We start from the raw sequence: 111,691 nt of genomic DNA, 5'->3' as shown, positions 1-111,691 counted from the left end.
GTTGTCGACGACGGACGTCCAGGCGCCGTCGGCGTCCTTGCTCCCGGCCGCGACCTTGTCCGACCCCCGCGGCTTGTACGGGGTCAGCAGCCCCTTGCCGGCCGCCTGCTGGATGAAGGGCGGCAGGGTCACGACGACGTCCGCCTTGGTGTTGGACTTCTCGCGGGTCAGCCGCTGCACCATCTCCCCGGAGCCGCCCTCGACGTAGTTGACCTTGATGCCGGTCCGCCGCTCGAAGTCCTTGAAGACCTTGTCGTAGAACCCGTCGCCCTTCTCGGACTTCAGCCCGTCCGCGCTGTAGACGGTGACTTCCTTGGCCTTGCCGTCCGCGGTGGAGGCCCCGCCGCAGGCGGTGGCGGTGACGCCGAGGGCCAGGGCCCCGGCGGCGGCGGCGATCGGCTTGAGGTAGCTGCGCATGACGTGTCGTACTCCTGGTGGAGGGTGATGGGAGGGTGACGGGAAAAAGACGGGCCTCGCCGGTGACCGGCCGGCGGCCTACCGGTACGAGGCGCGGGTGCGGATGCGGCCGACGGCGAGCAGGACGAGCAGCGTCGTCGCCATCAGCACCACGGCGAGGGCGGCGCCGGCGAAGAGCGAGCCCCGGTCCGTAGCCCCGAAGATCTTGACGGGGAGGGGCAGCCAGTCCGGCGGGTAGAGCATCATCGTGGCGCTCAACTCGCCCATGGACAGGGCGAAGCACAGCCCGGCCGCCGCCGTGAGGGAGGGCAGCAGGAGGGGGAGTTTGACGCGCAGCAGTACGTACCAGGGCCGCGCTCCGAGGCTGGCGGCGCTCTGCTCGTACGCCGGGTCGAGGCGGGCGACGGCGGCGCTGACGGACTGGTAGGCGAAGGCGGTGACCAGGACCGCGTGGGCGGCGATCACGATCTGCCGGGTGCCGTTGAGGAGGATCGGCGGCTGGGAGAAGGCGACCAGCAGCGACAGGCCGACGACCACGGACGGCACGGCGACCGGCAGCATGAACAGCGCGTCGATGACGCGCCGCCCGCGCCTGCGCAGCGCGTCGGCGGCGAGCGCGGCCCAGGTCCCCGCGGCCATGGCGAGGATTCCGGCCGCGAAGGCGGTGGCGAGGCTGGCGAGCAGGGCGCCCGACGAGTCGCCTCGGGCGATGTCCTGATAGTGCGTCAGGGTCGCGCCGGACGGGAAGGCGCCGCTCCACGAGGTCGAGAAGGACGCGGCCAGGATCACCAGGAACGGCAGCGCGAAGACCGGCAGGAAGAGGGCGAGGAACCCGGCCCATACCGCCCAGCGGGCGGCGCGGCTATGCACGAGCATGACGAGCGCCTCCGGCGGCGGTCACGGTACGGGCGACGAGGACGCGGTACAGGCCGTACAGCGCCGCCGACAGCGCGATGCTGACGACCGCGACGACGCACGCCCCGGTGTAGTCGCCGTCGAGGATGGCCTTGCTGTAGACGAGCACGGGCAGGGTCGTGACGTCCTTGGCGCCGGTGAAGAGCACGATGCCGAATTCGTTGAGGCACATGACGAGGACCAGGCTGCCGCCCGCCGCGAGGGAGGGCAGCGCCTCGGGCAGGATCACCTGCCGCACGATGCGCGCGGGCCGCGCGCCGAGCGAGGCCGCGGCCTCCAGCTGTCCCGTCTCCACCTGGGAGAAGGCGGCGAGCAGCGGCCGCATCACGAACGGCGTGAAGTAGGTGATCTCCGTGAGCAGCACGCCGTAGGGGGTGTGCAGGAAGTCGAAGGGGCCGCTCGCCGCGCCGGTCGCGTCCGTCCACAGACCGTTGGCCATGCCGGCGCTGCCGTAGATGAAGAGGAGGGCGAGGGTGATGAGGAAGGAGGGGAAGGCGAGGAAGATGTCGATGAACCGGCCGACGGCCTTGGCTCCGGGGAACGGCACGAAGGCGATGACGAGCGCCAGCGCGAACCCGAGCACCAGGCAGCCGGCGGTGGCGCCGACGGCGATCACGACCGTGTTCCACAGCGCGTCCCGGAACGAGGCCTGTCCGAGGACGTCCCCGTACGCCGCGACGGAGTGCCCGCCGCCGTCCGGCGACACGGACTGCCATCCGACCAGCGCCAGCGGATAGAGGAACACGAGGCCGAGGGCGGCCACCGGGGGAAGGGCGTAGGCCCAGGCGGGCACGGTGCGCCGACGTGCCGTGCGGCGCTGTTCACCGGGTACGGGCCGGGGGCCGTGGGCCACGGCCGCCGGCTCGGAGCGGTACGGGCTAGCCATGGGACGTCCCCGCCGGCAGCAGCACCGCGTCGTCGGCCGCGAAGTGCAGGGCGACCTCGTCGCCGAGCGCCGGGGTCTCGCGCAGTTCCCGCAGGTCCGCCATGACGCGGTGGCCCGCGACGTCGACGTACAGGCGGTGCGTCGAGCCGCGCCACTGGACCTCGGCGATCCGGCCGCGCAGGGTGTTCGGGCCCGGGCCGAGGCCGACGAGGTGCGGCCGTACGCACAGGGTGGCCGTCGCGCCCTCGGCCACGTCGCCCGTGTCGACCGTGAGCGCCGTGCCCGCGAAGGCGACGCCGCCGGAACGGACCGTGACGGGCAGCAGGTTGGAGTTGCCGACGAAGGAGGCGGTGAACTCGGTGCGCGGGCGGCGGTAGAGGTCCTGCGGGGTGCCGCAGTCCTGGAGCCGGGCCCGGTCCATGACCGCGATGCGGTCGGCCAGCGTCAACGCCTCGACCTGGTCGTGGGTGACGTACAGGATGGTGACGTCGGGCAACTCGCGGTGCAGCCGGGCGAGTTCGGCGAGCATCCCGGAGCGCAGCCGCGCGTCGAGCGCGGAGAGCGGTTCGTCGAGGAGCAGCACCCCGGGCCGCGTCGCCAGCGCCCGCGCGATGGCGACGCGCTGCTGCTGGCCGCCGGAGAGCTCGCGCGGGTAGCGCCTGGCGTAGCCGGCCATGCCGGTCATCTCCAGCGCCTCGGCGACCCGGCCCGCTATCTCGCCGCGCGGGGCCTTCCGCGCCTTCAGGCCGAAGGCCACATTGGCGTCGACCCGCAGGTGCGGGAAGAGCGCGTACTGCTGGACGACCATCCCGACGCCGCGCCGGTACGGCGGCAGCGCGGTGACGTCGCGGCCGCCGATCAGCACCCGCCCCGAGACCGGCCGCACGAAGCCGGCGACGGCCCGCAGCGCGGTGGTCTTGCCGGAGCCGGACGGACCGAGCAGGGCCAGCACCTCGCCCGGCTCGACGGTGAGGTCGAGGCCGTCGAGCACGACGTTCTCGCCGTACGCGACGGACACGCCCTCGAAGGCGATCCCGCCGCCCGGCGGGGCGGCAACCGCCCCGCCGGTCCTGGTCGACGTCGTCACGTCCGCGTCTCCGGGGACTCGGACGCCCGCACGGCCGTCCCCGCCAGCAGCGCCGGCAGTTCGGCCACGGAGTCCAGGACGTGCGTCGCCCCGGACCCCCACAGCGCGTCGGCGCCGTGCGCGCCGGTACGGACGCCCGCGACGACACTCGCGCCCGAGCGGCGCCCGGCGATCATGTCGTACGAGGTGTCGCCCGCCACCGCGATCCGCCGCACCCCGTCGGCCCCGCCGGTGCGCAGCAGCGCGGCGAGCACCATGTCCGGGTACGGGCGGCCGCGGCCGCCCGCGTCGGCCGGGCAGAGGGTGAGCTCGACCAGGTCCCGCCAGCCCAGCGCGTCGAGGATGGCGTCCTGGGTGACGCGGGCGAACCCGGTGGTCAGGACGACCCTGCGGCCGTCGGCCTTGAGCCGCTCGATGGCCTCCCGCGCGCCGGGGATCGGCGCGCACCTGCCCTCGGCCACCAACTTCCCGTACGTGGCCTCGAATTCGGCGTTGGCGCGCTGGGCCCGCTCCTCGTCGCCGAAGAGGTGGCGGAAGACGGAGATCTTGGACTCGCCCATGGTGGCGCGTACGTAGTCGAGCTTCGCGGCGTGGTCGGCCGAGCCGGGCTCGACGCCGAGGCTGCGGGCGGCGGCGTCGAAGGACTGCTCGACGAGGCCGCCGTCGGCGACCGTCGTGCCCGCCATGTCGAGCACGACGAGCTGGATGTCCTGCCCGGCGTCGGGCGCGGTGTTTCGTCCGGCGTCGGGCGCGGCGGCTCGTGCGGCGGCTCCTGCGCTGTCACGCGTCGTGTCGCGTGCGGCTTCGTGCGCGGTGTCGCCTGCGCTGTCACGTGTGGTGTCGCGTACGGCTTCGTGCGCGGTGTTTTGCGAGATGTTCTGCGCGGTCAACTCTCTCACCATCCCAGTTCGTTCGCGGTGCGCTCGGCGATCGCCGGAGAGCAGGTCATGCCACGGCCGCCGGGCCCGGTGACCAGCCAGACGCCGTCGCGCACCTGCTGCCGGTGCACGATGCGCCCGGTCTCGGTGCACTGCGCGTACACCCCGGCCCAGCGGCGGCGGACCGTGGGCAGCGGGCGGCCGAGCAGCCCTTCGACGACCCCGGCCAGGTGCTCGTACGGGTCCTCGACGACGTCGAAGTTGAAGGGCGCGGCGTACTCATGCGTGTCGCCGATGGTGAGCCCGCCGTCGGCGCGCTGGACCATCAGCAGCTGCGCCCGGTGCTCGGCCGCGGCCGGCGGCTGCCGCTGCGCCGCCGCCATGGCGTCGAGCGCGCCCCCGGCGTAGGCCGGGTAGTAGCGGAAGCTGTCTGCGTCGGCGACGGAGGTGGTCAGCGGCTCGCCGAGCGGGTCGGTCTGCATCATCTGGAGCCGTACGCGCCGTACGGGCAGGTCGGGCGCCAGCTCCTTGACCAGGCCGCCGAGCCAGGCGCCGGTGCACAGCACGACGGCGTCGGCGGTGTGCACGTCGCCGTGGTCGTCGCGGACGGCGCGCTCGCCGCTGATCTCGCGGACCTCGCGGCCGCCGAGGAAGGTGTAGCGGCCGGATTCCAGCAGTTTGTCCTTGAGGGCGCGCTGCGCGACGCGCGGCTCGACGGCGGCGTCGCGCTCGCACCACAGGGCGCCCAGGACGGCGCTGCCGCGCAGGGCGGGATTGGCGGCGCGGGTCTCCTCGGCGGTGAGGAGCGCGTAGCCGCGGGCGGCGGCGTCGGGTCGGGCGACGGCGGCCTCGGCGACGGCGAGCTCCGCCGGGTTGGTGAGCACGGTCAGCGAGCCGTTGGCACGGAAGCCGAGGCCGGGTACGCGCTCGCCGACGGCCTCCCACAGCTCACGGGCGCGCAGCGCGGTGTCCAGCTCCTCGCCGCCGGCGCGGCCGCTGACCCAGACGAGCCCGAAGTTCCGCACCGAGGCCCCTCTGGCCTCGGCTTCCCGCTCGATGTGTACGACCTCGTGGCCGCGTTCTATCGCTTGCCAGGCGTGCATGGTCCCCACCACGCCGGCTCCGACGACTATGACTCGCATGACCGGAACGCTCCTTTGATCTGGTGGCCCGCGGCGGGCCGGCAGGCGGCGCCGCGGTGAACAGGCCACAAAGTTTGGCCTAGACCCGTTATCCTTCCGTGATTACACCGGGAAGGGAAAGGTGTTCCCTCCGGTGACTTCGGACACAATCGGACGCGAACGGAGGGCGGCCCGCGCCTCGCGAGCCGCCCTCAGCGGAGCACGGGGCCGCCGTCAGCAGCGCGGGGCCGCCCTCCGGGACATGGAACCGCCCTCAGCCCTCCCCCTGCTCCGATCCCTCCAGGCGCGCCGTGAAGGAGAAGCGGTCCCCCCGGTACAGCGAGCGCACCCGCTCCAGCGGCAGCCCCTCCGTGTCCCGCGACATCCGGTGGATCAGCAGCATCGGCAGCGCGGGCGGCGTCCCGATCAGCAGCGCCTCGCGCGGCGTCGCGAGCACCGTCTCCAGCCGCTCGTCCGCGCTGCCGAAGCCGATGCCGAGCCGGTCGCGCAGATACCCGTAGAAGGAGGAGTCGGGTTCGAAGTCCGTATCGAGCCGGGGAACGCGTTCCACCGCCACATACGTGCTCTCCAGCCCCACCCGTTCGTCGTCGGCGAGCAGAACGCGTTCCATGTGCCAGACCGGCTCGCCCTGTTCGAGCCCGAGGTCGGCGGCGAGCGCGGCCGAGCACGGGGAGCGCTCCAGGCCGATCAGGCCGCGGCCGGGCCGGCGGCCCTGGCGCCGGACGCCTTCCGTGTAGCTCGCGAGCGACAGCGGCTGCTCCAGCTTGGGCCCGGCCACCACCGTGCCCCGCCCCATCCGCCGCAGCCGCCCCTCCAGCAGCAGTTCGCGCAGCGCCTGGCGCACCGTCTCCCGCGAGACCTCGAACCGCACCGCCAGGTCCCGCTCGGTCGGCAGCAGTCCGTCCTCCCCCAACTCGTCGAGCAACTCCGCGACTTGAACCTTCACCGCGTAGTACTTGGGGATGCGCCCGTGCTCGGGTATGCCGGACCGGATCGGTGCGCCGGGCGCCTGGTCCATCAGGTAGTCCACTGGGTAGTCCACGGCGCGATCCTCGCACCTCAGGGCCGCTGCCGCCGCGACCCGGCCAGCAGCGCCCCGCCGCCGAGCACGAGCACGGCCGAGGCGACGCCGAGCCCGAGGAGGGGCGTGCCCGAACCCGTGTCGGCGAGGGCGGGCGGGGCGGAGCCACGGCCGTCGGCGTCGCCGTCGCCGATGCCGTCGGAGGGGTGCCCCGCGCTCTCCCCCGGCAGCCGCCCGCCGTGCGCGTCCGGTCGCCTGACGGTGAAGGCGTAGTCGCCGGACTGGCCGACCCAGTCGCCGTCGCCTGCGCGCCGCCGCACGGCGGTGACGTTCTCGGTGACCGGCCCCTCGGGCGCGGCCCCCGTGAAGCGCTGCCGCACCGGCACCACGACGGACCGCCCGGCCGGGAGGGTGAATCCGGAAAAGCCGGGGGCGCCGGACGACCCGCCGCCGAAGACCCCGACGTTCTCCGCCTCGTCGGTCCGTACGAACCGTACGGGCCACCAGCGGCGCGCCCCCGCGTCGTAGAACTCCATCCGGATGTCGCGCGGCTTCAGGGCGCGGCCCCGGTCGGCGAGGACCGCGACGGGGTGCACGGCGCGGCACCCCGCCCCCGTGGCATCCCGCAGCTCCAGCCGCCAGCCGCGCCACCCGGCCCCGCGCTCGTACGTCGCGGGGCCGCCGCCGATCCGCGCGGAGACCGGGAACTCCGCGCCGCGCGCCGCGCCGCAGCCCGGCGGCTTCCCGCCGGGATCACCGGGCGCTGCGCGAACGGCGACCGGGGCGGGCGCGGCCTCTGGGACGAGCACATGGGCCGCGACGTGGGTGACCTCCGGAGCGAGCGCGCGGGCCGCCGTGTCCGGGGCGAGTACGAGCGCGAGCGCGGCGGCGCTCACGGCGGCGAGGACACGGGGCGGGCGCATCGGCGGACCTCCGCTGACGGGAAAGCGAGCGATGGGAAGCACAGGAAATAGCGGGACGCGTCGAGAAGTCACGGCCCGTCAGGAACATCGCACCGCCGGTCCCACCGCCGCCGCACATCCCCGCCCGCTACCCCCGAATGGTCCCCACATCCCGCCCGAACAGCGGATTTTCCGTCAATCGGACCGCACTGGAAACGCGCCTCCGGCCCGCCCGAACAGCGGCGCCAGCACCAGTTCCGCCGCCCCCTCCACCACCGTCCGCACCCCGCCGGGGGCCACGGCCACCGGGACCGTACGCCCGTCCCCGCGCGCCGCGTCATCGGCCAGCGCCGCGCCCACCCCCCGTACGTACGTGTCCGCCGCCGCCAGCAGCGTGCGGCCGCCGAGCAGCACCCGGTCGACGTCCAGCAGCCGTACGAGGTTGGCCGCGCCGACCCCGAGCAGCCGGGCCGCGCCCGCCGTGTCGCCGGCCGCGACCGCCGCCAGGCACAGCGCCTCGATACAGCCCCGGCCACCGCACCCGCACGGCGGGCCGTCGAGCTGGACGACCTGGTGGCCGAACTCGCCCGCGCCCGTGCGCTCGCCCCGGTACACGCCACCGCCGAGCACGAGCCCGGCCCCCAGGCCCGTACCGAGGTGCAGATAGGCGAAGGAGTCCGCGCCGGCGGCGCCCGCCGCGAGGCCGAGCGCGGCGGCGTTGGTGTCCTTGTCGACGACGACGGGCAGCGCCAGCCGCGCCGCGAGGGCGGCGCGCAGCGGAAAGCCGTCCCATCGGGGGAAGCCGGTGACGCGGCGCAGCACTCCGTCCCGGTGGTCGAGCGGCCCCGGCGCGGCGACGCCCGCCCCCAGCACGGCGCGTCCCGCCCCGGCCTCCCCCATCAGCGCCTCGGCCGCCCGCGCCGCCTCCTCCACGACCGCCGCCGCCCCGGCTCCGAAGTCGAGCGGCGCGGTGCGGGAGGCGACGGTGCGGCCCGCCAGGTCGGTGCGTACGGCGGTCAGCTCGTCCCGGTCGAGGTGGAGCCCGATGGCGTGGCCGGCGTCGGGGACCAGGCGCAGCACCGTGGCGGGCTTGCCGCCGGTGGAGGCGCGGCGGCCCGCGTCCGCCGCGAAGCCGTCCGCGCGCAGCCGCGCGGTGATCTTGCTGACGGCCTGCGGGGTGAGGCCCGTACGCTCGGCGAGCTCCAGGCGGCTGACGCCGCCCGCGCCCGCGTCGCGCAGCAGGCCGAGCACGAGGGCGGCGTTGTGCCCGCGCAGAGCGGCGAGATTGGCTCCGGGGTTACTTCTGTGCACCGACCCATTGTCTCCGTCGCTTGCACTTTGGCAACAGCGTTGTCAAAGTGGGCGGCATGGATGGCACCACTGGCTCCCCCCTCCGCGTCGGCCTCATCGGCTACGGCCTGGCAGGCTCCGTCTTCCACGCCCCCCTGATCGCCACCACCGACGGCCTCGCCCTCGACACCGTCGTGACCGCCAGCCCCGAACGGCGGCAGCAGGCGCTCACCGAGCACCCCGGGGTCCGTACGGTCGACACGGCCGAGGAGCTCTTCGGCCGCGCCGCCGAACTCGACCTCGTGGTCATCGCCTCCCCCAACCGCACGCACGTGCCGCTCGCCCGCGCCGCGCTCGAAGCCGGGCTCCCGGCCGTCGTGGACAAGCCGCTCGCGGCGACGGCGGCCGAGGCCGACGAGCTGGCCGCGCTGGCGGCGGACCGCGGGCTGCTGCTGAGCCCGTTCCAGAACCGCCGCTGGGACAACGACTTCCGTACGGTCCGGCAGCTCATCGACGACGGGCGGCTCGGCGACGTACTGCGCTTCGAGTCCCGCTTCGAGCGCTGGCGGCCCCGGCCCAAGGGCGGCTGGCGGGAGTCCGGCGACCCGGCGGAGCTCGGCGGGCTGCTGTACGACCTCGGCAGCCACCTGGTCGACCAGGCCCTCGCCCTCTTCGGCCCGGCCGCCGCCGTCTACGCGGAGGCCGACGTGCGCCGCCCGGGCGCCGAGGCCGACGACGACACCTTCATCGCGCTCACCCACACGAGCGGCGTCCGCTCCCACCTGTGGATGAGCGCCACCACCGCCCAGCTCGGCCCGCGCTTCCGGGTGCTGGGCACCGGCTCGGGCTATGTGAAGTACGGGCTCGACCCGCAGGAGGCCGCCCTGCGCGAGGGCCGCCGACCCGGCGATGACGGCCCGGCCTGGGGCGTGGAGCCCGAGTCGGCCTGGGGCCGGATCGGCGCGGGCGAGTCGCCCCAGACGGGCGGCGGCGACCTCGTACCGACCCTGCCGGGCGACTACCCCGCGTACTACGCGGCCATCGCCGAGACCCTGCACGAAGGCGCCGCGCCGCCGGTCACCGCGGCCGAGGCGGCGGCGACGCTGCGGGTGCTCGAAGCGGCGCGCACCAGCGCCGCCGAGGCCCGTACGGTCCGCATCGCCGGAGCGCCCGCATGACCGCCGAAGCGGAACGGTCCGGAGCGGAACGGACCGAGGCGGAGCGGGCCGAGGCGGAACGGGTCCACGCGGAGCGGGCCGTCGCGGAACTGACGGAACAGGAGCGGCGACTGGTCCTCGACTCCTTCGGCAACGACGACGCCTGGCGGCTCGGCGCCCTCCTCATGGAGCTGGCGCGCGAGCGCGGCGCGGCCGTCACCGTCGACATCCGGCGCGGCGCGCAGCAGCTCTTCCACTGCGCGCTGCCCGGCACCTCGGCGGACAACGACGCCTGGACCGACCGCAAGCGCCGCGTCGTGGAGCGGTACGCGGAGTCCTCCTACCTCGTCGGCGCCCGCTTCCGCGCCAAGGGCCGCACCTTCGAGGACTCCTCCCGGCTGGACCTGGACCGCTACGCGGCGCACGGCGGCGCGTTCCCGATCCGGCTGCGCGGTACGGGCGTCATCGGGACCGTCGCGGTCTCCGGCCTGTCACAGGCCGAAGACCACGCGCTGGTCGTCGAAGCGCTGGAGCGCCACCTCGGCTGACGCTCCGGCTCGTCATGAGCGGCGCCATGAACGCCATCACGAACGGCGTCACGAATGACGTCACGAATGACGTCACGAACGGCGTCATGAACGGCGTCCGCGCGACCGGAAGAGGAGCACCAGGGAGATCCCCGCGACGACGGCCGCGACCGACGCGCCGATCAGCATCGGCTCGGCCATCGACGTCCCGCTGTGCGCGAGCGCGCCACCGCCGCCGGACGTCCCATCGGGGCCGGGGGCAGGGGCGGGGTGGCTCGCCGAGGGGGACGCGGACGGCGCCTCGGAAGGACTCTCCGAGGCGCTCCCGGACGGCGACTTCGACGGCGATTCAGAGGGGCTTTCCTCGGAGGGACTTTCCGACGAAGGCTCGGAAGGGCTCTCCGACGGGGACCCGGAAGGGGATTCGGAAGGACTCCCCGTCGGACTCTCGGAAGGAGCCTCCGTCTGTGATGCCGTTGGAGATGTCGTCGGAGATGCCGTCGGCGACATCGCTGAAGACGTGGTCGGAGACGGGGACTCCCCCGCGCACTCCGGCAGGTCCCCGTTGAACGGGTACCGGTGGAGTTCCGCCCCCGACGTCGAGGCGTGCGTCAGCGAACCGGCGGTGAGGAACCGGCCGTTCACTCCCGGCACCGACACCGTCGCCATGCTCTCCGGGCGGCCGATCAGCACGCTGCCCTGGAACTGGGCGCTGCCCTTGATGGTGATCTGCGCGGCGTCCGGGAAGTTCCAGAGCAGCCGCTCGCGCAGGTCGCCCGGCAGGGCGCCCATGTACGAGCTGATGGTGCGGGCGGGGCCGGTGATGTTGACCAGTACGGTGGCGCCCTCGGGGATGCCGTGGAAGGCGACGCCTTGGTCGCCGCCGCCCCGGCCCACCATGTCGAAGTCGACGTCGAACACCTGGAGCATCGAGGCCCCGTCGCCGGTGAACACCGTCTCGTGGCCCTGGTTGACCGCGGTGCCGGTGGTCTCGCGCGGTACGCCGTGGTCGTGCGCGTAGCAGTCCGCGGCGGCGGTCAGCTCGGGCCGCAGCCGCAGAGAGGGCCGGGCGGCGTCGGGGTCGTGCACCGCGCGCGGGACGACCGTGCCGGAGAGGCCGCCCGCGTACGTGACGACGCCTCGGGTGGGGCCCTCCTCGGCGAGCAGGGACTGGCCCGGGGCGATGGAGATGTCGCCGCCGACGGTGAGGAAGTCCGACCCGTTGTCGGGCGGCACACGGGAGCCGACGCCGACGACGCCGACGTTGTAGACGCGGGAGCCGGAGGTCTTGTTCATCCGGAAGTCGCCGAGGGCGACGAGCTTGCCCTCGGCCTCCGCCGCCGATCCGCCGACGAGGTAGTCGCCGCCGACGAAGACGTTGACGCCGTTGTCGCGGCCGACGACGGGCCCGTTGTCCGGGTCCGGGTACGCACCCGGGCACCGGCCCGGCACGCAGGACCCCAGCCCGCCCGGCAACGGCTCCGCCACACTCCAGGAAGCGAACAGACCGACCATCAGCACCCCGCTGACGCCCGCCAGTGTGCCCGTCAGTCCCGCTCTCCTCAGCTTTCCAGCCTCTTTCCTACCCATATATGGAAATATGCGGCCTGCTGGTATGAAGGACGGCAGACACGCTCGCCCGTTCCCCCGAACCGGTGCCCCTGATGCCCCATCAGGCTCCCGCCCCGGCGCCGGGCCGCCGCTCCGCCTCGGGGCGCGGCGCGCGGACGCGCTGGAGCAGTGCCCGCTCCGCCGCCGTCCAGGCCGTGCTCGTCGCCAGATACAGCCCGGCCGCCAGCGGCACCACCGCGACGCTGACCAGCGTGCCGAAGGCCATCAGCGGCAGCACCTTGCCGACCCCCGACAGCCCGATCCCCGACAGCCCGGGTACCGCCGGCGCGCCGGCCGCGCCACCGGCCGGTGTGCGCGCGGCCGAGGCGGCGGCCGCCTTGCGGGCACGCGTGTACGTCCAGGTGGCCACCGCCCCGACCAGCGCGAACAGCCCGAGGTAGACCAGCCCCCACGGCCCGAACACCCCGCCGTCGCCGAGCGCCCCGGCCCACCGGCCGCCGAGCGGCGCGCCCAGCAGCGTGTGATCGAGCAGCCCCGCTCCGCCGGAACCGGAGGAGAAGAGGTGGTACATCACGGAGAAGACCGGCAGCTGCACCAGCATCGGCAGGCACCCCGCCAGCGGCGACGCCCCGGCCTCCTTGTACAGCTCGCCCACCGCGCGCTGCGCCGTCTCCGGAGCGTTCCTGTGCTTGCGCCTCACCTCGGCCATGCGCGGCGCGAGTTCGGCCCGTACCCGTTCGCCGCGCGCCGCCGAGCGGGCCAGCGGGTGCAGCGCGAGCCGGACGCAGCACGTGAACACAATGATCGTCGCGGCCGTGGCCGAGTGGCCGAAGAGCGGTTCGAGCAGGTCGGCGCAGTGCGAGAGGAGCGCGCCGAACGCGGCGAACAGCGAGGTGAATACGGACATGGGTGAGCCCTCCACGGGGTCTCGTCGTGCCGGAACGGGACTTCGGCGTGACGAGCCGCACGGGCTCCGTGTCGCATACGGAAATCGGACCGGATCGGACCGGATCGATCGGACCAGCCGGAACAGCCTGGAGCAGGCCGGAACAGCCGGAACGGAAACGAGAACGGGAACGATCAGAACGGTCGGACAGATATGAGAAAGAGAAGCGCCTACGCGGCCGTCGGGAGGGGACGGCCCGGCGCCCGCGGCCGGGAGCGGCCGGGTGCATCGGGATCGCTTTGGGCCAGGAACGCCGTGCGGCGCTCCCGGTCCCTTATCGCGGTACGTACGCGGTTCGTCGCGAGCGGATAGCTCGTACGGGCCGAAATGACCGCACAAGTCAGCACTGCCGCCGCGACCGCGGTGGTGACGGCGAGCGCCATCGCACTCAGCCAGCCCGTTTCGGAAAGCAGCAGCCCAGCGACAAGGAACAGGACCAGCCCCGTGTGCGTGCGCAAGACCGTATTCATGGGCTCCCCCTTCCTCGTGCTGACTTCCTCATGCCGTACACGCGATGGTGTTCTGTACCGAAGATTCTAGCGGGCACCACTGACAATCGCCCATACACCAGCGGCCGAATACGCCACGGGGCGGTTTCCCGCATCGGGCGTCTTTGTCCGTTCTCGGCGCCTTTCGGCGTCCGTGCATTCACACCTTTCGCCCTCAGCCGACCGCCGTTCGACGTGAATTGACCACTCTCGCGGCGGTTGAGCGACGCCCGCCCCGCCCCCGTATCCCCACAGCGACGGCGGAGGCACGCACGCTCCGCCGGACCACCGGCGAAGGAGAGATCATGGGCAATCGACGTCACGCGGCGCTCGCGGGCACGGCCGTCGCGGCGCTGGCGCTGGTCACCGCGGGCTGCGGGGACGGGGACTCGTACAGCGGCGGCACGTCCCGGCCGGCCGGCGGCAGCTCCTCCCTCGCGCCGGGCTCCGACGGCTACGGCTCCGGGGACGACTACGGCAGCGCCGCCCCCAAGGCCGGTGACAAGACCGGGGACAAGGCCGGGGACAAGGCGGGAGCCAAGGGCGAGGCCGCCAAAACCCTGGCCGTGCGGAACGTGTCCGGCATCGGCTCCGTCGTCACCGACAGCAAGGGCGCCGTCCTCTACCGCTTCGACAAGGACACCGCCAAGCCGCCCAAGTCCGCCTGCGACGGCGACTGCGCGAAGGCGTGGCCGGCCGTCCCCGCCGACGACGCCACCGCGTCCGCCGGCATCGCCGCCGATCAGCTCGGCCGGGTCGTACGGGCCGACGGCACCGCTCAGCTCACCCTCGCGGGCTGGCCGGTGTACCGCTACGCCAAGGACGTGGAACCCGGCGTCGCCGAGGGCCAGGGGATGGGCGGCACCTGGCACGCCCTGGCGCCGGACGGCAAGAAGGCCGGCGCCGGGTCCGGTGCGAAGCCCGCCGGGAAGGCCGCGAAGGAGGGGGCCGGGGTCGCCCTCTCCGACAACGCCGCCCTCGGCAAGATCCTCACCGACGGCCAGGGCCGCACCCTCTACCGCTTCAACAAGGACAGCGCCTGGCCGATGAGGTTCGGCTGCACCGGGGCCTGCCTGGACACCTGGAAGCCCGCGAAACCCGCCGACAAGACGAAACTCACCGGCATCCCGGCCAAGCTCATCTCCACCGTGACCCGCCCCGACGGCGTCAAGCAGCTCGCCGTCGACTGCTGGCCGGTCTACTGGTTCACCGGCGACAAGAAGCCCGGAGACGTCGACGGCCAGGGGAAGATGGGCCTGTGGTTCGCCGTCTCCGGCGCCGGTAAGAAGGTCACCAAGGCGGCGACGGCTACGGGCTACTGACCGCGGCCTCCTCGGGACCCGCGCCCGCGCCCCCGCCCGGTCCGGCGAGGTCCTCGTCGTCCCTGGCCAGTACCTCCTCGTCCGGCCGCGGGTCGGCCGTACGCGGCCCCCACCGGCTGACGGCCAGCGTCACGACGGCGTTCGCGGCGAGCGCCACGATCCCCGCGTTCATCCCCCACACCGGGTCGTGGTCGGTGAAGACCAGCGCGCAGACGATGACGGCCCCGACGGCGAGCCCGCTCAGCGCGCCCCACAGCGTGATCCGCCGCCACACCAGCCCCAGCAGCACCATGGGCACGAGCTGCGCCATGCCCTCGTACGAGATGAGCGAGAGCCGCACCAGCGTCTCCGGCACGGTGTACGTCAGCAGCAGCGCCAGCGCGCCCGCGACGACCACCACCACCTGCGAGAACAGCTTCTGCCGGGTCGCGAGCCGCGGCACCGCGCCCAGTACGCTGCGCCCCCACATCGTCCCGATCACCAGCATGAAGACCGCCATCGGCACGATCGACGAGAGCGCCGCCGCCACCCCGACCACACCGACCGCCCAGGCGGGCAGCGCGTCCACGACCAGTTTGAACAGCGCCAGATTGGAGTCCGCGCCGACCAGCCCCGGCACCACGAAGATCGCCGCCATGCCCAGCAGCATCGGCACGAACAGCAGCACGTTGTAGAAGGGCAGGAAGACCGCGTTGCGCCGCAGCCCGTCCGCGCTGCGCGCGCCCAGATAGCCCGCGACGGTCGTCGGGAAGATCACCACGGTGAGGGAGTTCAGGAACGTCGTCGTCACGAACCAGCCCCCGCCCATCCCGCTGCCCCCGTGCCCGCTGAACGTCAGCCACTCGGGTTTCTCGGCCACGATCCGGTCCAGGAACGGCCCGTACCCGTCGAAGTAGTGCAGCGGCACGTAGATCGCCAGGAACGCCAGCGTCCCGACCACCAGCACGTCCTTGAGCACCGACACCCAGGCGCTGCCGCGCAGCCCGCTGACCACCACGAAGCCGGTGGTGACGGCGAAGGCCACGAAGTACGCCCAGTTGAGGCTGATCGCGCCGTAGGAGATCGTCGTGACGACCACGCCCATCCCCATGATCTGCAACTGGATGTACGGCAGCAGGCAGACCGTGGCCAGCACCGCGACGAACGCGCCGAGCCACGGCCGCCCGTAGCGGTGCGCGACCATGTCGGTGATCGAGACGAGGCCGTGCCGGCGGGCGTACGACCACAGCATCGGCCCGACGATGTAGCCGAGCGCGTAGCCGCAGGACATGTACGCGATGACGTACAGGACCGGGGCCCCGTAGTTGTACCCCCAGCCCGCCGCGCCCAGGTAGCTGAAGCTCGTATAGCCCTCGCCCGCCATCAGCACCCAGATGAAGACCGGGCCCAGGCTCCGGCCGCCCACCGACCAGTCGGCCAGCCCGCCGCCGGAGCCGCGCCCGCGCACCGCGAGCAGCCCGAGGCCGACGGTGAGCACCATGAAGACGCCGAAGACGGACGTCGCGACGGTGGCGTTCACTCGGCGCTCCCGTTCGCGTCACGGCTGAAGCGCCGGTCGGCGCGCGGACCGGAACGCCGCCGGTCGGAGCGCCAGGCCAGCCACACCGCGACGGGCGTCAGCAGCGTCGCGAGCAGCAGCCAGAAGAAGAGAAAGGGCAGGCCGAGCACGGTCGGATGGACGCGGTCGACGAGCGGCAGCACGCCCAGGAAGAGCACGTACGGCACGAGCAGCCACAGCAGAGAGGCACGTTTCAGCACGACGCAGACCCTAACGGGGCTCCGTCGCCGTCAACCTCCCCCACACCACCAGCCGGTACTTGGACGTGAACTCCGGCGTACAGGTCGTCAGCGTCAGATACGAGCCGGGCTCCGCATAGCGGTAGGCGGGGTGCGCCGAGCTGTACGGGACCGGGGCGATGACCGTGCCGTCGGCGGGCGAGGTCTGCGGCAGCGTGCGCTCGATCGTGTACGTGTACCGGGCCTCGTCGGTGTCGATCCGCACGGTGTCCCCCGGCCGCAGCCGGTCGAGGCGGCGGAACGGTTCGCCGTGCGTATTGCGGTGCCCGGCGAGCGCGAAGTTCCCCCGCCGCCCCGGCTGCGCGGTGTGGACGTAATGCCCCACGTACCCCTTGTTGAGAACGCCCGCCTTGCTGATGCCCTGTGCCACGGGCGCGGTGACGCCGATCTTCGGGATGCGGATGACGGCGTACGCGGCGTCCCGGCGGGGCGGGCTCTCGCCTATGCGCACGGTCACCGACCTGGTCTTCTCCGGGGACGGGCCGGAGTCGGAATCGGAATCGGAGCCGGAATCGGAGCCTGATCCGGCGGACGGCTCGTTCCGTCCGTCTTCGGGCGCCGTCGAGGGGCCCGTGGGCGACTCGTCCGTCCACCCCCGCTCCAGCTCCGCGACCTCGTCCCGCGCGCTCGCCCGCGCCTCGCGGTTCGTCCACCACAGCTGGTGGGCGACGAGCAGCAGCACGACGGCCCCGAGCGTCACCACCAGTTCGGCGCCGCCCCACAGCAGCCGCGCCCCAAGGGGCCGCCGGGCCCGCCGTCCCCGTACCACCACCGGAATCCGCTCCCGCATCCGCCGCACGGTAGGCCCTGCGGACGCGGACCGCCAGAGAGACGACCCGCCGAAGACGAATCGCCCCCTGCCGAGCCGTCACCGCCGAAGGACCCTCACCACCGGAGAATCCTCATCCGCCGAAGGGCCCCACCGCCGAGGGGCCCTCACCACCGAAGACGAATCACCCGCCGAAGACGAATCACCCGCCCAAAGCGTGCGACACCGCGTAGATGCACAGCCCCGCGAGGGCGCCCACCACGGTGCCGTTGATGCGGATGAACTGGAGGTCCCGCCCGATGTGCGCCTCGATCTTCTTCGACGTGTGCTCGGCGTCCCAGCCCGCCACCGTGTCCGTGATCAGCAGGGTGATCTCGTCCCGGTAGGTCGTCACGACGTAGACGGCCGCGTCCTCCAGCCACCCGTCGACCTTGGCCCGCAGCCGCTCGTCCGCCGACATCCGGTTGCCGAGCGAGAGGATCGCCGCCCGCACGCGCAGCCGCAGTTCGCTGCGCTCGTCCTCGGCCGCCGCAACGATCATGGCGCGCACCGAGCTCCACGCGGAGGCGATGAGGTCCTGCACCTCGCCGCGGCCCAGCACCTCCGACTTCAGCCGCTCCACCCGCGCCCGTGTCTCGGTGTCCGACTGGAGGTCGCCCGCGAAGTCCCGCAGGAACCGGTCCACGGCCCCCCGCGCCGGGTGGTCCGGCATGTCCCGCATCTCGGTGATGAACCGCAGCAGCTCCTTGTACACCCGGTCGCCGACCTTGCGGTCCACGAACCGCGGCGTCCAGCCGGGCGCGCCGCCGGTGACGGCGTCCATCACGGACGCGCTGTGCTCGACGAGCCAGTCGTGGGCCCGTACGCACACCAGGTCCACCAGTTTGCGGTGGCCCCCGTCCGCGACGACCTTCTCCAGCATCTTGCCGACGCCCGGTGCGATCTCCTGCGCGTCGGCCCGCCGGGTGATCGCCTCGCCCACCACGGCCTGCACATCGGAGTCGCGCAGCACTCTCAGCGCGCCGCGCAGCGCCGTGGCCAGCTCGGCGGTGACCCGGTCGGCGTGTTCGGGCTCGGCGAGCCAGGCGCCGAGCCGGGAGCCGATGCCCACCGCGCGCAGCCGCTGCCGCACCACGTCGCCGGAGAGGAAGTTCTCCCCGACGAACTCGCCGAGGCTCTGCCCGAGCTGGTCCTTCTTGGTCGGGATGATGGCGGTGTGCGGGATGGGCAGCCCCATCGGCCGTCTGAAGAGCGCGGTGACGGCGAACCAGTCGGCGAGCGCGCCGACCATGCCGGCCTCCGCCGCGGCGGCCACGAACCCCGTCCAGCCCCCGGCCCCGGCGGACCGCGCCCAGGTGGCCAGTACATAGACCAGCGCGACGGCGAGCAGCAGCCCTGTCGCGAACGTCTTCATCCGGCGCACGCCGCGCCGTTTCTCCTCGTCCGCCGCGCTGTAGGCGAACCCGCCCGCCGGGGCGTCCGCGGGCCCGGCGGCGTCCGCGGCCTCAGCTGCGTCCGTGACCCCAGCCGCGTCCGCGGCCCCGGCGGCGTCCGCCTCGGCGCTCCCCGCCGTTCTTTCCGTGTGCGTCGGTTCCATCCACTCCACCCGTTCGAGCCGTCCTTCGGCAATTGTCCCTGTCCGAGGTACTCGGGGAACGGACCAGGAGTTCCCGGCGTCCGAGCAGTAGAGGGCCGCGTCACAGGCGGCCGCCCCCGATCCGCGGTGCGCCGCCCGGGTACCGCGCCGTCCGCCGGGCAGTCCCCCGGGCCGCCATGGGATCATGGAGGCCGATCGGACCGCGATGGCGCCGCTGATCCCGTACCGACTGCGCCCCTGCGAGGAGAGTCCGCCCATGTCCAGGCCCCCCATGCCCCGCGGCTCGGCCTACGCCGTGCTGGCCGCGCTGGCGGCCGTGGTGGTCCTCATATCGGCCACCATCTTCATCGGAGCCCGCACCGGCGACCGGCCGGGGGCCGCGCCGCCCGAGTCCCGCGGCTCCGCCTCGCCCGCTTCGACCAGTTCCTGGGTCGGCACCTGGGGCACGGCGGCGTCGGCCGCCGAGCCCCGTACGGCCGGCGGTTTCGCGGGCATGTCGATCCGGAACGTGGTGCACACCAGCATCAGCGGCACCAGCGCCCGCATCCAGCTCTCCAACCTCTACGGCACCCAGCCGCTCTCCATCACCCACGCCTCCCTGGCCCTGGCCGCCGCCCCCAGCGACCCGGGCGCCGCGCCGGGCACCATGCGCCGCCTCACCTTCGGCGGCCGCACCGGCGTCACCATCCCGGCCGGCCGCACGGCCGTCAGCGACCCCGTCCGGCTCGCCGTGCCCTCCGCCGCGGACCTGCTGGTCACCACCTACTCCCCGACCCCCTCCGGTCCGGTCACCTACCACCCGCACGCCCGCCAGACCTCCTACCTGGCGCGCGGCGACCGGGCCGAGGACGGCGCGGGCGCCGCGTACACCGGCCAAAGCCCGTACTGGCGCTACCTCACCGGCGTCGACGTGTGGAACAAGGACGCCCAGGGCGCGCTCGCCGTCATCGGCGACTCCATCACCGACGGCGTGACCTCCACCGCCGGCGCCAACCACCGCTGGACGGACTTCCTCGCCTCCCGGCTGCGCACCGAGCCGGACGCGCCCCGCTACGGCGTGCTCAACGCGGGCATCAGCGGCAACCGCGTGCTCCTCGGCGGCATGCACGGCCGCCTCTCCGCCAACCCCAGCGCCCTCTCCCGCCTCGACCGCGACGTCTTCGCGCGTACGGGCGTACGGGCCGTCGTCTCGCAGCTCGGCGTCAACGACATCCTGCGGCTGCCGCAGCAGAAGGACCCCCGCCGGATCGTGGCGGGCCTGCGGGAACTGGTCGCGCGGGCGCACGCGCACGGGCTGCCCGTGTACGGCGCCACCCTCATGCCGTTCGGCGGCCACCGCGGCTACGACCCGCGGCTGGAGGCCGTACGGGAGGCGGTCAACGCGGAGATCCGGGCGGGCCGCGTCTACGACGGCGTCATCGACTTCGACCGCGCGCTGCGCGACCCGGCCGCCCCCAAGCGCCTCAACCCGCGGTACGACTCCGGCGACCATCTGCACCCCGGCGACGAGGGCTACCGCGCGATGGCCCGCGCGGTGGACCTGAGCCGCCTCAAGAGCGGAGCCGCGGCGACCCTCTGACGCCGGGCGCCCCACCGCCGCTACTCGCTACTCCAGCGACTTGCGCTGCTCTCCGCCCTCGACGCGCCGCTCCTCGCGCCGCGCCTGCCGCGCCGCCTTGCGCTCCTTGCGCCTGACGCCGACGCCGCCCCAGAAGGCGAGGCCGGTGACGGTGACGCGCGGCGCGCCGGGCGTGCCGGGGCCGCTGGCCTTGTCGTCGAAGCCGCCCATGATGCCGACGCCGCTGACGTGCACCTCGACGTCGGGCGGCACGACGACCTCCATGCCACCCATGATCGCGAAGCAGCGGATCACGATCTCGCGGTCCTCGAAGTCCGCCTCGCGCAGATCGATCTGGCCGCCGCCCCAAAACGCCACGGAGCTGAAGACGCGCGGCACGGTCCAGCGGCCGCCGCGCTGGAAGCCGCCCATCACGGCGACGCCCCAGCGGGAGGTGGCCCGGCCGCCGATGCGCCCGGCCCAGTCCGAGTCCGCACCGGGCGCCGGGGCCTTGCGAGCGGCGCCCGCCGTCCGGCCGGGCTCCGGCAGGTCGCGCACGAGGACCTCCAACTCGCCGTGCGTACGCGCCTTGTACGCCGCGCCGAGCCGCTGGTCGAACTCCTCCATGTCCAGCCGTCCCTCGGCGAGCGCTTCCCGCAGGGCCTCGGCGATGCGGTCGCGTTCGGCGTCGGAGGCTCGCATCTCAGGGAGTTCGCTCATACCGGACAGCCTATCGACCGTAGGTCACTAAGCCGACCGCTCCGCATACATCTTCGCGATGACGGCCTCGATGTAAGAACACCCCGGCGACTTCCGATCGCCGGGGTGTTTCCTGCCGCTCCGCAGATAGGGAAGGCCGTTCCTCTAGTTGCGGAAGCGGTACGTCTTGATGGTGCCCATCGTCTTCATTCATCTCTTCCGGTGCGAGCGCTGGTCAGACGGCCTGGAGCCCGACGAGCACGCGGCGTAAGAGCCAGGGATCAGCCCGCGCGGCCGGCCCTACGTCGGAGCGCTCCGCCCTACGGCGGTGCGGCAGCACGGCAGGAGTCGCCTCGGGCACCGTGATCTCAGCCCAGACCAGCTTGCCCCGCGACGTGCGGTAGGAGCCCCAGCACTTCGTCGTCTCCTGGACGAGCAGAAGACCGCGCCCGCCTTCGGTGTCGTCGTCCGCCTTCTGGAGGACGGGCATCTCCTTGGACGTATCCCACACCTCGATGACGACGCTGGCGTCGAGGCCGACCAAGCGCACGGTCACGAGGTTCATGGTCTCCAGCTCCAGCCACGTTGGCCGGCGGTCGAGAACGCCGGTCGCTTTCACGGCGTTCGTGACCAACTCGGAGACGACGAGGGTGGCGTCCCCTTCGATGGAGCGGGCGTGCCACTTGCCGAGCGTGAGCCTCATGAAGTGTCGGGACATACTCACCGCCGAGCCGACAGCAGCAAGGCTGAGCTGATCCATGAAGCGGGCGCGCTGGGAGAAGTAGAAGGGTTCTCCGTCGCCCTGGCTCTGGTTCACGCGCTCTCGTCCAAGCTCACGACCTGCGCGGATACGTGCTCGATGTTCAGGATCATGGCGTTCTGGAGGGCGCGGGTGAGGGCCAGGTCGCGGTAAGAGGGAACGATCACGTGACGGGCTTCCGCGTGCCGGATGGCATCGATCATCTCGCCGAAGGCGTCGATCCGTCCGTCCAACAACTCGTGGAACACGGTCGCGAGGGTGAAGCCCTCCACCTCGGCGTACGCGGTCATGTCCGCCTGCCTCCGGTTCACCTCCTCGTCAGACATGTCACTTGGTACGCGCATATAGCCAAACATCAGCTGCTTCACGCCCTGCCCTCCCTTACCCGCGCTCACTCTCAGCGCTGCGGTTCACTGCCCTGCGTTACCGAGTGAAGCAGTGTCAGACTACGTTGCGCAAGACTACATTTTTAAAGACCCGCTCTATAGTCCTCGAACAGCCATACGACATTGCGTATCGGAGCAGCTGACGACTACATTTCGAGTGCAAGACGCACTCGTATTGAAGGAAGGCGGGATGCGCGTGAGCAGCAGTACGACTGGTTCGACGGTGCCTCGGAGGCAACTCGGGCGGCACCTGCGCGACCTCCGCAATCAAGCGCGGCTTACCGTGCGCGTGGCGGCGGGCAAGCTGGAGTGGTCAGAACCAAAGATCTGGCGGATTGAGACCGGACAGACCTCGCTGCGCAGCCTTGACGTTGAAGCCATGTGCAAGGTGTACGGCGCGCCAGAAGAGTTGACGCAGGGACTCATGGGGCTCGCCAAGGAGACGAAGAACCGTGGCTGGTGGCACTCCTACGGCGACGTGATCCCTGAAGGATTCGATCTCTACATCGGACTGGAGGAAGCCGCTCAGAGCCTCTCTTGGTATTCGTCAGAGCTTGTGCCCGGCCTGCTCCAGACGGCCGACTACGCCGAGACGTTGATCCGCGAGGACAACCCCGGCGTCCCTGATGAAGAGATCGAGCGGCGCGTGCACGTGCGCATCGCCCGGCAAGCGCTCATCACCAGGGTCACCGCAGCGCCGACGGTAGAAGTCGCGCTCAACGAGGCCGTTCTCAGGCGTCCCGTCGGGGGAACCAAGGTGATGGGCGACCAGTTGAAGCGGCTGGTGGAGTTGAACAAGCTCGACAACCTGTCGATCCGTGTCGTGCCGTTCAGCGCTGGCTTGCACGCCAGTCTCATGTCGGGGCCGTTCGTCATGATGCGCTTCCCGGCCAATGGTGACGGCCGGGACACCGAGCCGCCCACGGTCTACGTGGACGGGTTCACCGGGGCTTTGTACCTCGACAAGCCCCATGAGATTGATCGGTACGACGCCGCGTTCAAGGCGACCTGGGGCTCTGCCCTCGACCACGAGGGCACTCAGAGTCTCCTCCTGCAAGCAATAAGGGAGCTGTAACAGTGAAGAGTTCCGACCTGACGGGCGCGGTTTGGCGGAAGAGCCGCCGCAGCAACGGCCAGGCCGAGTGCGTCGAGATAGCGTTCCTCGACGATGGCCGCGTGGCCATGCGGGACAGCAAGGACAACGGCAACGGCCCCGCTCTCGTCTTCACCCCCGGCGAATGGGACGCGTTCGCGGGCGGCATGTCGGACGGGGAGTTCATCCGCCCGTAGCGGCCCTGGACGCCAAGATCACGCAGAACATGCTTCGACAAGCGGCAAAGGAGTTTGCGCGATGATGAGTTCAGACCTCGCGGGCGCGGTGTGGCGTAAGTCCAGTCGCTCCCAGAACAACGGCCAGTGCGTCGAGGTCGCGTTCCTCGGCGATGGCCGCGTGGCCATGCGGGACAGCAAGGACAACGGCAACGGCCCCGCTCTCGTCTTCACCCCCGGCGAATGGGACGCGTTCGCGGGCGGCATGTCGGACGGGGAATTCGTCCGTCCGTAGCCATCCACCAAGATCCCGACTACAGAGCAGCGCCCGACCCATTCAGGGGGTCGGGCGCTGCTTGCACGCAAGATCCGACCGCAGGTCACTACTGCTCATCAATGTGTGGTGTCGGGAGGGTTGCCCCTGCGGGTCCACAGGGCGAGCGGCGACGGGGTTGGGGTGGGTTCGCTGTCTGCCGCCGGGGGGTGGGCCAGTGTCGCAGGCGGCTGGTGGATGGGGCGGTATTGCCAGTGGGTGGGTGCGGGTTTCGTCTCGGACCCTGCGGGTCCAGAGCGCCGGCAGCGGGAGGGGAGGGGGCGGGCCTGGGGTCGGTGCGCTGCCTGCGGCCTGGCTCGTGGCCGGGGTTCAGGCTGGCTCCGCTGCGCTGCGCCGCTGGCTGCTGCCGCGAAGTGGCCGTTGCCGGTTGGTCGGGTGCGGGTGCGTCTCGGACCCTGCGGGTCCGCAGCACCTGTAGTGACGGGTGGGGCGATAGTGGGGACCGCAGGAGGCTCCGCTGCGCTCCGCAGCTGGCTACCGGCAGGTAGGGTACGGTTGTCACCCGACAAAAGCGCCTTATGGGATGTGGAATCGGGCGGTAACGGCACTCAGTTGAAGGTGGGAACTAGCGTGTCGGGCATATCGGGCGCACTCAGCGTCAGAGTGGAGTTTCCCCAGCCGCGGGCCCTCCTCGTACGGGCGGAAACCGCACCCCGAACGGCCAGCACCCCCGGGCGCAGCGCAGCGCGCCTTCCCCCTTCGGCTGCCGTGGGCCGCAGGCTCCAGACGCACCCGCACCCGACCAACGGGCAACAACCGCTTCGCGGCAGCAGCCAGCAGCGGAGCCAGTCCTGACCTCAGCTGCGAACTCGCCCGGCAGTCAGTGAACCGGCAGCCGCCCCGCCCCCCCTCCCTCCCGCTGCTAAGCGGATACGGCGAAGTCAGGTGTTGATCCTTCGACTCTTCAGATGAGTGGCCCAGGCCCCGGCAATGCAAGTCATCGCTCGCTCCAGGATGTGCAGGGGGAGGCGCTGAGCAGAGTGCGCGGAAGGGGAGTGTCGGTGCCCGCTCATAGGGTTGTATCCCAGTGCCGCCGGAACCTGTCGGACGGCCGTGACAAGGAGAGAAGAGAACAGCGCATGTACGCGGACCTGTGGACCGTCGTCGGGGACACCGACCGGGATCAGTGGGAGTACACCCCACTCACGACGGTGGGGCCGCTCCAGTTCGGCATGAGTCCCAGCGAGGCCGCCACGCGGATGACGGCAGCGGGCTTCACTGGCGACCTTGTCGAGATGCACCCGTGGAACAGCCAACGCAGCCAGCACAAGGCGGAGTTCCGCAAGACGCAGGAGCGTGAGCCGTACCAGACGGACGTGACCGCGTACTACGTGGAGGGCGTCGGACTGACCTGCATCGTCGTCGACGGACTGTCGGGCCCGCAGGTCTCGTTCGACGGGATGGGGCTGATCGGTCGCATCCCCTCGCAGCTCATGAACGAACTCGGTACCTACCTGGCGGAACGGGACATGGGCTTCACGTTCACACCCCAGGGAGACATCGCCAACCAGGAACTCGGATTCATGCCCGGCGTCCAGCGCGCCGGCGACATGTTGCTGACCCGGGCGGTCTTCGCCAACCCCGACGACCGCATCGTCTACACCCTGGACGACGTCATCCCGGGCGAAGTATGGGGACACCACTGAACAGTTGGGGCGACCTGGGCTGTCGTGCAGTCTGGGCACAGGCCAGTGCCGTGCCCCGGATCCTGTCACGTTGCCGCAGCATCGCCCTGTCTATGGCCTGCCCCAGGGCCTCGGTGCTCGGCTGGGCGCGTTGCGGGTAGTCCCGGTGCTTCGCGTGGCGCCACACGAGCTCGATGTCGTTCAGCTCCGGACTACGTGGCGGAAGATAGAACAGCTCCACCCCGTCTTCGCCGGCTGTTGCCACCGTCCCTTGACCGCCCTGGCCGTGTGCGCGGAGGCGTTGTCCAGCACCACCGTGCACGGCCGGGCCCGTTCCCAGACCGGTATCGCCTCAACGCCGAGGCCGTCGGCGGCCAGCTCCAGGGCGTTGGCCCCGCCGGGCAGCCCAGCGATAGACGTGCAGACGAACTCCAGCAGCACAGCTCCGTCGACCTTCCCGCAGGTGCGCTGCCGGAGCAGGTCCGGCACGGTGCCGCTGATTTGGGCGCCGAGCACGTTGATCCGCCGGTTCTTGGTGTCCTCGCGCGGGACCACCGCCCGCTGCCCGATCCGGGACCAGGTATAGCCCGTGGGCATGGTCGGGGTGAACCCGGACTCGTCCAGGAAGATCAAGTCGCGTCGTCCGGCATCAGCGTCCTGCCGCAAGGCCGCAAGTCCTTCGGGCGGGCCCGAGCGGCCTGCTGAAGGACGGGGTCGGCCAGGTGCCGGAGACTGTCGCGGGTACGTTTCCAGCGGAAGCAGCCGTCGCGGCGCAGCATCTCCCACAGCCAGTACACGGAGATCTCCACCCCACGCTGTTCGCGGAGCCAGTCGCGCAGGGCGGGGGCCGTCCAGGTGACTCCCGCCGCGGCGGAGGCGTCCAGCGACCCGGCCAGCGCGACACGATCGTCTGGACCCAGGATCGTGGCGGGGCGGCCCGGCCGACTGGCATCCGGCAGCTCGGCCGGCCCGCCCTTCTTGAAGCGGTGGACCGCGGCGCGGACGGTGACCGGGTGGCACTCCAGCAGGTCGGCGACCTCGGTCACAGACCTGCCCCGGTCGAGCAGGCGGATGCACTCCGCGCGAAGCCGGGTGTGACGGGTCGGATCCCGCCGTGCCAGCATCGCACGCACGCCACGGCGCTGATCCTCAGTCAGGTCCAGGCGGAGGTCCTTCGGCATGACGTCCCTCCCACAAGACGCCTACCCACCCCGCAGCCCACTTCACCCAGACCGCTTAGCGACTTGGACCCGGAGGGTCCGAGACGAAACCCGCACCCGGCCGAGCCGAACGCCGCTCAGCGCGGCAGCACTCCAGGGAACCTTGCCCCGACCTCGCCCGACTGGCGGCGCTCTGGACTCGGAAGGTCCAAGACGAAACCGGCACTCGCCCGACAGACCGCCGCCCTGCGCGTACCTCATGCACCTCACATAGACGGCGCACCGCGGCGACCTACCCCTATCAGCAGTTACGACACCCCGAGTTCAAGCCCACTAAACCGACCGCTCCGCATACATCTTCGCGATGACGGCCTCGATGTCCGGCTCCCGCACCGACAGGTCCACCAGCGGGTACCGCTCCGCGACCGCCGCGACGATCGGCGCCGCACTGCTCGTCGCCGCGAACGCCAGCCACTGCCGCGGCCCCTCCACCCTGACCGTACGAGCCCCCGGCACGTCCTCGATCGGCGGCAGCTCCCGCTCCAGATCCACCACCAGGGTCCGCTCGCTCTCCCCCACCGCGTGCAGGCCGCTCAGCCCGCCGTCGTACACGAGCCGCCCGTGGTCGATGACCATCACGCGCTCGCAGAGCTGCTCGATGTCGGTGAGGTCGTGGGTGGTGAGCAGCACCGTCATGCCCTGTTCGGTGTTCACGTCGCGCAGGAATTCCCGGACCTTGGCCTTGCTGACCACGTCGAGGCCGATGGTCGGTTCGTCGAGGTAGAGCACCTCCGGGTCGTGCAGCAGCGCGGCGGCGATGTCGCCGCGCATCCGCTGGCCCAGCGAGAGCTGCCGTACGGGCACGTCCAGCAGGTCGCCGAGGTCGAGGAGTTCGACGCAGCGGTCGAGGTTCTCCCGGTACCGGGCGTCGGGGATCTTGTACATACGGTGCACCAGCCGGTACGAGTCGCGCAGCGGCAGGTCCCACCACAGGGTGGTGCGCTGCCCGAAGACCACGCCGATGCGGCGCGCGAGCCGGGTGCGCTCGCGCGAGGGGTCGATGCCCGCGACGCGCAGCCGGCCGCCGCTGGGCACCAGGATGCCCGTCAGCATCTTGATGGTGGTGGACTTCCCGGCCCCGTTGGGCCCGATGTAGCCGACCATCTGGCCGCGCGGCACGGTGAAGCTGATGCCGTCCACGGCCCGTACCCGATGCTTCTCGCGGCGCAGCGGCCCGGCCTTGCGCCGGACGTCGAAGACCTTCTCCACGCCGTCCAGCTCGATGAACCGCTCGGGATCGCCATCGTTATCGCTCTCGTACATCGTGCGACTCCACTCTCAACTTCCCGTGCTCCGATAGCTTCTGAGGCCGGTCCGCCACGCCAGCCCGGCGAGCGCGGCCATCGCCGCCGCGACCAGCGGCCCGCACAGGCCCACCCAGCCGGGCAGGTGCAGCGGGTCCTCGCGGCCCAGCAGCCGCAGCGCGGGGAGCCAGTTGACGAAGGCGAGCGGCACGACGAACGTCACGCCGCGCACCAGGTCCTTGGCGAAGACCGTGGGCGGGTACTGGAGGAGCGTGTTGCCGCCGTAGGTGAAGGAGTTCTGCACCTCGGCGGCCTCGGTCGCCCAGAACTGGAAGGCCGCGCCGACCACGAAGACCGACCCGAAGATCACCGCGCCGCTGACCAGCATCACCGGGATGAGCAGCACGTTCAGCGGCGTCCACACCACGTCCGCGCCGGCCAGCCCCAGGCCCAGTACGAGCGCGCCCTGGGTGATCCGGCCGAGCCGGCGCAGCGCGAAGCGGTCGGCGGCGACCTGCGCGAAGACCGGTACGGGGCGGACCAGCAGGGTGTCGAAGGTGCCGTCGCGCACTCGCTGGCCGATCCGGTCCATGGAGCCGAGGAAGAGGTCGGCGAGGCCGAGCGAGGTGCTCGTCGCCCCGTACAGCAGCGCGACCTCCGCCAGCGTGAAGCCGCCGAGCGCCTCGATGTGGGAGAACATCAGGAGGATCGAGACGAAGTCGAGGCCGCTGCCGAGGAAGTTGCCGACGGTCGTCATCAGGAAGGACGCGCGGTAGGCCATCGTCGAGCGGACCCACATCGCGACGATCAGGCCGTACGCCCGGAGTCCGTCAACCACCCTGGACCACCGCCTTCGAGGTGGCGAGCGCCTGGAGGGCCCGGCCGGCCCCGAGCAGCACGACCGCCCAGCCCGCCTGGAACGCCAGCGCCGCCAGCAGCCGCGCGCCGGTGGCCTGGCCGAGCAGTACGTCCACGGGCACTTGGAGCATCGCGGCCCAGGGCAGCGTCCGTACGAACTCCCCGAAGCCGCCGGGGAAGGCGTTGAGCGGCAGCAGCACGCCGGAGAAGAAGGTCGAGGCCAGCCCGGCGATCAGGCTGACGCCGGCGCCGTCGAGCAGCCAGAAGGAGCACAGGGCCACCAGGTAGCGGACGGCGAAGCCGACGACGATGCCGAGGAAGACGGCGAGGAGGAAGGCCAGCCAGGTCAGCGGGTCGGCGGGGAGGGCGAGGTCGAAGGCGAGCACGCCGACGGCCAGCGGCACGGCGCCCCGGCCGAGGAGCTGGAAGGCGGCCCGGCCCAGTTCGCTCGCGAGCCACCACAGCTGGAGGTCGACGGGCCGGTAGAGGTCGACGGCGATGTCCCCGGAGCGGATGCGCTCCTGGAGCTCCTCCTGGAAGCCGCCGCCGAGCAGTGCGCACGCGGCGAGCAGCGCCTGGCTGACCCAGACGAAAGTGAGGGCCTGCGACTGGTCGTAGCCGCCGAGGTGGGGCCGTTCGCTCCAGAGGGCGATGAAGGTGTAGGCGATGATGAACCCGAATACGGTGTTGGTGAAGACGCCCGCGGCGGTGGCGACCCGGTAGGTCGCGTAGCGCCGGAAGCTGTTCACCGCGACGGCTGCGTACAGCCGCATCGCGCGCTCCCCTCGTTCTCCCGGCATCCGCTGGATGCTCCGTACAGCCGTCTCCCGGGCGGCTGTTCGCCGCCGTGCCGGCTCCGTGCCCGCTCAGCGCGGGTTTCGGCGGCAAAAGGCCAGAGCCTAGCCACATGATCGCGGCCGATGCCACACATTTTTCACTCGTTGGAGTGGACAGCCGGGGCTGAACGGCTCGTTACAGAGGTGTCACAGGTGCGAGCCGTCCCCTTTCCACGGAACGCATGGTGCGAGAGTCTTTTACGGGGCGTAACAGACATATGGGAACCGCCCGCCACAACCCCGTCTCGCCGGGCCGCGCCCCGGCGGCGGCCGAGGAGTCCCCACACACATGAGCGACCAGCAGCCAGAGCAGCAGCAGCCCGGCGACGGCCCCGCCACGCGGGACGGCTGGCCGGCCAAGGCGGCGGGCAGGCGCCGCCCCAAGCGCACCGGCTGGCGCCGCCTCGTGCCCACCTGGCGCATGCTCCTCGGCGGCTTCCTCCTGATCGTGCTGCTCGTCGCGGGCGGCCTGATCGCCGGATACCTGCTGGTCGACATCCCCAAGCCGAACGACGCCGCCGTCGCGCAGAGCAACGTCTTCCTCTACGCGGACGGCTCGCAGCTCGCCCGCGACGGCGTCGTCAACCGCGAGAACGTACCGCTCAGCAAGGTCCCCAAGACCGTGCAGCACGCGGCGCTCGCCGCCGAGGACCGCGGCTTCTACTCCGAGTCGGCCGTCAACCCCGGCGCGATGCTGCGGGCCGCGTGGAACACCGTCCTCGGCAAGGGCAAGCAGTCCGGCTCCACCATCACCCAGCAGTACGTCAAGAACTACTACCTGGGCCAGGAGCAGACCCTCAGCCGGAAGGCGAAGGAGTTCTTCATCGCGATCAAACTCGACCGCGAGGAGAGCAAGGACGACATCCTCCAGGGGTATCTGAACACCAGTTACTTCGGCCGGAACGCCTACGGCATCCAGGCCGCCGCCCAGGCGTACTTCAGCAAGGACGTCGACGACCTCGACACCGCGCAGGCCGCCTACCTGGCCACGCTCCTCAACGCGCCCAGCGCCTACGACATCTCCGCCCACCCCGAGAACAAGCGGCGGGCCGTGAACCGCTGGAACTACGTGCTCGACGGCATGGTCAAGGAGAAGTGGCTGGGCAGCTCCGAGCGGGCCGCCATGAAGTTCCCGACCCCCGGCAAGGCCAAGCCCGCCGCCGGCATGTCCGGCCAGCGCGGCTACCTCGTCGAGGCCGTCAAGGCGTACCTCACCAGCAACAAGCTCATCGACGAGCAGACCCTGGCGTCCGGCGGCTACCGCATCACCACCACCATCGACAAGAAGCGCCAGAACGCCTTCGTCACCGCGGTCCGCGAGCAGCTGATGGACAAGCTCAGCGACTCCCGCAAGGTCGACTCGTACGTACGGGCCGGCGGCGCGTCCATCGACCCGGCGACCGGCAAGGTCGTCGCCCTCTACGGCGGCGTCGACTACACCAAGCAGTACGTGAACAACGCGACCCGCCGCGACTACCAGGTCGGCTCGACGTTCAAGCCGTTCATCTTCGCCTCCGCCGTGCAGAACGACTCCACCACCCAGGACGGCCGCGCCATCACCCCCAAGACCGCCTACGACGGCACCAACCGCCGCCCCGTGCAGGGCCCCAACGGCCCCGTCGGCTTCGCGCCGCCCAACGAGGACGACGTCTCCTACGGCCGGGTCACCGCCACCAAGGCCATGGACAAGTCCGTCAACGCCGTCTACGCCCAGATGGCCGAGGACGTCGGCACCCAGAAGGTCAAGGACACCGCCACCGCCCTCGGCCTGCCCAAGAAGACCCCCAACCTCAACGCCTTCCCCTCCATGGCCCTCGGCGTCGCCACCGCCAGCGTCCTCGACATGACCCAGGCGTACGCGACCCTCGCGGGCCACGGCGAGCACGGCACGTACACGATGGTCACCAAGGCCGCCAAGGGCTCCGAGGAAGTCGACCTGCCCGGCCGGGAGAAGAAGCGAGCCGTGCCGCGCGACGCCGCCGACACCACCACCTCGATCCTGCGGAGCGTCGTCGACAACGGCACCGGCTTCGCCGCCCAGGCCGCCGGGCGGCCCGCCGCGGGCAAGACCGGCACCGCGGACGACGACAAGGCCGCCTGGTTCGCGGGGTACACCCCCGACCTCGCCACCGTCGTCGCGGTCATGGGCCAGGACCCCGACAGCGCCGTACAGAAACCGCTGTACGGGGCGGCCGGCCAGCCCCGCATGAACGGCGGCGGCCCGCCCGCCCAGATCTGGGCCGCGTACACCGCCGCCGCGCTGGAGGGCAAGCCCGCCGAGGAGTTCGACCTGGACCTGGAGAGCGGCGAAGAGGCCCCCTCCGACGAGCCGTCCACCCCCTCCGAGCCGCCCGCCTCCTCCTCGGCCTCCGACGAACCCACCGCCACCAGCGGCCCCCCGACCTCCTCCGACCCCACCACCCCCAGCGCGCCGCCGACCTCCAAGACCCCGCCCACCCAGCGCCCGACCCAGCCGACCCGCGTCCCCACCCCGCCGGCCGAGACCTCCGGCCCCGAGGAGGACGGCGGCGCGTTCGGCAACGAGGACTCCCTGTTCTCTCCCTAGGGACGGCGTCCATCCGTAGGGGCGGCGTCCATCCGTAGGGGCGGCCGCGCTGCACACTCTCCCTATGGCGATAGGTTGTCACCCAAGGGAAACGCAGCAGAGGGAGCGTGGTGGGTGATGGCCGCAGCCAAGGCGAGCCCCCGTGAGCGGTACCGGGACCAAGTACGTACGGAGATCAAGGACCACGCCTGGCAGCAGATCGCCGCCTCGGGAGCCTCCGGCCTGTCCCTGAACGCGATCGCCAAGCAGATGGGCATGAGCGGCCCCGCGCTCTACCGGTACTTCGCCGGCCGCGACGAACTGATCACCGCCCTCATCCGGGACGCGTACCGCAGCCTCGCCGACGCCGTCGGCGCCGCCGAGGACGGCGCCGGCCTCGCCGCGCTGGCACACACCCTGCGCGACTGGGCCCTCGCCGACCCCCAGCGCTACTTCCTCATCTACGGCACCCCCGTACCCGGCTACCAGGCGCCCGACGACGTCACCGCGATCGCGGACGAGATCATGAGGGCCATCCTCGACGCCTGCGGCACCCCCCCGGACCGCCCCGCGACGGCCCTCGACACACACCTCGCGGGACACCGCCGATGGGCGACCGGACACCCCGCGCCGCCCGCGGCGCTGAGCCGGGCGATGAAGACCTGGACCCGGCTGCACGGCGTCCTGTCCCTGGAACTGGCCGGCCACTTCACCGGCATGGACATCGACCCCGCCGTGCTCTTCGCCTCCGAGCTGGACGACCTGCCGGCCTCCTGACCGCCCGGCGGCTCGGGCTCAGTGCCCCGAAGTCGCCTTCAGACCGACGACCGCCACCAGCAGCAGACAGACGAAGAAGATCCGGGCCGCCGTCGCCGGCTCACCGAGCACCACCATGCCCAGCACCGCCGCGCCGGCCGCCCCGATGCCCACCCACACGCCGTACGCCGTGCCGATCGGCAGCGTCTTGGCGGCCTGCGAGAGCAGCAGCATGCTGGCCGCGATGCCCAGGACCGTGCCCACACTCGGCCACAGCCGGGTGAAACCCTCGGTGTACTTCATACCGATCGACCAGCCGACTTCCAGCAGGCCGGCGATCGTGAGCAGAACCCATGCCATGACGGCACCTCCGTGAATACGAGCTTCAACAGGGTGCGTCGTCTTTGCCTACCCGGTACGGCGCGTCTCGTCGGGTTCCGGCAACCGTAGCAAAAAGCCCATGAAAAAAGCTGGTGACCTCGGCCACCAGCCCTCTCCGCGGTCCACTACAGACCCGCGGTCCACTACAGACCCGCGGTCCACTACAGATCCGCGGTCCGCTACAGAACCCGGTCCGCTACAGATACAGCCCCGTCGAGTCCTCGGAACCCTCCAGCCGCTCCGCCGCCACCGCGTGCAGATCCCGCTCCCGCATCAGCACGTACGCCACACCGCGGACCTCGACCTCCGCCCGGTCCTCCGGGTCGTACAGCACCCGGTCGCCCGGCTCCACCGTCCGTACGCTCTGCCCGACCGCGACGACCTCGGCCCAGGCCAGCCGGCGGCCGACCGCCGCGGTCGCCGGGATGACGATGCCGCCGGTCGACCGGCGCTCGCCCTCCGGAATGTCGGTACGGACCAGCACCCGGTCGTGCAGCATCCGGATGGGCAGCTTGTCGTGGGTGGGATTCTCGCTCACGCCACGAAGGTACCCGCCCGGCGCGCCGCCGCGGACACGGGACCGCGCCAGTAGGGGCCGCCCGCACCAAAGACCGGTACGGAAGACGTACGAAGCGCGTCAGTCCCGGCGCCGGCGCGAGGACAGGGCCAGCAGCCCCACCACGCCCACCACCAGCAGCGCCGCCGGCACGATCCGCTCCACCCGCGGCGCCCCCTCCGGCGAGACGAACTGCGCCCGCGCGTCGGAGACCACACGATTGACCGCGACGTACGCCCGGCCCGCGGTGCGGTCCACGGTCGAGGCCACCTTCGCCTTCGCGTCGCCGACGATCGTCGACGGGTGCACCCGCACCCCGATCTCGTCCAGCGTCACGGCGAGCTCCTGCCGCCTACGGGCGATGTCCGCCTCGATCTGCGCAGGGGTCCTGGCTTCCGACACCGCGCTGCCTCCGTCATGTCGATGTTCCGTGGTGGACAGTCTGTCAGCTCCCTCGCGGGTACGCCCCACAGCACCCCCGATCGAGGACGTGGCTACCCTCGGGGGCACAGCCACCCAGCCATGAGGAGAGCCATGAGCGAGCGACTTCAGCCCGGCGACACCGCCCCCGCCTTCACCCTGCCCGACGCCGACGGAAAGCAGGTCTCGCTCGCCGACCACCGGGGCCGCAAGGTCATCGTCTACTTCTACCCCGCCGCCCTCACCCCCGGCTGCACCAAGCAGGCCTGCGACTTCACCGACAACCTCGAATTCCTCGCCGGCCACGGCTACGACGTCATCGGCGTCTCCCCCGACAAGCCCGAGAAGCTCGCCAAGTTCCGCGAGGCCGAAGACCTCAAGGTCACGCTCGTCGGCGACCCCGACAAAAAGGTCCTGGAGGAGTACGGCGCCTTCGGCGAGAAGAAGCTCTACGGCAAGACGGTGACCGGCGTCATCCGCTCCACCGTCATCGTCGACGAGGACGGCAAGGTCGAACGCGCCCTCTACAACGTCAAGGCCACCGGCCACGTCGCCAAGATCATCAAGGACCTGGGGCTGTAACCGACCCGCCCCGCACCACCGGCGCCCCGCCCTCCGGCGACTCCGGCAGCTCCAGCACGGCCTCGGCGCCGCCCCCCTCGGCGGCGCCGAACCGCAGCCGCGCCCCCAGCACCGCCGCCTGCCCCGCCGCGATCGTCAGCCCCAGCCCATGCCCCGTACCGCGCTCCGGCGCCGCCGTACGGAACCGCCGCGGCCCCTGATCCACCAGATCCGGCGGATACCCCGCCCCGTGATCCCGCACCACGATCGACGTGCCCCGCACCGTGATCTCGATCGGCGGCTTCCCATGCTTCGCCGCGTTGGCCAGCACATTCACCAGAATCCGCTCCACCCGACGAGCATCCGTCGACACGATCCGCCCCTCGCCCACCACCTCGACCGACACATCCGCGACCCCCCGCTGCCGCGCCGCCCGCTTCACGATCCCCCGCACCAGCGACGGCAGATCCACCGGATCCAGCTGCGCGCTCTCCACCCCCGCGTCCAGCCGCGACACCTCCAGCAGATCCTCGATCAGCCCCCGCATCGTCTGCGCCCGGTCCTGCACCATCTCCACCGCCCGCGGATGCGGCAGCAACTCCGAAGCCGCCACCAGCCCCGCCACCGGCGTCCGCAGCTCATGCGCCACATCCGCGGTGAACTTCCGCTCCGTCTCCACCCGCGCCGCCAGCGCCTCCGCCATGTCGTACACCGACCGGCCCAGCTCCGCCACCTCGTCCCGGCCCCCGCCCGCCAGCGCCGCCGCGTCCGGCGGCTCACCCGCCGCGATCCGCCGCGCCGCCGCCGCACTGCGCCGCAGCCGCCGCGACAGCGACTGCGCCACGAACCACGCCACCACCGCCATCAGCGCCACCGTCACCACCCCCGCCACCAGCAGCGCACGATCCAGCGCCGACTGCAGCGCGTCCCGCTCCGGATACGGCGCCGACACCGACAGCGTCTTGCCGCTGCCCACACCCGTCGCCGCCCACACCCGCGGATCGCCGCCGCCGCTGATGTACGTACCGGCGTGCCCCGCCGCCGCCGTGTGCACCAGCGGCGTCGGCAGCGCCGAATCGTCCAGCTGCGCGCCCAGCGCCAGCGTGCCGTCCCGCTGATAGACCTGGAGCGCCGAGCTGAGCAGCCCGTCCTGATACGAACGGGCCTGATGATCCCGCTCCATACCCGAAATGTGATGCACGGCGACGCCCAGCACCACCACCGCGAGTGCGGTGACGAAAGAGATCGCGAGCGCGATCCGGCCCCGGACGCCCATCACGCGATCGTGTAAGTCTCCGTGGAGTCGCCGGACGGCGTCGCGCCCAGGTACTCCACGTCCAGCCCGGTGAAGGCCATCTTCCCGTCCACGTTCTTCGCCCCGTAGAGATGGAACGTCGCCGGGAACGACGCCGGCGCCACACCCTTCGCACCGCCGGACACCAGCACCATGCCGCTGCCGTCCGCGCCGTCCGGGCCGTAGTGCTCCCACTTGATGTCGCTCGCCACCGCTCCCGCGTCCGCACAGGCCAACGTGATGATCCTCGGCTCCAGCACCGGGTCGCCGGCCCCGCAGTCCCGCACCCCCGGCACCTCGGCCGGGGCCGCCGCCTGCGGCTCCGCCCGCTCCCGCGGCTGCTGCGTCGCCGCCGGCCGCGACTTCTGCGCCGCCGCCGTCTTCGGCGCCGCGCCCACCGCGCTCGCCCGGTCCGCGGCCTGGCTCAGCCACACCCCGCCCAGCGCGAGCACGGTCACCACCGCGAACGTCACCAATACGGTCCGCCAGCTGGCCCGGCGCGTCTCGGCGCGGTCGGTCATCGGGTTCTCTCTCCTTAACGGACACCTGCCCGGCGGCGGGCACCATCTTCCCGGTTGTGATGACGGGTAAAAAAGAGCCCGCGTTCCCTTTGGCCCCGGATCGTTCCTCACCCGAACGGCCGCGCCCGAGTGACCTACGTCGCGTTCAGTGAAGAAAATGGTTTGAGCGGCCACCGATCGTGCAGACGTCCCCTTCGTATGAGCACAGCCGCAAGCGCGGCCGACCTACCGAGAGGACCCGAGCCGTGTCCACCGGCAGCACCACCGAGGTTGACCCAGAGCGCGACCCGCAGGCGCTCAAGCGACACAGGGCCCTGTTCAGAGCCGCCGCACGCCGCAAGGACCCCAAACTCCGCCGGACCGACATCACGGTCACGGACGAGAAGATCGTGCGGCGCGCGGTCAAGGCGGCCTCGCTCGGCAACGCCATGGAATGGTTCGACTTCGGCATCTACAGCTACCTCGCCGTCACCATCGGTAATGTGTTCTTCCCCTCCGGGAACGACACCGTGCGGCTGATGTCCTCGCTGGCGACCTTCGCCGTGGCCTTCCTCATCCGCCCCATCGGCGGCATGTTCTTCGGCCCCCTCGGCGACCGCATCGGCCGCAAGAAGGTGCTGGCCCTGACGATGCTGCTGATGGCCGTCAGCACCTTCGCCATCGGCCTGATCCCGTCGTACGAGTCGATCAGCTTCTGGTCCCCGGTGCTGCTCATCCTCTTCCGGATGCTCCAGGGCTTCTCCACGGGCGGCGAGTACGGCGGCGCGTCCACGTTCATAGCCGAGTACGCGCCGGACAAGCGGCGCGGCTTCTTCGGCAGCTTCCTCGAATTCGGCACGCTGGCCGGCTACGTCGGCGCCGCCGGCCTGGTGGTCATCCTCACCTCGACGCTCAGCTCCGACGCCATGAACCAGTGGGGCTGGCGGGTGCCGTTCCTGGTGGCGGGCCCGATCGGGCTGATCGGCCTCTACCTCCGGATGAAGCTGGAGGACACCCCCGCCTTCCAGAAGCTGGAAGAGGAGAACGCGTCCCCCACCGGCGAGAACATCAACAGCGAGACCACCGAGCTGAAGCAGATCTTCATCGCGCAGTGGCCCCGGCTGGTGCTGTGCATCGTGCTCGTCGGCGCGTACAACATCACCGACTACATGCTGCTCTCGTACATGCCGACGTACCTGACGGACCAGCTCAAGTACAACGACGCGCACGGTCTGATCATCCTGATCTGCGTGATGGCCCTCCTCATGGTCATCATCACCTTCATCGGCCGCCTCAACGACCGAATAGGCCGCAAACCGCTGCTGATGGCGGGCATGATCGGATTCTTCTTCCTGTCCGTCCCCGCCTTCCTCCTCCTCAAGCAGGGCAGCCTCTTCGCCGTCACCTGCGGCATGCTGATGCTCGGCCTCCCCCTGGTCTGCCTGCTGGGCACCATGTCGGCCGTGCTCCCCGCCCTCTTCCCCACCAACGTCCGCTACGGCTCGCTGTCCATCGGCTACAACCTCTCCGCCTCCCTCTTCGGCGGCACCACCCCGCTGGTGATCACCGCCCTGATCACGGCGACGGGCAGCGACATGATGCCGGCGGTCTACACCACCGCCGCCGCCCTCGTCGGCATGATCGCGGTCGCCTGCCTGAAGGAAACGGCCCGCCAGCCCCTGGAGGGCTCCCCGCCGTCCGTCTCCACCAAGGAGGAAGCCGCGGAAATGGTCACCTCCGCGGCCCCGGACCCGAAGTTCTGACCCGCCCCCTCCCCCGCCGGCATGAACCGTTCCGCTTTTCGGGCGTAACCGTCCGATAAGCGGTTCGTTTCTCCGTACGAGGCCGCGAACGCGTGGCCGGGTACGGAGGGGGAAGCTGTGGCCGTTCGATACACCCGTGAGGTGCTCGCCGAGGCCGTGGCCGCCTCGGCCACATGGGCCGGCCTCATGCGCAGACTCGGCGTCCAGGCGAGCGGGGGACGCCGCAGAACGTTGCAGCTCACGGCGGCGCGCTACGGGATCGACACCAGCCACTTCAAGCACCGGAGCCCGTGGCGCAAGTACCCGGACGAGGCGATAGCCGAAGCCGTCGCCTCCTCCACCACATTGCGCGAGGTCGCACAGAAGCTCGGTGCGCCACCGGCGACCGGCACGCTCTCCCACATCGGGCGGCGCATAGCCGCCGCCGGAATCGACGCGGGCCATTTCCCCGCGCTGAACCGGCCGCAGCTCGACCTGCCGTTCACCGCCGAGGAACTCACAACGGCCGCCGCGTCCGCGACGAGCGTTCGCGCCGTGGCACGAGCGCTCGGCATCCCTGACGACGGTCGGTCCCGGGCCGTGCTCCGCCGCATGCTGGCGGAGCACGGAGTGGACAGCGGACACTTCAGCCACTCCCGGCCGGCGCTCCCCGACGACCAGCTGCCCGCGGCGGTCGCACGGTCCACCAGCTACGCCGACGTCATGCGCGCCCTGGGCCTCGCCGTGAACGACGCGAACCATCGACGGCTGCACCGCCGGACGACCCAGCTCGGCATCGACACCGGCCACTTCAAGCGACAGACCAAGCGCACGGTCCGGGCGGTGGCTCCGAAGCTCATCGCCGACGAGGTGCTCCGCGTGAATCCGGCAGGCTCGTCACGCGTCAACCGCTCGCGGCTGCACAAGGCCCTCGGCGAGATCGGGGTCCCGTACCGCTGCGGCTCCTGCGACAACCCGGGCGAGTGGCTCGGCAGGCCGATGACGCTCCATATCGACCACGTCAGCGGCGACTGGCTCGACAACCGGCGGGAGAACCTTCGCTACCTCTGTCCGAACTGCCATGCCCTCACGGACACCTGGTGCCGCAGTCGCCGATCGAAGCCACTCGTGGAATAGGTTCGCGTCGCCGTAGAATGAACGCCGCCAGTCGAGTGCCAGGGCTGGCGGCCAGCGGCCGTGATGGAATGGCAGTCATGCTGGGTTTAGGTCCCAGTGGGGTTATACCCCGTGAGGGTTCGAATCCCTCCGGCCGCACACCTTTGATTCGAAGGCCCGGCGTGCGGTAACAACGCGCCGGGCGTTCGGCGTACGGCACGTCAGCCCAGCAGCTCCCGCACCACCGGCACCAACCCCCGGAACGCCTTCCCCCGGTGGCTGATCGCGTTCTTCTCCTCCGCCGTCAGTTCGGCGCAGGTGCGCGACTCGCCCAGCGGCTGGAGGATCGGGTCGTAGCCGAAGCCGCCGCTGCCCGCGGGGGTGTGGCGGAGGGTGCCTTCCAGGCGGCCCTCCACTACGCGTTCGGTGCCGTCGGGGAGGGCGAGGGCGGCGGCGCAGGCGAAGTGGGCGGCGCGGTGTTCGTCGGCGATGTCGCCGAGCTGGGCGAGGAGCAGGTCCAGGTTGGCCTGGTCGTCGCCGTGGGTGCCGGACCAGCGGGCGGAGAAGATGCCGGGGGCGCCGTTGAGGACGTCGACGCAGAGGCCGGAGTCGTCGGCGACGGCCGGGCAGCCGGTGGCGCGGGCCAGGGCGTGGGCCTTGAGGAGGGCGTTCTCGGCGAAGGTGACGCCGGTCTCCTTGACGTCGGGGATCTCGGGGTAGGCGTCGGCACCCACGAGTTCCACGTCGAGGCCGGCGTCGGCGAGGATCGCGCGCAGTTCGGTGACCTTGTTGGCGTTGCGGGTGGCGAGGATCAGACGGTGCATGGGGCCCGATTATCCAGGGGTGCAGGTCTTGACGAGACCGCTGGTCGCGTTCTTGAGGCTGGAGAAGTCGGGGCGCCGGCCGTCGGCGACGGCGTCGTCGATCTCGTCGACCGCTTTCGTCAGGGCGCCGACGGATTTCTTGACGGACTCGTCGTCGGATTTCGCGAGCCGTCCCAGGTCCTTCTGCAGCCGGTCCACGGACTTCTTGGCTTCGTCGGAGCCTGCCGACGTGTTGTGCACGGTGCGGACGAGGCCGCTCACGTCGTCGGAGAGCGTGGAGGCGAGCCGCCCGCAGTCGACGGCCTTGTCGACGGGGTCGCACGCGGATATGAGCGGCAGCGCGAGAACGAGCGCGGCGCAGGCGGTGACGGCGGTGGTGGCACGGCGGCGACGGCGGCGCGGGCGCTCGGTCATGGCGGGTTCCCCTCCCGGAGGCTGTGGATACGGGCGTACGTGCGGACAGCCGGTCCGGGTCCGTACACCCGTATCTCTAGGAACGCGCTTTCCCCCGCCGAGGGTTGCTCGGTGGTTGCCGTTACAGCTTCGCGGCGAGCGCCTCGCGCTGGGCGGCGTCGAGCGTGGCGCAGCCGGCGACGGCGAGGTCGAGGAGGGAGTTGAGCTCGGCGCGGTCGAAGGGCTCGGCTTCGGCGGTGCCCTGGATCTCGACGAAGCGGCCGTCGCCGGTGCAGACGACGTTCATGTCGGTGTCGGCGCGTACGTCTTCCTCGTAGCAGAGGTCGAGGAGGGGGACGCCGCCGACGATGCCGACGCTGACGGCGCTGACGGCGCCGGTCAGCGGCTGGCGGCCGGCCTTGATGATCTTCTTGCCCTGGGCCCAGGCGATGGCGTCGGCGAGGGCGGCGTACGCGCCGGTGATGGCGGCGGTGCGGGTGCCGCCGTCGGCCTGGAGGACGTCGCAGTCGAGGACGATGGTGTTCTCGCCGAGCGCCTTGTAGTCGATGACGGCGCGCAGCGAGCGGCCGATGAGGCGGGAGATCTCGTGCGTGCGGCCGCCGATCTTGCCGCGTACGGATTCGCGGTCGCCTCGGGTGTTGGTGGAGCGGGGGAGCATGGAGTATTCGGCGGTGACCCAGCCCTCGCCGCTGCCCTTGCGCCAGCGGGGGACGCCCTCGGTCACGGAGGCGGTGCAGAAGACCTTGGTGTCTCCGAAGGAGACGAGGACGGAGCCTTCGGCGTGCTTGCTCCAGCCGCGTTCGATGGTGATGGGGCGGAGTTGGTCGGGCGTGCGGCCGTCGATGCGAGACATGGAGACGAGCCTATCGGCATTGCGAAGGGCCCCGTTCCGGTGCGTGCTCGCGGGGAGACGCGCGGTGGAGGGGGCCCTTCGGCGTTAAGTTTCGGGGTGGAGTTCAGCGGCTCACATCATGTCTTCGATGTCGGCGGCGATGGGGTCGGCGTCGGTGCCGATGACGACCTGGATCGCGGTGCCCATCTTGACGACGCCGTGGGCGCCGGCGGCCTTGAGTGCGGCTTCGTCGACGAGGGAGGGGTCAACGACCTCGGTGCGCAGGCGGGTGATGCAGCCCTCGACCTCTTCGATGTTGTCGAGGCCGCCGAGCCCGGCGACGATCTTCTCAGCCTTGGTGGCCATGTGCACTCCTGTTGTCTCGGCTCTTCGGCGGTGCCGCCGAGCGGTTTTCACACGTTAACGCACGGATGGCCCAACTATGTGGGCATCGGTGTGCCATCCGGCTAAGGATGGCGGCTATCCGGTGCCGTGCTCCGGGTGGGGCCGCATCGCTATCGCGGTGGTCTACACCAGTATGCGGCAGGCGGCAAGTGTGCTGGAGAGCAGCGATGCCCGGGAGGACGCAGATGAGTGCAGACGCCGCAGCGGCGGGTCCGCGGGGGCGGTCCGGGGCGCGGAAGCCGTGGCCGCAGCGGTTGTTCCAGGGCATGCAGAAGATGGGGCGCAGTCTGCAGTTGCCGATCGCGGTGCTGCCCGCGGCGGGCATTTTGAACCGGCTGGGCCAGGACGATGTGTTCGGCGCAACGGGGCTCGGCTGGAATGACGTGGCCAAGGTCTTCGCGGGTGCGGGCGGCGCGCTGCTGGATTCGTCGCTGGGGCTGCCGCTGCTGTTCTGCGTGGGGGTGGCGATCGGGATGGCGAAGAAGGCGGACGGCTCGACGGCGCTCGCCGCTGTCGCGGGGTTCCTCGTCTACTACAACATCCTGCATCAGTTCCCGGACTGTTCGGGCGGTGCGGAGTTCACGTCGGGCACGTGTTTGAAGGGGTCGTCGGCGGATCCGGCCACGTATCAGAATCCGGGGGTTTTCGGCGGCATTGTGATGGGGTTGCTGAGCGCGTGGTTCTGGCAGCGGTTCCACCGGGTGAAGCTGGTGGACTGGCTGGGTTTCTTCAACGGCCGGCGGCTGGTGCCGATTCTGATGTCGTTCGTGGCGCTGGTCGTCGCGGTGGTCTGTCTGTGGGTGTGGCCGCCGGTGGGTGACGCGTTGACGAGTTTCAGCGAATGGCTGACCGATCTGGGGTCGGCGGGTTCGGGGATCTTCGGTGTCGCGAACCGGGCGCTGCTGGTGATCGGGTTGCACCAGTTCCTGAATACGTTCATGTGGTTTCAGTTCGGTGACTTCACGAAGCCGGACGGCACGGTGGTGCACGGGGACATCAACCGTTTTCTGGCGGGTGATCCGAGTGCGGGGCAGTTCACCTCGGGTTTCTTTCCGATCATGATGTTCGCGCTGCCGGCGGCGGCGCTGGCCATCGCGCACTGCGCGCGGCCGGAGAACCGCAAGGTGGTCGGCGGCATGATGCTGTCGGTGGGGCTGACGTCGTTCGTGACGGGGGTCACGGAGCCGATCGAGTACTCGTTCCTGTTCATCGCGCCGGTGCTGTATGGGCTGCATGCGGTGCTGACGGGTGTGTCGATGGCGGTGACGTGGGCTTTCGGCGTGCATGACGGGTTCAGTTTCTCGGCCGGTCTGATCGACTACGTCATTAACTGGAGCCTCGCGACCAAACCTTGGATGATCATTCCGATCGGTCTGTGCTTCGCGGTGGTCTACTACGTTCTCTTCCGCTTCGCGATCACCAAGTTCAATCTGCCGACGCCGGGGCGTGAGCCGGAGGATCTGGCGGAGGAGATCGAGCAGGAGAACGTGCGCTAGCGCCGGTACGAGCGTCCGTACCCGTCTTCACCTGGCCTTCTCGTATCGGCGGGCCCCTGAGAGCGGCATCCCCCAAGTCCGGTGGCTTGGGGGATGTTTGGTGTGCGTTGGGGAATGCGGTGAAACATGGATTCCTTTATGCGGCCCTCACGTGTTACAACAGGTCTAAACCACTGAATGGTGTAGACCAAAATGCGGGCCGTCCCTTTTCCCCGAGCGCCCGCCTCACCTGGAGGAATCCGATGAGCACGGCCACCGCCACGGCGCCACCCGCGAAGAAGCGGGGGTCCGGGCTGTTCCAAGGACTGCAGAAGGTCGGCCGCAGTCTCCAGCTGCCGATCGCGGTCCTCCCCGCGGCCGGCATCCTGAACCGGCTGGGTCAGCCCGATGTCTTCGGTGTCGACGGCCTCGGCTGGGACAAGGTCGCCAAGGTGTTCGCGGGCGCCGGCGGCATCCTGTTCGACTCCTCCCTCGGCCTGCCGCTGCTCTTCTGCATCGGCGTCGCGATCGGCTTCGCCAAGAAGGCGGACGGCTCGACGGCGCTGGCCGCCGTCACCGGATTCCTCGTCTACTACTCGGTGATCCACCAGTTCCCCATCGCGTGCGCGGACGGCTCCAAGTTCGTCTCCATAGGCTCGCTCGACGGAGCCTGCGTACCGGCCCACGGCGACACCGTGGCCGCCGCGTACCAGAACCCCGGCGTGCTCGGCGGCATCATCATGGGCCTGCTGAGCGCGGTCCTGTGGCAGCGGTTCCACCGCACCAAGCTCGTCGACTGGCTGGGCTTCTTCAACGGCCGCCGCCTGGTGCCGATCATCATGGCCTTCGTCGGCACCGCCATGGGCGTCCTGGTCGTCGTCGGCTGGCAGCCGATCGGCGACGCCATCACCAGCTTCGGCGAGTGGATGACGGGCCTGGGCTCCGTGGGCGCCGGCCTCTTCGGTCTGATCAACCGCGCGCTGATCCCGGTCGGCATGCACCAGTTCGTCAACACCGTCTCCTGGTTCCAGCTCGGCGACTTCACCAACGCGGCCGGCCAGCTCGTGCACGGCGACATCAACCGCTTCATGGCGGGCGACCAGAGCGCCGGCCTGTTCACCACCGGCTTCTTCCCGATCATGATGTTCGGCCTGCCGGCCGCCGCCCTGGCCATCGCCCACTGCGCCCGCCCCGAGCGCCGCAAGGCCGTCATGGGCATGATGCTCTCGCTCGCGCTGACCTCGTTCGTCACGGGCATCACCGAGCCGATCGAGTTCTCGTTCATGTTCATCGCCCCGCTGCTGTACGCGGTGCACGCGGTGCTGACGGCCCTCTCGATGAGCATCACCTGGGCCTTGGGGGTCCATGACGGCTTCACGTTCTCGGCGGGTCTGATCGACTACGTACTGAACTGGAACCTCGCGACCAAGCCATGGATGATCATCCCCATCGGCCTGTGCTTCGCGGTGGTCTATTACGTGCTCTTCCGCTTCGTGATCACCAAGTTCAACCTCACCACCCCGGGCCGAGAACCCGAGGAAGAGGTCGAGGACCTCACGAAGGCGTAGGCCGAGGCGACCGCCTGGCGAAAGGGCCCTGGAACCGGCTGGTTCCAGGGCCCTTCGCGCCTTCGCGTACGTACGTATGTACGCCTCCGCGGCTACAGCTCGTACACCGCGCCCGCCGACGCCGCCTCGACCGGGCCCGCGTAGACCGATTCGGCGTCGCGGACATTGGTGACCGGGTCCGTCCACGGCGGGATGTGGGTCAGGACCAGCCGGCCCGCGCGGGCGCGGGAGGCGATCTCGCCCGCCTCGCGGCCGTTGAGGTGGAGGTCGGGGATGTCCTCCTTGCCGTACGTGAAGGACGCCTCGCAGAGCAGCAGGTCGGTGTCGGCGGAGAGGGTGTCCAGGGCGTCGCAGGGGCCCGTGTCGCCGGAGTAGGCGAGCGCCGCGGAGCCGTGCTCGACGCGGAAGCCGAACGCCTCGACCGGGTGGCGCATCCGCTCGGCGCGGACCGTGAAGGGGCCGAGTTCGAAGCTGCCGGGGGCGAGGGTGCGGAAGTCGAAGACCTCGCTCATGCACTTGTCGTCCGGCACGTCGCCGTACGCGGTGGACAGCCGCTGCTCGGTGCCCTCGGGCCCGTACACGGGGATGGCGTCGGCGCGGCCGCCCTCGTGCCGGTAGTAGCGGGCGACGAAGTAGCCGCACATGTCGATGCAGTGGTCCGCGTGCAGATGCGAGAGGAGTACGGCGTCGAGGTCGTAGAGACCGATGTGTCGCTGCATCTCGCCGAGGGCGCCATTGCCCATGTCGAGCAGCAGCCTGAAGCCGTCGGCCTCCACGAGGTAGCTAGAGCATGCCGATTCCGCGGACGGGAACGTCCCCGAGCATCCGACGACGGTGAGCTTCATACGGGCGTGAACCTCCGTGGGCTGGTTCCGGTCCGGGGGCCATGCGGTCCGTTGAGCGTAAGGCTCTAAAGGGGCGGTAGCCCCTCCGCCGGGCTGCCTGTGGGCGATGTCACCGGTTAGGGTGCCCCGCGCTCGCCGCCCGGCACCGGGTGGCGCGGTTCCGGTACGGGCGGCGGGCCGCGGACCGGTCGGGCGTGCCCCCTCATTGGGGTGAACCGGTCGTCTGCTTCCGGCACCGGCGACAGCGGACGCTCCAGCATCACCGTCATGTCCGGCGTCTGCCCTCACCGCTCCGGCCCGGAAGCCGTAACCGTTCTGGAGAACGCGGATGGGATCCGCGTGTTCCCGTGCCTCTCCTGCCATCACGTGCCCAGAAAAGGCGTGAACGAGTACACGCGGTCGCCGACCGCGCCATGTGCCGCGCCGCCATGCGGAGGGCCCGTGGTGGACCACTTCATCTACGGTTCGGATCACGTGGCCCCGGTGGCGATCACCCCGTACCCGTGGGCCTGGTGCGGCTCCGCGAGAACGAGCGAGCCCGAGCGAGCCCGATCGCGCCCGGGGCGCGAGACCGCGCGCCATGGCCGGCCCCCGGCTGTGACGGATCACGCGTCCGCGGCCGGTTCCTTCCGGATGCCGGTGCCCGACAGGGCGACGCCCACGGCGAGTTGGGCGGCGGCGGTCGCCAGCAGCGCCGCCATCGGTACGGTCCAGCCGCCGGAGGCGCTGTGCAGCAGGCCCACCGCGAAGGGGCCCAGCGCGGCGACCAGGTAGCCGAGGGACTGGGAGAGCGTGGAGAGGGCGGTGGTCTCGGCAGGGGTGCTGCCGCTGTCGCCGATCACGGCCAGTACCAGGGGGAAGGAGCACAGCCCCAGGCCGACCAGTACGGCCCACAGCAGCGGCAGCGCGACGGGGGCGGTCAGCAGGCCCGCGAAGCCGGCGAGCATGGCGGCCGAGATGGCGACGAAGGCGGTCCGCAGCCGGCCCGGCGCGCGGGCGAAGGCGAGGACGGCGAAGGTCGCGGGGATGCCCACGGCCTGGGTGACGGCGAGCATGCCGCCCGCCGCGCCGCCGGACATCCCGTGGTCGGACAGCAGCGAGGGCAGCCAGCCGATCACCGCGTAGCAGTTCAGGGCCTGGAGGGCGAAGTAGGCGGTGACGAGCGCGCCGAGCCGGGTACGGGCCATGGCCAGCGGGGACACCCGCTCCCCCGCCGCCGCGCCGCCCGCCGCGCCCCGGGCCTCGGGTGGGCGGACGAACGACCAGACGGCGGTGGCGGCCAGCGCGGGCAGTGCCCAGACGGCGAGCCCCAGGGAGGGCGAGCCGACGGCGTCGGCCACGGGTATGGCCACGGCGGCGCCCAGTGTCGAGCCCAGCGCCATCGTGGTGGTGTAGACGCCGGTCAGGAGCGCGACGCGGGAGGGGAAGCGGGCGCGCAGGAGGGTCGGCAGCAGGACGTTGCACAGGGCGAGTCCGGAGGTGCCGAGGACGGTGCCGGCGAGCAGGGCCCAGGTGGCGGGGGCGGCTCGTACGGCGAGTCCGGCCGTGAGGGCGGCGAGGGCGAGGAGCACGGTGCGCTCGGCGCCGAGCCGCCGGGCGAGCGTCGCGGTGCCGGCGCCCGCGGCGGCGAAGGCGAGTGTGGGGAGCGCGGGGAGGAGGGCGGCGGCCAGGGGGCCGAGGCCCGGGTCCGCGCGGAGCCGGTCGAGGAGGGCGGCGGCGCTGCTGATGCCCAGGCGGAGGTTGAGGGCGATCAGCACGATGCCCGCGGCGGCGATCACGGCGGAGCGGGTAAGGGTGGGGGCGGTGGTGCTGGGTGCGGCGTTCACCCAGCAAAGGTAAGACGTCTAACCTTTCCCTGTCCATTAGAGGTCGAATCATCGAATGTATGCTGGGCGCTACCGTCCGTCACCAGCCGCTAGGAGAGAGCGCCCGATGAGCCTCGAACCGGTACGCCGCCCCTCGCTGTCCGCCGAGGTCATCGGCCGGCTGCGGCACCGGATCGCCTCCGGCGACTGGCCCGTCGGCGCCCGCATCCCGACCGAGTCCGAGCTGATGGAACAGCTCCAGGTGGCCCGCGGCACCCTCCGCGAGGCCGTCCGCGCCCTCGCCCACGCCGGGCTGCTCGACGTGCGCCAGGGCGACGGCACGTACGTACGGGCCACCAGCGAACTCTCCGGCGCGGTCAAGCGGCTCTACGGCGACAGCGGCCAGGAGCACCTGCTGGAGGTCCGCCAGGCCCTGGACGTACAGGCCGCGCGCCTCGCCGCGGCCCGCGCCGACGACGCCGCGCTCGACGCCCTGGCCGACATCCTGGCCCGCCGCGCGGCGGCCTGGGACGCGCGCGACTTCGAGACGTGGGTCGCCGCCGACTGGGACTTCCACGCCGGGGTCGCGGACGCCGCCGGAAACCCCCTGCTCAGCGAGCTCTACCGCAATCTCGCCGCCCCTTTGCGCGCCTCCATGGCCGCCTTCTGGGACTCCCCCGGCTTCGCCGGAGCCGCCCCGGCGGGCCATGAGGACCTGCTGGCCGCCCTGCGCGCGCACGATCCGTCCAAGGCCGCGAGCCAGGCCGGCGCCAACATCACCGAGACCCTGGCCTGGCACACCGACAGCCCGGCCTGACCGTCACCGTCCCAGCGCGCGCACGTCACGGCTGCGCGGCAGCCCGGCCACCAGCTCCAGAAACCCTTCGTGCAGCCGCCCGTTGGTCGCCAGCACCGACATGTCCCCGGTCAGCACGGACGTGCCGCCGAGGTCGCTGCCCCGGCCGCCCGCCTCGGAGACGATGACCGGCATCGGCGCGACGTCCTCGTACCCCATCGGCGGCCCGGCGATCACCAGGGCGTCGGCCCGCCCGGTGACCAAATCCATGGTGCCGCCCAAGTGGGGGACCAGGAACACCTTCTCGTGCAGGGCCGTCAGCAGTTCGCCGGGCCAGCCCGCCGCGTTGTGCATCTGGGTCCGCGCGCCGCCCAGCTCTGAGCGGTCGTCGACGTACGTGCGGCGTCCGGTGGCCGGGTCCGGATCGGGGCCGAGCATCAGCAGACAGCCCAAGCCGCGCCCGGCGGCGACCAGTCGGCCGCTCATGGGGTGGTTGAGCACGCCGACGGCGGGCCCGTACTCGTCCTCGTAGGCGATGTCGTTGGAGAACAGCGGGGTGCGGTGGACGAACATCTTCGTGCCGTTGATCGGATCGATGATCCACCGCCGCCCGGAGACGCCGGTGCTCTCGCCGCACTCCTCCCCGTACACCCCGTCGTCCGGCGCGTGGCGGCCCAGTTCGGCGCGTATCCACTCCTCGATCGCGACATCGGCGTCCGTGACCTCGGTGCCGTCCTCCTTGAAGCGGTGGTCGGCGCCCTCGTGGAACGCGCGGGCGGACATCCGCCCGGCCTGGGCCGCCAGGCGGACGGCGAAGGCGAGGAGTTCCGGATCGGCGGGCGGTGCGCCGTCGGGCGCGGCGGGGGCTGGAGTCATCCGGAGAGCCTGGCACCCCCGTGCCGGACCCGGCAGGGGTGGGTACGGTCGAAGGCGGGGGCCGAGCGCGGGGGCTGTCGAGACAGGAGGCGGGACACGGTGTCGTGGTGGCCGGCGGTTCTGGTGGTGGCCTCGTTGGCGCTGGTGGCCGCGGTGGTGGACGGGCGCGGGCGCTCGCCCGGCTACCGGCGGCGCGCGCGCCGGGCGCGGAAGTCGCGCGGGCCGCGGAAGCGGAACGGCCCGCGCGATACGGAATCGGCCGTCACGGAATCAGCCGGTACGGAACCAGCCGGTACGGACGTCGGGGGTGCTACGCCCAGAGCTGGCCGTGCAGCGCCTCGACCGCGGCCTCGGTGGTCTCGGCGGTGTAGACGCCCGTCGAAAGGTACTTCCAGCCGCCGTCGGCCACGATGAAGACGACGTCCGCGGCGCGCCCGGCCCGCTCCTCCTTGCGGGCCACGCCGATCGCCGCGTGCAGGGCGGCGCCGGTGGAGACGCCCGCGAAGATGCCCTCCTCGGCGAGGAGTTCGCGGGTGCGGCGGACCGCGTCCTCGGAGCCCACGGAGTAGCGGGTGGTGAGGACCGACTCGTCGTAGAGCTCGGGGATGAACCCCTCGTCCAGGTTGCGCAGCCCGTAGACGATGTCGTCGTAGCGCGGCTCGGCGGCGACGACGCTGATGCCGGGGACGTTCTCGCGCAGATAGCGGCCGACGCCCATGAGCGTGCCCGTGGTGCCGAGGCCCGCCACGAAGTGGGTGACGGAGGGCAGGTCGGCGAGGATCTCGGGGCCGGTGGTGGCGTAGTGCGCGCCCGCGTTGTCGGGGTTGCCGTACTGGTAGAGCATCACCCAGTCCGGGTGCTCCCCGGCGAGTTCCTTGGCGACCCGTACGGCCGTGTTGGAGCCGCCCGCCGCGGGCGAGGAGATGATCTCCGCGCCCCACATGGCGAGCAGTTGGCGCCGCTCCTCGCTGGTGTTCTCCGGCATGACGCACACGATGCGGTAGCCCTTGAGCTTCGCCGCCATGGCGAGCGAGATGCCGGTGTTGCCGCTGGTCGGCTCCAGGATGGTGCAGCCGGGCGTGAGCCGGCCGTCCTTCTCCGCCTGCTCGATCATGTGCAGGGCGGGGCGGTCCTTGACGGAGCCGGTGGGGTTGCGGTCCTCCAGCTTGGCCCAGATACGGACGTCCGTGGCCGGCGAGAGCCGCGGCAGCCGTACGAGCGGGGTGTTCCCGACGGCTGCCAGCGGGCTGTCGTAGCGCATCAGCGCATGCCGCCCGCGACGGCCGGGAGGATCGTGACGCTGTCGCCGTCGCTCAGCTCGGTGGTGATGCCGCCGAGGAAGCGGACGTCCTCGTCGTTGAGGTAGACGTTGATGAAGCGGCGCAGCTCGCCCTTGTCGACCAGGCGCTCGCGGATGCCGGGGTGGCGGCTGTCGAGGTCGACGATGAGCTCGTCGAGCGTGGCTCCGCTGCCGCCGACGGCCTTCTGGCCGTCGGTGTAGGTGCGCAGGATGGTCGGGATGCGGACGTCGATGGCCATGGATGTGCTCCTGTCGGAGTGCGGGAAAGGGCGTCGGACCGCGCGCGGCGGCGCGTCGTGGTGCTGGTGCGAGCGGACGCCGCGGCAGTCAGGCGGCAGGGCAGCGCGGACACATCGCGCTGGCGAGGCGGCACAGGTCGACGTGCAGCCGCGCCACGAGCAGCGTGCCCGGCGTCTTCTCGCTCACGTCGTGGAAAACCATGGGCTCATCGTATCGATTCCCGGTCCGCTCCCCGGAGGGTTGTCCCGGTATGCGAACGGCCGGATCTCGATGTACGGACGCGGGCGGGCGTACGGGCGGGACGGGGGCCCCGGTCCGGGGCGTACGGGCGGGACGGGGACCCGGTGAGGGCGCCCGCCCCGCCCGTCTCAGTACTCCTCGACGACCTTGACGTCTTCCTCCGTGATCACACCGTCCACGATGCGGTACGAGCGGAAGGAGACGGGCCCCTCGTCGTTGCCGCACTCGGCGGTGGACACCAGCACGTAGTGGGCGCCCGGCTCGTTGGCGTAGCTGACGTCCGTACGGGACGGGTACGCCTCGGTCGCGGTGTGCGAGTGGTAGACGATGACGGGTTCCTCGTCGCGGTCGTCCATGTCGCGGTAGAGCTTCAGCAGGTCCGTCGAGTCGAACTCGTAGAAGGTGGGCGAGCGCGCGGCGTTGAGCATCGGGATGAACCGCTCGGGGCGGTCGGCGCCCGCCGGGCCCGCGACCACTCCGCACGCCTCGTCGGGGTGGTCGGCGCGGGCGTGCGCCACGATCCGGTCGTGGAGGGCCTGGGTGATGGTCAGCATGGCGCCAGCATAAAAGGGCCGGTGCGCGGCGTGGCGTGCGCAGGCCGTTCCGGGGCCGGGCCGCGGGTGACGGACCAGCGGGCCCGTTCTCATACCGGCGAGGTGACAGACCAGCGGGCCCGTGTTCTCACACCGGTGGGACGACAGACCAGCGGGCCCGCCCGAGCCGGTGAGCGGCGCGGGCGGGCCCGAATGCTGGACGTACGTGAGACGCGGGCGCGGGGCGCCCGGCTCAGCCCTCCTTCTCGGCCGAGCCCTCGGCGGCCTGGGCGACCAGGCCCGGGTGGCCCTTGCGCTCGAACGCCTGCGGGTTGCGCGCCTTGAGCACGAAGTAGCCGATCACCAGGATCGCCGCCCACACCGGCGCCGCGTACAGCGAGACCTGAGCCTCCCTGTCGAGGGCCATCAGCACGATGACCATCGCGATGAAGGCGAGCGCGAAGAGGCTGGTCCAGGGGGCGCCGGGGGCGCGGAAGCTGGACTGCGGGAGCAGGCCGCGGTCGGCCATCCGGCGGTAGCGCAGCTGGGAGAGGAGGATCATGATCCACGCCCACATACCGGAGATGGTCGCGAACGAGACGACGTAGTTGAACGCCTGGCCGGGCCACTGGTAGTTGATCCACACGCCGACGAGCATCAGCGCCACCGAGACCGCGGTGCCGCGCGTCGGCAGGCCGTTCTTGGAAAGGTAGTTGAAGACCTTGGGACCCTGGCCGTTGCGCGAGAGGTCGCGGAGCATGCGGCCGGTGGAGTACATGCCGGAGTTGGCGGAGGAGAGCGCCGCGGTGAGCACCACGAAGTTGATGATGCCCGCGCCGGCCGGCAGGCCGATCTTCGCGAACGCCGCGACGAACGGGCTGGTGTCCGGCAGGAATACGGTCCAGGGGACCACCGACAGAATGATGATGAGCGCGCCGATGTAGAAGACGGCGATACGCCAGGGCACGGTGTTGATGGCCTTGGGCAGGACCTTCTTCGGGTTGGTCGCCTCGCCCGCGGTGACGCCGACGAGTTCGACGGCGAGGAAGGCGAACATCACGATCTGAAGGGTCATCAACGTGCCGCGGATTCCGTGCGGGAAGAATCCGCCGTGGGACCACAGGTTGGTGAAGGAAGCGGTGTCACCGGCGTCGGAGAAGCCGAGAGTTATCACGCCGAGACCAATGAGGATCATGCCGATGATGGCCGTGACCTTGACCATCGAGAACCAGAACTCCAGCTCGCCGAAGAGCTTGACCGAGATCAGGTTGACGCCGAAGAGGATGACCGTGAAGACAAGAGCGGACCCCCATTGCGGGATGTCCTTGTTCCAGTAATGGACATAAGTGGCCGCGGCGGTCACTTCCGTGATGCCGGTGACGACCCAGAAGAGCCAGTACGTCCAGCCGGTGACGAACCCCCAGAACGGGCCGAGGAATTCTCGCGCGTACTCCGAGAAGGACCCCGACACCGGGCGGTACATGAGCAGTTCGCCCAGTGCCCGCATGATGAAGAAGATGACCAGTCCGGCCGCGGCGTAGGCGAGGATCAGGCTGGGCCCGGCCTTGGTGATGGCCTTGCCCGCACCGAGGAAGAGGCCGGTGCCGATGGCGCCGCCGATGGCGATCATCTGGATCTGACGGTTTCCCAGTCCGCGCTGGTAACCCTCTTCGGAAGCTCCCTGGCCGCTTCCGTCCTGCTCTGCGGCCGCCGCGTCCGCGGCGTGGTCCGCGACCTGCTCAGAGGTCATGGTGGTGCGCCTTTCTCCATAACGACCCGGTCTGCCCGGATCGGGTCCCGATCCCCCCGGATGGAGTTCCTGCACGCCGACGGTCGGCCGGCGCAGCGCCCCCGCCGCGACATGGGTGGCGTCGCGGCGGCAGGTCGTGAAGATTTATCACGGCCGTGGCGAGATCGACACCGCCGGCCGTGGAACGGACCACAGAAAAAGTAGGACAATTAACCTGTAGCGCGGCAATAAACCCGCCCGCAGTGACGGGATCGTTATCCGGATTTGAGCGCCCGTTGAGCGAACACTTCTCCGTCCAAATCCGGATTCAGGGCATAAGGGTTTCGACGAGGGCTTCCTGTAGCCCGCCGAGCCACAGATAGGCCATGGCCATCGGCTTGCGCGGGTCGTCGTCCGGCAGCCGGAAGAGCATTTCGCTGTCCTCGTCGGCGGCGATCTCCAGCCTGGTCCCGACGGCCAGCCGCAGGTCGTTGAGGGCGCCAAGCCACTGCCGGGACTCCTCGGGCCGCAGCTTGAGCACCGCGCCGCCGTCGCCCGCGGCCGTCACCGAGTCGAGCGAGCGCACGACGGTGAGGACGTCCTCGCGCTTACGGGTCCGCAGGTCGTTCTCGGTGAAGCGGCGGAACTCGGCGGACTGCTCGCGCGCCTCGCTCTCCTCGGCGGAGTCGGGCTTCACGTCCGGGCCGCCGTAGGCGTCCGGGAAGAGCCGGGCCAGCGCCGGGTCGGCGGGCGGCTCGCTCGGGCCCTCGGCGAAGAGCCGGGCCAGCGGGTCCTCGTCCTCCGCTCCGCTCTCGCCCGGCCCGATCAGCTCCAGCAGTTGCACGGCCAGGCTGCGCAGGATGGAGATCTCGACCTCGTCGAGGGCGATGGCGGCGCCGCCGCCGGGGATCGGCTCGAAGTGCCCGGCCATCAGCGGTCCTGCTGAAGTGTCGCCCACAGCCCGTAGCCGTGCATCGCCTGCACGTCGCGCTCCATTTCCTCGCGACTGCCGCTCGACACGGTGGCGCGGCCCTTGTGGTGGACGTCCAGCATCAGCTTGTGGGCCTTGTCCTTGGAGTAGCCGAAGTACGACTGGAAGACGTACGTCACATAGCTCATGAGGTTCACGGGGTCGTTGTGCACGAGCGTGACCCAGGGAACGTCGGGCTCAGGCACCGCGGAGGGTGCCTCGCTCGACTCGGGACGTTCGATCTCGACCGGTGCGACGCTCACGGTTCCATGCTGCCACCCCGGGTGGGGCATCGCACAAACGGTCCCTAGAAATCGTCACTCTGACGAGTATTCGGGGTAGCATCTCGTGGCGGCCCCCGGACCCCAGCCGAGACCCGGGGCGGCGCGCACGGAGCGGAACAGCGACGACCCGGCGGCACGCGCCGGCGAACAGCCGTAAGAACGCACGGAAGAAGCGCGGAAGCGCGGACGCACAGCAAGCACAGAGGGCACGAAAAGCGAGGTAGGCCGAAGTGAACGCTGCGGACCTGGGGCTGCCGGTGGAGGTGCCGTCGACGGCGCTCTTCACCGACCGATACGAACTCACCATGTTGCAGGCCGCCCTGCGGGCCGGCACCGCCGACCGCCGCTCGGTCTTCGAGGTGTTCACCCGCAGGCTGCCCGAGGGGCGCCGGTACGGCGTCGTGGCGGGCACCGGCCGGGTGCTGGACGCCGTCGAGAACTTCCGCTTCGACGGGGCCGTGCTCGACTTCATGGCCGAGCAGCGCATCGTCGACGAACCGACCCTGGAGTGGCTCGCCGGCTACCGGTTCCGCGGCGACATCTGGGGCTACCCCGAGGGCGAGGTGTACTTCCCGGGCTCGCCGATCATGCGCGTCGAGGGCACCTTCGCCGAGGCGGTGCTGCTGGAGACGGTGATCCTCTCCATCCTCAACCACGACTCGGCGGTCGCCGCCGCCGCGTCCCGGATGTCGGTGGCCGCGGGCGACCGGCCGCTGATGGAGATGGGCGCCCGCCGCACCCACGAGCTGGCGGCCGTCGCCGCCGCCCGCGCCGCGTACGTCGGCGGCTTCGCCACCACCTCCGACCTCGCGGCCGGCTTCCGCTACAACATCCCGACCGTGGGCACCAGCGCCCACGCCTTCACCCTGCTGCACGACAGCGAGCGCGACGCCTTCACCGCGCAGGTCGACTCGCTCGGCGGCCGGACGACCCTGCTGGTCGACACCTACGACGTCACCGAGGCGGTGCGCACCGCCGTGGAGGTGGCCGGGCCGGAGCTGGGCGCGGTCCGCATCGACTCCGGCGACCTGCTGCTGATCGCGCACCGGGTCCGGCAGCAGCTCGACGACCTGGGCGCCGAGAAGACCAGGATCGTGGTCACCAGCGATCTGGACGAGTACGCGATCGCCTCGCTCGCCGCCGCGCCCGTGGACGCGTACGGGGTCGGCACCCAGCTCGTCACCGGCAGCGGGCACCCGACCTGCTCCATGGTCTACAAGCTGGTGGCCCGCGCCGACTCGAACGACCCGGCGGGCCCGCTGCGCCCGGTGGCGAAGAAGTCCATGGGCTCGAAGTCCTCGATGGGCGGCCGCAAGTGGGCGGCCCGCCGGCCCGACGCGGACGGCGTCGCCGAGGCCGAGGTGGTGGGCACCGGCCCCGTGCCGGCCGAGCTGGCCGGCCACCAGCTCCAGGCGGAGCTGGTGCGCGGCGGCGAGGTCGTCGCCCGCGAGCCCCTGGACGCCGCGCGCGACCGCCACATCCGGGCCAGGGCGGGGCTGCCGATGTCCGCGACGCAGCTGTCGCGCGGCGAGACCGTGCTGCCCACGGAGTACGTGTAAGGGGGCGCGCGGAGTACATGGAGGGGGCGCAGGGCGGCTGAACACGCCCTTCAGCGCCGGGTCGTGCCCGCGGTCGAGCCCCCGGGCACGTCGGAAGGCAGGATTCCGCCCGGCGGGAACCGGTTGGTTCGAACGCCCTCTCCCGTAACGCCCTCGCACTCACTACCCTCGGTCACAACGAGCCGGTCCGCACGCTCTTCGAAAACCCCCCACCGCCCGAGGCCCCTGCCAAAGGATGCGCACCATGCACCGTGCATTGATCGTCGTTGACGTGCAGAACGACTTCTGCGAGGGCGGCAGCCTAGCCGTCGCGGGCGGTGCCGACATCGCCGCCGGGATCACGGATCTCGTCGGCGAGGCCACCCCCGGGTACCGCTACGTCGTCGCGACGCGTGACCATCACATCGACCCCGGGGAGCATTTCTCCGCCCACCCGGACTACGAGAACTCCTGGCCCCCGCACTGCGTCGCCGGCACGGAAGGCAGCGGCTTCCACCCGAACTTCGCGCCGGCCGTCGCCTCCGGCGCCGTCGAGGCGGTCTTCGACAAGGGCGCCCACACCGCCGCGTACAGCGGCTTCGAGGGCGCGGACGAGAACGGCACGCCGCTGGCGCGGTGGCTGCGCGACCGCGACGTCACCGAGGTGGACGTCGTCGGAATCTCCACCGACCACTGCGTACGGGCCACCGCGCTGGACGCGCGGCGCGAGCACTTCACCACGCGCGTGCTCCTGGACCTGACCGCCGGCGTCGCCCGGCACACCACCGAGCGGGCCCTCAAGGAACTGCGGGACGCCGGTGTGGAACTGAACGGCAAGCCGATACTGCAGAACGGCTGACGGACGAACGGCCGGGCCGGCCGCGATACGGACGCGGACCGGCCACGGCCGCCTGACGGCGCAGGCGTAGAGAACGCGGTACGGGCGCGGGCCCGCCCCGGCCGCCCCGCGCCCGTATGAGCGCTGAGCCGGCTAGCGCTGAGCCGGCTTACGGACGTCCGGCGCGGTACGGCGGCGCCCCGGAGAACCGCGCGACCAGCCACGACGAACCCGCGGGCGCTCCGCCGGACCTCCGGCGGAGCGCTCAGTGGCTCGCTCCCGCGCGGTGGTCCGCCGGGCCGCGCAGCAGGCTGCGGATCGGGTGCCACGACTCGGTGTCGTCGTCGGGCACGGACCGCCACACGAGGCCGTCCGGGTGGTGCAGCACCGCCGTTATCTCGTCGGGCGTCGGCGGCTCGGTGTTGCCGCGCAGGTAGACCGCGCGCAGCCCGAGGTTGCGGAGCCTGGTCAGGGCGCGCTGGCGGTTCACGGCGTGCACCAGAACCCGCACCCGCGCGCCCGGCACCCCACTGCCGCCGGGCGGGCTGGGCAGCGACAGAGCCACCACCACACTGCCCCCCGGAAGCTTGGCGAATCCGCCACCGGCCATGTGCATCAGAACCCCTTCGTGAGACGTCGCGTCAATAAGAGCTTCACGGGATGCATTCAAACGCTAACGGCGGCGGCCCGCTAGGGGGCAATGCGTCACACGCCTCTGACCTGCACTAATGTCGTTTTCTCGGGGCGTGACCCGCACCGGAGCCTCGTCGCGGCGCCGTTCCGCACCGCCTTAATGATCTTGCTCTGACGGGGAGTGTCAGTAAGGATCACGCCACATAGACGGTCCTCGGCCACCGCACGCCACCGCGCCGACACGGCGGGGCGCACGGCCGCCGGGGCCGCACGACCCGCCCCCTACCGACTCTCCGTTTCCGCTTCCGCTTACGAGCCCAGTTGTGAGCCCAGAAGTCTTGCGGTGCCAAAAGTGGGCAACCTGGAGGTGTTTCCATGTGAAGTCTTTACGCAAGACCTCACCGCTATCTTTCTGGCGGCCCGCCGCGGCTCGGCAATGGGGTTGTGCGCCGGTCCGAGATTCTCCGTGACCCCTCTCCGCGGACGATCGCCGCGCCCCGCGGGCCCCGAATCCGGAACACACGCCGTGGGCGAATGTCGTGGTTTTATCGACTATTCCACTGAAGTTCACCGGACCCGCCGGGCCCCCGAAGATCGTGAATATGTTTTCGGTCTTCTCCGGTGCAAGTTCCGTATAGCCGTCGTCGCCGCTCTCGACGATCTTCGAAGCACCGCGCCGTTCGCGCTCCGCGCCACGGACGGTCACCGGCCGCGACGCAGGGGCGCACTGGGCCCCGGAGCCGCCCCCACGAACCCGCGCGACCTCCCTCTACATCCCTCCTGAGCTGCGAAGACGCCCGCGCCGGCCGCATCGCCCGGGTTCTGTCCACGTGCGCGACCTCGGCGGGCGAGAGCGCCCCCCGGAGCACGCCGGCCGCCGCGTTCGCGGCGCCGGACCCGATGGTTCCCGTTGACTGCTGTTCGCTTGTGAGCGCCCTTCTCCGTAAGAACTGAGAAAGCGTTTATTCCGCGTGACAGGAGAAAAGGCTGATCCGCCTCGGTGCCCCGACGGCCGGTGCGGTACCTGGCCTCTGCGTTACGAATATCGGACATCAACAGGCGCGCCCATCCCAGCCGTCAGATGGCCGAATGATTCCGTGCGCCCCCCATGCATCGGTACCGTGTGTTAGGTCACGCTTACCACCAGTTCCATGGGGGCAGACAGCCCCGTAGAGTCGTTTTGCGGAAACACAAGTCGACTCTCCCCCTAAATCGAAGCCCCGAGGACGGATCACCGCTATGCCGCGTCCGACTCCCGCACAGATCGCTTACGGTTCGGCCACTGTCGTCGTCTCCGCCCTCGCCATGCTGCTCCTGTCGCAGACGCGAACGGGGCTGGGGGTCGGAGTGGTAGCCGTCGTAGCCCTCGCGCTCGGGCTCCTCGTCGCCATGACCGTGCCGCTGCCCCGCACGGCCGCTCGCGCGACGCGGGCCAATGAGCCGCAGACCACCGCCGCGCCGAGCGCCGCCGCCGCGCCCACGGCCGTATCGGTCGCCGCGCGCCGGGTGACCGGCCGCCGCGCGCCCGCGCGCGCCGGTGGTTCACGGATCAGGGAGCACTCCCTGCGCCGTTGAGCGACAAAACGTTTTTGTCCCCGTGGTCCACACCCCGGTTCACCCCGCGGTGACCACCACGGTCCTGGCCGCCTTGTCGTGCAGGCACTGCTGGTACGGCTTGTCCCAGGTGCACCACAGGACATTGACCAGCCAGAAGATGAAGCCGCAGCACGGCACGATCTCCGGCAGCGAATAGGTGGCGGCCCGCGCCCAGCCGGGCCGGCCCGCCGGGATCGCTCCGTTCTCCAGCATGGCCACGCGGATCTTCATCATCCGCTTGCCGACGGTCTGGCCCCGGCTGGTGAGCATCAGGCCCTCGTAGACGAAGTAGACGATGGCGATGATGACCGACATGCTCGTGGACTTGACCGTGTCCTTGGTCGGGTTGTAGCCGCCGACCGCCAGCGAGACGATGACGCTGACCGGAATGCCGACGATGAGCCCGTCGATGATGCGGGCCACGAGCCGCCGGCCCCGGCCCGCGAGCGGCGGCATCCCCGCCAGCGGATTGCCCGCACCGAATTGATCGCCGTACGGATTGCCGGGACCGGCTCCGCCGTACGGGCCATTGCCGCCGTACGGACCACCGCCCCCGTCGCCGTACGGTCCACCGCCTCCGCCGGCCGGCGCGTCCGCGTCGTACGGCGGGGGCGGAGGGGCGGAAGGCGGCGGTTCCTGCGGCTTCTTCCGGAACGGGTCATCCTCGGGCGGCCGCGCCTGGTCGCTACTCATGGCCCCAGTAGACCGGCCCGCGGAGATCCCCGCATCCGGCTCGCTCCGTCCGGGTGCAATTCGAGCCGCCCCGGAGAACTGCCCCGCTACGCCCCCCGGCGCACTTGTCGCGCCCCCGTCCGGGCGGGCTCAGCCGGCCCTGCGCGCCCTGCTCAGCGCGCCGCCGCCACGAAGGTGTGCGCCGCCTTGTCGTGCCAGCACTGCCGCCACGGCCGGTCGAACAGGCACCACAGGACGTTCACGACGCCGACCACCAGCAGGCCCAGCACGCCGTACACCAGCCACCGGCGCAGCGCCGCCCCGAACGACGGCTTGTCGTGGTCCTCGATGCTCAGCACCCGCACCCCGCACAGCTTCTTGCCCAGCGTGCGGCCCCACTTGGCGGTGGGCAGCGCCTCGTACACGATCCCGGCCAGCAGCAGCACGGCCAGCACGATGCCGAGGCAGGCGCCGGTCGTGCCGTCCAGGAGCCAGACGGTCACGGTCTCGCCGGACTGCTTGGCCCCTTCGAGCTTGCCGTCGATGTGGTCGGCCGCCCTCGCCCAGAGCGGCACGGCGGCAGCGGCCACGACAGCCCCCAGCACCGCCGAGTCGATCAGCCGCGCGCCGAGGCGGCGGCCGAGGGAGGCGGGTTTGCCCTGTGCCTGCGCGGCCTGGAGGAAGGGGTTGTCGACCGGCGGCTTCCACGGAATGACGCCCTCCGCCGGGGCCGCCGGGCCGTACGCGCCCGCTGGCGCCCCCTCGGGGTGCGGCGCCGCCTGATGCGCCGGCTGCTGCGACCACGCGGGCGCGGCGCCGCCCTGGGCGGGCACCAGCCCCTGCGGAGGCCGGCCGGGCTGGGCCTGCGGCCCCTGCTGCACGTGGTGGCCCGGGCCGCCGGCCGGCGCGGACTGCACGCGCGCGTCGGGGACGTCCGCGCCGCGCCCGTAATCGGCCATCGCCCCGCCGCTCGGGGCGGGCCACGGCTCGGGGACCGGCTCGGCGGCGCGTACGGGCTGCGGGGCCGCGTGCCCGGCGGGAGGCGCGCCGCCGCCCTGCGCGGGCACGGGCGCTGAAGGGGCGGCCTCGGGGCCGTCGGCCGGGGCGGGCCACATGACGTCATCGGGCGCGGACCGCGCGGCGGGGGCGTACCCGGCGGCCTCCCGCGCCACCGCGGGCCCGGCCGCGGGCGCCGTCTCAGGGCGCTCGTCGGCGCCGGGGCCGTCCGGGCTCCAGGAGGTCCGGCGGTCCAGCTCGCCGCCGAAGCCGCTCCGGCGCGGGGCGTCGGCCGGCCAGGCGGCGGCAGGCTCGGGCCGGGCGCTGTGCGGGCGGCGCGGGTCGTCCCGGTCGGGAGCAGAGGCGGGGGCGGCCGCTTCGGGCCGTACGTCCGCGGCCGCCGCTCGCGGCAGCGGCTCCGGCTCCTCGTCGAGGAACATCGGCCCGGTCTCCTCGGGCCGCCCGACCGCGGGGCGCGCGGCTTCGGCACGTACAGCCTCGGCACGCACAGCTTCGGCACGCCCCGTCTCCGGGCGCGCGGCGTCAGCACGCCCGGTCTCGGCACGACCGGCCTCGGCCGTCCGCACCGCCGGCGACGGTACGGGCGGGGCCGCCGCCGCGCCCGCGCCCGCGGGGGCGGCCGGCATCGCCTCGCCGTCCGCCGGGGCGGGCCGGCTGGTGCCGGGGGCCCATGCGACGCCGTTCCAGTACCGGATGTAGCCGGGGATGGACGGGTCCGGATAGAAGCCGGGGGTGGGGCTGCCGTCGGCTGATCCTGAGGTAGACGCGCTCATGATGTCCGATGTCCCGTATCTGTTCGGCCGTGCTGTGTCGTGTGGTGCTCGGTGGGGCGTAAGCAGTCTGCCGCACCGGCGCGAGGAGGTGTAGAGCGCTCGGCCCTTCGGGCCGCCGGCCGCCCTCGGCGACTCGGCGCTCCATGGCCTCGACGCCTCGTGACCGCGGTGCCTCGTGACCTCAATGCACACAACGCAACCGGGTGCGCAGGGAACAGGTCTACCAGAAGGGCCGCGCACTCGGGGCCGACCGGCCGGAGCACCACCCGCACGTGCGAGCCGGAAGATATTCGGAATGTTTTCGGGAAGTCGCGTAATGGAGTGGGGGGCAGCGCGCTCTATCCGGTGCGGGCCCGTTCACAAGGGGCTGCGCACCGAGAGATACAGAGCAGAGAGGGCGCACTTCATGCACACCGTGGTGGAACGAGAGCTGGAGCTCAACCTGGTGCTGTCGCCGGAGCGCAGCATCCCCGTACCGGCCCGACTGTCCTACCGGACCGACGACCCGTTCGCCGTCCACATCAGCTTCCATGTCACCTCGGACTCCCCCGTGAACTGGACGTTCGCCCGAGAGCTGCTGGTGGAGGGCGTCTTCAGGCCGTGCGGGCACGGGGACGTCCGGGTGTGGCCGACGAAGGTCGACGGGCGCAGCATCGTCTGCATGGCGCTGTCGTCCCCGGACGGCGACGCGCTCCTGGAGGCGCCCGCCTCGGCGGTCTCGGCGTGGCTGGAGCGGACCCTGCGGGCGGTGGCGCCCGGCTCGGAGCACGAGCGCCTCGCCATCGACGACGCGCTGCGCGAGCTGCTGGCCCCCACCCCGGGCGACGACCTGTGGCTGCGCGGCCCGTGGCCGTCCGACGACTCGCCGGAGGGCGCGTAGCGGGCCGCCGCCCGTGGGCGGCGGCGTGCGGTCACTCGCCCTTGACGTAGGGGTGGGTCAGGAACTCGATGGCGTGTCCGTCCGGGTCGTCGACGTAGACGCCCCGGCCGTTGTGCCGGTGGTTGATCTGCTGGGGCTCGGTGTGGAAGGGGTCGCCCCAGTACGGCAGTTCGCGGTCCGTGATGCGCGTGAAGATCTCGTCGAACTCGTCCTCGGAGACCAGGAAGGCGAGGTGCTGCGGCGGGATCGTGACGCCCTCGGGGAGGTGGTCGTCGGCGTAGTCGACGGTGACGTCGTTGGCGAGCGTGATCTCGGCGAACGGTCCGAAGGCTTTGGGCTCCGGCGCGCCGAGGAGCTCGGTGACGAAGCGGGCGGAGGCGAAGCGGTCGGAGCTGTGCACGATGGTGTGGTTGAGCTGCGCGGGCACGGAACCTCCAGGGGGATGAATGCGGTCAATTCCGTTTACTCGGTGCACTCTTGACCGTACGTTCCGCGGCGTCCGCCCCGCATCGGACTTCCGGACGAGTCCGCCCGCGCCCCCGGACCCGGCGCCCTACGCCCCTCGCCCTAAACCCCTGCGCGAACGGCCGCCGTCCGCCCCGTGAGCCCGGCTCGCCTCAGAGAACCTTCCCCGGGTTCAGGATGCCGAGCGGGTCGAAGGTGCGCTTGATGCCGCGCTGCATCTCCAGGCCGACCGGGCCGAGTTCGCGGGCGAGCCAGTCGCGTTTGAGGAGGCCGACGCCGTGTTCGCCGGTGATCGTGCCGCCGAGTTCGAGGCCGAGGGCCATGATGTCGTCGAAGGATTCGCGGGCGCGGCGGGCCTCGTCGGGGTCGGCGGGGTCGAAGCAGACGGTGGGGTGGGTGTTGCCGTCGCCGGCGTGGGCGCAGACGCCGATGGTCAGGCCGTACTTCTCGCCGATGGCGGCGACGCCGTCGAGGAGGGCGCCGAGGCGGGAGCGGGGTACGCACACGTCGTCGATCATCGTGGCGGGTTTGAGGGCTTCCAGGGCGGTGAGCGTCAGCCGGCGGGCCTTGAGCAGGAGTTCGGACTCGGCCTCGGACTCGGCGGGGACGACCTCGGTGGCGCCGGCCGCGGTGCACAGGGCGCCGACCGCCGCGAGGTCGGCGGCCGGGTCGGGGGTGTCGAAGGCGGCGAGCAGCAGCGCTTCGGTGGTTTCGGGCAGGCCCATGCGGGCGAGCGCGTTGACGGCCCGTACGGAGGTGCGGTCCATGAGTTCGAGCAGGGACGGGGCGTGGCCGCGGGCCATGATGTCGCAGACGGCGGCGCAGGCGGCGGCCGTGGAGGGGAATTCCGCGGCGAGCGCGAGCTGGCGGGGCGGTGCGGGTTTGAGGGCGAGCACGGCCCGTACGACGATGCCCAGGCTGCCCTCGGAGCCGACGAAGAGGCGGGTGAGGTCGTATCCGGCGACGCCCTTGGCGGTGCTGTGGCCGGTGCGCAGCAGCCGGCCATCGGCGAGGACGACGTCGAGGCCGAGGACGTAGTCGGCGGTGACGCCGTACTTCACGCAGCACAGGCCGCCGGAGGCGGTGCCGATGTTGCCGCCGATGGTGCACTCCTCCCAGCTGGAGGGGTCGGGCGGGTAGGCGAGGCCCTTTTCGGCGACGGCGCGGGAGAGCGCGGCGTTGACGACGCCCGGTTCGACGACGGCGGTCCGGTCGACCGGGTTGATCTCGATGATCCGGTCCATCGCGGTGAGGGACAGCACGATGCAGCCCTCTATGGCGTTGGCCGCGCCGGACAGGCCGGTGCGGGCGCCCTGCGGCACGACGGGTACGCGCTGCGCGGTGGCGGTGCGCATGACGTGCCGCACCTCTTCGACGGTGCGCGGCAGCACGACCGCGGCGGGTAGCCCGGCCTCGCAGAAGCTGGCCATGTCGTTGGCGTACGAGCGGGTGATGTCGGGGTCGGTGAGGACCGATTCGGCAGGGAGCCCGTCGCACAGGAGTTTGATCAAGTCGCCGCCCATGCTCATCACCCTCGCACTCCGGGGGCCGGTAGGGAAGATCGCGTCACCGGGCGGCCCCCGCTCGTTCGGCCCCCGCCGTTTCGGCCGCCGTGTCTTCGGCCGATCCCATCAGCGGCCGGTGGCGTCAGCGGCCGCCCCATTGGTAGATCGAGTACGCGCGGCCCCGCCCCGGCCCCGTGGCGAACCCCATGCACAGCCGCGGCTCGGCGGCGCTCCCGGTGATCGCGAGCCCTTCCGGCTCGCGCGGGTCGAGGGACGCGCCCGCGAGGATTCGTTCCTCCTGCACGACCTCGCCGCTGCGCATGTCGATGCAGAAGAGGCGGGTGTTGCCGCCCGAGGGGCGGGGGTTCTTCGGCCCGTACGCGCTGCCGAGCAGCTGGTACGCGTAGGCGCCGCGCACCGCCATCCCCTGGTAGGGCAGCCGCAGTTCCGTGCCGGGCTGGGCGAAGTCGGCGAGCGGGTCGAACCGGCGGGCGGCGAAGTCGTCGAGGTCGTAGAGCGCGTAGCGGGGCTTGCCCTTCCGCAGATAGCGCAGCAGCAGCCGGCGGGTGGTGAGGTCGATGGCCGGGTAGTTGCCGGTGGTCCCCGGCTTGGGCCGGAAGGTGGCCGGGGCGGCGCGGTCGGTGTGCAGTACGGAGCCCTCCGCGTAGCCGATGCGGGCGATGCCGCGCCCGTAGCCGCTGCCGGGGTGGGCGTCCCACTCGGTCCACAGCTGGGCGGCGCCCGCGCCGGGGTCGACGCCGATCGTGCCGCCGTGGCCGAACCCCGTGAGGTACATCTTTCCGAGCCGTCTGCCGCGGGCCGAGAGCCGGTTGAGGCAGAGGTCGCCGCGGCGCTGCCGCTCGGCGTGGGAGTACGCGCGCGGCTCGCCGCGCAGCCGGACGCCGCCCTGCATCACCTGGAGCGCGTAGAGGTGGCCGCGCCGCTCGTCGAAGCCGAAGGACTGGAGGACGGTGCTGTGGTGGAGCTTCGCGCCGTGGATCAGCCGGGTGGGGGTCTTGGAGAAGTCGATCCAGGGGAGCCCGAAGGGGGCCGCGCGGGCCGCCTGTTCCGGGCGTACGACGGGGACCGCGCGTACGCCGGTCCGCGCGCGTACGACGGTCGCCGTGCCCGCGGCGGCCCGCGCGCCGCCGCCGTCGAGCGCGGTCAGCACGGCCGCCGCCGAGACCGCCCCGCCCAGCCCGAGGAGTCGCCGGCGGCCGAGCGGCCGCTCTCCGTCCTGATCCCGCTGTTCGCTACGCCCCATCCGATGCTGCCCTCTCTCGCGTCCGTACGTTCCGGTTCCGGTCCAGTGCATGACCGGGATCGGGGTGCGGAGTGCGTGCGGAGGGGGAAGTTCATCCGTATGAGAGCCGGGGGCGGGGCCGGGCGGGCATGGCGAGCGGGCCGGAACCCGTGGCTCCGGCCCGCTCGCCGAACGCGGTCAGAGGTTGCCGCGCTTCTCCTGCTCGCGCTCGATGGCCTCGAAGAGCGCCTTGAAGTTGCCCTTCCCGAAACCCATGGAGCCGTGCCGCTCGATCATCTCGAAGAAGACGGTCGGCCGGTCCTGGACCGGCTTGGTGAAGATCTGGAGCAGGTAGCCGTCCTCGTCGCGGTCCACGAGGATCTTCAGCTCGCGCAGGGTCTCCACGGGGACGCGGGTCTCGCCGGCCCACTCCCCCAGCGTGTCGTAGTACGAGTCCGGGGTGTCCAGGAACTGGACGCCGGCCGCCCGCATGGCCCGTACGGACGCGACGATGTCGTTGGTGGCGAGCGCGATGTGCTGCACGCCCGGCCCGCCGTAGAACTCCAGGTACTCGTCGATCTGCGACTTCTTCTTGGCGATGGCCGGCTCGTTGAGCGGGAACTTCACTTTCCGGGTGCCGTCCGCGACGACCTTCGACATGAGCGCGGAGTACTCGGTGGCGATGTCGTCGCCCACGAACTCCTTCATGTTGGTGAAGCCCATGACGTCGTTGTAGAAGCCGACCCACTCGTTCATCCGGCCGAGCTCGACGTTGCCCACGCAGTGGTCGATCGCCTGGAAGCGGCGCGCCCCCGGCTCCACGATCGGCTCGACGGCGGCATAGCCGGGGAGGTACGGGCCGTCGTAGCCGGAGCGGTCGACGAGGGTGTGGCGGGTCTTGCCGTAGGTGGCGATGGCGGCCAGCACGACGGTGCCGTGCTCGTCCTTGACCTCGTACGGCTCCTGGAGGCCGGTGGCGCCGTGCTCCGTGGCGTAGGCGTACGCGGCGCGGGCGTCCGGCACCTCGATGGCGAGGTCCACGACGCCGTCGCCGTGCTCGGCGACATGGTCGGCGAGGAACCTGCCGTGCTCGGAGGCGGCCTTGATGACGGAGGTGAACACGAACCGGGCGCCGCCCGATTCGAGGACGTAGCTGGCCGTCTCGCGGCTGCCGTTCTCGGGTCCCGAGTAGGCGACGCGCGTCATGCCGAAGGCCGTGGAGTAGTAGTGGGCGGCCTGCTTCGCGTTGCCGACGGCGAAGACGACCGCGTCCATCCCCTTGACCGGGAAGGGGTCGGCCTGCCGTGCGGTGCTGGGGGTGTGCAGGGTCTCTGTCATGGCCGCAGGCTCTCTCCGAACCACAAGATGCGCAATAGTTTGCGTTTTACCTGGGCAATCTGCCCAGCGGTAGGGCAGTATCTCCGAGCGTTCTGTACATGATGACCATCGAATCGCCACTCGGGAGGCCCCGGTGATCGATCATTTGGACGGCAGGCTGCTGGAGCTGCTGGCACAGGAGCCGCGGATAGGAATTCTTGAGGCGTCGCGCCGGCTGGGGGTCGCGCGTGGCACCGCACAGGCCCGTTTGGACCGTTTGCAGAGCAATGGGGTCATTCGCGGATTCGGCCCCGATGTGGACCCGGCGGCGATCGGCTACCCGGTGACGGCGTTCGCGACGCTGGAGATCAAACAAGGCCAAGGGGCCGACGTACGCAGTCACTTGGCGGGCGTACCAGAGGTGCTCGAACTGCACACCACGACGGGCCACGGCGATATGCTGTGCCGCCTCGTGGCCCGCTCCAACGCCGATCTCCAACGTGTGATCGACCGGGTTGTGGGTTTTGATGGCATTGTTCGGGCATCCACAGCGATCGTGATGGAGAATCCGGTGCCACTGAGGATCATTCCGCTGGTGAAACAGGCGTCGGAGGACTGACCACAGCGTCGAGGGAGCGGCCCAGTGAATTTCTGGGAATACATCGGCAACCGGTACGCGCAATTGCTCACGGACACCTACCAGCACGCCAGCGCCGTCTTTCAGTGCATGGTCGTCGCCACCCTCATCGGGGTGCTGATCGGCGTCGCCACCTACCGCAGCGAATGGGCCGGGAACCTCGCCATCACCTCGACGGCCACGGTGCTCACGGTCCCCTCGCTCGCCATGATCGGCCTGCTCATCCCGATCACCGGGCTCGGCGTCGCGCCGACCGTCACCGCCCTGATCCTCTACGGGCTGCTGCCCATCGTCCGCAACGCGATCGTCGGGCTGCGCGGCGTCGACCCCACCCTGGTGGACGCCGCGAAGGGCATCGGCATGTCCCGCCTGTCCCGGCTGCTGCGCGTGGAGCTGCCGCTCGCCTGGCCGCCCATCCTCACCGGAATCCGGGTCTCCACCCAGATGCTGATGGGCATCGCGGCCATCGGCGCGTACTCCTCCGGGCCGGGCCTGGGCAACGAGATCTTCCGCGGCATCTCCTCCCTGGGCAGCGCCAACGCGCTCAACCAGGTGCTCGCCGGAACGCTCGGGATCGTGATCCTCGCGCTCCTCTTCGACGCCGTGTACGTCCTGATCGGACGGCTGACCATCTCCAGGGGGATCCGTGCCTGAGCCATCGACGCAGAGCAGTGCGCCGCCGAGCACCACGACCACCGGCGCCACCATCGAGCTGGAGGACCTGACGAAGCACTACTCCGGCACCCCCGCCCCGGCGGTGGAGGACGTCAACATGGACATCAAGGCCGGTGAGCTCGTCGTCTTCGTGGGCCCGTCCGGCTGCGGCAAGACCACCACCATGAAGATGATCAACCGGCTGATCGAGCCCACCTCCGGCCGGATACGGATCAACGACGAGGACGTCACCGGCATCGACCCGGTCCGGCTGCGCCGCAAGGTCGGCTACGCCATCCAGTCCTCCGGCCTCTTCCCGCACATGACCGTCGCCCAGAACATCGCACTCGTGCCGAAGCTCATCGGCTGGTCGAAGTCCAAGGTCAAGAACCGCATAGAGGAGATGCTCGACCTCGTCGGGCTCGACGCGGGCGAGTTCCAGGGCCGCTATCCGCGGCAGCTCTCCGGCGGCCAGCAGCAGCGCGTCGGCGTCGCCCGCGCGCTCGCCGCCGACCCGCCCGTACTCCTGATGGACGAACCCTTCGGCGCGGTCGACCCCATCACCCGCGACCACCTCCAGGACGAGCTGATAAGGCTCCAGCACGAGCTGCACAAGACCATCGTCTTCGTCACCCACGACTTCGACGAGGCCATCAAGCTCGGCGACCGCATCGCGGTGCTCCGCGAACGCTCGCACATAGCCCAGTTCGACACCCCCGAGGCCATCCTCACCAACCCCGCCGACGACTTCGTCTCCGGCTTCGTGGGCGCGGGCGCGGCCCTCAAACGGCTCAATCTCACCCGCGTACGGGACGTGGAGATCGTCGACTTCCCCACCGCCACCATCGACGACCCGCTCCAGAACCTCTTCGACATGCTGCGCTCCGGCTCCACCAACGAGGTGCTCCTCCTCGACCGGTACAAACGCCCGTACAAATGGCTGCGGCGCGGCGACCTGATGCGGGCCAAGGGGTCGCTGGCCCGCGCCGGGACCCTCGTGCACGACACGGTCACCCGCGACGCCACGCTGCGCGACGCGCTGGAGGCCGTACTCACCGACAACGCCGGCCGGGTCGCGGTCACCGGGCGGCGCGGCGAGTACACCGGCGTCGTCGACATGGAGACGCTGATGAACTCCGTCCAGCAGCTGCTGGAGGAGGACCGCCTCGAAGCCGTCGAGCACCAGCACGCGCTGCTGGAGCAGCGTGCGAACCAGACCAGACGGGAGCAGGAGGGCGCGACCGCCGTCCGCCCCGAGGACGTCTCGTGACCCGCCGGGACCGCAAGCGGCCCAGGAACGAGCGGGCTCCGGGCGAGCACGAGGTCAAGGGCCTCGCCTTCCGTGACGAGGTGGACGTGGACGAACCCGCCGCCGGGCTTGCCCGGCCCCCCGCGCCGAAGCCGCCGCGCCGCCTCACCTGGCAGCGGCTCACCTACATGCCGGCCGTACTGGCCCTGATCCTGCTCGCGCTGTGGCTGTGGTTCCGCGGCGCCGACCTCGACTCGATCGCCCGCAACTCGATCGCGGACGGCAACATCTGGCTGCGGCTGCGCCAGCACATCTACCTCACCGTCCTCTCCACCTTCTTCGTACTGATCATCGCGATCCCGCTGGGCATCCTGCTCACCCGCCGCCGGCTGCGCGGCGCGGCGCCGTTCGCCATGGCCGTCGCCAACATCGGCCAGGCCACGCCCGCGATCGGCCTGCTGGCCCTGCTCGTCATCTGGATGGGCATCGGCCGCCGGGCCGCGCTCTTCGGCATCGTCATCTACGCCGTGCTGCCTGTCCTCTCCAACACCATCGCGGGGCTCAAGGCCATCGACCCGACGCTGGTGGAGGCGGCGCGCGGGATCGGCATGTCGGCGACCGGGGTGCTGCGGAAGGTCGAACTGCCGCTGGCCGTGCCGCTGATCCTCGCGGGCGTACGCACCGCGCTCGTGCTCAACGTCGGCACGGCGACGCTCGCCGCCTTCGGGGGCGGCGGCGGCCTCGGCGACCTGATCACCACGGGCATCACCAACCAGCGGATGCCGATCCTCGTGCTGGGGTCCGTACTGACCATCGTGCTCGCCCTGCTCGTGGACTGGCTGGCGTCGCTGGCCGAACTGCTGCTGCGGCCGCGCGGGCTGGAGGGGAGCGAGTGATGGTACGCACGCCGTTCCGCGTTCCACTGACCGCCGCCGCGCTCGGCGCGCTGCTGGCCCCGCTCGCCCTCGGCGGCTGCGGGCTGACCAGCGGCAGCCCCATGGTCGACAACGTCCAGCCGGGCTCCATAGGCCAGGGCAAGCCGCTCAAGGGCGCCGATCTGACCGTCACCTCCAAGGAGTTCACCGAGCAGATCATCCTGGGCCAGATCATGGGCCTCGCCTTCAAGGCCGCCGGCGCGACCGTCCTGGACCGCACCGACATCCAGGGCTCCATCGGCGCCCGCGAGGCCGTCAAGTCCGGTGACGCGGACGCGATGTACGAGTACACCGGCACGTCCTGGATCACCTACCTCGGCAACGACAAGCCGATCCCCGACCCCCAGAAGCAGTGGCAGGCCGTGTACGAAGCCGACCTCAAGAACGGCATCACCTGGCTGCCGCCGGCCACCCTCAACAACACCTACGCGCTGGCGCTGAACCCCGCGAACGCGAAGAAGTACGGCACCAAGACGCTCTCCGACGTCGCCGCGCTGGCGAAGAAGAACCGGTCGGCGGTGACGCTGTGCGTGGAGAGCGAGTTCGCGGCGCGCAACGACGGGCTGCCGGGCATGCAGAAGAAGTACGGGATGCGGCTCCCCGCCTCCAACATCCAGAAGATGGACGGCGGCATCGTCTACACGCAGGTCTCCAAGGGCAACTCGTGCACGTACGGCGAGGTCTTCACGACGGACGGCCGGATCAAGGCCATGAACCTCGAAGTGATGCGCGACGACCAGCACTTCTTCCCCAACTACAACGCCGCTCCCGAGATCAACAGCAAGGCGATGAAGAAGTACCCGGCCATCAAGGACGTCCTCGGCCCGATCACGAAGAAGCTCACCAACGACGTGGCCCGGACGCTGAACGGCAAGGTGGACGTGGACGGGCAGGACCCGCACGAGGTCGCCAAGGACTGGCTGATCGAGGAGGGCTTCATCAAGGGCGACTGAGTCGCTGAGCGGTTTAGCAGGTGTTCAGCAGGTGGGGACCGAACGGCCGGACGCCAGCGCCTGGAGGGAGGACACGGAGTCCTTGAGGGTGGTGACGGGGATGAGCTGGAGGCCGTCGGGGCGCACGGCCTCGGCCTCCTTGCACTCCCCCTTCGGGACGAGGAAGACGGTGGCGCCGTCCCGCTTGGCGGCCTGCGTCTTGAGCTGCACGCCGCCGACCGGCCCCACGGTCCCGTCGGGGTCGATGGTGCCGGTGCCCGCGATCGTCCGGCCGCCGGTGAGCTCGCCGCCGCGCCCGTCGCCGTCGATCTTGTCGATGATGCCGAGGGTGAAGAGCAGCCCGGCGCTGGGCCCGCCGATGCGGGCGAGGTCGAGGGTGACCTTCACGTCCTTCGACGACCGGTGGAGGTAGCGCAGGGCGGCCTCGGTGGCGGCGTCCTGCGACTTCCGCATGTCGGCGAAGTTGTGCTTCTCGACCTCGGCGGTCGTGTTGCCGACCGGGTACACGGAGTCCCGCGGCATGACCGCCCGGTCCGTACGGAACCAGCTGTCGATCACATCGCCGAGGCGCACATCGGCGTCCGGGCCGGTGGCGACGATCGTGGTCGCCCGGAGCTGCCCGGTCGTCTTGCGGGTGTCGGCCCCCTTGACCGTGATCACCTGCTCCCCGCGCCGGGACCCGAGCACATCGGCCGTCGAGCCCGGCTGCGCCAACGAGAACGGCAGCGGCGCGAAGGCGGCCACGGCGAGCAGGGCGACGACGAGCACGGAGCAGACCGTGAGAACACGAACACGAGAGGACACGCCCGCCACCCTAATTCACCCCCGCCCCGGACCCCTCCGGGGCGGGTGGAGTGGGGCGTACGGGCGGGGAGGTCGTACGGGCGGAGGGCGGTCTACGGGCGGGGCGGCCGTACGGGCGGGGGGCGGTGTACGGGCGGGGCGGTCGTACGGGCGGGGGCGACGGGGCCGCCTGCGGCGTGTACGGGCTGGTTCGGAGCGGGCTACGGCCGTCACATTCCGTACGAGCTCCGGCCCGTACGAGCGCCCGCGACCCGCGGGGACGGGCGCGGCACGGCCGGAACCGCAGGCGCGCGGCAGCGCAGTCGCCCCGCACCGGCGGAGTCGGAGCCCGCGGGCCGCCGGGACCCGCTCGTCGGCTCGCCGCTCAGCGCGAACGCCCCCTCAGCGCGAGCGACGCATCAGTACAAACGCCCCGTCAGCACGAGCGACCCATCAACGCGAGCGACCCGTCAGCGCAGGGCCTCCGCGACCTCCTTCGCCGCGTCCATGACGCGGTGGCCGACGCGTTCGGGGACCGAGTCCGCGAGCATCACCACACCCACGCTGCCCTCTATCCCCGTGACCCCCAGGAGCGGGGCGGCGGCGCCGCTCGCGCCCGCTTCGAGTTCGCCGTGGGTGAGGGCGTAGCCCGGATCGCCGCTCTCGCCGCGGCGGGCGGCGAGGATCGCGCGGCCGGCGGCGCCGCGGTCCAGCGGGTGGCGGAACCCGGCGCGGTAGGCGACGTGGTAGTCGGTCCAGGTCGGTTCGACGACGGCGACGGCCAGCGCCTCCGTCCCGTCGACCAGCGTGAGATGGGCCGTGGCGCCGATGTCCTCGGCCAGGGAGCGCAGCGCGGGCAGCGCCGCTTCCCGCACCAGGGGGTGCACTTGGCGGCCGAGCCGCAGGACTCCCAGCCCGACGCGGGCCCGGCCGCCGATGTCCCGGCGTACGAGGGCGTGCTGCTCCAGGGTCGCCAGCAGGCGGTAGACCACGGTCCGGTTGACCCCGAGCCTGGTGGACAGCTCGGTGACGGTGAGTCCGTGGTCGGTGTCGGCGAGCAGTTTGAGGACGCGCAATCCTCGGTCGAGCGTCTGCGAGGTCTCCGCGGTCACGACGCCCCCTCCTCACGTGAGTGGCGGCTCCCGTCGCGGTGGGGACACCGCCGGTCCCGTCCGGCAGCGCGCGCGAGAGGCCGCCGGCCGCTTGTCGCACGGCACCGGCTGCGCTCCGCGGCGGCGCTGCCACGGGGCGTGTGCGTGTTCCGGCACGGTAGCGAGCCGGTTCGCTGAGCGGAAGGGCTATCCCACAATCCGGGCAGTGCGCGGGTGATATGCGAAATCCGTCCGGTGGACGGCCACGGGATCCCCCGCGGAACCGCTTACTCCGGCAGGGCCGGAGTCCCGTACGGTCACCGCCCGGCGCGGGCGTCACGTCACCGCATGCGCGTGGCCCACTCCTGCACCTTCTTGATCCGCTCGTTCAGCTGCCCGGCCGTCGCCTCCGCGCTCGGCGGCCCGCCGCACACCCGGCGCAGCTCGGTGTGGACGACGCCGTGCGGCTTGCCGCTCTGGTGCACGTACGCCCCGACCAGCGAATTGAGCTGCTTGCGCAGTTCCAGCATCTGCTTGTGGGTGACGATCGGCCGCCGCTCGGCCGGCAGCTCGACGAGGTCGGCCTCGGCGGCCGGCTTCTGCCTGCTGTGCGCTATCTGCCGGGTCTGCCGCTTCTGGAGCAGCATCTGCACCTGGTCGGGTTCCAGGAGCCCGGGAATCCCCAGGTAGTCCTGCTCCTCCTCGCTGCCGGGGTGCGCCTGCATCCCGAACTCCGCGCCGTCGTAGAGCACCCGGTCGAAGACCGCGTCGGACTCCAGCGCCTCGAAGGAGAGCTGGTCGTCCTCGCCGGTGTCCTCGTCCTGCTCCTTCTCGGCCTCCGCCAGGAGCTTGTCCTCCTCGGCGTACGGGTCCTCCTCGCCCTGCTTCTTCGGCTTGTCGAGGACGTGGTCGCGCTCCACCTCCATCTCGTTGGCGAAGGTGAGCAGCGTCGGGATGGTCGGCACGAAGACGGAGGCGGTCTCGCCGCGCCGCCGCGACCGCACGAAGCGGCCGACGGCCTGGGCGAAGAACAGCGGCGTGGAGATGGTGGTGGCGTAGACGCCGACGGCGAGGCGCGGCACGTCCACGCCCTCGGACACCATGCGGACGGCGACCATCCACCGGTCGTCGGACTGCGCGAAGTCGTCGATGCGCTGGGAGGCGCCGCCGTCGTCGGAGAGTACGAGCGTGGCGCCCTGCCCGGTGATCTCGCGGATCAGCTTGGCGTACGCGCGGGCCGACTCCTGGTCGGAGGCGATGACGAGGGCGCCCGCGTCGGGGATGGCCTTGCGCACCTCGCTGAGCCGCTGGTCGGCGGCGCGCAGCACGTTCGGCATCCAGTCGCCGCGCGGGTCGAGGGCGGTGCGCCACGCCTGCGAGACGGCGTCCTTGGTCATGGGCTCGCCGAGCCGGGCGGCGATCTCGTCGCCCGCCTTGGTGCGCCAGCGCATCTGGCCGCTGTAGGAGAGGAAGATGACGGGCCGCACGACGCCGTCGGCGAGCGCGTTGCCGTAGCCGTAGGTGTAGTCGGCGGAGGACCGGCGGATGCCGTCATTGCCCTCTTCGTACGCGACGAACGGGATGGGGTTGGTGTCCGAGCGGAACGGCGTGCCGGTCAGCGCGAGCCGCCGGGTCGCCGGGTCGAACGCCTCCGAGCACGCCTCGCCCCAGGACTTCGAGTCGCCGGCGTGGTGGATCTCGTCGAGGATGACGAGGGTCTTGCGCTGCTCGCAGCGGTTGCGGTGGAGCATCGGCCGGACGCCGACGCCCGCGTAGGTCACGGCGACGCCGTGGTACTCGCGGCCGAGCGGCCCGGCGCTGTACTCCGGGTCCAGCTTGATGCCTATCCGGGCCGCGGCCTCCGCCCACTGCTTCTTCAGGTGCTCGGTGGGGGCGACCACGGTCACCTGCTGCACGACGTGGTGGTGGAGCATCCAGGAGGCGAGGGTCAGCGCGAAGGTGGTCTTCCCGGCGCCGGGTGTGGCGACGGCGAGGAAGTCGCGCGGCTGCTCCTGGATGTACTTGGCCATCGCGCCCTCCTGCCAGGCGCGCAGTTTGTTCGCGGTACCCCAAGGGGCCCGGCCGGGGAAGGCGGGCGAGAGGTGGTGATTGGCGGCGGTGGTAGTCACGGTCTCCGTCGGGCTGGCTCGGCGATCGGCAACCGCGTCAGCCTACCCGCGTCCCCCTCCCCACTCCGGCGTCACAACCCGCCATCCCGCTCGGGTGCGACCCAGCTCACACTGGGCCGCGCGCCGGTTTGCGGTACCGGGCCCCGGTTCGGGCGGCGGGCCGGGCCGGGTGGCCCGTACCGGCTCCGGCCTCTCACCAGTACGGACGGCCGCCGCCCGCCATGAGCCAGTACGGACGGCCGCCGCCCGCCATGAGTGAGCACCGACGGCCGGCTCATCGGCGCCGACGACGGCTCATCGGCACCGACAGAGACTCATCGACGCTGACGGTTCACACCGCGCCCAGCAGCCCGCGCAGCCCGGCGGCGATCTCGGCGGTCTCCCGCATCCGGCCGGCGGCGACGGCGACGACCAGGTCGTATGCCGCGTCCTGGGACACGTCGGCGGGGTCGATGCCGTTGCGGGCGAGGAAGACGGCGGCCGACAGCCATGCCGTGCGCTTGTTCCCGTCGACGAGCGGGTGGTTGGCTGCGATGGCGTGCAGCAGCACGGCCGCCTGCTCGTACACGTCCTCGTACGCGGCCACGCCGAGCATCCGCGCCCGCGGCCGGTGCACGGCGGAGGCCAGCAGTCCGTGCTCCCGGAACTGGACGCCCTGTTCCCCGCACGCGATCCGGGCGACCTCCGTGACCTCGCGCAGCGTCAGATGGCGGTTCACTGGCCCAGCCTCCGCAGGAGATCGGCATGGCGCATGGCGAGACGCATGGCGTCAGCGCGGGTCAGCGACTCCTCCAGGGCGACGAGTCGGCGCACGCTCTCCCGCGCCAGCTCGCCGGGTTCGGCGCCCCGCGCGTCGGCGAGGTCGCGCAGGGCCTGCCACTCGTCGTCGGGGAGGTCGACGGTGAGTCGATACGTCGTCGTCGGTTGCTGCATCGAACGACGCTATCGGGCAAATCTCCGCAGGTCATGCGGTTTTCGGCACACCCGTGGCACCCGCCGCGGACAGCGGCGGCGCAGCAGACGGTTCAGCCGCCCGACGACCTGTGTCCGACGGCTCGGGCTGCCGCCTGCCAACGGCGGCGGCTGAGAAGCCCGGCGCCTCCAAGCGGCCGACAGTTCGCCCGCGGTTCAGGGAACGACGGCCCGGCGGCCGGGGCTCGGACGCCCGGCGGCTCCGTAGCCGACGACTCCGGACAGCCGACGCCCACCGCCCGCGCCGCAGCCGTGGCCGTGGCCGTGGCCGTGGCCGACCAGCACACCCCCGCACCTCCCACCCCGCCACGGCATCAGCCGGTTCGCGGCTTCAGCCGGGTGGCGATGTACGAGCCGAGGAGCGCCACCGCCGCCATGGTGAGGAAGACCGCGGCGAAGGCCGCCGGCGGGGCGGCCGAGGAGGCGGCGTGGGCGTCCGCGGTGGCGGAGCCGCCGCCGAGGGCGACGAAGAGGACGCCCGCGACGCCGACCATGGTGATGTTGCCCAGCGCGTCGGAGACCTGGAGGGAGGCCGAGTTGGAGCCCTCCTCGCCGGGCCGGGAGAGCTTCAGGAGCAGCACGCTGCCGCTGGAGATCGTCACCCCCATCCCGTACCCGCCGATGAACCACGACACGGCGACGATCCACGCCGGCACCCCGGAGATCAGGGCCGTCGAGACGAGCACGATGGCCGCGGCCATCAGCAGCAGGCCGAGGCTCATCATCCGCTCGCGGTACGGCTCCAGGCGCGGCCTGCTCTGGGTGTACGAGCCGAGCGCCCAGCTCAGCCCGCCGCCGGTGAGCGAGAGCCCGGCCAGCGTCGCGGACATGCCGCGCTCGGTCACCAGCATCAGCGGCACGAAGCTCTCCGCGCCGAGGAACGAGCCCGCCGCGACGCCGCGCAGCAGCACCACCGACGGCAGCCCGCGGGCGGCCCGGAACGTCCCCTTCGGCAGCAGCCGCAGGATGCCCGGCACCACCAGGGCGAGCCCGGCGGCGGCCGGTATCAGGGAGAGCCACTTCAGGTCGCGGCCCGCGTACTGGAGGAGCCCGGCGCCCGCCGCGACGGCGAGCGCGAGGAGGATGCGGCGGCGGTCCATGGCGGCCGTGTGCTCGCCGGGCGGCAGCTTGCGCAGCGCGGGGAGCATGACGGCCAGCGGCAGCAGGATCAGCACCGGGATGGAGAGGAACACCCAGCGCCAGCTGAGCTGTTCGGTGACGGTTCCGGCGATCAGCGGCCCGACGATCACCGGGAGGACCCAGGCCGCCGAGAAGGAGGCCAGGATCGACGGCCGCAGCCGCTCCGGATAGGCCCGCCCGACCACCACGTACAGGGCGACGATGACCAGCCCGCCGCCGATGCCCTGGACGCCGCGGCCCGCCACGAACATCCACATCCGCTGCGCCGAACCCGCGACGACGAGTCCGGCGCCGAACGTCGCGATCCCGGTGAACAGCGGTACGAGCGGGCCCGCCCGGTCGCACCACTCGCCGGAGAGCGCCATGGCGAAGAGGCTCGCGGTGAAGTAGGCGGAGAAGGCGAAGGCGTACAGCTCGATGCCGTCGAGGGCGCGGGCCGCGACCGGCATCGCGGTGTTGACCGCGCTCGCCTCGAAGGCGATGAGCGAGACGACGGAGATGATGCCGAAGGTGAGGGCGCGGTAGCGCCGCCCGAGCACGGTCTCGCCGCCGGACATGTCACCGCCGGACGTGTCACCGCCGGGTTCGCCGTCTCCGGGTTTGCCGTCGCCGGATATTCGCGGCGGTCTGTCACTGGAGGTTCCGGCGGTGTCGACGGCATAGGCGATGTCGACAGGATCGGCGATGTCGACAGGATCAGCGGTGTCGACAGGATCAGCGGCGCCCGGGTCCCGCGGGTCGAGAGCGGTCATGCGGTCAGCGTAAGAGGCGCAGGCCGCAGTGGCCCCTGTCGCGGGATGGTGATCAACTCGTCCATCCGTCCTAGGCCGTTGACCACGTCATGTGGTGAGCAGCACGCCGGCGTACGAGGCGCCCGCGATCACCACCCACGAGGCCAGCCCGAGCGCCGCGACCCGCCCCCCGGTCCGTACGAGCGTGGGCAGGTGGACCGCGCTGCCGAGGCCGAAGAGGGCGGCGGCGAGCAGGAGTTCCTGGACGTCCTGCGCCGTGTCGATGACGCCGCCCGGCACCCGGCCGGTGCTGCGCAGCGCGACCATGGCGAGGAAGCCGAGGACGAAGAGCGGGACCAGGGTCGGCCGCTTGCCGCTCGCCTCGCCGTCGGCGGCGCGCGCGTCGTGCTGCTTGCGGCGCCGTACGGCGAGGGCGACGGCCGCCACCAGCGGGGCGAGCAGCGCGACACGCATCAGCTTCACCAACACTGCTTCGCCGAGCGCGGAGGGCCCCGCGGTCTGGGCGGTCGCCACGACCTGCCCGACGTCGTGCACGCTCGCGCCGACCCACCGGCCGAACTGCGTTCCGTCCAGCCCCAGCGGGTGGTGCAGCAGCGGGAGCACGGCGATGGCGAGCGTGCCGCAGAGCGTCACGAGGGCGACGGAGGTGGCCACGTCCTCCTCGTCGCTGCCGGTCACCTCGCTGACGGCGCCGATCGCGGACGCGCCGCAGATCGAGTAGCCGGTGGCGATGAGCAGCGGCTGATCGCCGCGGAGCCCGATGCGGCGGCCGAGCCACAGCGTGCCGAAGAACGTCGCGACCACGACCGCGAGCACCATCACGACCGTGGCCCAGCCGATGCCGAGCACGTCGTGGAGGCTGAGTTTGAGGCCGAGCAGCACGATGCCGACGCGCATCAGCCGCTTGCCCGCGAAGCTCAGCCCGGGCCGCGCGATGCCGCGCACCACGCCCCGCAGGCCGGGCAGGTGCGCGGCGACGATGCCGAGGACGACGGAGGCGGTGAGCATGGGCACGCCGGGTACGAGCCAGTGCACGTCCCAGGCGAGGCCGACGCCGAGCACGGCCATGGCGAGGCCGGGGATCTTGCTCTTGACGGACTTCCAGCGGGGAGGTCTGGTCGCCTTGCTCTCCTTCTTGCTCTCCTTGGGGGCGGAGGTGACGGCGGGTCGGTGCGTCTCCAGCGCCATTACCGGTCGGCCGGCAGGTCGTACACGCGGCGGACGCTGGTGCCCAGGCGCGCGATGTCGGCGCCGTAGATGTGGAGGGAGATCGCCTTGTCGCCGCAGGCGTTCCAGACGCGGTGGATGTCGCCGGGGGGCGCGAAGCCGCAGACGTCGCCCTGCTCGTTGACGACGTCCTCGGTGGCGACGAGACGCGGCGGGGCGCCGGCGGCGGAGGGCACGAGCCGGTAGCGGCGCTCGCTCTCCCGCCCCTCGTGGACGCCGGTGACGCACCAGGAGACGTGGTCGTGGATGGAGGTGCGCTGGCCGGGGAGCCAGACGAGGGCGACGACGGAGAAGCTGCCGTCGCGTTCGGCGTGCAGGATGTGCTGGCGGTAGTGGTCGGGGTCGCCCGCGCGCTGCTCCTCGGTGAGCAGGTCGGCGGCGCCGAGGTGGGGGCCGAGCGCCTCACCGACCAGATGCGCCGTCAGGTCGGGCGGCAGTCCGCGCCCGACTGCCTGTCGCACCTCGTCGACGAGGCAGTCGAGGCGCGTGGTCGTCGCAGTGGGCCGGGCTGCGGTCGGAGTGGTCATACAGGCAGCGTCGAGCCATGGCATCCATCACGTCCAACGACAGTTCATTGGCCGGAACCAAACTCAGGCTTATCTGTTACGGATGTGAGCCCGCCCGAGAACGGGCCTCAGCACCCCACCCGGCGCTCCGCCACTGCCTTCAGCTCGTCGAGGACCAGCGCGGTGGCGGGGATGCGGAGATGGTCCCGGAGCACGTACGCGGAGACCTGGCGGCGCGAGGCCGGGTCGAGGGCGCGCCCGGTGACCTTGTCGTGGCGGAGGAAGGAGAGGACCAGCGCGGGCACCATGGCGACGCCGAGCCCCTCCGCGACCAGCGACTGGACCACCAGATTGTCGTCGGTGGTGAAGACGATGTCGGGGGCGAACCCCTGCTCGGCGCACTCGTGGAGGAAGTTGGCGCGGCAGCGCAGGCACCCCGCGATCCAGCGCTCCTCGGCGAGGTCGGCGAGCTTCACGGCGCGGCGGCGGGCGAGCGGGTGGCCGGCCGGCAGCAGAACCGTGAGCTGGTCCTCCAGCAGCGGGATCTCCGCCAGCTCCTCGGGAACCGATTCGCGCAGGCCGGGATAGGTGAAGGCGAGGGTGATGTCGCACTCGCCGCGCACCAGCCGCTGAAGGGACTCGGGCGGCTCGCCTTCGAGGAGCTCCGCCCGTACGCCGGGGTGCTCGGCGGAGAGCCGGGCCATGGTCTCGGGGATGAGGGTGGCGTTGGCGCTGGGAAAGGCGCAGACGCGGACGCGGCCGGCGCGCAGCCGGGTTATGGCGCTCATCTGCTGCTGGGCGGCGGAGAGGGTGTCGAGAATGGTGTCGGCGTGCCGGGCGAGCGCCTCGCCGGCCTCGGTGAGGCGCATACGGCGGCCGACGCGGGTGAAGAGGGGGGTGCCGACGGACCGTTCCAGGGCCTTCATCTGCTGGGTGATCGCGGGCTGGGTGTAGCCGAGGGAGCGGGCGGCCGCCGAATAGGAGCCGGCCTTGACCACCTCGTGGAACGTCTTGATGTGCCGCGAGTCGAACACGGCTGAATCATAAGCAGAAGTTGGAGGCGGGAGACAGACACGGCGTCGGGCCCTGCGGAAGAACGCCCCCGTCCCGCCGGCGTCACCCACACCACCCACACCCCGGAGTGGTTTCCCCGGAAACGGGCAAGGTGGAGCGTATGCCGCACTACACCTCGTACGACGCCGCTGAACTGCACTATCGGGTCGTGGGCCCGCGCGACGGGGCGGCGACGCCGCCGCTGATCTGCCTGGCGGGCGGCCCGGGCCGCGACGCGGCGTACCTGGGCGACCTGGGCGGCCTGGACGAGCACCGCCCGCTGGTCATCCCCGACAGCCGGGGCACGGGCGGCTCACCGCCCCCCGCCGACCCGGCGGGCTACGCGTTCCCCTCCCTGGCCGAGGACCTGGAGGCGCTCCGCCGCCACCTCGGCCTGGAGCGCTTCGCGCTGCTGGCGCACTCGTCGGGCGCGGCGACGGCACAGGCGTACGCGGCGGGCTACGGCGAACACCTCACGCACCTGGTCATCGTCTGCCCCGGTTCGAGGCTTCAGGGCGAACTGCCGGACGACGCGGAGAAGATCTTCGAGTCGCGCGCCACGGAGGAGTGGTGGCCGGACGCGTACGTGGCGGCACACGGCCTGGCCCAGGCGACGGACATGAGCGAGGTCCGCGACCTGCTCCGCCGCGCGGCCCCCCTGGCATACGGCCGCTGGGACGCCCCGCAACGCGCCCACGCCGCGGCCGAGGGCGCCCAACTCGGCCCGGTCCCCAGAGCCGGCTTCTGGCAAGGCGTCGACGAACCCGCCCGCCGCGCCCTCCTGGAACGCCTGCGCCACGTCGACTGCCCGGTCCTGGTGATCACGGGCGACCTCGACGCGGTAACGGGCATGCGCGCCGGCGAACTCGTCGCCGAGTCCTTCCCCAACGGCCGCTCCCAACCACTCCACGGCGTGGGCCACTACCCCTGGGTCGACGAACCGGACATGTTCCGCCCGTTGGTGGAGGAGTTCCTGGCCGCTCCTTGACCTCAGCCTCCTGGCCGCCGGTCCTCTGGTCTTCGCCACATGACGACCGCCCCCTGGCCTCAGCCCCCTGCCCTCATCCGCATGAACGCCGTCCATGAACACCATCCATGAACGCCGCGTGTCAGTCACATGGCGTGAAGCCACGCCCCATTGAGCCCCCGGGCACCCGGCCCTATGGTCGACACAGCACACCAACACGGCCGTGTGCCCGAGTGGTTGAGGGACTCGCCTGCAAAGCGAGTTACGCCGGTTCGATTCCGGTCACGGCCTCCGACTGCCTGACCAGGCAGGGCAAAAGGGCGGCACCCATCGAGTGGTGCCGCCCTTTCGATCGTCCGTTTTACTTCCCGGCCTCCGTGGCATGCTCAGAACAATCCGGACACCCCTGAGGGGAGCCCGCCGAGCGAGGAGGAAGAGGAAACCGATGAGCCCACTGACCAAGCGCGCACGATTCGTCGCGGCAGCCACCACACCGCTCCTCCTGCTGGGCGTCGCAGCCACCGCCACCGCGCCGGCGGCCCATGCCGCCTCCACAGGGGCCAACGCGTGCACTCACCCCGGCTGGTCGAACAAGTCCCCCGGAAAGGGCAAGTCCAAATCCGGCAGGGCCCCGGTCCGCAGCGGTCCCAACAAAGGCTGCCCGGTGCAATTCTGGGCCGGCCGCACCTACACGCTCTATTACCACTGCTGGGTGAAGAACTCGGCAGGCCACAAGTGGACACACCTCCGGGTCGACAGCGAGGGAGTCAGCGGCTGGGTCTACAACAAGAACCTCGACGACGGCGGCTCCGTACACCCGGCCAACAAGTGCTGACCTACCCGGCACCGCCACGCGCCCTGCCCGGGCCCCGGCCTCGGGCAGGGCTCAGGCGCGCCCCGGCACACGTCGACGGACGCTCGTCGAACACGGTGAGCCGCCCACCGAAGGCAGACCGCAACCGCGAAAGCCGAGCAGCGGCGAGGGCACATAACGGCGGCGGAGTCGCGAAACCCTAGTCCCGGGAATCTCGGAAACACCTGGAATACACAGCGACTTCGATCAGTGGTTCATGGCCGTCGAGGCCCTTCATCCACGTGACTTCGGCCTGGGTATGGGTCTTCAGGTGAACGGCCAGGATTCTCTGATTTTTATTCCTACTGGAGTCATGCCCGCGCTCGACGATTTTCCAGCCCTTACCCGGAAGCCGCTCGACAAGGTTATCCATGCCTTTGCCCAGGACGTCGTTTCCCAGCCCGTGCAACGACCAGGGATGCCGTACGTTGCGGTACTTCTCCGCATCTTCGCCATCCACGTCACAGCGACCGGCCGCGGGGCCGGGTTCGGTAACCTTCCCCTTGACATGAAACGCTTCCAGAACTTCACTGGACAACGAGCCGATTTCCTGCTCGACCTTTCGGCCGTCGCGCACCTGAGGTTCGTACCCGAGATTGCCAGATTTTTCATGCACAGCAGAACACCCCACGGTGAAGGCCAGAACGCCGATCAGCGCCAGACTCGCCCAGTTGAGCCTTTTCGTCAATTTGGCTACCGAACCTTTAATTCTCCAACGTGACATCGCCATACCTACCCACTATGACCCTGGCCTGGTTCTGCAAGCTGACCGAGGCTTTGCCATCGGTCTCATCCCAGAACCCACTGTGATCTTTTGAGTCCGACTCCATGACGTTCGCTCCGAACGACTTGTCGGTAGGAATGGTCCAGTCGTCGCCGAGGCCGACGAAGCGCCCGCCATGCCGAACGAGGCTGTCGCTGCCTCCGCCGCTCATCGGCCATGAGCTTCCGAAGCTGCGGCACCCACTTGTGGTCGACTACCGTCGCTTCCTTGAGCGCCTCGGCTATACGGTTGGCGCACTCCTGGGCAAGGCGGAAGTCCGGGTTCGGCGCGAAATTGGCCGCCTGCCGGGCGACCGCGCGGGCGGTCTCGTCGGTGCTGCCATTGGCCGAGCCCCCCTTGGGGGTCTTGCCGTCCACTTCGTCACCCGCCGCCGGATAGCTGACCGAGCCGTCCGCACCGATCGAGAAACTCTTGGCTTCCGCGTCCTCGTACTCCGAGGGCTTGAGCGCCTTCAGCGCAGCGAAATCCATGGATCAGATTCACCGGCCCCGGCTCTGACCACCGATGGCTGGAGTGTCTTGATACCTGTCCCCCACCTTGTCGAAGGCGCCCTTGGTGGCCTCGTCGTTCTTGAACTGGTCGTGCCCCGCTTTCTCAAGCGGTTCCTGAAGCACACGGCATCTGCCCTGCACATCGTCCAGGTAGCGCTTCCAGGACCCGTACACCTCATGCTGAGCCGCGGCACTCTCCACACCACCGGCGCCGTCGCCCTTGTCCAGCCCCTTCTGCCCCTGCTTCAGCGCCGTGAGAGCCTTCTTGACGTTCCCCGCAAGTGCACCGACGCTACTGGCCGCCGCACTCCAGGCAGCCTTGTCGGACTTCACCCCACAGGCCCCGCCGGGGCGCCCCTCAGCACTGGCCAGCTTCATCCCCGGAGCAGCGGAGGTCTCCCTCTTGATCTGCGCCCACTCCGCATCAAAGGACGCCATGCCGCCCCATCCCACGCTCTAGCCTCATCTGTCACAACAGCAACAGCGGGGAGCCTACGGGGCACTCATGGCATGCACATGAGCAGTTGTACTCAACTCCTCCGGCCGCACGCACCAGCCGGTCAGGCCCTCCGACGACGGCCGACCATCACCGCCGCGACAACCGCGGCGACCACCACGACAGCTCCACCGCCCACACCGAGCCACAGAGCGGTGTTCCCGTCGCCGTCGCCCGACGGCGCATCAGCCGCGACCTGCTCAGGAGCCTTGGCGCCGGCGGCAGCGGACTGTGACGGCACCGGCGTCTTCGCACCAGGACCGGCAAGCGGATCGACGTCCGCAGGACCGGGATCGCCGGGATTCTTCAGAACAATACGAGGACGAACCATGCCGTAGCCAATGGAATCGTTGCGCTTGGGCCCATTGGCAGGTCCGCCCGCAGTGTTGAGGAGAACTCGGGTGACCTGATTCGCGGTCCAGTCAGGGTGCTTGGCCCAGACGAGAGCGGCGGAAGCGGAGGCAAGCGCCGTCGAAGCGCTCGTACCGTGCCCCGTACAAATTTCAGTGCCACCGTCGCAGGCTTGAACGATCTCGTCGCCTGGTGCGACCAGATCGACTTGCGGCCCGCGCTCGGACTCGGCCGTGATCCTGAGGTTCTTGTCGACAGCACCGACTCCGACCACTCCCGGCGTGGCTGCCGGGTACATCACAGGGTTCCCCTTGTCCCCGGTGTTTCCCACACCAGCGAAGATCAACTTCCCCTTATCCCTGGCATACTTCACGGCCTCACCCAGGTCTGGGGTCACTTCTTCCGCAGCAAGGGAAATATTGATCACCTTCGCCTCGGAATCCGCTGCGTAGCGGATACCCGCACTCAGGGACTTGGAAAACTTGGCATACGCGTCAGCCGCGTTTTCTGATCCCTTGAAGTCCGAGACCCTGACAGGGAGGATTTTTGCCTCCGGTGCGAGGCCGAACGCTCCCTTCCCTTTCCCGGTTCCCGCGATGAGAGAAGCGATGCTGGTGCCATGTCGGTCGTAGTCGGTTCGCTCGTCGCCCGGCTTACCGGAGAAATCCTTCCCCCGCAGCACCTGGCCCTCGAGATCACCGAGCGTAGGGTTCACCCCGGTATCGATCACTGCCACCGTGACGCCTTGACCCTTGCTGCTCTGCCACATCTCATCGGCATGCATGGCATCCAGATGCCACTCATCGGAACGAACGGATTCCGCACTGGCGGGAGATGCCGCAAGCCCGAGAAGCAGGACTCCCAGCCCGCCGGCGACTCCCCTCGTCAGCCAGGTGGCCCGAGTCCTGCCTCTGCTTCGCATGCCCACTCCTCTTCGGCAATCTCGATTGGATCTGGATCGGAGTCAGTCGATGACCGGAGGTGAGACGCGGCCGTGGTCCGGACGCCAGGTCTCCTCGTCCTCGACAAGGTAGTCGGGACGTTCTCCGGCGCGGCGACTCCGAGGCTTCTCCGCCTTGGCCTGGGACGACGGGGGTGCGACCCGGCCGCCACCGGGCCGGGAGCCCGCGGTACCGGAAGAGTTGCCGCGCACCAAGCCACTGCCGCCGGGCGTGAACGTCCCTCCGGCGCCACCTCCTGGCGGTCGCTGTGGGCTGCCCCCGACTACGCCTCCGGTTTCGGAAGCCAGCCGCCTTGCACCCGGCCCACCTGACGGGAGGCCCGAACCCCCTCCGGTGAGGGGCCCCTGTCCCATTGGTGGCCGGCCTTGCATAGCCGCGCCGCCTTGAATCGGCTCCGTGCCGATAACCGTGCCCCGCGGAATACGGCTCACAGGGCTGCCTTTCGCGGTGGGCGAAGGACGTGCGCCGACGACACCGTCAACGGGGTTGCGAGGACTGCGCGTACTGGGAATCTGATTGAACCCAGCGCGTTCCGATGCCCGAGACGTCCGGCCCAGAGGCGGCGTCTCACTTGTCCCGGAAGGCCTCGGAGCCCTCGGAGACCCTGCGTTGAACGGTGGGACGAGCGGGCTCGGCGGTGGTGTCGTCGGGTGCGGATGCCCGCTTACCGGCGAAGGCGGAGTCGCTCCGCCCGATGGCAATACTTGGTTGTGTGCCACCGTCGGCGCATGGGCGAGTTCTGTGCTCGCGTGTCCGACCGGAAGCACTCCTCCCCCAGTCGAAATCCCCGAGGAATGACCGTGAGCGAGAGGCACTGAGCCCGAACCGCCTGTTACCCGAACGTGGTTGGCATGTACGTCGCCTCCGCCGCCCGTTCCGCCTGCCACCGGTTTGTCCTGAACTTCTTCGATCTTCGACTTGTCCACCGGCGGCGGCATGATCTTCATCGGCATAGGCGGAAACTCAGGCCGCTTCACATTATTGATATACAACGTCGAATTCGAGTAGGACCCCGCCAGCTTGCGCATGAGCTGCGCGGCCTCCGCATGCTCCTTGTCGACATGCGCCTGCGCCTTGTCCGCCTCCTCCTTCGTGGGCGGCTGAATCTCGACGAGGTTCTTGGGCTTGCTGGCCGGCTGCTTCCGGAACAGTTCCGGGCCGGAGCCACCGGACTTCTTGAAGGAGTCCAGGAGAGCCTTGGCCTCCGACGGATACGGCGGCATCCCCTTCTTCACCGAGTGCAGCGTTTCGGCCGCATGCAGCAGCCACTTGCCGGCCACCCCGCTGAACTCGGACAGCTCGCCCGTCGCCTTGACCATCTTCCCGCCCCAGGCGCGGAAGGCATCACCGCCCTGGCCCTCCCAAGGGACGCGATCCTCGTCCATGTACTGCTTCAGTTCCTCGGCGACCTTCTTGATCTTGGCTGAGGCGGAATGAAGCTTGGTGCCGATCGCCTCCGTCTTGTCGGGGTCGACGCCCTTGATCATTTCCAGCAGCTTCTCGTGCGGGACCGCGTCGAAGTCCATACTTGGCGAGACGTAGACCAGCGACCACTGGGAGGCGCGCATCGGGACCTGCGCCGGCATCGGCACAGTCGAAGGCGGCATGACGTAACCGTCCGGAAGGTCAGTCATGACTGTTCCTCTCCTCTTCCCTGCTGTCGAACCCGATGGTGCCGACACCAATGCCGTTGGCACCGATACCGTTGATGCTGATGCCGACCCTGATCATCCTGCGGCCTGCCCGCTCGCGGGACCGGCCGACGCGTCCGGGTGGTAGTGACGCTTGAGGTTGCCCTGGATCGCCCACATGCGCGCCTGCTGTTCCAGGTCGACGTTGCCGTATGAGACACGCGCACTGTGCACGGCCGTCCCCATGGCCTCGATCTGGTCCGCCAGAAGCTTGGACAGCGTCTCCAACTGGCTGTGCACCTCGAAATAGGCGCCGTACAGGCTCATCGCCTCGGCGAAGTCATTGGAACCCAGGTGACTCGCCACCAGCTTGTCGCGCGCGATGTGATCCGGTGAGGCGGCCGAGTTGGAGAGGTCGGCCAGGATGTCGTCGACACGGCTCTGGAATTCCCGCAGCTTGTGCAGCTTGGCATTCAGCTTCGCGCCGTCAGGACCTGACGAACCGCCCGAGTGAGCGTGGGACCCCCCAGCCCCCGGAATAGTGTCACTCACTTCCGCCTCCCCCACTACTCTCCGTGTTCAACCTACGTCAGGGCAATGGACATTCACTCCGCTGACGACACACACCACTATGGCATCCGGCACTGACAATCTTCCCAGCCGCCCGGCCCATCCTCATGAGTACGCGTACCTATGTACCCAGCATTCATCAAGCGGAGGAGCACGCCTCCCACGCCTCCCCTGAAGCCCTGACGAAACCGAGGACACGTCCCAGGTTCCGCACATCAGTACCGATCGACCCGTTACCCCTCCGGGACCTGGTAGCAGCCGGAGATGCAGATTTCCGTAGTACCCGGCACAAGCAGCGGAGCACCCCCAGGGCTCAGGCCGGAGTCCCCACCGCCGCCTGCGGCCGGATCGGAAGCCGGTTCACCGGACGCCCCGTGGCCGCGCGGACCGCGGCGGCTACGGCGGCGGGGGTGGTGACGACCGGGACGGCGCTGATGGCCTTGGCGCCGAAGGGGGCGACGACGTCGCGTTCCTCCACGAGCTTGACGATGCGGACGGTCGGGGCGTCGAGGGAGGTGGGGAGGGTGTAGCCGGTGAAGTCCGGGCGGCGGACGATGCCTTGGCTGGTGCGGAGGTTCTCGGTGAGGGCGGCGCCGATGCCCTGGGTGATGCCGGCTTCGATGCGGGTGGCCGCCTGGCGGGGGTTGAGGACGCGGCCCACGTCCTGGGCGACGGCCATTTCCACCACGCGTACGGAGCCGAGCTCTATGTCGACGTCCACGACCGCGCGGATGGCGCAGAAGGCGAGGCCGACGAAGGCGTCGCCCTGGCCCGTGTCGTCCAGCGGTTCCGTCGGGTGCGGGCGGCACTGGGCGGTGGCCCAGAGTTCCTTGCCGTCCAGGGCCTCGGCGACGGTGGTGCTCAGCACCCCGTCGTACGAGGTGATCTTGCCGTCGGCGATCGTCAGCAGCTCCGTGGACATGCCGAACTTGTGCGCCAGGGGCTGGAGCAGTTGCGTACGGACCATGCGCGCCGCCCGTTCGACCGCGCCGCCCGACACCCACGTGTGGCGGCCGCGCGAGGCCGGGCCGGCCGGGGGCTGGTCCGTGTCGACGGGCGCGACGTGGACCTCCTCCACGCCCAGGACCTCCTGGACGATCTGGCGGGCGAGGGTCGAGAAGCCCTGGCCCGTCTCGACGGCCGCGCAGATGACGGTGGCCACGTTGTTGTGGATCTTCACGGTGGCCGTCGAGACCTCGTCCGCGCCCTCCGCGCCGAGCATGTGCACCATGCCGAGCCCGTAGCCGACGCCCCGCCGCACCGCGCCCGGTTCGCCCGCGCCCTCGGGGCCGCCGGGCAGCAGCCAGTCGCCTTCCGGGTCGTCCTTGGGCAGGGCGGGCAGCGGGAAGTCCCTTACCGCGCGCAGCAGTTCCGCGACCGGCGCCGGGCAGGTCACCGCCTGGCCGGTGGGGAGCAGGTCGCCGGTGGCCAGGGCGTTGCGCAGGCGCAGTTCGGCCGGGTCCAGGCCGAGTTTGGCGGCCAGCTTGTCCATCTGGCCCTCGTACGCCGCGCACACCTGCATCGCGCCCTCGCCGCGCACATGGCCGGAGGGCGGGTTGTTGGTGCGTACGGCCCAGCCTTCGACGAAGGCGTGCGGGACCACGTACGGGCCGCAGGCGAACGCCACCGCGGCTGCCAGGGAGTCGGCGGACGAGTCCGCGTACGCGCCGGAGTCCAGCAGGATCTGCGCCTCGACCTTCACCAACTTGCCCTCGGCGTCGGCGTGGTGACGGTATCTCAGCAAGGTGGGGTGCCGGTGCGCGTGGCCCAGGAAGGATTCCTCGCGCGTCGCGGCCAGCTTGACCGGGTGGCCCGTGCGGAGCGCCAGCAGCCCCAACGGCAGCTGCATGCCGGGGTCTTCGCGCTCGCCCATCGCCCCCGGCACCCCGGTGACGACGACCTTCACCCGGTCCGGTTCGAGGCCGAAGCAGGCGGCGGCCAGGTCGCGGTCCGCGTGCGGGTCGGTGGACGCGGTGTAGATCTCCACGCCGCCGTCGGGGCGCGGCACCGCGAGGCCCGCCTCCGCGCCGATCGGCGCCGGGTCCTGGCGGCCGATGCGGTACAGCCCCTCGACGATCACCTCGCCCGCCGCCTCCGGGTCGCCGAAGCGCAGCGGGATGTGCCGGATCAGGTTGCCGTCGGGGTGCAACGGCTCGGCGGCGAAGGCCTTTTCGGGGTCGGTGACCGGTTCCAGCACCTCGTACTCGACGGCGATCGCCGCCGCCGCCAGCCGCGCCGTGTCCGGGTGGTCCGCGGCGACCGCCGCGATCGGCTCGCCGTGGTGGCGCACCAGGTCCGACGCGAACACCGGGCGGTCCGCCACCCGCCTGCCGTGCGCGGCGTCGCCCGGCACGTCGGCGTGGGTCACCACGGCCCGTACGCCCTGCATGGCCGCCGCGGCGGAGGTGTCGATCGAGACGATACGGGCGTGCGGGTGCGGGGAACGCAGCAGCGCCGCCCACAGCAGGCCCTCCGCCCACAGGTCGGCGGCGTACGGGAAGACGCCGAGCGCCTTCGCGGGGGCGTCGGCCGGCGGGAGCGAGACGCCGATGCCGTGCGGGACCGGCTCGACCGGGGCCGGGCCGGGGCCGCCGGGCCCGCCGCCGTCGGCAGGGGGCACGGCTCCGGCGCTGCCGGCGTCCGCCATTCCTGCTGTCATGCCGCTGCCTCTCCGCTCGCGATGCCGGTGCTGCCGCCGGTGCCGGTAACCGTGTCGATGCTGGTGCTGATGCCAGCACCAGTACCCGTGTCGATGCCGGTGCCGGTGCTCGTCTGCGTGCCGGTGCCCATGCTCGTACGCGCGCCCGTGCTCATACCGTGCCTGCCTGCCCGCCGTGTGCGCCCTGTTCGCCCGGGAAGTGGCCACCGAGGCCGCCGGGAACGCCGGGACCACCCGCGCCCCCGCCGTGCGGGCCGCCCTGGTGCGGGATACGGGCCTGCTGGTCCGGCTCCCCGGGCAGCTCCCCTGGGCCGCCCTCGTGCACCGCCGCCTCATGCGTCGCGGCCTCGGCCCCGGCCTCCTGGGCCGCCGCCGACTCGGCGCGCTCCTCCACGACTTGACCGACCGCGTCGAGCACGCCCCGGTACCCGGAGCACCGGCACAGGTTGCCGCAGATCGCCTGCCGCGTCTCCAGCTCCGACGGCGCGTGGTTGCCTTCGAGCAGATCGTGCACGGTCATGGCGAGCCCCGGCACGCAGAACCCGCACTGCACCGCACCGCAGTCGGTCAGCGCCCGCTGTACGTCCGAGGGCCGGCCGTCCGTCGCCAGACCCTCGACCGTACGGACGTCACTGCCGGCCGTCGTCGCGGCGGGCACCAGGCAGGAGACGACGAGCCGCCCGTCCACCTTCACGGAACACGCGCCGCACTCCCCCTGCGAGCAGCCGTCCTTGGCTCCGGCGAGGCCGAGGCGCTCGCGCAGCACGTAGAGGAGGGACTCGCCGATCCAGGCGTCGATGACGGGGCGGTCGGTGCCGTTGACGCGCAGGACGTAGGAGGCTCGGGGGTGTTCGTCGAGGGGCTGCGGAGGCTCGTGGTGCTCGGTGGCGGGCTCGGCGGCCTCACCTGGCGCCGCGTCGTCGGGCGCTCCCGCCGCTCCGGACGGCTCGGACAGCCCGGACGGCGCGGAGGACTCCGACGGCTCAGCGGCTTCGGGGGCGGGTTCGGACGGCGTTACGGGCTCGGGCGTCGGCTCCTCGGCCGGGCCGGGCTCCGGCTCGGGGCGAGCCGCCGCCTCCGCCTGTTCCGTGTGCTCGCCCGCCGGAGCCTGACCGGCAGGGTCGCCGGGCGCGGACTCCGCATCGGCGTGCGCCGGAAGCGCCGGGTGTGCCGGAGCCGCGTGGTCGTGGCGCGCCACGTCCGTACCGCCCCGCGCGGGACCGCCGTGGTCGACCGGCGCCGGAACCGTGTCCGCCGGCGCGGCGTCCTCGCCCGCACCGGGCCCGGACTGCGAGCCGCCCTCATCGGCGTGGCTCGCCGGGGCGGGGTCGCCCGCGCCGTCAGGAGTCGCGCCGGGTGCGACCTCGACCTCGGCCGCCGCCTGACCGGCCTCCGACGCGGAAACGTCGCTCTCCTGGGGCTCATGCCCGTGGGCCTCATGGCCCTGAGGCTCACGTTCCGACGCCTCGTGCCCCAGCGTCTCCGTCTGCCCCAGCGTCTCCGTCTGCTCCGGCGTCTCCGTCTGCTCCGGCCGCCGCCCGTACTCCCCCTGCGTCTGCGCGGGGATGTCGATCCCGGCCGCCGACGCCAACTGCTCGGACGTTTGCGGCAGTTGACCAGGGCTGCCCCACGGGCCGCCCTCGGCGGCGCGGCTGCCGTACGGGCCGTAAGGGTCGGTGAAGGCGTCGGCGCTCAGCGCGCGCGGGCCGCTGAACGGGTGGTCGCCCTCGTAACCGCCGTACGCGGGCACCTGGTGTCCGCCGTGCCCGATCTCCCCGCCGTGCCCGGCCGGAAGGTCCTGGCCGACCGGAAGGTCCTGGCCGACCGAAACCGCCTGACCGGCCTGCCCGTAGACCGGCTGGTGCCGGTTCGCGTACGGACCGCCGTACTCGACCGTTTCAACCGCTTCAACGGCCTCGGCCGCCTCGCCCGCGACCGCCCACTGCCCCGTACCACCGGCCGCGCCGTCGTCCTCAGGCGCACCCGGCACCGGCCACTGCGCCGTGGCATGCGGATCATCGTGCGCGGGAACCGCCGAACCACCGTTTGCGGGAACCACCGGACCGCCATGTGCGGGGACCGCCGGGCCACCGTGTGCGGGAACCGCCGGACCATCATGTCCATGGACCCCTGAAGAAGGACCCGCCGCGGGAACCGCGCCCGGAGGCGCGACGTGCCCTCCATACGGCTGTGCCCCAGGGACGCGCATCCCCAGGGAGTACTCGCCGGACTCGTCGACGGGGTCGTCCCCCGCCACCGGTACCGACCACTGCCCGGTGTCGACGCCCGCGCCGTCGTCGCCGTGAGCGCCCGGGATCGGCCACTGCGCCGTGGCGTGCGGATCGGCGGGCCCGCCGTCAGGTTCAGGGGCGCTCTCCGAGGGCGCGTCCACGTGCCGCCCCCACTGCCCGGCGCCGCCATCGGCACCGGGAGAACCCTGCCCGTAAGGCATCGTCCACTGCCCGGCAGCCCCCGGATCGGCGGCCGGAGCGGCACCCTCATACGGCGTCGTCGGCTGCGGCTGCGGCTGCGGCTGCTGCCACTGTTCGCCGTGGGCCGGCGGGGCGGGCTGGTGGTAGTGGCCCTGGTCGAACTGCGGCGGCGCGTAACCGGTGCCGGGCGCGGCCAGGGGGTCCCAGCCGCCCTGCGAGCCGGCCGCGTTCGCGCGCGGGTGGGCCAGGAGTTCAGGCGGCAGCTGTACGAACGCGGTGCCCTCCGCGTCGTACTCGGGTCCCTGCGGGATCGGCTGCCAGCCGCTCGCCCTGGCTGCTTCCTTGGCAGCCTCAGCCGCCGCATCGGTCGCTCCGGATGCGGGGCGCTGCTGTTCGTCACTCACGCGAGTGCCCTCCCCAGTGCTCGGCGGGCCAGAGCTGCCACGGTACGACGCAGGTGCAGGGCGGCGGGCGGCAGGGGGACCGGTTCCGTGCCGTCGGCCGGTTGCGGCGGGTCGGGGATGCAGGCCGCGGCGGCGTACTCGCCGAAGGCGGCGCACGCCTCCGGCGCGAGGCCGCGCTCGCCGTCCCAGTCGATGAGGGAGGCCACCCAGCGCTCGGCTTCGAGCGGGCGCAGCGGCATGGGTGCGACCGCGCCGACCGCGCACCGGACCTCGCGCCGGGCGGGGTTGAGGACGATGGCGACGGACGCGGTGGCCCGCCCCGGGCCCGTACGGCCGGTGGCCTTCAGGAAGGTCTGCGGGGCGTGCAGCAGCGGTACGCGGACGTAGCCGATCAGTTCGCCGGGCCGCAGCATCTCGACGCCCGCGAGCAGGTGGCTGACCGGGATCTCCCGGCGCGCGCCCCCGGGGCCCGCGATGACCAGGGTCGCTTCGAGGGCGGCGAGTACGGGCAGGGTGTCGCCGGTCGGCGCGGAGGTGACGATGTTGCCGCCGAGGGTGCCCGCGTTGCGGATCTGCGGGGGGCCGGCGGCGCGGGCGGCGGCGGCGAGGCCGGGGATGAGGGCCGCGAAGTCGGGGCGCCCTATACGGGCGTGGGTGAGGCCGGCGCCCAGCAGGGCGTGGCCGTCCTGGTACTGCCAGCCGCGGATCTCGCTGATCCGGCCGAGGCCGACGAGGGCCGCGGGGCGCAGCAGTCCGGAGTTGACGGCGGCCATCAGATCGGTGCCGCCCGCGACGGGCACGGCGGCGGGCATGGCGGCGAGTGCCGCCACGGCCTCGTCGAGCGAGCCCGGCAACGTCACCGTGTGTGCCGTCTGCGGTGCGTGCGTGGTCAACCCAGCTGCCCCTTCCCCGGTGTCCCGGCCGTTTCGCCGTACGGTACGTGCTCACAGCCTGGACGTGGCAACTCTGGCACACCTTGTGGCCCAGCCGTCGCGAGGGTCCACGAACGGCCGGTACGCCCCCGCGCCGGGGGGCGGGCGGGTGGCGGGCCCGTGTCATCTCCCTGGCCGGGCGGCCGACGCCCGGCGCGCGCACCGGCCCGGCCGGGGATGGGGCACGGGCTCTTATGGCGCGGTCTGCGACGTGTCCCCCAGTACGTGCGAAATGCCATCCTTCGGGGCCCCTTGTGCGACTTGCGCCGTTGTGTCGACTCCACCGTCCCAGGGGCGGGCGGCGAGGGCGTGGACCTTTACGTCCGGCTCACACGATCGGGGGCGACCCCTCGATCGGACGTCCGAGCACGCGGAGGCGACGCCGCCGTGCATACGGTCGGGCCGGACGGCGGCGGGAGGCGGCAGCGGACGCCCCGCAGCACACCAAGTAGGAGGCGACAGCGGACGGCTCCCGCGCCGACCCAGAGACGGCAGCAGACGCCCCGCACACCAAGTCGGAGGCGGCGGCCGCTCATCCACTGTTCGAATTACGCGGAAACCGAAACCGCGAACCGCCGCCCCCCCATACCCCACCGCCGATTTCGCGGAAGCCTCAGTCCTTGACCGCACCTCCGAGCCCCGACACCAGCCGTCGCTGCACCAGTACGAAAAAGATGAGTACCGGAATGGTCATGATGGTCGACGCCGCCATGATGCCGCCCCAGTCATTTCCCTCGTCCTTGAAGAACACCAGCAGAGCCATCGGCAGGGTGGAATTCTCGGTGGCGCTGATGATGAAGGACTTGGCGAAGAGAAAGTCGTTCCATGTCGAAATGAAGGAGAAGACGCTCGTCGCGATCAGCCCCGGGAGCACCAGCGGGAAGAGGATCTGCCACAGGAATCGGCCGCGGCTCGCGCCGTCGATGTACGCGGCCTCTTCCAGCGCCGGGGGCACCGCTTTCACGAATCCGCGCAGCATCCAGATCGCGAAGGGCAGCGAGAAGGCGATGTGCGGCAGCATCAGCGAGCCGAGGGTGTTGAGCCCGATGCCGGGCACGGTGTCGCCGAGGTCCCGCATGAGGAAGAACATCGGGATCGTCAGCGCCTCGACCGGCACCATCTGCGCGACCAGGAACATGATCAGCAGGGTGGTGCGGAAGCGGAAGTGGAAGCGGGTCACCGCGGTGGCCGCCAGGAAGGCGATCAGCGCGGAGGCGACCACCACGACGCCGGCGACCAGCAGGCTGTTGAGGAAGTACCGGCCGAAATCCTGCTGGTCGAAGACGCGCCGGAAGGCGTCGAGCGAGGGGTGCAGGGTCCAGGGCCGGGGGTGGCCGGACTGCACCTCGCCCGCCGGTTTGAAGGCCGAGATCACCATCCAGTACAGGGGGAAGGCGACGACGAGAGCGACGACGAGGGCCGTCGCCTCGGCGGCGAGCCGCCAGGGGCGCCGCACGCGGAGCAGCCCGCGCGGCCGGATTCCGCCGGTGATGCTCACAGTTCCTCCCCGCGCGGCCGGAGTGCGGTGGTGACGCTCACAGTTCCTCCCCCTGCCGCCGCAGCAGCCGCAAATAGCCGAGGGTGACCGCCAGCAGGATGAGCAGCATCACCACCCCGATCGCCGACCCGAGTCCGTACTGCGAGGAGGCGAACGCCTTCTGATAGGCGTAGACGTTGAGGACGAGGTTCTGTCCGGCGATTCCGCCGCCGTCCGTCATCACATAGATCTGGGTGAATACCTTGAAGTCCCAGATGATCGACTGAATGGTGACGACGACGAGGATCGGCCGCAGCATCGGTGCCATGACGCTGCGCCAGATCCGCCAGTGTGACGCGCCGTCGAGCGAGGCCGCCTCCAGCACCTCGCTGGGGATGGCCTTGATTCCCGCGTAGACGGTGACCATCACGAACGGGAACGAGCACCAGACCACCTCGAAGAGCACGAGGGCGAAGGCGCTGAACCGGTCGTACGTCCAGGAGTAGTCGGCGAACCCGTCGAGTCCCAGCCAGACCAGCGCCTTGTCGACCGGGCCGAAGTCGGGGTCGAAGAGGAAGACCCAGACCGTCGAGCCGGTGATGGCGGGCGTGGCCCACGCGCCGAGCGCGGCGAGCATCAGCGCGAGCCGGGGCAGCGCCCGTACGCGCGTCAGCAGCACGGCGAGCGTGCAGCCGACGGCGAGGGTGGAGACGACGCAGGCGGCGGCGAAGGCGAGGGTGGCGATGAGGACCCGCCAGAACTGGCCGTCGGAGAACAGGTCGGCGTAGTTGCCGATCCCCCGGAAGGAGGTCGGCTCGCCGCCGCTGACCTGGGCCTGGGTGTACTGGAGGGTGGAGATGAGCCCGAGTTGGTAGATCGGGTAGATCAGCAGTCCGGCGAGGACGATGAGCGCGGGGGCGAGGTACAGCCACGGCGTACGGCCGCCGCGGGACGCGCTGAGGCGCGGGCTCCGGCGCGTACGGACCGGCGCGGGCGCGGGTCCGCGCTGCCCGCGCGCCGGGGCGGGTGGCGCGGTGGCGTTGGGGGACACCGGCCTCATCCCGCGCTGGTGAAGGCGGAGTTCATCTTCTTCGCGGCGGCGGCCGACGCGGCGTCCACATCCTTACGGCCGCTCGCGATCTCCTGGAACATCGTCGGCAGGACCAGCGAGGAGTCGATCGTCTGCCAGGCGGGCGTGGCGGGGACGAACTTGGCGCCCGCGGCGAGCGTCTTCACGAAGGGGGCCACGTACGGGCGGCGCTTGGCCGCGTCCTGCCGCACGTCGGTGTAGGTGGGCAGGAAGCCCATCGCGTCGAAGAGCTTGGTCTGGGACTCCTTGCCGGCCAGCGACTTCATCAAGTCCACGGCCAGCGTGCGGTGTTTGCTGCTCTTGAGGATGCCGATGTTGTTGCCGCCCGCGAAGGCCGGGGCGATCTGGCCGGCCTTGACGCCGGGCAGCGGCACGATCCCGTACTTCCCCTTGGCCGCGCCGTCCTCCACCGCCTGCCGGTTGAAGTCGCCGCCGATGGCCATGGCGGCCTTGCCGGACGCGAAGGCCTGCACGGTGTCGTTGCCGCCCATCTGGGCGCACTTGGCGGCCGGGCAGTTGTCGTTGCCGAAGAGGGCCGCGTACGCGGCGATGCCGCGCTTGGACGCCGCGCTGTCGATGGCCGCGGTGAACGCGCCCTTGCCGCCCCCGCCCGTCGCGATGTCGCCGCCGTTGGCCCAGATGAAGGGCATCGCGCCGTAGGTGTACGCGCCTCCGACGGCGAGTCCGTACAGCTCGGGCCGCTCCTTGCGGACCTTCTTCGCGGTCTCGGTCAGCTCGTCCAGGGTGGTGGGCGGCTTGAGGCCCAACTCCTTGAAGACGTCGGTGCGGTAGTAGAGCGCCCGTACGCCGACGAAGAGGGGCGCGCCGTAGATCTTGCCGTCGACGGTGACCGACTGCTTGGCCGTGGGGTCGGTGTCCTTGGCGTCCGACCAGGCGCCGAACTCCTTGGTCAGGTCGGCGAGTCCGCCGTCCTTCACATAGCCGGCGGTGTCCGTGTTGCCGTACTCGATGACGTCGGGGGCGCTCTTCGGGTCGTTGAAGGCGGCTTTGATCTTCTGCGCCCTGGTGTCGACGGGGATGTAGGTGATGTCGGCCTTGGCGTCCGGGTGGTCCTTCTTGAAGGCGGCGAGCGCGGCACTGACGACCTGCTCCTTCGGCTTGTTGTTGACCTCCTGGAAGAGCCAGACGCGCAGGGTGCCGCTCTTCTCGTCGGTCTTCGCGCTGTTGTCGGAGGTGGACGGCGCACACCCCGTGACGGCGAGACCGGCCACCGCGAGTGCGGCCACTGGTACGGCAATTCGGGCAGAAAGCTTCACAGGGGGGTCCCCTCCCACTTGGGCGTTGCACCATACGCAACGCCCGTTTCGCTTTGCACAATTGGGAGGAGAGTAAGGGCCGTTGCCCACCCCGGCAAGAGGTTTCGATCACCCGCCGGTCAGTGGGGCGACCTTCGGACACACGCGGGCGCACGCGGACAAGACACGACGGGACACACGACGAGACATACGACGGGACGCACGACAGCCCCGTACGTACCGACCGACGCGCCCGGAATCACCGCACCCCCGGAAAACACGACGCGCCCGGAGACACCCCACACCCGGAAAACACGACGGGCCCGGTGCCCGACCCACGGCACTGCCTGGGTCGGGCACCGGGCCCGCTGAACGCCTGAATCCGCGACTGCGCGGCTGCGGCGGCTACTGCCTCCTGCGGCCCGCGGCTACTTCTTGTCGCCGCCCTTGCCGCCCTTACCGTCCTTGCCCTTGTCCCCGCCGGTGTTCATGCCCTCGAAGATTTCCTTGCACATCGGGCAGACGGGGTACTTCTTCGGGTCGCGCCCCGGGACCCAGACCTTGCCGCAGAGGGCGACGACCGGTGACCCGGAGAGCGCGCTCTCCATGATCTTGTCCTTCTGGACGTAATGGGCGTAGCGCTCGTGGTCGCCGTCGCCGTTCGACACCTGCGGCGTCGGCTCTACGAGGGTGCCGGTCCCTGCCCCGCGCTCGGGCTCAAGAGTGCTCATGGTTTCCAAGGGTACTCAAGGCGGACGCCGTCAGTTGAGGCTCGGGTCGTCCGGATAGGTGGCGACCATGGCCAGTTCGTTGCGCTGGCGGCGCAGCACCGACCGCCACAGCCGCTCGGGGTCGGGCGAGGAGACGTCGCCGGGCTCGGACTCGACCACGTACCAGGTGCCGTCGACCAGCTCGTCCTCCAGTTGACCCGGCCCCCAGCCGGCGTAGCCCGCGAAGATCCGCAGCGAGCCGAGCGCCGCGGCCAGCAGCTCCGGCGGCGCCTCCAGGTCCACCAGGCCGATCGCGCCGTGCACGCGCCGCCAGCCGACCGGCCCGTCCCCGAGCACGGCCGCCGCGCCCTTCTCCTGGGCCTCGCCCGGCACCACCGCCACGCCCAGCGCGGAGTCCAGCGAGACCGGACCGCCCTGGAAGACGACGCCGGGTTCGCCGGCCAGTTCGGCCCAGGATTCGAGGATGTCGCGGACGCCGACCGGGGTGGGCCGGTTCAGCACGACCCCCAGCGAGCCCTCGTCGTCGTGGTCGAGGAGCAGGACCACGGCACGGTCGAAGTTCGGATCGGCGAGCGCCGGAGTGGCGACAAGCAGCCGTCCTGTGAGGGAGGACACCTCGGTCATGGACACATGATCCCGCATTTCCGGGCGCGGCGGGGTGCGGACGGCGAGTCCGGTACGAGCGGGGCGCGACGGGGCCCGGCGGCGGACGACCACACGGTCAGAGGGCGTCCGGAGGGGGCGGAGCGAGGGGGTGCGACAGAGCGTCGAGAGGGCCGGGAGGGGCCGGGCGCGGCAGCCGCACTGTTCATAACTGTTCGGTTCTGCTCGACAACAGAGAGTGTTGTGACAAAGCCATTACGTCCTGGAAGCCCCCTTGTGCACACCGACGCCCTCTCGGGTCGCATTACGCTTTCCTCTGGCCCCCGCCCAACTCCAGGAACGCGAGATCCATGACCGGCACTGACGATGTACTGCTCGTCCACGGCGGCACCCCGCTGGAGGGTGAGATCCGGGTCCGCGGCGCGAAGAACCTCGTGCCGAAGGCCATGGTCGCCGCGCTGCTCGGCAGCGGGCCGAGCCGGCTGCGCAATGTGCCCGACATCCGGGACGTACGCGTCGTCCGCGGGCTGCTGCAACTGCACGGCGTGACCGTACGCCCCGGTGACGAGCCGGGCGAGCTGGTGCTCGACCCCTCGCACGTGGAGAGCGCGAACGTCGCGGACATCGACGCCCACGCCGGCTCGTCGCGCATCCCGATCCTCTTCTGCGGCCCCCTGCTGCACCGGCTGGGCCACGCCTTCATCCCCGGTCTGGGCGGCTGCGACATCGGCGGCCGGCCGATCGACTTCCACTTCGAGGTGCTGCGCCAGTTCGGCGCGACGATCGAGAAGCGGGCGGACGGCCAGTACCTGGAGGCCCCGCAGCGGCTGCGCGGCTGCAAGATCCGGCTGCCGTACCCGTCGGTCGGCTCGACCGAGCAGGTGCTGCTGACCGCCGTGCTGGCGGAGGGCGTCACCGAGCTGTCGAACGCGGCCGTGGAGCCGGAGATCGAGGACCTCATCTGCGTGCTGCAGAAGATGGGCGCGATCATCTCCATGGACACGGACCGCACGATCCGGATCACCGGCGTGGACCAGCTGGGCGGCTACAACCACCGCGCCCTGCCGGACCGCCTGGAGGCCGCCTCCTGGGCGAGCGCGGCGCTGGCCACCGAGGGCAACGTCTACGTGCGCGGCGCGAGCCAGCGCGAGATGATGACGTTCCTCAACACGTTCCGCAGGGTCGGCGGCGCGTTCGAGATCGACGACGAGGGCATCCGGTTCTGGCACCCGGGCGGCTCGCTCGACGCGATCGCGCTGGAGACCGACGTCCACCCCGGCTTCCAGACGGACTGGCAGCAGCCCCTGGTGGTGGCGCTGACGCAGGCGTCCGGCCTGTCCATCGTGCACGAGACGGTGTACGAGTCCCGGCTCGGCTTCACGTCCGCGCTCAACCAGATGGGCGCGCACATCCAGCTCTACCGCGAGTGCCTGGGCGGTTCGGCCTGCCGGTTCGGGCAGCGCAATTTCCTGCACTCGGCGGTCGTCTCCGGCCCGACCAAGCTGCAGGGCGCGGACCTGGTCATCCCGGACCTGCGCGGCGGCTTCTCGTACCTGATCGCGGCGCTGGCGGCCCAGGGCACGTCCCGCGTGCACGGCATCGACCTGATCAACCGCGGCTACGAGAACTTCATGCGCAAGCTGAACGACCTCGGCGCCCACGTCGAGCTGCCGAACGGGGCGCTCCCCGAGTAGCGGAAGGCCCCTGCGGGCCTGTGCGGGCCGTACGGGGCCGCCGACGCGCCCGTAGGGCGGTTTCCGGCCAGCCGGAACCGACGCGCCCGTACGGCCCGCACAGGCCCGCACAAGCCCGTAGAGACGCCAAAAGGGCGGCCACCCTCCCGTGGGTGGCCGCCCTTCTCGCTTGGGGTCTTACTTACCCTTGGCGGCTTCCTTGAGCTTCGAGCCCGCGGAGACCTTCACGCTGTAACCGGCCGGGATCTGGATGGGGTCGCCGGTCTGCGGGTTACGAGCGGTGCGAGCGGCACGGTGGGTGCGCTCGAAGGTCAGGAAGCCGGGGATGGTGACCTTCTCGTCGCCCTTGGCGACGACCTCACCGACGGTCTCGGCGAGTGCGGCCAGAACGGCGTCGGCGTCCTTGCGGGTCACCTCGGCGCGCTCGGACAGAGCGGCCACCAGCTCACTGCGGTTCATTTTGTACTCCCGTGTTCTTCTTGCCAATGAGGCGTGAGATCGAAGCCGATGCTGCCAGGGCCCTCGGACAGTCCCCGGACCCGGGTCTGCTGCCAGACCCTCGCGCCCGAATACGCATCCTGCCCCCACCTGTGGCGGGAAAGCCAATCCGGCACCCAGGAGAGTCACACGGAAAGCGCCACTGCCTCAAAGTCGTGACGCTCCGTCTGCTCCCAGCAGCGCACCGCTGGGCTCTCGTCAGGGCTTTGACCGTATTTCTGCGGCCAATTCTGCCCGCCACCCTATGGGGGCGTTGCGGGCGGCGCGCCATTCGACGCGCCGGGGTCAGGCTGTCGTGGTGCCCGTCACAGCCGCACCGGCCGCTTTGGCGGCATTGCGGACCGCTCCGGCGACATCTCCGGCGACCCTGTCGTTGAATACCGAGGGGATGATGTAGTTCGGGTTCAGTTCCTGTTCCCCGACGACATCGGCGAGCGCTCCGGCGGCCGCCAGCATCATCTCGGTGTTCACGGTGTGCGACTGCGCGTCCAGCAGGCCGCGGAAGACGCCCGGGAAGACCAGCACGTTGTTGATCTGGTTCGGGAAGTCGGAGCGGCCGGTGGCGACCACGGCGGCGGTCCGGCGGGCGACGGCCGGGTCGACCTCGGGGTCCGGGTTGGCCAGCGCGAAGACGATCGCGTCGTCCGCCATGGCGGCCACGTCGTCCCCGTCGAGGACGTTGGGGGCCGAGACGCCGATGAACACGTCCGAGCCGACCACAGCCTCCTTGAGGGTGCCTGTGACGCCCTCGGGGTTGGTGTTGTCGGCGATCCAGCGCAGCGCGGAGTCCGGGTCGGCGTCGACGAGGTCCGTGCGGCCCGCGTGCACGACGCCGTGGATGTCGGCGACGACGGCCTGCTTGACGCCCGCGGCGAGCAGCAGCTTGAGGATGGCGGTGCCAGCGGCGCCCGCGCCGGACATCACGACGCGCACGTCGCCTATGGCCTTGCCGACCACGCGCAGCGCGTTGGTGAGGGCGGCGACCACGACGATGGCGGTGCCGTGCTGGTCGTCGTGGAAGACGGGGATGTCGAGGGCCTCGCGCAGCCGGGCCTCGATCTCGAAGCAGCGCGGCGCGGAGATGTCCTCCAGGTTGATGCCCGCGAAGCCGGGGGCGATGGCCTTGACGATCTCGACGATGGCGTCGGTGTCCTGGGTGTCCAGGCAGAGCGGCCAGGCGTCGATGCCCGCGAAGGTCTTGAAGAGGGCCGCCTTGCCCTCCATGACCGGCAGCGCGGCCTTGGGGCCGATGTTGCCGAGGCCGAGGACGGCGGAGCCGTCGGTGACCACGGCGATGCTGTTGCGCTTGATGGTCAGGCGGCGGGCGTCCTCGGGGTTGTCCGCGATCGCCTGGCAGACGCGGGCGACGCCGGGCGTGTAGACCATCGAGAGGTCGTCGCGGTTGCGGATGGGGTGCTTCGACGACATCTCGATCTTGCCGCCGAGGTGCATCAGGAACGTACGGTCGGAGACCTTGCCGAGCGATACGCCCTCGATGCCGCGCAGCTTCTCGACGATCTCGTCCGCGTGCGCGGTGGAGGTCGCGGCGATGGTGACGTCGATACGGAGCTTTTCGTGGCCGGAGGCGGTCACATCGAGGCCGATCACGGAACCACCGGAGGACTCCACGGCGGTGGTGAGCTGACTGACGGCCGTCCCGCTCGCGGGGACCTCCAGCCGGACCGTCATCGAATACGAGACGCTAGGCGCCGTTGCCATGGCCGACTTCCTCTGCTTTCCCTTATGTCACTTGGTACGTCACCGGGGCTCGGAGCCGGGGCGCGCTGTTCGATCGTCCCACCTACCGACTGGTATACGGTAACCAGCCCCGGATTTCGGAATCAGCATTTCACGATGCGAGATCATCCGGGGCCCTGCGGGTCCTGGCCGACTCCTCGTCGCGACGCCGATCCTCGCTTCGTCGTACAACGATCCTCCGCCCACCCCCCGAACGCGGAACGGGCGCCCCTCCCAGTACTGGAAGAGGCGCCCGTTCTCGACGCTCAATGACACCGACCCGCCATGCTCGCCTCGCGGCAAGTGGTCGCTCGTAGCGACGATGGTTGGGCCCGGGGGCTTGGATCGGGCCGGTGCCACACCCAGGCTAACAAACAGTCCCGGGAAGTGATTCCTGTAGCGGAAGTTGATTGAGGACCGGCCCCGAGTCGGCCCGGCGCGGGCCGTCATCAGTCGTGCGGGGGCCGCCGTAAGCCGCCCCCGCGGGCCGCCCTCAGTCACACGCGCGGGCCGCCCCGAGCCCCCTCGGGGAAGGGCCCGTCCTCAGTCGCGCAACAGGTCCGGCACCCCCGCCCCGTCCGGCTCGTCGCGCTCGCCCGAGAGCACCGTCAGCCGCTGCGTGGCACGGGTCAGCGCCACGTACAGCACCCGCAGCCCGGCCGGCGACTCGTCCGCGATCTCGGCGGGCGAGACCACGACCGTCGCGTCGTACTCCAGCCCCTTCGCCTCCAGGCTGCCCAGCGGCACCACCCGTTCGCCGAGCCCCTCCAGCCACCGCGCCGCCTGCTCGCGGCGGTCCATCGCCACGACCACGCCCACCGTGCCGTCCACGTCCGCCAGCAGCCTCCGCGCCTCCTCGCGCACGGCCGCGCCCAGCTCGCCCTCCGCCACCGCGAACCGCGGCTCGACGCCGGTCGAGCGGACCGCCGACGGGGACTCCATGCCGGGCATCGCCAGCGTCAGGACGCGCGCCGCGAGCTCCGCGATCTCCGCCGGGTTGCGGTAGTTGACGGTCAGCCGGAAGCGGCGGCGCGGGCGGCTGCCGAGCGCCTCGTCCCGCGCGGCGGCGGCCTCGTCCGGGTCGGACCAGGAGGACTGCGCCGCGTCGCCGACGATCGTCCAGGTGGCGTGCCGTCCGCGGCGGCCGACCATCCGCCACTGCATGGGCGTGAGGTCCTGCGCCTCGTCGACGATGACGTGCGCGTAGTCCGTACGCTCCTCCGCCAGCCGTTCCGCGCGCTCGCGCCGCGACTCGGCCCGCTCGGGCATCAGCTCCTCCAGGCCGGTCAGCTGGTCGAGCGGGTCCAGCTCGCGCGGTCTCCTGGGCCGGGCCGGGGCGCCCAGCACCGTGTGCAGCTCGTCGAGGAGCGCCACGTCGTGCACGGACAGCGGCCCCTTCCCGTCGCCGTCCAGCCGCCGCAGCGAGCGGGCCAGGGCGCGGACCTCGCGCGGGTTGAGCACCCGGCGCGCGAACCGGCCGAGCCGCCGCTCGTCGGCCATGGCCGCCAGCACCTGACGCGGGGTCAGCTCCGGCCACCAGGCGGCGAGGAAGCCCATGAAGTCGTCCTCGGAGCTGATGTCCTCGTCGAACGCCTCGCGCGCCTCCGCCGCCAGCTCCGGGTCCGAGTAGCGCCGCGGGCCGCCGGTCTTCGTCCACAGGGCGTCGAGCAGCAGGCGGCGGGCGCGCGGGCGCATCAGGTTCAGCGGCGCGGTGCCGCCGAGGACGCTGCCGCGGATGCGGCGCAGCTCCTCCGCGTCCAGCTCGACGCGCGCGCCGAACGCGACCACCCGCAGCCGCTCGGGCGGCCCGGCGGGAGCGGCGCCGTCCGTCTCCGCCGCCAGATCCGCCAGCGACAACTGCCCGTCCGGAGAGGCTGCGGGGACCGCGGCTCCGGCCCGTGGCAGGTCCAGCGCCCCCCGCGCCGCCTTGCGCAGCACCTTGAGCATCCGGGAGGAGCCCTTGATCCGGGCCACCGCCGGAGTGTCGTACGTACCGGCCTCGGCTCCGTCCACGAGCGAGCCCACCGCCCGGATCGCGACCTGCCCCTCCTCGCCGAGCGACGGCAGCACGCCCTCGGTGTAGGCGACCAGGAGCGGGGTCGGGGAGACGACGAGGATGCCGCCCGCGTACCGCCGCCGGTCCTGGTAGAGGAGGTACGCGGCGCGGTGCAGGGCCACGGCGGTCTTGCCGGTGCCCGGCCCGCCCTCGACCTCGGTGACGGAGGCCGCGGGCGCGCGGATCACCATGTCCTGCTCGGCCTGGATGGACGCGACGATGTCGCGCATGGTGTGGCTGCGCGCCTGCCCGAGCGCGGCCATCAGCGCGCCGTCGCCGACCACCGGGAGATCGGCCCCGTCCAGCGTCGCGGTCAGCTCGGGGCGCAGCAGGTCGTCCTCCACGCCGAGGACCCGGCGGCCCTTGGAGCGGATGACGCGGCGCCGTACGACCCGGCCGGGCGCGACCGGCGTCGAGCGGTAGAAGGGCGCGGCGGCGGGCGCGCGCCAGTCGATGACGAGCGGGGCGTAGTCGGCGTCGAGCACGCCGATCCGGCCGATGTGCAGCGTCTCGGCGATCTCCGCCCGGTCCCCGCGCACGGCGTCGGCGGCGGGTTCCACCGAGGTGTACGCCCCGTCGGGTCCCTTCTTGCCGTCCTCGCCGAGGAGCAGGTCGATGCGGCCGAAGAGGAAGTCCTCGAACTCGCTGTTGAGCCGATTGAGGTGGACCCCGGCGCGGAACACCTGCGCGTCCCGTTCGGCGAGCGCGCCGGGCGTGCCGACCTGGCCGCGCTTGACTGCGTCGTCCATCAGGAACTCGGCCTCGTGGATCTTCTCCTCAAGGCGTCGGTACACCCGGTCCAGATGCTGTTGCTCGACACCGATCTCGCGGTCCCGGACTCCGTCCCGCTCCGTCGCTGTCTGCGCGTGCGCGGCGTTCTGCGCGGCCACCCAAGCCCCCTTCTGCTGTGCCTAGGGCAGCCGTCGAGCGTACGCGAACAGAGGTGGTGAGCGCACCTGTCAGGACATGGGCGGTTTCTGCCGACTCGGTCCGGCGGCTCGGCCGAGGGCTTGGTCAACGGCGCTCGAACCTCGGGGGCCGACGGCGCTCAGCCCCTCACAGGCCGGCGGCACTCAGACCTTGACGGAGGCGAGGTGCTTCCCGTCGAGCGTACGGACGTCGAAGCGGGCGATCTCGTCACGGTTCATGGCGGCTCCGCCATGGGTGTAGAGCGGCTCCTTGTTCCACTTGTCCGACCCGCCGGGCACCCCGTAGCCCCCCTCCGGGACGGCCCAGGTGGTGACGGTCTCCTCCTCGCCGTCCTTGCCGACGGCGATCAGGTCGCACTTGAGCGGCCCCTTGACGTTGCCCAGCTTGAGCGCGACGTGGGTGCCCCAGGGCTTGGACTGGAGCGAGACGCTGGCGTCGACCTTGGTGGCCGGGTCGACGGCGGAGACCTTCTCGCCGTCGTCGTACATCTGCCGGGCCGCGCTGACGGACGAGTGGCCCCCGGCATCCTGCTGGCTGAGGGCCAGGCCGACCAGCGGCCCGGAGACGATCAGGGCGGCGGCCGCGGCGACGAGCCACAGCCGCCGGGTGCGGCTGGTGCGGCGGGCGGACGTGACCTCGCCGAGCAGCCGGTCGAGGACCCGCGGTCCGGGCCGGACGGAGAGCACCTCGGGGTCCGGCGTGGCTTCCTTGATGTCGGCGAGGAGCGGCGAGAGCCCCATGAAGTCTTCGAGCCCGGCCGCGCACCGGAGGCAGTCGGCCAAGTGCTCCTCGAAGCGGGCCGAGTCCGCCTCGTCGAGGACGCCCAGCGCGTAGGCGGCCACGTCGGTGTGCTGCGCCGGCTGGGTCATGGTGTCACCCCTCGTTCCTCCAGCGAGAGCTTCATCGAGCGCAGCGCGTAGAAGACGCGGGATCTGATCGTCCCGGCCGGCACGCCCAGCTCTTCAGCCGCCTCGTTCACCGTACGTCCCTTGAAGTAGGTCTCGATGAGGGCCTCTCTGTGGGCGTCCGTGAGGTCGCCCAGTGCGTCGGAGATGGTCATCAGTCGCAGGGCCCGGTCGATCTCGTCGGCGGCCGGGACCAGTTCCAGCGGTGCGGGGTCCACTTCTTGCGGCCGGGACTGCCGGCTGCGGTGCCCGTCGATGACGATGCGCCGCGCCACGGTCACCAGCCAGGGCCGCGCGGACCCCGTGGCGCGCCGCAGTTGGTCCGCGTTGCGCCAGGCCCGCAGCAGCGTCTCCTGGACGACGTCCTCCGCGCGCTGCCGGTCACCCGCCACCAGGCGGATGACGAAGGCGAGGAGCGGCCCGGCGTGCTCTTCGTAGAGCGTCCGCATGAGCTCCTCGTCGGGAGACGTCCTGTCGGCCACGACGGCATCCTTGCGCACGCCTTCCCCCGGGTCGATAGCGCGAGTAGAAGTTCCTGAACTCCGGCCGCCCGCCAGTCTGTTGACTCCGACCAGCGTCGCCGGTGACCTGGAATACGGGCGCGGCGGGCCCGCGACTCAGCGCCGGGTGAAAAATCTTGGAAGGCATTCCGCATACGTACGGGAATACGGCCGCGTTCAGCCCGACTCCTGTGACGCAGACCTCAATTCGCGATTGAACGGGGCCGCGGTGCGAGTCCGTACGACAGCCCGAGCAGCCGGTGCAGGGGGCAGCGGCTCGACCGGGGGAGGTCGCCATGAACCGCTTCACCGTCGTCGTGAGCACCGCCGCGGTAGTCGCCGTGACGGCGGCGGGCGTGACGTTCGCGGCACGGTCCGGGGACGCGTCCGGAAGCCCGTCCGGCGGATCGTCAAACGTTACGGGCAGCGGTACGAGCCGCAGCGGCGCGGTGTCCTTCGCGGCCGGCCTGAACGGCCTGGGCGAAGTGCCCGAGCCCGGAGGTCCGGCCGCCGACGACAAGAACACCGGCGACAAGGACGGCAAAGCCCTCGCGTTCCTCCGCGTCCACGGCGGCAAGGTGTCGTTCGCCCTCCAATACCGCGGCATCGCCGCACCCACCGCCGCCCACGTCCACCAGGGCGAGAAGGGCGCCAACGGAGACGTCGCGATTCCCCTCTTCACGAAGAAACTCGCAGACGGGCGGACGTCGGTCAGCGGCACGGTCACGGTGAAGGACGGACAACTGCTGAAAGACCTCGCATCCGACCCGTCGGGCTTCTACGTCAACGTCCACACCGGTGAATTCCCCGGCGGCGCGGTGCGCGGCCAACTCCACCGGCTGAGCGTCCCGCTGAACATGAGCGCCGCGACGGACAGCTTCCAGGCGTCCGTCACGCGCGGCAGCCAGATCTACGCGTGCACCAGGCAGCCGGGCGGCGGCTACGCCTTCACCCCGTACAACGTGCGCGCCGCGCTCGGCGGCGGCATCGCCCACTCCTTCACGCGCCCGGCCGGGTCCCCCCAGTGGGTCGCTCCGGACGGCTCCGCCGTGACCGGCGAGGTCCTCGCCAAGTCCCCGAACGGTACGGGCAACATCCCCGAACTCGACCTGCGCGCCACCCGGTCCGGCACCGCGCGAGCGGACGGCCTGCTGGCGGACACCGTCGAGATCCTGCGCCTGAACACCGTCGGCGGGACGGCCCCGGCCGGTACATGCGACCCGGCGCGGCAGCCGACGATCTCGGTGCCGTACCAGGCGGACTACCTGTTCGTCGGCGGATAGCCACCACTTCGCGGGCGAGCGGCCACCGCCGTCCGCCGGCGGGCGGCGACCACCGCCCGTACGCGGGCGAGCGGAGCCCGCAGCCCCAGAGCCGGTCCCTTCCGGGGACCCTCCCCCGCGCAGCCCCCGGCCCCCCGACCGGGGGCTGCGCCACGTCCGCGCTCAGGGGGCACGGCCCTCGTCAGGACGCCTGCGACGCCACCGCCCGCCGCCGGTGACGCGCAACCCGCTCCCGGTTGCCGCACACCTCGCTGGAGCACCAGCGCCGCCGCCGCCCGCGCGAGGTGTCGAGGTAGACCAGCGAACAGGTCTCCCCCTCGCACTGCCGCAGCTGCCCGCGCGCCACCGGGTCGGTGAGCAGGTCCACCGCGTCCCGCGCTATCCGGCCGAGCAGCGCCCCGCAGTCCGGCGCGCCGACGCCCGTACGGACCAGAGTGCCATCGGAGGCCCGTACCGCCCGTACGACCGGGGGTGCGGTGGAGGCGAGCGCGTTGAGCCGTTCCAGGTCCGGGTCGGCGGCGCCGGCGCCGGCGACCTCGGCGTGCACGACGCGGTGCAGCAGGGCTCTGCCCGCGTGGAAGCGCCCCAGCCAGCCGGTGTCCACCGTTTCCAGGCCCGTGCCGCCGGGCGCCAGACCGGCCCCGGCGAGCCACGCGCGCAACCGTTCGGGGGTGTCGAGCCGTTCGACCGGTTCCTCACTGAGCCGCCCGCCGACGGTCGCCACGAGGTCCAGGCACAGTCGCCCGGAGTCGAAGCGCAGGTCGTAGGAGGCCGTAGCCGCCGCCATGTTCCTGTCACCCTTTCACAGTGGGGGGATGCACCACCCCAGAGTGCCCCCCGACGCGTGCACCCGGAACCCCTGGCCACGCGGCGGACCACCGGGCGGGGACGGTCCGCCCCTCCCGCGTCCGGTGGGGCTACGCCCGCCCCTCCTCCACCGCCAGCCGGTAACCGTCCTCGCCGACGGTCTGGATCAGTTCCGGCACGTCCAGGGAGGTGCGGAGGCCGTCGACGGCGGCTTCCACGGCGGACCCGTCGTGGTTACGGCCGTCCGCGTCGGGCAGCGCGGCGAGCAGTTCACCGGGCGGCACGACCCGGCCGGGCCGCCGCGCCAGGGCCCGCAGCAGGGACATCCCGCCGGGCGGCACCGGCCGCGCCACCCCATCGACGAGCACGGCCCGCCCGAGCACGGCGAGCCGACGCCCGGACGCCTCCAACTCACTGACACGACAAGGGAGTTCATCACATACAAGCTGTACGAGCGGCCCCAGCCGGAAGCGCTCGGGATGGACGACGGGCACCTCGCGCTCGGCCAGCGGCTGCGCGGTGACCGGCCCCACGCACGCCACCAGCACCTCGGCCCGGAACGCGGCCGACAGCTCCGCGCCCACACCGCGCCGCTCGGCCCGGTCGAACAGGCCCGCCACGGCGGGCGCGCTGGTGAAGGTGACGGCGTCGACGGTACGGGCGAGCACCGCGTCCAGCAGCCGGTCCAGGGGCCCGGTGTCCTCGGGCGGCAGCCAGCGGTAGACGGGCACCGCGACCACGTCCGCGCCCGCCGCCCGCAGCTTCTCGGTGAAGTCGGGCAGCGGAGCCCCGTGCAGCTGCACGGCCACCCGCCGCCCCGCTACCCCGCGCGCCAGCAGCCGGTCGAGCACGCCCTCCATCGACTCCGACGCGGGCGAGAAGTCCTCCCGCAACCCGGCGGCCCGGACCGCCCCGCACACCTTCGGCCCGCGCGCCAGCAGCTCGGCCCCGCCCAGCCGCTCCAGCAGCGCCCCGCCCAGCCCCCACCCCTCGGCCGCCTCCAGCCAGCCGCGGAACCCGACGGCGGTGGTGACGATGACAGAATCGGGGGCCCGCTCGATCAACTGCCTTGTGGCGTCGCGCAGTTCGGTGTCATCGGCGAGCGGAACGGTACGCATCGCGGGCGCGTGCACGACCTCGGCCCCGCGCCGCCGCAACAGCGCGATCAGCTCCTCGGCCCGCCGCGCGGCGGTCACCGCGACCGTAAAGCCGTCGAGCGGCACCCCCTCCCGCGCGCCAGGCCGCTGCCGCTCGCTTCCACCCATCGCTCCGCCTCCAGCTCGTCGTCGGTCTGCACCTACAGTGCGGTCAGCAGGGCGTCCAGGTCTCCGTTCTGCACACAATGATCCACACCGCTTCGGCCGACAACCTCACCAGGCGCATAACGGACGGGACCACCCCCGCCGGGCGAGGAACGCACTAGACGAGTTATTCCGATGTGATCAGTGGTCGTAGGCGATCAGGGATCGCAGGACCGGCTGGCCGGTCTTGTGGTTGTGCCAGATCGCGGCGGCCATCGCGAGGA

At 71.3% G+C, this 111,691-nt stretch carries 110 protein-coding genes, 2 tRNA genes, 1 pseudogene and 1 riboswitch (1 of these 114 cut by a window edge); of the genes and pseudogenes, 31 read left to right on the top strand and 82 right to left on the bottom strand.

Annotation, left to right across the window (positions count from 1 at the left end):
• The 9 genes from AB0I22_RS12745 to AB0I22_RS12705 form a co-directional block, all read right to left on the bottom strand.
• Window positions 1-417, bottom strand: partial view of a 2-aminoethylphosphonate ABC transporter substrate-binding protein gene (locus AB0I22_RS12745; protein ID WP_363130748.1) — the beginning only. 648 nt of this gene lie to the left of the window's left edge; 417 of the gene's 1,065 nt are visible here — the first part of the coding sequence; it begins with the start codon at window positions 415-417; the stop codon falls past the left edge of the window.
• Window positions 418-495: 78 nt separating this feature from the next.
• Window positions 496-1,293 carry an ABC transporter permease subunit gene (locus tag AB0I22_RS12740; RefSeq protein ID WP_363130747.1) on the bottom strand — a complete coding sequence of 266 codons (798 nt, stop codon included), beginning with the start codon at window positions 1,291-1,293 and terminating at the stop codon, window positions 496-498.
• Entirely contained in the window at window positions 1,280-2,218 is a 939-nt protein-coding gene (locus tag AB0I22_RS12735; protein ID WP_363130746.1) for a 2-aminoethylphosphonate ABC transporter permease subunit, read from the bottom strand. Before AB0I22_RS12735 ends, AB0I22_RS12740 begins: the two co-directional genes overlap by 14 nt.
• The gene (locus tag AB0I22_RS12730) at window positions 2,211-3,305 is read right to left on the bottom strand and encodes an ABC transporter ATP-binding protein (RefSeq protein WP_363130745.1); all 1,095 of its coding nucleotides are present in this window, start codon (window positions 3,303-3,305) and stop codon (window positions 2,211-2,213) included. The genes AB0I22_RS12735 and AB0I22_RS12730 overlap by 8 nt, the downstream gene beginning before the upstream one ends.
• Entirely contained in the window at window positions 3,302-4,012 is a 711-nt protein-coding gene (locus AB0I22_RS12725) for a phosphonatase-like hydrolase (protein WP_363130902.1), read from the bottom strand. Before AB0I22_RS12725 ends, AB0I22_RS12730 begins: the two co-directional genes overlap by 4 nt.
• A gap of 188 nt (window positions 4,013-4,200) precedes the next feature.
• Window positions 4,201-5,325, bottom strand: a complete 1,125-nt coding sequence (locus tag AB0I22_RS12720; RefSeq protein ID WP_363130744.1) for a TIGR03364 family FAD-dependent oxidoreductase — start codon at window positions 5,323-5,325, stop codon at window positions 4,201-4,203.
• A 253-nt stretch (window positions 5,326-5,578) separates the two neighbouring features.
• Window positions 5,579-6,355 carry a GntR family transcriptional regulator gene (locus AB0I22_RS12715; protein WP_363130901.1) on the bottom strand — a complete coding sequence of 259 codons (777 nt, stop codon included), beginning with the start codon at window positions 6,353-6,355 and terminating at the stop codon, window positions 5,579-5,581.
• Between the two features lie 29 nt (window positions 6,356-6,384).
• On the bottom strand, window positions 6,385-7,269 hold the full coding sequence (locus tag AB0I22_RS12710; RefSeq protein WP_363130743.1) for a hypothetical protein: 885 nt from the start codon (window positions 7,267-7,269) through the stop codon (window positions 6,385-6,387).
• A 174-nt stretch (window positions 7,270-7,443) separates the two neighbouring features.
• A complete protein-coding gene (locus tag AB0I22_RS12705; RefSeq protein WP_363130742.1) occupies window positions 7,444-8,559 on the bottom strand; it encodes an ROK family protein in 1,116 nt (371 codons plus the stop codon).
• A 56-nt stretch (window positions 8,560-8,615) separates the two neighbouring features.
• Here AB0I22_RS12705 and AB0I22_RS12700 point away from each other — a divergent pair, with 56 nt between their 5' ends.
• Entirely contained in the window at window positions 8,616-9,716 is a 1,101-nt protein-coding gene (locus AB0I22_RS12700) for a Gfo/Idh/MocA family oxidoreductase (protein WP_363130741.1), read from the top strand.
• A complete protein-coding gene (locus tag AB0I22_RS12695) occupies window positions 9,713-10,243 on the top strand; it encodes a heme-degrading domain-containing protein (RefSeq protein WP_363130740.1) in 531 nt (176 codons plus the stop codon). Before AB0I22_RS12700 ends, AB0I22_RS12695 begins: the two co-directional genes overlap by 4 nt.
• Window positions 10,244-10,327: 84 nt before the next feature.
• Here the strand turns inward: AB0I22_RS12695 and AB0I22_RS12690 are convergent, their stop codons facing one another.
• The 3 genes from AB0I22_RS12690 to AB0I22_RS12680 all read right to left on the bottom strand — a co-directional run bounded on the left by AB0I22_RS12690 (window position 10,328) and on the right by AB0I22_RS12680 (window position 13,210).
• Window positions 10,328-11,812, bottom strand: a complete 1,485-nt coding sequence (locus AB0I22_RS12690) for a choice-of-anchor A family protein (protein WP_363130739.1) — start codon at window positions 11,810-11,812, stop codon at window positions 10,328-10,330.
• A gap of 82 nt (window positions 11,813-11,894) precedes the next feature.
• Window positions 11,895-12,701, bottom strand: a complete 807-nt coding sequence (locus AB0I22_RS12685; RefSeq protein WP_363130738.1) for a YidC/Oxa1 family membrane protein insertase — start codon at window positions 12,699-12,701, stop codon at window positions 11,895-11,897.
• A 209-nt stretch (window positions 12,702-12,910) separates the two neighbouring features.
• On the bottom strand, window positions 12,911-13,210 hold the full coding sequence (locus tag AB0I22_RS12680; RefSeq protein ID WP_363130737.1) for a DUF6412 domain-containing protein: 300 nt from the start codon (window positions 13,208-13,210) through the stop codon (window positions 12,911-12,913).
• Between the two features lie 323 nt (window positions 13,211-13,533).
• On the opposite strand from AB0I22_RS12680, the gene AB0I22_RS12675 reads away from it, so the two are divergent.
• Complete coding sequence (locus AB0I22_RS12675) at window positions 13,534-14,550, top strand: SCO0930 family lipoprotein (RefSeq protein WP_363130736.1); 1,017 nt, start codon at window positions 13,534-13,536, stop codon at window positions 14,548-14,550.
• Here the strand turns inward: AB0I22_RS12675 and AB0I22_RS12670 are convergent.
• From AB0I22_RS12670 to AB0I22_RS12655, 4 genes are all read right to left on the bottom strand, one after another.
• Entirely contained in the window at window positions 14,537-16,069 is a 1,533-nt protein-coding gene (locus AB0I22_RS12670; RefSeq protein ID WP_363130735.1) for a sodium:solute symporter family protein, read from the bottom strand. The two genes, AB0I22_RS12675 and AB0I22_RS12670, sit on opposite strands and share 14 nt — an antisense overlap.
• Window positions 16,066-16,308, bottom strand: a complete 243-nt coding sequence (locus tag AB0I22_RS12665) for a DUF3311 domain-containing protein (protein WP_363130734.1) — start codon at window positions 16,306-16,308, stop codon at window positions 16,066-16,068. Before AB0I22_RS12665 ends, AB0I22_RS12670 begins: the two co-directional genes overlap by 4 nt.
• Window positions 16,309-16,318: 10 nt before the next feature.
• Complete coding sequence (locus tag AB0I22_RS12660) at window positions 16,319-17,137, bottom strand: class E sortase (RefSeq protein WP_363130733.1); 819 nt, start codon at window positions 17,135-17,137, stop codon at window positions 16,319-16,321.
• Window positions 17,138-17,318: 181 nt separating this feature from the next.
• The gene (locus AB0I22_RS12655; protein ID WP_363130732.1) at window positions 17,319-18,713 is read right to left on the bottom strand and encodes a DUF445 domain-containing protein; all 1,395 of its coding nucleotides are present in this window, start codon (window positions 18,711-18,713) and stop codon (window positions 17,319-17,321) included.
• Between the two features lie 256 nt (window positions 18,714-18,969).
• On the opposite strand from AB0I22_RS12655, the gene AB0I22_RS12650 reads away from it, so the two are divergent.
• Window positions 18,970-20,292, top strand: coding sequence for an SGNH/GDSL hydrolase family protein (locus AB0I22_RS12650; protein ID WP_363130731.1), 1,323 nt, complete (start codon window positions 18,970-18,972; stop codon window positions 20,290-20,292).
• Window positions 20,293-20,319: 27 nt separating this feature from the next.
• On the opposite strand, the gene AB0I22_RS12645 is transcribed toward AB0I22_RS12650, so the two are convergent.
• The 3 genes from AB0I22_RS12645 to AB0I22_RS12635 all read right to left on the bottom strand — a co-directional run bounded on the left by AB0I22_RS12645 (window position 20,320) and on the right by AB0I22_RS12635 (window position 22,098).
• Window positions 20,320-20,973: a DUF1707 domain-containing protein gene (locus AB0I22_RS12645; protein WP_363130900.1), complete on the bottom strand. Its 654-nt coding sequence runs from the start codon at window positions 20,971-20,973 to the stop codon at window positions 20,320-20,322.
• Between the two features lie 232 nt (window positions 20,974-21,205).
• The gene (locus AB0I22_RS12640) at window positions 21,206-21,787 is read right to left on the bottom strand and encodes an ATP-binding protein (RefSeq protein WP_363130730.1); all 582 of its coding nucleotides are present in this window, start codon (window positions 21,785-21,787) and stop codon (window positions 21,206-21,208) included.
• Window positions 21,784-22,098 (bottom strand): recombinase family protein, encoded by a 315-nt coding sequence (locus AB0I22_RS12635; protein WP_363130729.1) that lies wholly within the window; start codon window positions 22,096-22,098, stop codon window positions 21,784-21,786. Before AB0I22_RS12635 ends, AB0I22_RS12640 begins: the two co-directional genes overlap by 4 nt.
• 214 nt (window positions 22,099-22,312) lie before the next feature.
• Between AB0I22_RS12635 and AB0I22_RS12630 the strand changes: the two genes are divergently transcribed.
• The 4 genes from AB0I22_RS12630 (at window position 22,313) to AB0I22_RS12615 (ending at window position 25,365) form a co-directional block, all read left to right on the top strand.
• Window positions 22,313-23,191 (top strand): helix-turn-helix transcriptional regulator, encoded by an 879-nt coding sequence (locus AB0I22_RS12630; RefSeq protein ID WP_363130899.1) that lies wholly within the window; start codon window positions 22,313-22,315, stop codon window positions 23,189-23,191.
• A 2-nt stretch (window positions 23,192-23,193) separates the two neighbouring features.
• A complete protein-coding gene (locus AB0I22_RS12625) occupies window positions 23,194-23,406 on the top strand; it encodes a DUF397 domain-containing protein (RefSeq protein ID WP_363130728.1) in 213 nt (70 codons plus the stop codon).
• A gap of 64 nt (window positions 23,407-23,470) precedes the next feature.
• On the top strand, window positions 23,471-23,680 hold the full coding sequence (locus tag AB0I22_RS12620) for a DUF397 domain-containing protein (protein ID WP_363130898.1): 210 nt from the start codon (window positions 23,471-23,473) through the stop codon (window positions 23,678-23,680).
• Window positions 23,681-24,798: 1,118 nt separating this feature from the next.
• On the top strand, window positions 24,799-25,365 hold the full coding sequence (locus AB0I22_RS12615; protein ID WP_363130727.1) for a hypothetical protein: 567 nt from the start codon (window positions 24,799-24,801) through the stop codon (window positions 25,363-25,365).
• Here AB0I22_RS12615 and AB0I22_RS12610 read toward each other — a convergent pair.
• The 6 genes from AB0I22_RS12610 to AB0I22_RS12585 form a co-directional block, all read right to left on the bottom strand.
• Window positions 25,334-25,585 (bottom strand): transposase, encoded by a 252-nt coding sequence (locus tag AB0I22_RS12610; protein ID WP_363130726.1) that lies wholly within the window; start codon window positions 25,583-25,585, stop codon window positions 25,334-25,336. The genes AB0I22_RS12615 and AB0I22_RS12610 overlap by 32 nt on opposite strands.
• The gene (locus tag AB0I22_RS12605; protein WP_363130725.1) at window positions 25,546-26,010 is read right to left on the bottom strand and encodes a transposase; all 465 of its coding nucleotides are present in this window, start codon (window positions 26,008-26,010) and stop codon (window positions 25,546-25,548) included. The genes AB0I22_RS12610 and AB0I22_RS12605 overlap by 40 nt, the downstream gene beginning before the upstream one ends.
• The gene (locus AB0I22_RS12600; protein WP_363130724.1) at window positions 25,974-26,525 is read right to left on the bottom strand and encodes a helix-turn-helix domain-containing protein; all 552 of its coding nucleotides are present in this window, start codon (window positions 26,523-26,525) and stop codon (window positions 25,974-25,976) included. Before AB0I22_RS12600 ends, AB0I22_RS12605 begins: the two co-directional genes overlap by 37 nt.
• Before the next feature lie 312 nt (window positions 26,526-26,837).
• Window positions 26,838-27,827 carry an ATP-binding cassette domain-containing protein gene (locus AB0I22_RS12595; RefSeq protein WP_363130723.1) on the bottom strand — a complete coding sequence of 330 codons (990 nt, stop codon included), beginning with the start codon at window positions 27,825-27,827 and terminating at the stop codon, window positions 26,838-26,840.
• 15 nt (window positions 27,828-27,842) lie between these two features.
• Window positions 27,843-28,607, bottom strand: a complete 765-nt coding sequence (locus tag AB0I22_RS12590; protein WP_363130897.1) for an ABC transporter permease — start codon at window positions 28,605-28,607, stop codon at window positions 27,843-27,845.
• A 31-nt stretch (window positions 28,608-28,638) separates the two neighbouring features.
• The gene (locus tag AB0I22_RS12585) at window positions 28,639-29,439 is read right to left on the bottom strand and encodes an ABC-2 family transporter protein (RefSeq protein ID WP_363130896.1); all 801 of its coding nucleotides are present in this window, start codon (window positions 29,437-29,439) and stop codon (window positions 28,639-28,641) included.
• Between the two features lie 352 nt (window positions 29,440-29,791).
• Between AB0I22_RS12585 and AB0I22_RS12580 the strand changes: the two genes are divergently transcribed.
• Window positions 29,792-32,068, top strand: coding sequence for a transglycosylase domain-containing protein (locus tag AB0I22_RS12580; protein ID WP_363130722.1), 2,277 nt, complete (start codon window positions 29,792-29,794; stop codon window positions 32,066-32,068).
• A 117-nt stretch (window positions 32,069-32,185) separates the two neighbouring features.
• The gene (locus AB0I22_RS12575; RefSeq protein WP_363130721.1) at window positions 32,186-32,824 is read left to right on the top strand and encodes a TetR/AcrR family transcriptional regulator; all 639 of its coding nucleotides are present in this window, start codon (window positions 32,186-32,188) and stop codon (window positions 32,822-32,824) included.
• Between the two features lie 18 nt (window positions 32,825-32,842).
• Here the strand turns inward: AB0I22_RS12575 and AB0I22_RS12570 are convergent, their stop codons facing one another.
• The 3 genes from AB0I22_RS12570 to AB0I22_RS12560 form a co-directional block, all read right to left on the bottom strand.
• The gene (locus tag AB0I22_RS12570; protein WP_363130720.1) at window positions 32,843-33,163 is read right to left on the bottom strand and encodes a multidrug efflux SMR transporter; all 321 of its coding nucleotides are present in this window, start codon (window positions 33,161-33,163) and stop codon (window positions 32,843-32,845) included.
• 32 nt (window positions 33,164-33,195) lie between these two features.
• Window positions 33,196-33,257: riboswitch (guanidine-III (ykkC-III) riboswitch) on the bottom strand.
• 123 nt (window positions 33,258-33,380) lie between these two features.
• Window positions 33,381-33,683, bottom strand: coding sequence for a co-chaperone GroES (locus AB0I22_RS12565; RefSeq protein WP_048831771.1), 303 nt, complete (start codon window positions 33,681-33,683; stop codon window positions 33,381-33,383).
• A 138-nt stretch (window positions 33,684-33,821) separates the two neighbouring features.
• Window positions 33,822-34,142 carry a DUF3618 domain-containing protein gene (locus tag AB0I22_RS12560; protein ID WP_030875214.1) on the bottom strand — a complete coding sequence of 107 codons (321 nt, stop codon included), beginning with the start codon at window positions 34,140-34,142 and terminating at the stop codon, window positions 33,822-33,824.
• A gap of 132 nt (window positions 34,143-34,274) precedes the next feature.
• Between AB0I22_RS12560 and bcp the strand changes: the two genes are divergently transcribed.
• Window positions 34,275-34,742 carry a thioredoxin-dependent thiol peroxidase gene (gene bcp / locus AB0I22_RS12555; protein ID WP_363130719.1) on the top strand — a complete coding sequence of 156 codons (468 nt, stop codon included), beginning with the start codon at window positions 34,275-34,277 and terminating at the stop codon, window positions 34,740-34,742.
• On the opposite strand, the gene AB0I22_RS12550 is transcribed toward bcp, so the two are convergent.
• A complete protein-coding gene (locus tag AB0I22_RS12550) occupies window positions 34,723-35,997 on the bottom strand; it encodes a HAMP domain-containing sensor histidine kinase (RefSeq protein ID WP_363130718.1) in 1,275 nt (424 codons plus the stop codon). The genes bcp and AB0I22_RS12550 overlap by 20 nt on opposite strands.
• Entirely contained in the window at window positions 35,997-36,536 is a 540-nt protein-coding gene (locus AB0I22_RS12545) for a hypothetical protein (protein ID WP_363130717.1), read from the bottom strand. Before AB0I22_RS12545 ends, AB0I22_RS12550 begins: the two co-directional genes overlap by 1 nt.
• A gap of 245 nt (window positions 36,537-36,781) precedes the next feature.
• On the opposite strand from AB0I22_RS12545, the gene AB0I22_RS12540 reads away from it, so the two are divergent.
• The 3 genes from AB0I22_RS12540 (at window position 36,782) to AB0I22_RS12530 (ending at window position 39,532) form a co-directional block, all read left to right on the top strand.
• Entirely contained in the window at window positions 36,782-38,278 is a 1,497-nt protein-coding gene (locus AB0I22_RS12540; RefSeq protein WP_363130716.1) for an MFS transporter, read from the top strand.
• 117 nt (window positions 38,279-38,395) lie between these two features.
• Window positions 38,396-39,394 (top strand): HNH endonuclease, encoded by a 999-nt coding sequence (locus AB0I22_RS12535; protein WP_363130715.1) that lies wholly within the window; start codon window positions 38,396-38,398, stop codon window positions 39,392-39,394.
• 54 nt (window positions 39,395-39,448) lie between these two features.
• Window positions 39,449-39,532: transfer RNA gene (locus AB0I22_RS12530), tRNA-Leu, on the top strand.
• A 62-nt stretch (window positions 39,533-39,594) separates the two neighbouring features.
• Here AB0I22_RS12530 and rdgB read toward each other — a convergent pair.
• The 4 genes and pseudogenes from rdgB to AB0I22_RS12510 all read right to left on the bottom strand — a co-directional run bounded on the left by rdgB (window position 39,595) and on the right by AB0I22_RS12510 (window position 41,860).
• Window positions 39,595-40,197, bottom strand: a complete 603-nt coding sequence (gene rdgB, locus AB0I22_RS12525) for an RdgB/HAM1 family non-canonical purine NTP pyrophosphatase (protein ID WP_363130714.1) — start codon at window positions 40,195-40,197, stop codon at window positions 39,595-39,597.
• Window positions 40,198-40,206: 9 nt separating this feature from the next.
• Window positions 40,207-40,635, bottom strand: a pseudogene (locus tag AB0I22_RS12520) (hypothetical protein); the annotation flags it as partial.
• Window positions 40,636-40,732: 97 nt separating this feature from the next.
• Window positions 40,733-41,464 (bottom strand): ribonuclease PH, encoded by a 732-nt coding sequence (gene rph, locus AB0I22_RS12515; RefSeq protein ID WP_363130713.1) that lies wholly within the window; start codon window positions 41,462-41,464, stop codon window positions 40,733-40,735.
• A gap of 111 nt (window positions 41,465-41,575) precedes the next feature.
• The gene (locus tag AB0I22_RS12510) at window positions 41,576-41,860 is read right to left on the bottom strand and encodes a PTS glucose/sucrose transporter subunit IIB (RefSeq protein ID WP_078643829.1); all 285 of its coding nucleotides are present in this window, start codon (window positions 41,858-41,860) and stop codon (window positions 41,576-41,578) included.
• A 173-nt stretch (window positions 41,861-42,033) separates the two neighbouring features.
• Between AB0I22_RS12510 and AB0I22_RS12505 the strand changes: the two genes are divergently transcribed.
• Entirely contained in the window at window positions 42,034-43,344 is a 1,311-nt protein-coding gene (locus tag AB0I22_RS12505; protein ID WP_363130712.1) for a PTS transporter subunit EIIC, read from the top strand.
• 242 nt (window positions 43,345-43,586) lie between these two features.
• Window positions 43,587-44,891 carry a PTS transporter subunit EIIC gene (locus tag AB0I22_RS12500; RefSeq protein ID WP_363130711.1) on the top strand — a complete coding sequence of 435 codons (1,305 nt, stop codon included), beginning with the start codon at window positions 43,587-43,589 and terminating at the stop codon, window positions 44,889-44,891.
• 92 nt (window positions 44,892-44,983) lie between these two features.
• Here the strand turns inward: AB0I22_RS12500 and AB0I22_RS12495 are convergent, their stop codons facing one another.
• Together AB0I22_RS12495 and AB0I22_RS12490 are read right to left on the bottom strand one after the other, a co-directional pair.
• Window positions 44,984-45,736: an MBL fold metallo-hydrolase gene (locus AB0I22_RS12495; RefSeq protein WP_363130710.1), complete on the bottom strand. Its 753-nt coding sequence runs from the start codon at window positions 45,734-45,736 to the stop codon at window positions 44,984-44,986.
• A 605-nt stretch (window positions 45,737-46,341) separates the two neighbouring features.
• Window positions 46,342-47,562, bottom strand: a complete 1,221-nt coding sequence (locus AB0I22_RS12490; protein WP_363130709.1) for an MFS transporter — start codon at window positions 47,560-47,562, stop codon at window positions 46,342-46,344.
• 106 nt (window positions 47,563-47,668) lie between these two features.
• Between AB0I22_RS12490 and AB0I22_RS12485 the strand changes: the two genes are divergently transcribed.
• Window positions 47,669-48,358: an FCD domain-containing protein gene (locus AB0I22_RS12485; RefSeq protein WP_363130708.1), complete on the top strand. Its 690-nt coding sequence runs from the start codon at window positions 47,669-47,671 to the stop codon at window positions 48,356-48,358.
• Window positions 48,359-48,361: 3 nt separating this feature from the next.
• Here the strand turns inward: AB0I22_RS12485 and AB0I22_RS12480 are convergent, their stop codons facing one another.
• The 8 genes from AB0I22_RS12480 to clpS all read right to left on the bottom strand — a co-directional run bounded on the left by AB0I22_RS12480 (window position 48,362) and on the right by clpS (window position 54,488).
• Window positions 48,362-49,213 carry an inositol monophosphatase family protein gene (locus AB0I22_RS12480; protein ID WP_363130707.1) on the bottom strand — a complete coding sequence of 284 codons (852 nt, stop codon included), beginning with the start codon at window positions 49,211-49,213 and terminating at the stop codon, window positions 48,362-48,364.
• Between the two features lie 310 nt (window positions 49,214-49,523).
• Complete coding sequence (locus AB0I22_RS12475; protein WP_363130706.1) at window positions 49,524-50,474, bottom strand: cysteine synthase; 951 nt, start codon at window positions 50,472-50,474, stop codon at window positions 49,524-49,526.
• Entirely contained in the window at window positions 50,474-50,752 is a 279-nt protein-coding gene (locus tag AB0I22_RS12470; protein ID WP_363130705.1) for a MoaD/ThiS family protein, read from the bottom strand. The genes AB0I22_RS12475 and AB0I22_RS12470 overlap by 1 nt, the downstream gene beginning before the upstream one ends.
• A gap of 88 nt (window positions 50,753-50,840) precedes the next feature.
• Entirely contained in the window at window positions 50,841-50,954 is a 114-nt protein-coding gene (locus AB0I22_RS12465) for a putative leader peptide (RefSeq protein ID WP_363130704.1), read from the bottom strand.
• 167 nt (window positions 50,955-51,121) lie between these two features.
• Window positions 51,122-51,547, bottom strand: coding sequence for a M67 family metallopeptidase (locus AB0I22_RS12460; protein ID WP_363130703.1), 426 nt, complete (start codon window positions 51,545-51,547; stop codon window positions 51,122-51,124).
• 232 nt (window positions 51,548-51,779) lie between these two features.
• Entirely contained in the window at window positions 51,780-53,276 is a 1,497-nt protein-coding gene (locus AB0I22_RS12455) for an amino acid permease (protein WP_363130702.1), read from the bottom strand.
• 307 nt (window positions 53,277-53,583) lie between these two features.
• Window positions 53,584-54,186: a DUF2017 domain-containing protein gene (locus AB0I22_RS12450; RefSeq protein ID WP_363130701.1), complete on the bottom strand. Its 603-nt coding sequence runs from the start codon at window positions 54,184-54,186 to the stop codon at window positions 53,584-53,586.
• Window positions 54,186-54,488 (bottom strand): ATP-dependent Clp protease adapter ClpS, encoded by a 303-nt coding sequence (gene clpS, locus AB0I22_RS12445; RefSeq protein ID WP_030875160.1) that lies wholly within the window; start codon window positions 54,486-54,488, stop codon window positions 54,186-54,188. Before clpS ends, AB0I22_RS12450 begins: the two co-directional genes overlap by 1 nt.
• Before the next feature lie 251 nt (window positions 54,489-54,739).
• On the opposite strand from clpS, the gene AB0I22_RS12440 reads away from it, so the two are divergent.
• Both AB0I22_RS12440 and AB0I22_RS12435 read left to right on the top strand, forming a co-directional pair.
• Complete coding sequence (locus AB0I22_RS12440) at window positions 54,740-56,068, top strand: nicotinate phosphoribosyltransferase (RefSeq protein ID WP_363130700.1); 1,329 nt, start codon at window positions 54,740-54,742, stop codon at window positions 56,066-56,068.
• Between the two features lie 244 nt (window positions 56,069-56,312).
• Window positions 56,313-56,906 carry an isochorismatase family protein gene (locus AB0I22_RS12435; RefSeq protein WP_363130699.1) on the top strand — a complete coding sequence of 198 codons (594 nt, stop codon included), beginning with the start codon at window positions 56,313-56,315 and terminating at the stop codon, window positions 56,904-56,906.
• 244 nt (window positions 56,907-57,150) lie between these two features.
• On the opposite strand, the gene AB0I22_RS12430 is transcribed toward AB0I22_RS12435, so the two are convergent.
• Window positions 57,151-57,495 (bottom strand): hypothetical protein, encoded by a 345-nt coding sequence (locus AB0I22_RS12430; RefSeq protein WP_030875150.1) that lies wholly within the window; start codon window positions 57,493-57,495, stop codon window positions 57,151-57,153.
• 1,262 nt (window positions 57,496-58,757) lie between these two features.
• Between AB0I22_RS12430 and AB0I22_RS12425 the strand changes: the two genes are divergently transcribed.
• On the top strand, window positions 58,758-59,093 hold the full coding sequence (locus tag AB0I22_RS12425; protein ID WP_363130698.1) for a hypothetical protein: 336 nt from the start codon (window positions 58,758-58,760) through the stop codon (window positions 59,091-59,093).
• A gap of 39 nt (window positions 59,094-59,132) precedes the next feature.
• Here AB0I22_RS12425 and AB0I22_RS12420 read toward each other — a convergent pair whose 3' ends face one another.
• Window positions 59,133-59,807, bottom strand: coding sequence for an RDD family protein (locus tag AB0I22_RS12420; RefSeq protein WP_363130697.1), 675 nt, complete (start codon window positions 59,805-59,807; stop codon window positions 59,133-59,135).
• Window positions 59,808-59,959: 152 nt separating this feature from the next.
• Window positions 59,960-61,576, bottom strand: a complete 1,617-nt coding sequence (locus AB0I22_RS12415) for an RDD family protein (RefSeq protein WP_363130696.1) — start codon at window positions 61,574-61,576, stop codon at window positions 59,960-59,962.
• A 406-nt stretch (window positions 61,577-61,982) separates the two neighbouring features.
• On the opposite strand from AB0I22_RS12415, the gene AB0I22_RS12410 reads away from it, so the two are divergent.
• Window positions 61,983-62,456: an SsgA family sporulation/cell division regulator gene (locus tag AB0I22_RS12410; RefSeq protein ID WP_363130695.1), complete on the top strand. Its 474-nt coding sequence runs from the start codon at window positions 61,983-61,985 to the stop codon at window positions 62,454-62,456.
• Window positions 62,457-62,487: 31 nt separating this feature from the next.
• Here the strand turns inward: AB0I22_RS12410 and AB0I22_RS12405 are convergent, their stop codons facing one another.
• The 4 genes from AB0I22_RS12405 to hppD all read right to left on the bottom strand — a co-directional run bounded on the left by AB0I22_RS12405 (window position 62,488) and on the right by hppD (window position 67,007).
• The gene (locus AB0I22_RS12405) at window positions 62,488-62,883 is read right to left on the bottom strand and encodes a VOC family protein (RefSeq protein WP_363130694.1); all 396 of its coding nucleotides are present in this window, start codon (window positions 62,881-62,883) and stop codon (window positions 62,488-62,490) included.
• A 190-nt stretch (window positions 62,884-63,073) separates the two neighbouring features.
• Window positions 63,074-64,444, bottom strand: a complete 1,371-nt coding sequence (locus AB0I22_RS12400; protein WP_363130693.1) for an FAD-linked oxidase C-terminal domain-containing protein — start codon at window positions 64,442-64,444, stop codon at window positions 63,074-63,076.
• A gap of 124 nt (window positions 64,445-64,568) precedes the next feature.
• On the bottom strand, window positions 64,569-65,690 hold the full coding sequence (locus tag AB0I22_RS12395) for a teichoic acid biosynthesis protein C (protein WP_363130692.1): 1,122 nt from the start codon (window positions 65,688-65,690) through the stop codon (window positions 64,569-64,571).
• Window positions 65,691-65,867: 177 nt separating this feature from the next.
• Window positions 65,868-67,007 (bottom strand): 4-hydroxyphenylpyruvate dioxygenase, encoded by a 1,140-nt coding sequence (hppD, locus tag AB0I22_RS12390; protein ID WP_363130691.1) that lies wholly within the window; start codon window positions 67,005-67,007, stop codon window positions 65,868-65,870.
• 133 nt (window positions 67,008-67,140) lie between these two features.
• Between hppD and AB0I22_RS12385 the strand changes: the two genes are divergently transcribed.
• From AB0I22_RS12385 to AB0I22_RS12365, 5 genes are read left to right on the top strand one after another with little or no spacing between them, the layout of a single operon-like run.
• On the top strand, window positions 67,141-67,605 hold the full coding sequence (locus AB0I22_RS12385; protein WP_363130690.1) for an Lrp/AsnC family transcriptional regulator: 465 nt from the start codon (window positions 67,141-67,143) through the stop codon (window positions 67,603-67,605).
• Between the two features lie 24 nt (window positions 67,606-67,629).
• Complete coding sequence (locus AB0I22_RS12380) at window positions 67,630-68,277, top strand: ABC transporter permease (RefSeq protein WP_363130689.1); 648 nt, start codon at window positions 67,630-67,632, stop codon at window positions 68,275-68,277.
• On the top strand, window positions 68,270-69,547 hold the full coding sequence (locus AB0I22_RS12375) for a betaine/proline/choline family ABC transporter ATP-binding protein (RefSeq protein WP_363130688.1): 1,278 nt from the start codon (window positions 68,270-68,272) through the stop codon (window positions 69,545-69,547). The genes AB0I22_RS12380 and AB0I22_RS12375 overlap by 8 nt, the downstream gene beginning before the upstream one ends.
• Window positions 69,544-70,422, top strand: a complete 879-nt coding sequence (locus AB0I22_RS12370) for an ABC transporter permease (RefSeq protein WP_363130687.1) — start codon at window positions 69,544-69,546, stop codon at window positions 70,420-70,422. Before AB0I22_RS12375 ends, AB0I22_RS12370 begins: the two co-directional genes overlap by 4 nt.
• Entirely contained in the window at window positions 70,422-71,414 is a 993-nt protein-coding gene (locus AB0I22_RS12365) for a glycine betaine ABC transporter substrate-binding protein (protein WP_363130686.1), read from the top strand. Before AB0I22_RS12370 ends, AB0I22_RS12365 begins: the two co-directional genes overlap by 1 nt.
• A 24-nt stretch (window positions 71,415-71,438) precedes the next feature.
• Here the strand turns inward: AB0I22_RS12365 and AB0I22_RS12360 are convergent, their stop codons facing one another.
• From AB0I22_RS12360 to AB0I22_RS12320, 9 genes are all read right to left on the bottom strand, one after another.
• The gene (locus tag AB0I22_RS12360) at window positions 71,439-72,227 is read right to left on the bottom strand and encodes a S16 family serine protease (RefSeq protein WP_363130685.1); all 789 of its coding nucleotides are present in this window, start codon (window positions 72,225-72,227) and stop codon (window positions 71,439-71,441) included.
• Window positions 72,228-72,667: 440 nt separating this feature from the next.
• The gene (locus tag AB0I22_RS12355) at window positions 72,668-73,309 is read right to left on the bottom strand and encodes a helix-turn-helix domain-containing protein (RefSeq protein WP_363130684.1); all 642 of its coding nucleotides are present in this window, start codon (window positions 73,307-73,309) and stop codon (window positions 72,668-72,670) included.
• Window positions 73,310-73,629: 320 nt separating this feature from the next.
• The gene (locus AB0I22_RS12350; protein ID WP_363130683.1) at window positions 73,630-75,417 is read right to left on the bottom strand and encodes a DEAD/DEAH box helicase; all 1,788 of its coding nucleotides are present in this window, start codon (window positions 75,415-75,417) and stop codon (window positions 73,630-73,632) included.
• A gap of 331 nt (window positions 75,418-75,748) precedes the next feature.
• Window positions 75,749-76,135, bottom strand: coding sequence for a type II toxin-antitoxin system death-on-curing family toxin (locus AB0I22_RS12345; RefSeq protein ID WP_363130682.1), 387 nt, complete (start codon window positions 76,133-76,135; stop codon window positions 75,749-75,751).
• Window positions 76,132-76,350 (bottom strand): hypothetical protein, encoded by a 219-nt coding sequence (locus AB0I22_RS12340; protein ID WP_363130681.1) that lies wholly within the window; start codon window positions 76,348-76,350, stop codon window positions 76,132-76,134. Before AB0I22_RS12340 ends, AB0I22_RS12345 begins: the two co-directional genes overlap by 4 nt.
• 353 nt (window positions 76,351-76,703) lie before the next feature.
• Complete coding sequence (locus tag AB0I22_RS12335) at window positions 76,704-78,086, bottom strand: MFS transporter (protein WP_363130895.1); 1,383 nt, start codon at window positions 78,084-78,086, stop codon at window positions 76,704-76,706.
• A 282-nt stretch (window positions 78,087-78,368) separates the two neighbouring features.
• Entirely contained in the window at window positions 78,369-79,349 is a 981-nt protein-coding gene (locus AB0I22_RS12330; RefSeq protein ID WP_363130894.1) for a putative sulfate exporter family transporter, read from the bottom strand.
• A gap of 119 nt (window positions 79,350-79,468) precedes the next feature.
• Entirely contained in the window at window positions 79,469-80,035 is a 567-nt protein-coding gene (locus tag AB0I22_RS12325; RefSeq protein ID WP_363130680.1) for a cysteine dioxygenase family protein, read from the bottom strand.
• A 107-nt stretch (window positions 80,036-80,142) separates the two neighbouring features.
• Window positions 80,143-81,048: a LysR family transcriptional regulator gene (locus AB0I22_RS12320; protein ID WP_363130679.1), complete on the bottom strand. Its 906-nt coding sequence runs from the start codon at window positions 81,046-81,048 to the stop codon at window positions 80,143-80,145.
• Window positions 81,049-81,188: 140 nt separating this feature from the next.
• Here AB0I22_RS12320 and AB0I22_RS12315 point away from each other — a divergent pair, with 140 nt between their 5' ends.
• From AB0I22_RS12315 to AB0I22_RS12305, 3 genes are all read left to right on the top strand, one after another.
• Window positions 81,189-82,055: an alpha/beta hydrolase gene (locus tag AB0I22_RS12315; protein WP_363130678.1), complete on the top strand. Its 867-nt coding sequence runs from the start codon at window positions 81,189-81,191 to the stop codon at window positions 82,053-82,055.
• A gap of 198 nt (window positions 82,056-82,253) precedes the next feature.
• A tRNA-Cys gene (locus tag AB0I22_RS12310) sits at window positions 82,254-82,325 on the top strand.
• A gap of 154 nt (window positions 82,326-82,479) precedes the next feature.
• Window positions 82,480-82,869, top strand: a complete 390-nt coding sequence (locus AB0I22_RS12305) for an SH3 domain-containing protein (protein ID WP_363130677.1) — start codon at window positions 82,480-82,482, stop codon at window positions 82,867-82,869.
• 178 nt (window positions 82,870-83,047) lie between these two features.
• On the opposite strand, the gene AB0I22_RS12300 is transcribed toward AB0I22_RS12305, so the two are convergent.
• The 15 genes from AB0I22_RS12300 to AB0I22_RS12230 all read right to left on the bottom strand — a co-directional run bounded on the left by AB0I22_RS12300 (window position 83,048) and on the right by AB0I22_RS12230 (window position 99,777).
• Complete coding sequence (locus AB0I22_RS12300) at window positions 83,048-83,617, bottom strand: hypothetical protein (protein ID WP_363130676.1); 570 nt, start codon at window positions 83,615-83,617, stop codon at window positions 83,048-83,050.
• A gap of 59 nt (window positions 83,618-83,676) precedes the next feature.
• Complete coding sequence (locus AB0I22_RS12295) at window positions 83,677-84,141, bottom strand: hypothetical protein (protein ID WP_363130675.1); 465 nt, start codon at window positions 84,139-84,141, stop codon at window positions 83,677-83,679.
• A gap of 9 nt (window positions 84,142-84,150) precedes the next feature.
• Window positions 84,151-84,600, bottom strand: a complete 450-nt coding sequence (locus AB0I22_RS12290; protein WP_363130674.1) for a hypothetical protein — start codon at window positions 84,598-84,600, stop codon at window positions 84,151-84,153.
• 122 nt (window positions 84,601-84,722) lie between these two features.
• Window positions 84,723-85,931, bottom strand: coding sequence for a type VII secretion-associated serine protease mycosin (mycP, locus tag AB0I22_RS12285; protein ID WP_363130673.1), 1,209 nt, complete (start codon window positions 85,929-85,931; stop codon window positions 84,723-84,725).
• Window positions 85,932-85,973: 42 nt separating this feature from the next.
• Window positions 85,974-87,605 (bottom strand): hypothetical protein, encoded by a 1,632-nt coding sequence (locus tag AB0I22_RS12280; protein ID WP_363130672.1) that lies wholly within the window; start codon window positions 87,603-87,605, stop codon window positions 85,974-85,976.
• A 93-nt stretch (window positions 87,606-87,698) separates the two neighbouring features.
• On the bottom strand, window positions 87,699-88,154 hold the full coding sequence (locus AB0I22_RS12275; protein WP_363130671.1) for a hypothetical protein: 456 nt from the start codon (window positions 88,152-88,154) through the stop codon (window positions 87,699-87,701).
• Window positions 88,155-88,485: 331 nt separating this feature from the next.
• On the bottom strand, window positions 88,486-90,831 hold the full coding sequence (locus tag AB0I22_RS12270) for a molybdopterin cofactor-binding domain-containing protein (protein WP_363130670.1): 2,346 nt from the start codon (window positions 90,829-90,831) through the stop codon (window positions 88,486-88,488).
• A complete protein-coding gene (locus tag AB0I22_RS12265; RefSeq protein ID WP_363130669.1) occupies window positions 90,828-90,986 on the bottom strand; it encodes a hypothetical protein in 159 nt (52 codons plus the stop codon). Before AB0I22_RS12265 ends, AB0I22_RS12270 begins: the two co-directional genes overlap by 4 nt.
• A complete protein-coding gene (locus AB0I22_RS12260) occupies window positions 90,983-93,667 on the bottom strand; it encodes a 2Fe-2S iron-sulfur cluster-binding protein (protein ID WP_363130668.1) in 2,685 nt (894 codons plus the stop codon). The genes AB0I22_RS12265 and AB0I22_RS12260 overlap by 4 nt, the downstream gene beginning before the upstream one ends.
• Entirely contained in the window at window positions 93,664-94,560 is an 897-nt protein-coding gene (locus tag AB0I22_RS12255; RefSeq protein ID WP_363130667.1) for an FAD binding domain-containing protein, read from the bottom strand. The genes AB0I22_RS12260 and AB0I22_RS12255 overlap by 4 nt, the downstream gene beginning before the upstream one ends.
• A gap of 652 nt (window positions 94,561-95,212) precedes the next feature.
• On the bottom strand, window positions 95,213-96,091 hold the full coding sequence (locus AB0I22_RS12250; protein WP_363130893.1) for a carbohydrate ABC transporter permease: 879 nt from the start codon (window positions 96,089-96,091) through the stop codon (window positions 95,213-95,215).
• Between the two features lie 43 nt (window positions 96,092-96,134).
• Window positions 96,135-97,127, bottom strand: coding sequence for a sugar ABC transporter permease (locus AB0I22_RS12245; RefSeq protein ID WP_363130666.1), 993 nt, complete (start codon window positions 97,125-97,127; stop codon window positions 96,135-96,137).
• A gap of 5 nt (window positions 97,128-97,132) precedes the next feature.
• Window positions 97,133-98,443: an extracellular solute-binding protein gene (locus AB0I22_RS12240; RefSeq protein ID WP_363130665.1), complete on the bottom strand. Its 1,311-nt coding sequence runs from the start codon at window positions 98,441-98,443 to the stop codon at window positions 97,133-97,135.
• 407 nt (window positions 98,444-98,850) lie between these two features.
• Entirely contained in the window at window positions 98,851-99,153 is a 303-nt protein-coding gene (locus AB0I22_RS12235; RefSeq protein ID WP_363130664.1) for a DUF3039 domain-containing protein, read from the bottom strand.
• Between the two features lie 30 nt (window positions 99,154-99,183).
• Complete coding sequence (locus AB0I22_RS12230) at window positions 99,184-99,777, bottom strand: YqgE/AlgH family protein (RefSeq protein WP_363130663.1); 594 nt, start codon at window positions 99,775-99,777, stop codon at window positions 99,184-99,186.
• Between the two features lie 329 nt (window positions 99,778-100,106).
• On the opposite strand from AB0I22_RS12230, the gene murA reads away from it, so the two are divergent.
• Window positions 100,107-101,450 carry a UDP-N-acetylglucosamine 1-carboxyvinyltransferase gene (murA, locus tag AB0I22_RS12225; protein ID WP_363130662.1) on the top strand — a complete coding sequence of 448 codons (1,344 nt, stop codon included), beginning with the start codon at window positions 100,107-100,109 and terminating at the stop codon, window positions 101,448-101,450.
• A 177-nt stretch (window positions 101,451-101,627) separates the two neighbouring features.
• Here murA and AB0I22_RS12220 read toward each other — a convergent pair whose 3' ends face one another.
• The 5 genes from AB0I22_RS12220 to AB0I22_RS12200 all read right to left on the bottom strand — a co-directional run bounded on the left by AB0I22_RS12220 (window position 101,628) and on the right by AB0I22_RS12200 (window position 108,058).
• Window positions 101,628-101,909 carry an HU family DNA-binding protein gene (locus AB0I22_RS12220; protein WP_069811080.1) on the bottom strand — a complete coding sequence of 94 codons (282 nt, stop codon included), beginning with the start codon at window positions 101,907-101,909 and terminating at the stop codon, window positions 101,628-101,630.
• 324 nt (window positions 101,910-102,233) lie between these two features.
• Entirely contained in the window at window positions 102,234-103,667 is a 1,434-nt protein-coding gene (locus AB0I22_RS12215; protein ID WP_363130661.1) for an NAD-dependent malic enzyme, read from the bottom strand.
• A gap of 561 nt (window positions 103,668-104,228) precedes the next feature.
• Window positions 104,229-106,631: a UvrD-helicase domain-containing protein gene (locus tag AB0I22_RS12210; RefSeq protein ID WP_363130660.1), complete on the bottom strand. Its 2,403-nt coding sequence runs from the start codon at window positions 106,629-106,631 to the stop codon at window positions 104,229-104,231.
• Between the two features lie 183 nt (window positions 106,632-106,814).
• Window positions 106,815-107,540, bottom strand: coding sequence for a zf-HC2 domain-containing protein (locus tag AB0I22_RS12205; RefSeq protein WP_363130659.1), 726 nt, complete (start codon window positions 107,538-107,540; stop codon window positions 106,815-106,817).
• Window positions 107,537-108,058 (bottom strand): sigma-70 family RNA polymerase sigma factor, encoded by a 522-nt coding sequence (locus AB0I22_RS12200; RefSeq protein ID WP_363130658.1) that lies wholly within the window; start codon window positions 108,056-108,058, stop codon window positions 107,537-107,539. The genes AB0I22_RS12205 and AB0I22_RS12200 overlap by 4 nt, the downstream gene beginning before the upstream one ends.
• Before the next feature lie 314 nt (window positions 108,059-108,372).
• Here AB0I22_RS12200 and AB0I22_RS12195 point away from each other — a divergent pair, with 314 nt between their 5' ends.
• Entirely contained in the window at window positions 108,373-109,359 is a 987-nt protein-coding gene (locus tag AB0I22_RS12195) for a CHRD domain-containing protein (RefSeq protein WP_363130657.1), read from the top strand.
• Window positions 109,360-109,540: 181 nt separating this feature from the next.
• On the opposite strand, the gene AB0I22_RS12190 is transcribed toward AB0I22_RS12195, so the two are convergent.
• Window positions 109,541-110,146, bottom strand: a complete 606-nt coding sequence (locus AB0I22_RS12190; RefSeq protein WP_363130656.1) for a CGNR zinc finger domain-containing protein — start codon at window positions 110,144-110,146, stop codon at window positions 109,541-109,543.
• A gap of 130 nt (window positions 110,147-110,276) precedes the next feature.
• A complete protein-coding gene (locus tag AB0I22_RS12185) occupies window positions 110,277-111,431 on the bottom strand; it encodes a uroporphyrinogen-III synthase (RefSeq protein ID WP_363130655.1) in 1,155 nt (384 codons plus the stop codon).
• Between the last annotated feature and the right edge of the window lie 260 nt (window positions 111,432-111,691).

The sequence above is a fragment of the Streptomyces sp. NPDC050610 genome (genome assembly GCF_040654875.1).
Lineage (GTDB): Bacteria > Actinomycetota > Actinomycetes > Streptomycetales > Streptomycetaceae > Streptomyces.
This window is presented reverse-complemented; position numbering and strand designations above follow the sequence as displayed.

Coding starts and splice junctions, on each gene's coding strand:
- AB0I22_RS12570 (WP_363130720.1), bottom strand. CDS start 33,163: ATGGCATGGGTTCTGCTCACGATCGCCGGCCTGCTGGAAGTCGGCTGG.
- AB0I22_RS12565 (WP_048831771.1), bottom strand. CDS start 33,683: ATGCTGCACGACCGGGTGCTGGTCCGTACCGACATTCCGGAGGGCGAG.
- AB0I22_RS12315 (WP_363130678.1), top strand. CDS start 81,189: ATGCCGCACTACACCTCGTACGACGCCGCTGAACTGCACTATCGGGTC.
- AB0I22_RS12695 (WP_363130740.1), top strand. CDS start 9,713: ATGACCGCCGAAGCGGAACGGTCCGGAGCGGAACGGACCGAGGCGGAG.
- AB0I22_RS12690 (WP_363130739.1), bottom strand. CDS start 11,812: ATGGGTAGGAAAGAGGCTGGAAAGCTGAGGAGAGCGGGACTGACGGGC.
- AB0I22_RS12680 (WP_363130737.1), bottom strand. CDS start 13,210: ATGAATACGGTCTTGCGCACGCACACGGGGCTGGTCCTGTTCCTTGTC.
- murA (WP_363130662.1), top strand. CDS start 100,107: ATGACCGGCACTGACGATGTACTGCTCGTCCACGGCGGCACCCCGCTG.
- AB0I22_RS12425 (WP_363130698.1), top strand. CDS start 58,758: ATGCCGCGTCCGACTCCCGCACAGATCGCTTACGGTTCGGCCACTGTC.
- AB0I22_RS12700 (WP_363130741.1), top strand. CDS start 8,616: ATGGATGGCACCACTGGCTCCCCCCTCCGCGTCGGCCTCATCGGCTAC.
- AB0I22_RS12650 (WP_363130731.1), top strand. CDS start 18,970: ATGTCCAGGCCCCCCATGCCCCGCGGCTCGGCCTACGCCGTGCTGGCC.
- AB0I22_RS12600 (WP_363130724.1), bottom strand. CDS start 26,525: ATGCCGAAGGACCTCCGCCTGGACCTGACTGAGGATCAGCGCCGTGGC.
- AB0I22_RS12280 (WP_363130672.1), bottom strand. CDS start 87,605: ATGACTGACCTTCCGGACGGTTACGTCATGCCGCCTTCGACTGTGCCG.
- AB0I22_RS12465 (WP_363130704.1), bottom strand. CDS start 50,954: ATGGTTTTCCACGACGTGAGCGAGAAGACGCCGGGCACGCTGCTCGTG.
- AB0I22_RS12205 (WP_363130659.1), bottom strand. CDS start 107,540: ATGACCCAGCCGGCGCAGCACACCGACGTGGCCGCCTACGCGCTGGGC.
- AB0I22_RS12495 (WP_363130710.1), bottom strand. CDS start 45,736: ATGAAGCTCACCGTCGTCGGATGCTCGGGGACGTTCCCGTCCGCGGAA.
- AB0I22_RS12460 (WP_363130703.1), bottom strand. CDS start 51,547: ATGCTGACCATCACCCAGGCCCTCCACGACCGGATCGTGGCGCACGCC.
- AB0I22_RS12660 (WP_363130733.1), bottom strand. CDS start 17,137: ATGCGGGAGCGGATTCCGGTGGTGGTACGGGGACGGCGGGCCCGGCGG.
- AB0I22_RS12455 (WP_363130702.1), bottom strand. CDS start 53,276: ATGACCTCTGAGCAGGTCGCGGACCACGCCGCGGACGCGGCGGCCGCA.
- AB0I22_RS12410 (WP_363130695.1), top strand. CDS start 61,983: ATGCACACCGTGGTGGAACGAGAGCTGGAGCTCAACCTGGTGCTGTCG.
- AB0I22_RS12585 (WP_363130896.1), bottom strand. CDS start 29,439: ATGCGGCTGTACGCAGCCGTCGCGGTGAACAGCTTCCGGCGCTACGCG.
- AB0I22_RS12435 (WP_363130699.1), top strand. CDS start 56,313: ATGCACCGTGCATTGATCGTCGTTGACGTGCAGAACGACTTCTGCGAG.
- AB0I22_RS12305 (WP_363130677.1), top strand. CDS start 82,480: ATGAGCCCACTGACCAAGCGCGCACGATTCGTCGCGGCAGCCACCACA.
- AB0I22_RS12420 (WP_363130697.1), bottom strand. CDS start 59,807: ATGAGTAGCGACCAGGCGCGGCCGCCCGAGGATGACCCGTTCCGGAAG.
- AB0I22_RS12365 (WP_363130686.1), top strand. CDS start 70,422: ATGGTACGCACGCCGTTCCGCGTTCCACTGACCGCCGCCGCGCTCGGC.
- AB0I22_RS12330 (WP_363130894.1), bottom strand. CDS start 79,349: ATGGCCGTGCTCGGCGTCGGCCTCGCCTGGGACGTGCACTGGCTCGTA.
- AB0I22_RS12740 (WP_363130747.1), bottom strand. CDS start 1,293: ATGCTCGTGCATAGCCGCGCCGCCCGCTGGGCGGTATGGGCCGGGTTC.
- AB0I22_RS12470 (WP_363130705.1), bottom strand. CDS start 50,752: ATGGCCATCGACGTCCGCATCCCGACCATCCTGCGCACCTACACCGAC.
- AB0I22_RS12685 (WP_363130738.1), bottom strand. CDS start 12,701: ATGTCCGTATTCACCTCGCTGTTCGCCGCGTTCGGCGCGCTCCTCTCG.
- bcp (WP_363130719.1), top strand. CDS start 34,275: ATGAGCGAGCGACTTCAGCCCGGCGACACCGCCCCCGCCTTCACCCTG.
- AB0I22_RS12215 (WP_363130661.1), bottom strand. CDS start 103,667: ATGGCAACGGCGCCTAGCGTCTCGTATTCGATGACGGTCCGGCTGGAG.
- AB0I22_RS12655 (WP_363130732.1), bottom strand. CDS start 18,713: ATGGAACCGACGCACACGGAAAGAACGGCGGGGAGCGCCGAGGCGGAC.
- rdgB (WP_363130714.1), bottom strand. CDS start 40,197: ATGCACCGTCTGATCCTCGCCACCCGCAACGCCAACAAGGTCACCGAA.
- AB0I22_RS12485 (WP_363130708.1), top strand. CDS start 47,669: ATGAGCCTCGAACCGGTACGCCGCCCCTCGCTGTCCGCCGAGGTCATC.
- AB0I22_RS12595 (WP_363130723.1), bottom strand. CDS start 27,827: ATGTACGAGAGCGATAACGATGGCGATCCCGAGCGGTTCATCGAGCTG.
- AB0I22_RS12675 (WP_363130736.1), top strand. CDS start 13,534: ATGGGCAATCGACGTCACGCGGCGCTCGCGGGCACGGCCGTCGCGGCG.
- AB0I22_RS12710 (WP_363130743.1), bottom strand. CDS start 7,269: ATGCGCCCGCCCCGTGTCCTCGCCGCCGTGAGCGCCGCCGCGCTCGCG.
- AB0I22_RS12185 (WP_363130655.1), bottom strand. CDS start 111,431: ATGGGTGGAAGCGAGCGGCAGCGGCCTGGCGCGCGGGAGGGGGTGCCG.
- AB0I22_RS12325 (WP_363130680.1), bottom strand. CDS start 80,035: ATGACCACTCCGACCGCAGCCCGGCCCACTGCGACGACCACGCGCCTC.
- AB0I22_RS12475 (WP_363130706.1), bottom strand. CDS start 50,474: ATGCGCTACGACAGCCCGCTGGCAGCCGTCGGGAACACCCCGCTCGTA.
- AB0I22_RS12230 (WP_363130663.1), bottom strand. CDS start 99,777: ATGACCGAGGTGTCCTCCCTCACAGGACGGCTGCTTGTCGCCACTCCG.
- AB0I22_RS12235 (WP_363130664.1), bottom strand. CDS start 99,153: ATGAGCACTCTTGAGCCCGAGCGCGGGGCAGGGACCGGCACCCTCGTA.
- hppD (WP_363130691.1), bottom strand. CDS start 67,007: ATGACAGAGACCCTGCACACCCCCAGCACCGCACGGCAGGCCGACCCC.
- AB0I22_RS12575 (WP_363130721.1), top strand. CDS start 32,186: ATGGCCGCAGCCAAGGCGAGCCCCCGTGAGCGGTACCGGGACCAAGTA.
- AB0I22_RS12400 (WP_363130693.1), bottom strand. CDS start 64,444: ATGGGCGGCGACTTGATCAAACTCCTGTGCGACGGGCTCCCTGCCGAA.
- AB0I22_RS12480 (WP_363130707.1), bottom strand. CDS start 49,213: ATGACTCCAGCCCCCGCCGCGCCCGACGGCGCACCGCCCGCCGATCCG.
- AB0I22_RS12265 (WP_363130669.1), bottom strand. CDS start 90,986: ATGAGCACGGGCGCGCGTACGAGCATGGGCACCGGCACGCAGACGAGC.
- AB0I22_RS12500 (WP_363130711.1), top strand. CDS start 43,587: ATGAGCACGGCCACCGCCACGGCGCCACCCGCGAAGAAGCGGGGGTCC.
- AB0I22_RS12220 (WP_069811080.1), bottom strand. CDS start 101,909: ATGAACCGCAGTGAGCTGGTGGCCGCTCTGTCCGAGCGCGCCGAGGTG.
- AB0I22_RS12415 (WP_363130696.1), bottom strand. CDS start 61,576: ATGAGCGCGTCTACCTCAGGATCAGCCGACGGCAGCCCCACCCCCGGC.
- AB0I22_RS12450 (WP_363130701.1), bottom strand. CDS start 54,186: ATGGCCGGGCACTTCGAGCCGATCCCCGGCGGCGGCGCCGCCATCGCC.
- AB0I22_RS12295 (WP_363130675.1), bottom strand. CDS start 84,141: ATGGATTTCGCTGCGCTGAAGGCGCTCAAGCCCTCGGAGTACGAGGAC.
- AB0I22_RS12580 (WP_363130722.1), top strand. CDS start 29,792: ATGAGCGACCAGCAGCCAGAGCAGCAGCAGCCCGGCGACGGCCCCGCC.
- AB0I22_RS12340 (WP_363130681.1), bottom strand. CDS start 76,350: ATGCAGCAACCGACGACGACGTATCGACTCACCGTCGACCTCCCCGAC.
- rph (WP_363130713.1), bottom strand. CDS start 41,464: ATGTCTCGCATCGACGGCCGCACGCCCGACCAACTCCGCCCCATCACC.
- AB0I22_RS12195 (WP_363130657.1), top strand. CDS start 108,373: ATGAACCGCTTCACCGTCGTCGTGAGCACCGCCGCGGTAGTCGCCGTG.
- AB0I22_RS12590 (WP_363130897.1), bottom strand. CDS start 28,607: ATGTGGGTCCGCTCGACGATGGCCTACCGCGCGTCCTTCCTGATGACG.
- AB0I22_RS12645 (WP_363130900.1), bottom strand. CDS start 20,973: ATGCGAGCCTCCGACGCCGAACGCGACCGCATCGCCGAGGCCCTGCGG.
- AB0I22_RS12620 (WP_363130898.1), top strand. CDS start 23,471: ATGAGTTCAGACCTCGCGGGCGCGGTGTGGCGTAAGTCCAGTCGCTCC.
- AB0I22_RS12395 (WP_363130692.1), bottom strand. CDS start 65,690: ATGGGGCGTAGCGAACAGCGGGATCAGGACGGAGAGCGGCCGCTCGGC.
- AB0I22_RS12615 (WP_363130727.1), top strand. CDS start 24,799: ATGTACGCGGACCTGTGGACCGTCGTCGGGGACACCGACCGGGATCAG.
- mycP (WP_363130673.1), bottom strand. CDS start 85,931: ATGCGAAGCAGAGGCAGGACTCGGGCCACCTGGCTGACGAGGGGAGTC.
- AB0I22_RS12505 (WP_363130712.1), top strand. CDS start 42,034: ATGAGTGCAGACGCCGCAGCGGCGGGTCCGCGGGGGCGGTCCGGGGCG.
- AB0I22_RS12335 (WP_363130895.1), bottom strand. CDS start 78,086: ATGTCCGGCGGCGAGACCGTGCTCGGGCGGCGCTACCGCGCCCTCACC.
- AB0I22_RS12430 (WP_030875150.1), bottom strand. CDS start 57,495: ATGGCCGGTGGCGGATTCGCCAAGCTTCCGGGGGGCAGTGTGGTGGTG.
- AB0I22_RS12735 (WP_363130746.1), bottom strand. CDS start 2,218: ATGGCTAGCCCGTACCGCTCCGAGCCGGCGGCCGTGGCCCACGGCCCC.
- AB0I22_RS12550 (WP_363130718.1), bottom strand. CDS start 35,997: ATGGGCGTCCGGGGCCGGATCGCGCTCGCGATCTCTTTCGTCACCGCA.
- AB0I22_RS12290 (WP_363130674.1), bottom strand. CDS start 84,600: ATGGCGTCCTTTGATGCGGAGTGGGCGCAGATCAAGAGGGAGACCTCC.
- AB0I22_RS12270 (WP_363130670.1), bottom strand. CDS start 90,831: ATGACAGCAGGAATGGCGGACGCCGGCAGCGCCGGAGCCGTGCCCCCT.
- AB0I22_RS12300 (WP_363130676.1), bottom strand. CDS start 83,617: ATGGCGATGTCACGTTGGAGAATTAAAGGTTCGGTAGCCAAATTGACG.
- AB0I22_RS12720 (WP_363130744.1), bottom strand. CDS start 5,325: ATGCGAGTCATAGTCGTCGGAGCCGGCGTGGTGGGGACCATGCACGCC.
- AB0I22_RS12545 (WP_363130717.1), bottom strand. CDS start 36,536: ATGACCGACCGCGCCGAGACGCGCCGGGCCAGCTGGCGGACCGTATTG.
- AB0I22_RS12190 (WP_363130656.1), bottom strand. CDS start 110,146: ATGGCGGCGGCTACGGCCTCCTACGACCTGCGCTTCGACTCCGGGCGA.